General features: G+C 39.6%; 99 protein-coding genes, 1 tRNA gene, 2 rRNA genes and 2 other RNA genes (1 of these 104 running past the window's edge). 66 read left to right on the forward strand and 38 right to left on the reverse strand.

Going from position 1 to position 115,343, the window contains the following annotated elements:
• The 3 genes from ED622_RS17345 to ED622_RS17355 all read left to right on the forward strand — a co-directional run.
• Positions 1–201 (forward strand): 23S ribosomal RNA (locus ED622_RS17345); the annotation flags it as partial.
• 124 nt (positions 202–325) lie between these two features.
• Positions 326–441 (forward strand): 5S ribosomal RNA (gene rrf / locus ED622_RS17350).
• A gap of 92 nt (positions 442–533) precedes the next feature.
• Positions 534–610: transfer RNA gene (locus ED622_RS17355), tRNA-Asp, on the forward strand.
• 611 nt (positions 611–1,221) lie between these two features.
• Here ED622_RS17355 and ED622_RS17360 read toward each other — a convergent pair.
• The 3 genes from ED622_RS17360 to gltB form a co-directional block, all read right to left on the reverse strand.
• Positions 1,222–1,653, reverse strand: a complete 432-nt coding sequence (locus ED622_RS17360; protein ID WP_174213463.1) for a DUF1499 domain-containing protein — start codon at positions 1,651–1,653, stop codon at positions 1,222–1,224.
• A 113-nt stretch (positions 1,654–1,766) separates the two neighbouring features.
• Positions 1,767–3,239, reverse strand: coding sequence for a glutamate synthase subunit beta (locus tag ED622_RS17365; protein ID WP_045102844.1), 1,473 nt, complete (start codon positions 3,237–3,239; stop codon positions 1,767–1,769).
• The gene (gltB, locus tag ED622_RS17370; protein ID WP_122036240.1) at positions 3,239–7,786 is read right to left on the reverse strand and encodes a glutamate synthase large subunit; all 4,548 of its coding nucleotides are present in this window, start codon (positions 7,784–7,786) and stop codon (positions 3,239–3,241) included. The genes ED622_RS17365 and gltB overlap by 1 nt, the downstream gene beginning before the upstream one ends.
• Positions 7,787–8,355: 569 nt before the next feature.
• On the opposite strand from gltB, the gene ED622_RS17375 reads away from it, so the two are divergent.
• From ED622_RS17375 to ED622_RS17385, 3 genes are read left to right on the forward strand one after another with little or no spacing between them, the layout of a single operon-like run.
• On the forward strand, positions 8,356–9,297 hold the full coding sequence (locus ED622_RS17375; protein ID WP_122036242.1) for a TIGR01212 family radical SAM protein: 942 nt from the start codon (positions 8,356–8,358) through the stop codon (positions 9,295–9,297).
• Positions 9,298–9,351: 54 nt separating this feature from the next.
• Positions 9,352–11,715, forward strand: coding sequence for an aerobic respiration two-component sensor histidine kinase ArcB (gene arcB / locus ED622_RS17380; RefSeq protein ID WP_122036244.1), 2,364 nt, complete (start codon positions 9,352–9,354; stop codon positions 11,713–11,715).
• Between the two features lie 5 nt (positions 11,716–11,720).
• The gene (locus ED622_RS17385; protein ID WP_254052657.1) at positions 11,721–12,170 is read left to right on the forward strand and encodes a membrane lipoprotein lipid attachment site-containing protein; all 450 of its coding nucleotides are present in this window, start codon (positions 11,721–11,723) and stop codon (positions 12,168–12,170) included.
• A 91-nt stretch (positions 12,171–12,261) separates the two neighbouring features.
• Here the strand turns inward: ED622_RS17385 and arcA are convergent, their stop codons facing one another.
• Positions 12,262–12,981 (reverse strand): two-component system response regulator ArcA, encoded by a 720-nt coding sequence (gene arcA / locus ED622_RS17390; protein ID WP_045102839.1) that lies wholly within the window; start codon positions 12,979–12,981, stop codon positions 12,262–12,264.
• A gap of 445 nt (positions 12,982–13,426) precedes the next feature.
• Here arcA and ED622_RS17395 point away from each other — a divergent pair, with 445 nt between their 5' ends.
• From ED622_RS17395 to thrC, 4 genes are all read left to right on the forward strand, one after another.
• Entirely contained in the window at positions 13,427–13,903 is a 477-nt protein-coding gene (locus ED622_RS17395; RefSeq protein ID WP_122036248.1) for a putative 4-hydroxy-4-methyl-2-oxoglutarate aldolase, read from the forward strand.
• Between the two features lie 404 nt (positions 13,904–14,307).
• Positions 14,308–16,767, forward strand: a complete 2,460-nt coding sequence (thrA, locus tag ED622_RS17405; protein ID WP_122036249.1) for a bifunctional aspartate kinase/homoserine dehydrogenase I — start codon at positions 14,308–14,310, stop codon at positions 16,765–16,767.
• A gap of 2 nt (positions 16,768–16,769) precedes the next feature.
• A complete protein-coding gene (gene thrB, locus ED622_RS17410; RefSeq protein ID WP_122036251.1) occupies positions 16,770–17,726 on the forward strand; it encodes a homoserine kinase in 957 nt (318 codons plus the stop codon).
• On the forward strand, positions 17,723–19,006 hold the full coding sequence (gene thrC / locus ED622_RS17415) for a threonine synthase (RefSeq protein ID WP_122036253.1): 1,284 nt from the start codon (positions 17,723–17,725) through the stop codon (positions 19,004–19,006). The genes thrB and thrC overlap by 4 nt, the downstream gene beginning before the upstream one ends.
• 179 nt (positions 19,007–19,185) lie before the next feature.
• Here thrC and grcA read toward each other — a convergent pair whose 3' ends face one another.
• Complete coding sequence (gene grcA, locus ED622_RS17420; protein WP_045102834.1) at positions 19,186–19,563, reverse strand: autonomous glycyl radical cofactor GrcA; 378 nt, start codon at positions 19,561–19,563, stop codon at positions 19,186–19,188.
• 363 nt (positions 19,564–19,926) lie between these two features.
• On the opposite strand from grcA, the gene nfo reads away from it, so the two are divergent.
• The 3 genes from nfo (at position 19,927) to ED622_RS17435 (ending at position 22,067) form a co-directional block, all read left to right on the forward strand.
• Entirely contained in the window at positions 19,927–20,775 is an 849-nt protein-coding gene (gene nfo, locus ED622_RS17425) for a deoxyribonuclease IV (RefSeq protein WP_122036255.1), read from the forward strand.
• On the forward strand, positions 20,775–21,443 hold the full coding sequence (gene ung, locus ED622_RS17430; protein ID WP_122036257.1) for a uracil-DNA glycosylase: 669 nt from the start codon (positions 20,775–20,777) through the stop codon (positions 21,441–21,443). Before nfo ends, ung begins: the two co-directional genes overlap by 1 nt.
• A gap of 96 nt (positions 21,444–21,539) precedes the next feature.
• The gene (locus ED622_RS17435; protein ID WP_122036259.1) at positions 21,540–22,067 is read left to right on the forward strand and encodes a hemerythrin domain-containing protein; all 528 of its coding nucleotides are present in this window, start codon (positions 21,540–21,542) and stop codon (positions 22,065–22,067) included.
• Between the two features lie 64 nt (positions 22,068–22,131).
• On the opposite strand, the gene ED622_RS17440 is transcribed toward ED622_RS17435, so the two are convergent.
• Positions 22,132–22,311, reverse strand: coding sequence for a DUF3545 family protein (locus tag ED622_RS17440; RefSeq protein WP_122036261.1), 180 nt, complete (start codon positions 22,309–22,311; stop codon positions 22,132–22,134).
• Between the two features lie 750 nt (positions 22,312–23,061).
• Between ED622_RS17440 and ED622_RS17445 the strand changes: the two genes are divergently transcribed.
• The 4 genes from ED622_RS17445 to ED622_RS17460 all read left to right on the forward strand — a co-directional run bounded on the left by ED622_RS17445 (position 23,062) and on the right by ED622_RS17460 (position 27,349).
• Positions 23,062–24,495 carry a sodium:alanine symporter family protein gene (locus ED622_RS17445; protein ID WP_122036263.1) on the forward strand — a complete coding sequence of 478 codons (1,434 nt, stop codon included), beginning with the start codon at positions 23,062–23,064 and terminating at the stop codon, positions 24,493–24,495.
• A 112-nt stretch (positions 24,496–24,607) separates the two neighbouring features.
• Positions 24,608–25,387: a peroxide stress protein YaaA gene (gene yaaA / locus ED622_RS17450; protein WP_122036265.1), complete on the forward strand. Its 780-nt coding sequence runs from the start codon at positions 24,608–24,610 to the stop codon at positions 25,385–25,387.
• Positions 25,388–25,643: 256 nt separating this feature from the next.
• Positions 25,644–26,504, forward strand: coding sequence for a small-conductance mechanosensitive channel MscS (gene mscS, locus ED622_RS17455; RefSeq protein ID WP_122036267.1), 861 nt, complete (start codon positions 25,644–25,646; stop codon positions 26,502–26,504).
• 149 nt (positions 26,505–26,653) lie between these two features.
• Complete coding sequence (locus tag ED622_RS17460) at positions 26,654–27,349, forward strand: oxidative stress defense protein (RefSeq protein ID WP_122036269.1); 696 nt, start codon at positions 26,654–26,656, stop codon at positions 27,347–27,349.
• Between the two features lie 94 nt (positions 27,350–27,443).
• Here ED622_RS17460 and serA read toward each other — a convergent pair whose 3' ends face one another.
• The 5 genes from serA to zapA all read right to left on the reverse strand — a co-directional run bounded on the left by serA (position 27,444) and on the right by zapA (position 30,870).
• Positions 27,444–28,673: a phosphoglycerate dehydrogenase gene (gene serA, locus ED622_RS17465; RefSeq protein ID WP_122036271.1), complete on the reverse strand. Its 1,230-nt coding sequence runs from the start codon at positions 28,671–28,673 to the stop codon at positions 27,444–27,446.
• A 189-nt stretch (positions 28,674–28,862) separates the two neighbouring features.
• On the reverse strand, positions 28,863–29,519 hold the full coding sequence (gene rpiA, locus ED622_RS17470; RefSeq protein ID WP_122036273.1) for a ribose-5-phosphate isomerase RpiA: 657 nt from the start codon (positions 29,517–29,519) through the stop codon (positions 28,863–28,865).
• A gap of 229 nt (positions 29,520–29,748) precedes the next feature.
• On the reverse strand, positions 29,749–30,330 hold the full coding sequence (locus tag ED622_RS17475; RefSeq protein WP_122036275.1) for a 5-formyltetrahydrofolate cyclo-ligase: 582 nt from the start codon (positions 30,328–30,330) through the stop codon (positions 29,749–29,751).
• Position 30,331: 1 nt separating this feature from the next.
• A non-coding RNA gene (gene ssrS, locus ED622_RS17480) (6S RNA) lies at positions 30,332–30,512 on the reverse strand.
• A gap of 31 nt (positions 30,513–30,543) precedes the next feature.
• A complete protein-coding gene (gene zapA / locus ED622_RS17485; protein ID WP_122036278.1) occupies positions 30,544–30,870 on the reverse strand; it encodes a cell division protein ZapA in 327 nt (108 codons plus the stop codon).
• 259 nt (positions 30,871–31,129) lie between these two features.
• On the opposite strand from zapA, the gene ED622_RS17490 reads away from it, so the two are divergent.
• From ED622_RS17490 to ED622_RS17500, 3 genes are read left to right on the forward strand one after another with little or no spacing between them, the layout of a single operon-like run.
• Positions 31,130–31,699: a YecA family protein gene (locus ED622_RS17490; RefSeq protein ID WP_122036280.1), complete on the forward strand. Its 570-nt coding sequence runs from the start codon at positions 31,130–31,132 to the stop codon at positions 31,697–31,699.
• 11 nt (positions 31,700–31,710) lie between these two features.
• Complete coding sequence (ubiH, locus tag ED622_RS17495) at positions 31,711–32,898, forward strand: 2-octaprenyl-6-methoxyphenyl hydroxylase (protein WP_122036282.1); 1,188 nt, start codon at positions 31,711–31,713, stop codon at positions 32,896–32,898.
• Positions 32,899–32,900: 2 nt separating this feature from the next.
• Positions 32,901–34,115: an FAD-dependent 2-octaprenylphenol hydroxylase gene (locus ED622_RS17500; RefSeq protein WP_122036284.1), complete on the forward strand. Its 1,215-nt coding sequence runs from the start codon at positions 32,901–32,903 to the stop codon at positions 34,113–34,115.
• A gap of 72 nt (positions 34,116–34,187) precedes the next feature.
• Here the strand turns inward: ED622_RS17500 and ED622_RS17505 are convergent, their stop codons facing one another.
• A complete protein-coding gene (locus ED622_RS17505) occupies positions 34,188–34,391 on the reverse strand; it encodes a DUF1107 domain-containing protein (RefSeq protein WP_122036286.1) in 204 nt (67 codons plus the stop codon).
• 456 nt (positions 34,392–34,847) lie between these two features.
• Positions 34,848–35,804: a tRNA-modifying protein YgfZ gene (gene ygfZ, locus ED622_RS17510; RefSeq protein WP_122036288.1), complete on the reverse strand. Its 957-nt coding sequence runs from the start codon at positions 35,802–35,804 to the stop codon at positions 34,848–34,850.
• Positions 35,805–35,985: 181 nt separating this feature from the next.
• On the opposite strand from ygfZ, the gene ED622_RS17515 reads away from it, so the two are divergent.
• On the forward strand, positions 35,986–36,246 hold the full coding sequence (locus ED622_RS17515) for a succinate dehydrogenase assembly factor 2 (protein WP_122036290.1): 261 nt from the start codon (positions 35,986–35,988) through the stop codon (positions 36,244–36,246).
• 405 nt (positions 36,247–36,651) lie between these two features.
• On the opposite strand, the gene nadB is transcribed toward ED622_RS17515, so the two are convergent.
• Complete coding sequence (gene nadB / locus ED622_RS17525; RefSeq protein WP_162922566.1) at positions 36,652–38,271, reverse strand: L-aspartate oxidase; 1,620 nt, start codon at positions 38,269–38,271, stop codon at positions 36,652–36,654.
• Positions 38,272–38,587: 316 nt separating this feature from the next.
• Here nadB and rpoE point away from each other — a divergent pair, with 316 nt between their 5' ends.
• The 11 genes from rpoE to acpS all read left to right on the forward strand — a co-directional run bounded on the left by rpoE (position 38,588) and on the right by acpS (position 47,833).
• Positions 38,588–39,166, forward strand: a complete 579-nt coding sequence (gene rpoE / locus ED622_RS17530) for an RNA polymerase sigma factor RpoE (RefSeq protein ID WP_122036448.1) — start codon at positions 38,588–38,590, stop codon at positions 39,164–39,166.
• A 30-nt stretch (positions 39,167–39,196) separates the two neighbouring features.
• On the forward strand, positions 39,197–39,814 hold the full coding sequence (locus tag ED622_RS17535; RefSeq protein ID WP_122036296.1) for an RseA family anti-sigma factor: 618 nt from the start codon (positions 39,197–39,199) through the stop codon (positions 39,812–39,814).
• Positions 39,814–40,791, forward strand: a complete 978-nt coding sequence (rseB, locus tag ED622_RS17540) for a sigma-E factor regulatory protein RseB (protein ID WP_122036297.1) — start codon at positions 39,814–39,816, stop codon at positions 40,789–40,791. Before ED622_RS17535 ends, rseB begins: the two co-directional genes overlap by 1 nt.
• A gap of 5 nt (positions 40,792–40,796) precedes the next feature.
• The gene (locus tag ED622_RS17545; protein ID WP_122036299.1) at positions 40,797–41,282 is read left to right on the forward strand and encodes a SoxR reducing system RseC family protein; all 486 of its coding nucleotides are present in this window, start codon (positions 40,797–40,799) and stop codon (positions 41,280–41,282) included.
• A gap of 89 nt (positions 41,283–41,371) precedes the next feature.
• On the forward strand, positions 41,372–43,165 hold the full coding sequence (lepA, locus tag ED622_RS17550; RefSeq protein WP_061003173.1) for a translation elongation factor 4: 1,794 nt from the start codon (positions 41,372–41,374) through the stop codon (positions 43,163–43,165).
• Positions 43,166–43,283: 118 nt separating this feature from the next.
• Positions 43,284–44,186, forward strand: coding sequence for a signal peptidase I (lepB, locus tag ED622_RS17555; protein WP_122036301.1), 903 nt, complete (start codon positions 43,284–43,286; stop codon positions 44,184–44,186).
• Positions 44,187–44,196: 10 nt separating this feature from the next.
• Positions 44,197–44,868 carry a ribonuclease III gene (gene rnc / locus ED622_RS17560; protein ID WP_122036303.1) on the forward strand — a complete coding sequence of 224 codons (672 nt, stop codon included), beginning with the start codon at positions 44,197–44,199 and terminating at the stop codon, positions 44,866–44,868.
• Positions 44,868–45,833 (forward strand): GTPase Era, encoded by a 966-nt coding sequence (gene era, locus ED622_RS17565; RefSeq protein ID WP_122036305.1) that lies wholly within the window; start codon positions 44,868–44,870, stop codon positions 45,831–45,833. The genes rnc and era overlap by 1 nt, the downstream gene beginning before the upstream one ends.
• A 175-nt stretch (positions 45,834–46,008) precedes the next feature.
• On the forward strand, positions 46,009–46,725 hold the full coding sequence (gene recO, locus ED622_RS17570; RefSeq protein ID WP_122036307.1) for a DNA repair protein RecO: 717 nt from the start codon (positions 46,009–46,011) through the stop codon (positions 46,723–46,725).
• Positions 46,722–47,453 (forward strand): pyridoxine 5'-phosphate synthase, encoded by a 732-nt coding sequence (pdxJ, locus tag ED622_RS17575; protein ID WP_122036309.1) that lies wholly within the window; start codon positions 46,722–46,724, stop codon positions 47,451–47,453. Before recO ends, pdxJ begins: the two co-directional genes overlap by 4 nt.
• Positions 47,453–47,833, forward strand: coding sequence for a holo-ACP synthase (gene acpS / locus ED622_RS17580; RefSeq protein WP_122036311.1), 381 nt, complete (start codon positions 47,453–47,455; stop codon positions 47,831–47,833). The genes pdxJ and acpS overlap by 1 nt, the downstream gene beginning before the upstream one ends.
• A gap of 6 nt (positions 47,834–47,839) precedes the next feature.
• Here the strand turns inward: acpS and barA are convergent, their stop codons facing one another.
• Positions 47,840–50,629, reverse strand: a complete 2,790-nt coding sequence (barA, locus tag ED622_RS17585) for a two-component sensor histidine kinase BarA (protein WP_122036313.1) — start codon at positions 50,627–50,629, stop codon at positions 47,840–47,842.
• A 174-nt stretch (positions 50,630–50,803) separates the two neighbouring features.
• Between barA and rlmD the strand changes: the two genes are divergently transcribed.
• From rlmD to rpoS, 14 genes are all read left to right on the forward strand, one after another.
• Entirely contained in the window at positions 50,804–52,120 is a 1,317-nt protein-coding gene (rlmD, locus tag ED622_RS17590; protein ID WP_162922567.1) for a 23S rRNA (uracil(1939)-C(5))-methyltransferase RlmD, read from the forward strand.
• 77 nt (positions 52,121–52,197) lie between these two features.
• Positions 52,198–54,435: a GTP diphosphokinase gene (gene relA / locus ED622_RS17595; RefSeq protein WP_122036318.1), complete on the forward strand. Its 2,238-nt coding sequence runs from the start codon at positions 52,198–52,200 to the stop codon at positions 54,433–54,435.
• A gap of 202 nt (positions 54,436–54,637) precedes the next feature.
• Positions 54,638–55,771 carry a flagellin gene (locus tag ED622_RS17600; RefSeq protein ID WP_122036320.1) on the forward strand — a complete coding sequence of 378 codons (1,134 nt, stop codon included), beginning with the start codon at positions 54,638–54,640 and terminating at the stop codon, positions 55,769–55,771.
• A 109-nt stretch (positions 55,772–55,880) separates the two neighbouring features.
• The gene (gene mazG, locus ED622_RS17605) at positions 55,881–56,702 is read left to right on the forward strand and encodes a nucleoside triphosphate pyrophosphohydrolase (protein WP_122036449.1); all 822 of its coding nucleotides are present in this window, start codon (positions 55,881–55,883) and stop codon (positions 56,700–56,702) included.
• A gap of 131 nt (positions 56,703–56,833) precedes the next feature.
• Positions 56,834–58,474: a CTP synthase gene (locus ED622_RS17610; RefSeq protein ID WP_122036322.1), complete on the forward strand. Its 1,641-nt coding sequence runs from the start codon at positions 56,834–56,836 to the stop codon at positions 58,472–58,474.
• Between the two features lie 78 nt (positions 58,475–58,552).
• Positions 58,553–59,851, forward strand: a complete 1,299-nt coding sequence (eno, locus tag ED622_RS17615) for a phosphopyruvate hydratase (protein ID WP_122036324.1) — start codon at positions 58,553–58,555, stop codon at positions 59,849–59,851.
• 173 nt (positions 59,852–60,024) lie between these two features.
• Entirely contained in the window at positions 60,025–60,309 is a 285-nt protein-coding gene (gene ftsB, locus ED622_RS17620) for a cell division protein FtsB (protein ID WP_122036326.1), read from the forward strand.
• A gap of 3 nt (positions 60,310–60,312) precedes the next feature.
• Positions 60,313–61,029 carry a 2-C-methyl-D-erythritol 4-phosphate cytidylyltransferase gene (gene ispD, locus ED622_RS17625; RefSeq protein WP_122036328.1) on the forward strand — a complete coding sequence of 239 codons (717 nt, stop codon included), beginning with the start codon at positions 60,313–60,315 and terminating at the stop codon, positions 61,027–61,029.
• The gene (gene ispF, locus ED622_RS17630; RefSeq protein WP_122036330.1) at positions 61,029–61,508 is read left to right on the forward strand and encodes a 2-C-methyl-D-erythritol 2,4-cyclodiphosphate synthase; all 480 of its coding nucleotides are present in this window, start codon (positions 61,029–61,031) and stop codon (positions 61,506–61,508) included. The genes ispD and ispF overlap by 1 nt, the downstream gene beginning before the upstream one ends.
• Before the next feature lie 15 nt (positions 61,509–61,523).
• Positions 61,524–62,570, forward strand: a complete 1,047-nt coding sequence (gene truD, locus ED622_RS17635; protein ID WP_122036332.1) for a tRNA pseudouridine(13) synthase TruD — start codon at positions 61,524–61,526, stop codon at positions 62,568–62,570.
• Positions 62,571–62,609: 39 nt separating this feature from the next.
• Entirely contained in the window at positions 62,610–63,362 is a 753-nt protein-coding gene (surE, locus tag ED622_RS17640) for a 5'/3'-nucleotidase SurE (protein WP_174213464.1), read from the forward strand.
• Positions 63,362–63,988 carry a protein-L-isoaspartate(D-aspartate) O-methyltransferase gene (locus ED622_RS17645; RefSeq protein ID WP_122036337.1) on the forward strand — a complete coding sequence of 209 codons (627 nt, stop codon included), beginning with the start codon at positions 63,362–63,364 and terminating at the stop codon, positions 63,986–63,988. Before surE ends, ED622_RS17645 begins: the two co-directional genes overlap by 1 nt.
• Positions 63,989–64,002: 14 nt before the next feature.
• Positions 64,003–64,986, forward strand: a complete 984-nt coding sequence (locus tag ED622_RS17650) for a peptidoglycan DD-metalloendopeptidase family protein (RefSeq protein WP_162922570.1) — start codon at positions 64,003–64,005, stop codon at positions 64,984–64,986.
• A 55-nt stretch (positions 64,987–65,041) separates the two neighbouring features.
• Complete coding sequence (gene rpoS, locus ED622_RS17655; RefSeq protein ID WP_122036341.1) at positions 65,042–66,007, forward strand: RNA polymerase sigma factor RpoS; 966 nt, start codon at positions 65,042–65,044, stop codon at positions 66,005–66,007.
• 96 nt (positions 66,008–66,103) lie between these two features.
• Here the strand turns inward: rpoS and ED622_RS17660 are convergent, their stop codons facing one another.
• A complete protein-coding gene (locus ED622_RS17660) occupies positions 66,104–66,664 on the reverse strand; it encodes a DUF2301 domain-containing membrane protein (RefSeq protein WP_122036343.1) in 561 nt (186 codons plus the stop codon).
• A 424-nt stretch (positions 66,665–67,088) separates the two neighbouring features.
• Between ED622_RS17660 and ED622_RS17665 the strand changes: the two genes are divergently transcribed.
• A complete protein-coding gene (locus tag ED622_RS17665) occupies positions 67,089–68,303 on the forward strand; it encodes a NupC/NupG family nucleoside CNT transporter (protein WP_122036345.1) in 1,215 nt (404 codons plus the stop codon).
• Between the two features lie 77 nt (positions 68,304–68,380).
• On the opposite strand, the gene ED622_RS17670 is transcribed toward ED622_RS17665, so the two are convergent.
• Positions 68,381–69,709: an anaerobic C4-dicarboxylate transporter gene (locus tag ED622_RS17670; RefSeq protein WP_122036348.1), complete on the reverse strand. Its 1,329-nt coding sequence runs from the start codon at positions 69,707–69,709 to the stop codon at positions 68,381–68,383.
• 254 nt (positions 69,710–69,963) lie between these two features.
• Positions 69,964–70,902 carry a homoserine O-succinyltransferase gene (gene metA / locus ED622_RS17675; protein WP_122036350.1) on the reverse strand — a complete coding sequence of 313 codons (939 nt, stop codon included), beginning with the start codon at positions 70,900–70,902 and terminating at the stop codon, positions 69,964–69,966.
• 228 nt (positions 70,903–71,130) lie between these two features.
• On the opposite strand from metA, the gene ED622_RS17680 reads away from it, so the two are divergent.
• Together ED622_RS17680 and ED622_RS17685 are read left to right on the forward strand one after the other, a co-directional pair.
• A complete protein-coding gene (locus tag ED622_RS17680; protein ID WP_122036450.1) occupies positions 71,131–71,544 on the forward strand; it encodes a YeeE/YedE family protein in 414 nt (137 codons plus the stop codon).
• A 12-nt stretch (positions 71,545–71,556) separates the two neighbouring features.
• Entirely contained in the window at positions 71,557–71,988 is a 432-nt protein-coding gene (locus ED622_RS17685) for a YeeE/YedE family protein (RefSeq protein WP_122036352.1), read from the forward strand.
• A 75-nt stretch (positions 71,989–72,063) separates the two neighbouring features.
• Here ED622_RS17685 and ED622_RS17690 read toward each other — a convergent pair whose 3' ends face one another.
• On the reverse strand, positions 72,064–72,483 hold the full coding sequence (locus ED622_RS17690) for a VOC family protein (protein WP_122036355.1): 420 nt from the start codon (positions 72,481–72,483) through the stop codon (positions 72,064–72,066).
• A 578-nt stretch (positions 72,484–73,061) separates the two neighbouring features.
• Between ED622_RS17690 and cadC the strand changes: the two genes are divergently transcribed.
• Entirely contained in the window at positions 73,062–74,690 is a 1,629-nt protein-coding gene (gene cadC, locus ED622_RS17695; RefSeq protein ID WP_122036357.1) for a lysine decarboxylation/transport transcriptional activator CadC, read from the forward strand.
• Between the two features lie 95 nt (positions 74,691–74,785).
• Here cadC and ED622_RS17700 read toward each other — a convergent pair whose 3' ends face one another.
• Positions 74,786–76,255, reverse strand: coding sequence for a sodium:alanine symporter family protein (locus tag ED622_RS17700; RefSeq protein ID WP_122036359.1), 1,470 nt, complete (start codon positions 76,253–76,255; stop codon positions 74,786–74,788).
• A 656-nt stretch (positions 76,256–76,911) separates the two neighbouring features.
• Here ED622_RS17700 and cadB point away from each other — a divergent pair.
• The 3 genes from cadB to pdxY all read left to right on the forward strand — a co-directional run bounded on the left by cadB (position 76,912) and on the right by pdxY (position 81,448).
• Positions 76,912–78,246: a cadaverine/lysine antiporter gene (gene cadB, locus ED622_RS17705; protein ID WP_122036361.1), complete on the forward strand. Its 1,335-nt coding sequence runs from the start codon at positions 76,912–76,914 to the stop codon at positions 78,244–78,246.
• A 117-nt stretch (positions 78,247–78,363) separates the two neighbouring features.
• Positions 78,364–80,502 carry a lysine decarboxylase CadA gene (locus ED622_RS17710; protein ID WP_122036363.1) on the forward strand — a complete coding sequence of 713 codons (2,139 nt, stop codon included), beginning with the start codon at positions 78,364–78,366 and terminating at the stop codon, positions 80,500–80,502.
• 76 nt (positions 80,503–80,578) lie between these two features.
• Complete coding sequence (gene pdxY / locus ED622_RS17715) at positions 80,579–81,448, forward strand: pyridoxal kinase PdxY (RefSeq protein ID WP_122036365.1); 870 nt, start codon at positions 80,579–80,581, stop codon at positions 81,446–81,448.
• A gap of 98 nt (positions 81,449–81,546) precedes the next feature.
• On the opposite strand, the gene ED622_RS17720 is transcribed toward pdxY, so the two are convergent.
• From ED622_RS17720 to ED622_RS17730, 3 genes are all read right to left on the reverse strand, one after another.
• On the reverse strand, positions 81,547–82,059 hold the full coding sequence (locus tag ED622_RS17720; protein ID WP_122036367.1) for a superoxide dismutase family protein: 513 nt from the start codon (positions 82,057–82,059) through the stop codon (positions 81,547–81,549).
• Positions 82,060–82,072: 13 nt separating this feature from the next.
• Positions 82,073–82,528, reverse strand: a complete 456-nt coding sequence (locus tag ED622_RS17725) for an ankyrin repeat domain-containing protein (protein WP_122036451.1) — start codon at positions 82,526–82,528, stop codon at positions 82,073–82,075.
• Positions 82,529–82,625: 97 nt separating this feature from the next.
• On the reverse strand, positions 82,626–84,140 hold the full coding sequence (locus tag ED622_RS17730; protein ID WP_122036369.1) for a catalase: 1,515 nt from the start codon (positions 84,138–84,140) through the stop codon (positions 82,626–82,628).
• 404 nt (positions 84,141–84,544) lie between these two features.
• On the opposite strand from ED622_RS17730, the gene ED622_RS17735 reads away from it, so the two are divergent.
• Entirely contained in the window at positions 84,545–85,930 is a 1,386-nt protein-coding gene (locus ED622_RS17735) for a cytochrome-c peroxidase (RefSeq protein WP_122036371.1), read from the forward strand.
• A 49-nt stretch (positions 85,931–85,979) separates the two neighbouring features.
• On the opposite strand, the gene ED622_RS17740 is transcribed toward ED622_RS17735, so the two are convergent.
• Both ED622_RS17740 and ED622_RS17745 read right to left on the reverse strand, forming a co-directional pair.
• Entirely contained in the window at positions 85,980–87,053 is a 1,074-nt protein-coding gene (locus ED622_RS17740) for a hypothetical protein (RefSeq protein ID WP_122036373.1), read from the reverse strand.
• On the reverse strand, positions 87,053–88,102 hold the full coding sequence (locus ED622_RS17745; protein ID WP_122036375.1) for a hypothetical protein: 1,050 nt from the start codon (positions 88,100–88,102) through the stop codon (positions 87,053–87,055). The genes ED622_RS17740 and ED622_RS17745 overlap by 1 nt, the downstream gene beginning before the upstream one ends.
• 407 nt (positions 88,103–88,509) lie before the next feature.
• Here ED622_RS17745 and ED622_RS17750 point away from each other — a divergent pair, with 407 nt between their 5' ends.
• The 6 genes from ED622_RS17750 to ED622_RS17775 all read left to right on the forward strand — a co-directional run bounded on the left by ED622_RS17750 (position 88,510) and on the right by ED622_RS17775 (position 96,744).
• The gene (locus ED622_RS17750) at positions 88,510–89,139 is read left to right on the forward strand and encodes a magnesium transporter (protein ID WP_122036378.1); all 630 of its coding nucleotides are present in this window, start codon (positions 88,510–88,512) and stop codon (positions 89,137–89,139) included.
• Positions 89,140–89,348: 209 nt separating this feature from the next.
• Positions 89,349–89,894 carry an RNA polymerase sigma factor SigZ gene (gene sigZ / locus ED622_RS17755; RefSeq protein WP_122036380.1) on the forward strand — a complete coding sequence of 182 codons (546 nt, stop codon included), beginning with the start codon at positions 89,349–89,351 and terminating at the stop codon, positions 89,892–89,894.
• Positions 89,895–90,045: 151 nt separating this feature from the next.
• Positions 90,046–91,644, forward strand: a complete 1,599-nt coding sequence (gshA, locus tag ED622_RS17760) for a glutamate--cysteine ligase (RefSeq protein ID WP_122036382.1) — start codon at positions 90,046–90,048, stop codon at positions 91,642–91,644.
• Between the two features lie 4 nt (positions 91,645–91,648).
• Positions 91,649–93,448: an ABC transporter ATP-binding protein gene (locus tag ED622_RS17765; RefSeq protein WP_122036384.1), complete on the forward strand. Its 1,800-nt coding sequence runs from the start codon at positions 91,649–91,651 to the stop codon at positions 93,446–93,448.
• Entirely contained in the window at positions 93,441–95,258 is a 1,818-nt protein-coding gene (locus ED622_RS17770) for an ABC transporter ATP-binding protein (protein ID WP_122036386.1), read from the forward strand. Before ED622_RS17765 ends, ED622_RS17770 begins: the two co-directional genes overlap by 8 nt.
• Before the next feature lie 25 nt (positions 95,259–95,283).
• Positions 95,284–96,744, forward strand: coding sequence for a glutathione synthase (locus tag ED622_RS17775; protein ID WP_122036388.1), 1,461 nt, complete (start codon positions 95,284–95,286; stop codon positions 96,742–96,744).
• Positions 96,745–96,833: 89 nt separating this feature from the next.
• On the opposite strand, the gene ED622_RS17780 is transcribed toward ED622_RS17775, so the two are convergent.
• The 10 genes from ED622_RS17780 to smpB form a co-directional block, all read right to left on the reverse strand.
• Positions 96,834–97,373, reverse strand: coding sequence for a DUF3332 domain-containing protein (locus ED622_RS17780; RefSeq protein WP_122036390.1), 540 nt, complete (start codon positions 97,371–97,373; stop codon positions 96,834–96,836).
• A 297-nt stretch (positions 97,374–97,670) separates the two neighbouring features.
• Positions 97,671–98,144: a MarR family winged helix-turn-helix transcriptional regulator gene (locus tag ED622_RS17785; RefSeq protein WP_122036392.1), complete on the reverse strand. Its 474-nt coding sequence runs from the start codon at positions 98,142–98,144 to the stop codon at positions 97,671–97,673.
• Positions 98,145–98,344: 200 nt separating this feature from the next.
• Positions 98,345–99,532, reverse strand: a complete 1,188-nt coding sequence (choV, locus tag ED622_RS17790) for a choline ABC transporter ATP-binding protein (protein ID WP_122036395.1) — start codon at positions 99,530–99,532, stop codon at positions 98,345–98,347.
• Between the two features lie 2 nt (positions 99,533–99,534).
• Complete coding sequence (choW, locus tag ED622_RS17795) at positions 99,535–100,377, reverse strand: choline ABC transporter permease subunit (RefSeq protein WP_045104423.1); 843 nt, start codon at positions 100,375–100,377, stop codon at positions 99,535–99,537.
• Positions 100,378–100,422: 45 nt separating this feature from the next.
• Positions 100,423–101,364, reverse strand: coding sequence for a choline ABC transporter substrate-binding protein (locus ED622_RS17800; RefSeq protein ID WP_122036397.1), 942 nt, complete (start codon positions 101,362–101,364; stop codon positions 100,423–100,425).
• A gap of 77 nt (positions 101,365–101,441) precedes the next feature.
• Positions 101,442–103,142 carry a choline dehydrogenase gene (gene betA / locus ED622_RS17805; protein WP_122036399.1) on the reverse strand — a complete coding sequence of 567 codons (1,701 nt, stop codon included), beginning with the start codon at positions 103,140–103,142 and terminating at the stop codon, positions 101,442–101,444.
• Between the two features lie 59 nt (positions 103,143–103,201).
• Positions 103,202–104,662: a betaine-aldehyde dehydrogenase gene (gene betB / locus ED622_RS17810; protein WP_122036401.1), complete on the reverse strand. Its 1,461-nt coding sequence runs from the start codon at positions 104,660–104,662 to the stop codon at positions 103,202–103,204.
• A gap of 23 nt (positions 104,663–104,685) precedes the next feature.
• Positions 104,686–105,297 (reverse strand): transcriptional regulator BetI, encoded by a 612-nt coding sequence (betI, locus tag ED622_RS17815; RefSeq protein ID WP_122036403.1) that lies wholly within the window; start codon positions 105,295–105,297, stop codon positions 104,686–104,688.
• A 429-nt stretch (positions 105,298–105,726) separates the two neighbouring features.
• Positions 105,727–106,093, reverse strand: a transfer-messenger RNA (tmRNA) gene (ssrA, locus tag ED622_RS17820).
• Between the two features lie 71 nt (positions 106,094–106,164).
• The gene (gene smpB, locus ED622_RS17825) at positions 106,165–106,650 is read right to left on the reverse strand and encodes an SsrA-binding protein SmpB (protein ID WP_122036405.1); all 486 of its coding nucleotides are present in this window, start codon (positions 106,648–106,650) and stop codon (positions 106,165–106,167) included.
• Between the two features lie 101 nt (positions 106,651–106,751).
• Between smpB and ED622_RS17830 the strand changes: the two genes are divergently transcribed.
• On the forward strand, positions 106,752–107,189 hold the full coding sequence (locus ED622_RS17830) for an SRPBCC family protein (protein WP_122036407.1): 438 nt from the start codon (positions 106,752–106,754) through the stop codon (positions 107,187–107,189).
• Entirely contained in the window at positions 107,176–107,487 is a 312-nt protein-coding gene (locus ED622_RS17835) for an RnfH family protein (RefSeq protein ID WP_122036409.1), read from the forward strand. Before ED622_RS17830 ends, ED622_RS17835 begins: the two co-directional genes overlap by 14 nt.
• An 85-nt stretch (positions 107,488–107,572) precedes the next feature.
• Here ED622_RS17835 and bamE read toward each other — a convergent pair whose 3' ends face one another.
• The 3 genes from bamE to nadK all read right to left on the reverse strand — a co-directional run bounded on the left by bamE (position 107,573) and on the right by nadK (position 110,823).
• Positions 107,573–107,929 (reverse strand): outer membrane protein assembly factor BamE, encoded by a 357-nt coding sequence (bamE, locus tag ED622_RS17840; protein WP_122036411.1) that lies wholly within the window; start codon positions 107,927–107,929, stop codon positions 107,573–107,575.
• A gap of 215 nt (positions 107,930–108,144) precedes the next feature.
• Entirely contained in the window at positions 108,145–109,812 is a 1,668-nt protein-coding gene (gene recN / locus ED622_RS17845) for a DNA repair protein RecN (RefSeq protein WP_122036412.1), read from the reverse strand.
• Positions 109,813–109,938: 126 nt separating this feature from the next.
• Complete coding sequence (nadK, locus tag ED622_RS17850) at positions 109,939–110,823, reverse strand: NAD(+) kinase (protein WP_162922568.1); 885 nt, start codon at positions 110,821–110,823, stop codon at positions 109,939–109,941.
• Between the two features lie 174 nt (positions 110,824–110,997).
• Between nadK and grpE the strand changes: the two genes are divergently transcribed.
• The 4 genes from grpE to ED622_RS17870 all read left to right on the forward strand — a co-directional run.
• Positions 110,998–111,582 carry a nucleotide exchange factor GrpE gene (grpE, locus tag ED622_RS17855; protein WP_122036415.1) on the forward strand — a complete coding sequence of 195 codons (585 nt, stop codon included), beginning with the start codon at positions 110,998–111,000 and terminating at the stop codon, positions 111,580–111,582.
• A gap of 224 nt (positions 111,583–111,806) precedes the next feature.
• On the forward strand, positions 111,807–112,766 hold the full coding sequence (locus ED622_RS17860) for a hypothetical protein (RefSeq protein WP_122036417.1): 960 nt from the start codon (positions 111,807–111,809) through the stop codon (positions 112,764–112,766).
• A 218-nt stretch (positions 112,767–112,984) separates the two neighbouring features.
• A complete protein-coding gene (dnaK, locus tag ED622_RS17865) occupies positions 112,985–114,883 on the forward strand; it encodes a molecular chaperone DnaK (protein ID WP_122036418.1) in 1,899 nt (632 codons plus the stop codon).
• 142 nt (positions 114,884–115,025) lie between these two features.
• Positions 115,026–115,343: the beginning of a J domain-containing protein gene (locus ED622_RS17870; protein ID WP_122036420.1), read on the forward strand. The gene runs 705 nt beyond the window's last position; only the first 318 of its 1,023 coding nucleotides appear in the window; it begins with the start codon at positions 115,026–115,028; the stop codon falls past the right edge of the window.

Below are 115,343 nucleotides of genomic sequence, written 5' to 3' on the forward strand. Positions count from 1 at the left end.
CAGTAGCATTGCCCGGTAGCTAAGTTCGGGATCGATAAACGCTGAAAGCATCTAAGCGTGAAGCGAGCCTTGAGATGAGTCATCCCTGATACTTTAAGTATCCTAAAGGGTTGTTGAAGACTACGACGTTGATAGGCAGGGTGTGTAAGTGCTGCGAGGCATTGAGCTAACCTGTACTAATTGCCCGTGAGGCTTAACCATACAACACCCAAGGGGTTTTGAACGGATTTGAAGTTGCAAGAAACGTATTGAATGTGATTAAGAACRCATACACAGCTTTCCAGATTATTATTTATCTCTTATTGAGGTAGATAGAAAGAATTTGCTTGGCGACCATAGCGTTATGGACCCACCTGATCCCATGCCGAACTCAGAAGTGAAACGTAATAGCGCCGATGGTAGTGTGGGGTTTCCCCATGTGAGAGTAGGACATCGCCAGGCTTTAAATTAGTTTTTATCTTTTTAAAGATAAAAACAGAATAAAACATAATATGTTTTATTTAAGTAATAGCATTATGCTGAATAGACACTGCGGAGTGGTAGTTCAGTTGGTTAGAATACCGGCCTGTCACGCCGGGGGTCGCGGGTTCGAGTCCCGTCCACTCCGCCACTATACCAAGAAAGCCCTAATCGAAAGATTAGGGCTTTTTTACGTCTGTATAAAGGTAAAATGATGCAGAATAGACACTGCGGAATGGTAGTTCAGTTGGTTAGGCTTTTTATTGGAGAGCTTACCGGCCTGTCACACCGGGGGACGTGTCGCTCTCAAGGTTAATAGAAAGTCCCGTCCACTCCGCCACTATACTAAGAAGCCCTAATCGAAAGATTAGGGATTTTTTACGTCTGTATAAAAGTAAAATGATGCAGAATAGACACAGCAAAGTGGTAGTTCAGTTGGTTAGGCTTTCTATTGGAGAGCTTAGCGGCCTGTCACTCCGGGGGACGTGTCATTTTTAAGGTTAATAGAAAGTCCCGTCCACTCCGCCACTATACCAAGAAAGCCCTAATCGGAAGATTAGGGCTTTCTTGCGTCTATATAAAAGTAAAATGATTTAGAATAGACACTGCGAAGCGATAGTTCAGTTGGTTAGGCTTTTTATTGGAGAGCTTAGCGGCCAGTCACGCCGGGGGAAGTGTCGCTCTCAAGGTTAATAGAAAGTCCCGTTAACTCCGCCACTATACCAAGAAAGCCCTAATCGAAAGATTAGAGCTTTTTTACGTCTATTGAGAAATTATGTTTTGCTCTAGTAGCATCGTTCTTAATTTTTCAACGCGCTTTTTATTTACACCAAAGTCAGAGTGTCCTGTACGAGACTCTGAACGAACAATAAGGTTACTCCCTTCTATTCTAAGCTCTAAATCATCAACAAAGCGAAAGACAGTACTTGTCGATTCTATTCTGACGTAGTTTTCGCTCATAACTGCAATCTTTGCACCTTTGAGCTGCTCTGCTATTTGAGCGATAGTCTCTATTTTTGTATCGGGGTTATTAAGTGTGAAAGGGGCAGCGTTGAAATCAGCTCTAGTTTCTAATGTCGAGATGCAGTTAGGTTTATCAGCACACATCATTTTTGACTTATCAGGCATATTATCGATTCCTTTACTGCAGGCGGTAAGTGTTAGCAATATTGAAAATATGGAGATTATTTTTATCATAGGTCAGTTCATTATTTTGAATAGGCGTTGTTAGTATAGAATAAAAAAGGCCAACATCGAAATGTTGGCCAAAGGTTTGGAAGGAAACCTGAATTAATCTATATCAAAAACTAGGATGCAGATAGCATTAGCGAATCCGCTTTTGCTTCTAGATTCGAGTTACCCATAAGATAAGCATCTACTTCTCTAGAACATTCACGGCCTTCATTAATACAACGTACAATCAGGGATTGACCAGTACGCATATCACCAGCAGCAAATACACCTTTTTGATTGGTTGCATAGCCATCTGTTGCTACGTTGCCACGGTCATCCAGTTTAATATCTAGTTGAGCTAATACACCTGTAGGTTCAGGGTGTAAGAAGCCCATCGCTAAGAATGCTTGATCACAAGGGATCACTCGCTCACTACCAGCGACTTCATCAAATCCTGGACGTTCACCTGGTTTCGCGTCTTGCCAAACGATATCAGCAATACGAAGACCAGTTACATTACCAGCATCATCAGAGATAAACTCTTTGGTTAAGATATTCCAATGACGCTCACAGCCTTCTTCGTGAGAAGTGGTTGTTTTCATGATCATTGGATATTGAGGCCAAGGCATATTTGCAGGGCGTTTCTCTGGTGGGATCGGCATGATCTCAACCTGAGTAATGCTTGCTGCGCCATGACGATTCGACGTACCTACACAGTCAGAACCCGTATCTCCACCACCAATAACAACAACATGCTTACCTTTAGCATGGATCTCTTTAGTTTTAAGATCCATGTTATTAGCACGACGGTTGTTTTGACCTAAGAATTCCATAGCAAAGTGAACGCCATTGAGTTCACGTCCTGGAATAGGTAGATCTCTTGGTACTGTAGAGCCACCAGTGAGTAGAACGACATCGAAGTCTTGGCGTAATTGCAGTGCATTAATATCGACACCAATGTGAGCATTAACTTCAAACTTGATACCGGCATCAGCCATTAAGTTGATTTTACGATCAATGATGTCCATGCCTAACTTGAAGTCAGGGATACCAAAGCGTAGTAGACCACCGACTTTTTCATCGCGTTCGTATACAGTTACAGAGTGGCCTGCACTGTTTAGTTGTTCTGCTGCGGCTAAACCTGCAGGACCTGAACCGATAATAGCAACTGTTTTACCTGTACGAGAACGAGGTTTTTTAGGCTGCGCGTACCCTTCACGGTACGCGGTTTCTACAATCGTTTTTTCGATATTACAGATAGTGATTGGGTCTTGGTTAATACCAAGAACACAGGCACTTTCACAAGGAGCAGGACACACTCGGCCTGTGAACTCTGGGAAGTTATTGGTTGAACTTAAGATCTTCCACGCTTCTTCCCAGCTATCACGATATACCGCATCATTAAACTCAGGAATGATGTTACCAATAGGGCAACCGTTGTGACAAAACGGCACGCCACAATCCATACAACGAGATGCTTGTGTACCAATCTTGTCAGCAAATTCATCATTCAATACAAATTCTTTATTGTCTTGAATTCGAACTGTTGGGTCGAGTTTCTTTGGTAGCTCACGACCATGTTCTAAAAATCCAGTAGGCTTACCCATTATACTGCCTCCACTTCTTCCGTTTGTGCCTGTTGTGCTTCAGCTTTACGCTTTTGAAGAACCGCTTTGTAATCACGCGGCATCACTTTAGCCAGAGAGGCCAAGTTTGCTTCAAAGTTATCTAGGAAAGACTGAGCAACTTCACTTCCTGTGAATTCAACATGCTTAGTTAGCATTTCTAATAGAAGATCTTTATCTTCTTGTTCAATAGGGTCTAGGTCAACAAGTTCAGAATTGAGTTTCGATTCAAAATCACCAGACTTATCCCAAACATAGGCAACACCACCACTCATACCTGCCGCAAAGTTACGACCTGTAGAGCCAAGGATTAGTGCGACACCGCCAGTCATGTATTCACAACCGTGGTCACCAACACCTTCAACGACAACTTTTGCACCTGAGTTACGTACACAGAAACGCTCACCGGCCATACCACGAATATAAGATTCGCCAGAAGTTGCGCCGTAGAAACAAACGTTACCTACAACAATATTATCTTCAGCAACAATCGTTGATTTTAGGTTTGGATAAAGCACTAGCGTACCGCCAGATAAGCCTTTACCCCAGTAATCATTCGCATCGCCCTCGACTTCAAATTTCACCCCTTTAGCAAGGAAAGCACCTAGACTTTGACCAGCAGAACCGTTGAACTTCACGTTCATTGGTTGCGGTAAACCTTGGTCTTTATAGATTTTTGAAATCTCATTCGACAGCATAGTACCTACACTTCGGTCGGTATTTAGGATATCGAATTCAGCAGTAACCGCTTCACCTTTTTCAAGTGCAGGAGTAGCGACTTGAATAAGTTTACGATCCAATACGTCTTCTAGATTATGCTGCTGTTTAATTTGGTTATAGATACCATCTTCAGCACGAGGTTGTTCAACGTGTAGTACTGGTGATAAATCTAAGTTTTTGTATTTCCAGTGGCCGATATCATCACGAACTTTCAGTTTATGAGATTGCCCAACCATTTCATCAATAGAGCGGAAACCTAGTTCTGCCATTATTTCACGTAGACCTTCAGCCATGTACTGGAAGAAAGTCACTACGTCTTCTACGCGACCGTCAAAGCGCTCACGAAGTGTTTTGTTTTGTGTTGCGATACCAACAGGACAAGTATTCTTATGACACTTACGCATCATGATACAGCCTTCAACAACAAGAGCTGCTGTTGCAACGCCCCATTCTTCAGCACCAAGAAGTGTTGCTACTGCAAGATCTCGAGGTGTTTTCATTTGGCCATCAGACTGAACAACGATACGGTTACGTAACCCATTTTTCAGTAGTGTTTGGTGTGTCTCAGCTAGACCTAGTTCCCACGGAAGACCAGTATGACGGATAGAAGACATTGGTGATGCACCCGTACCACCATCAAAACCGGCGATAAGAACGACGTCTGCTTTTGCTTTCGCTACACCAGAGGCGATAGTACCAACACCCGCTTCAGATACTAACTTAACGTTAACGCGGCCTTTACGGTTGGCGTTTTTCAGATCGTAAATAAGCTGTGCTAAATCTTCGATTGAATAAATATCATGATGTGGCGGTGGTGAAATCAGACCAACTCCAGGAGTTGAGTGACGTGTTGCACCAATCCAATCATCGACTTTATCACCAGGTAGTTGACCACCTTCACCAGGTTTCGCACCTTGAGCCATCTTGATTTGTAGCTCATCAGCGTTAGTTAGGTAGTAAGATGTCACACCAAAACGACCAGAAGCCACTTGTTTGATTGCTGAACGTTCCCAGTCACCATTATCTTTTTTCTCAAAACGAATCGGGTCTTCACCACCTTCACCTGAGTTAGATTTAGCGCCGATACGGTTCATAGCAACAGCAAGTGTTGAGTGAGCTTCGTGTGAGATAGAACCAAACGACATTGCTCCAGTAGCAAAACGTTTTAGGATTTTCTCAATAGGCTCTACTTCTTCTAAAGGAATAGATCCTGCTGGATTTTTGATGAAATCTAATTGGCTACGCAGTGTTGCTGCATCATCACCTTGATCATCAACCGCTTTCGCGTATTTCTTAAATTGACCGTAATCTTTATTACGAGTTGACTCTTGAAGTAGAGAAATTGTTTCAGGGTTAAACAGGTGCTTCTCACCACGTTGTTTCCACTGATATACGCCACCCACATCAAGTACTTGAACTGGGATTTCACGAGTTGGATAGCCAACACGGTGACGGATTAACACTTCTTTTGCGATATCATCAATCGTTAGACCTTGGATACGAGAAACGGTCCCTGTGAAGTACTTATCAACTACTGATTTACTGATACCAAGTGCTTCAAAGATTTGAGCGCCATGGTATGACTGTAGTGTTGAAATGCCCATCTTAGAGAAAATCTTAAGTAGGCCGCCATTAACCCCTTTTCGGTAGTTATCAAACAATACTTTTGGATGTACCGTCGGGTCTAGCTTTTTAACACGTTGAAGTTCAACAATGGTTTCAATAACTAGGTATGGGTTAACCGCATTTGCGCCATAGCCAACCAAGGTTGCAAAGTGATGAGTTTCACGAGCATCGCCCGTTTCAATCACGATGTCACACTTAGCACGTAACCCTTTACGGATTAGGTGATGATGAACCGCACCAACCGCAAGCATTGCAGGGATAGCTGCGTGGTTTGAGTTAACTGCGCGGTCTGTTAGTAGAATGATAGAGTAACCATCAACGACGGCATCTTCAGCATACTGACAGATACGTTTAAGTGCACGCTCAAGCTTTCCTGAATCTTCATTGGCTTGGAAAACGATATCCAGTGTTTTTGCTTGTAGATGTTCGTTATCAATAGCACGCAGTTTTTCTAGCTCAGAGTTAGAAAGAACCGGTGATTCAAGTTCGACTTTCTGACAGTGCTCAGGCGTTTCAGCAAGTAAGTTTTGGTCTTTACCTAAGTAGGTGTTTAGCGACATAACCATACGCTCACGGATCGGATCGATAGGTGGGTTAGTTACTTGGGCAAACAACTGCTTAAAATAGTTAGATAAATGCTGAGATTGATGAGAAAGGATCGCTAGTGGCCAATCGGCACCCATTGCAGTTAGTGGCTCATAAGCCGTTTTCGCTAATGGTAGGATGATCTCATTCACTTCTTCAGAGGTAACGCCAAACGCTTGTTGACGATTGAGTAGGCGCTCAGGAGAAGGTTGGCTGAATTGGTTTGTCGCTTCAGGCAGTTTATTTAAGCTTAGAAGGTTCTCTTCAACCCATTTTTCATAAGGTTGTGATTTCGCAATGCCATCTTTTACTTCTTCATCAGAAATAATACGGCCTTGTTCTAAGTCAGCAACAAAGATACGACCTGGTTGCAGACGACCACGGAATTCAATGTTTTCTGGTGCTATTTTTACAACACCAGATTCAGATGCCATCACAAGGAAGTCATCTTTTGTCACGGTATAACGAGAAGGACGAAGACCATTACGGTCAAGTGTTGCACCTACTTGAACACCATCGGTGAAACAAACAGACGCAGGGCCATCCCAAGGTTCCATTACGTTCGCGTGGTATTGATAGAACGCGCGACGGGTAGGGTCCATGTTTTTATTTTCTTGCCACGCTTCAGGGATCATCATCATTAATGCGTGTGGCAAGCTACGGCCAGAAAGAACAAGCAGTTCTAGCGCCATATCGAAATTCGATGAATCTGAGCTGCCTTCCTGACAAATCGGAAGTAGCATATCCATTTCTTGTTGGCTAAATAGATCAGATTCTATAATAGCTTCACGGGCTTTCATCCAGTTCAAGTTGCCACGAACTGTGTTGATCTCACCATTATGGGCAATGTAACGGAATGGTTGAGCTAGACGCCAGCGAGGGAAAGTATTAGTAGAGAAACGAGAGTGAACCAGCGCTAATGCCGTCACCATTGTTGGATTTTGTAAGTCTAGGAAGTACTGTGGAACTTGCTCAGTCGTTAATTGGCCTTTATAAACAAGTGTTTTGTATGATAGAGAGTTGATGTAGAAATCATCACCAATATTAGAAATACTTTCCAAACAGACTCGAACGGTGTAGTTGCGTAGAACATACAATTTACGTTCAAGCTCTTCTGGGGTAATTGATGGGCCACCAGAAATAAATACATGCTCAAATTGAGGCTCTGTACTTAGTGGATCGTCGCCTAGCATTGAATTATCGACAGGAAGAACGCGATAACCAATGATTTCTAAATCAAGACGTTGAGCATTACGCTCTAAAATATCTCTACATTGTTGACGTTTATGCTCATCTTTAGGGAATAAGACAACACCAACACCGTATTTCTCAAAAGATGGCAGTTTAATACCAAGTTTTACGGCTTCTTCTAATAAAAACTCATGAGGCTTTTGTAAAAGAATACCCGCGCCGTCACCACTGCATGGATCACAGCCTTGACCACCACGGTGTTCCATACGAGCAAGCATATCAAGTGCTTGAGTAACCACATCATGAGATTTACGGTTTTTGAGGTGAGCGACAAAACCGATACCACACGCATCATGCTCCAACTCGGGAGTATACATGCCTTGTGTATTCTGCTCTCTATCTACCATAGATACATCCTTCCAGTATTATGCAGACACAACTTCTCTACGTAAGTTTCTGTCTAGTCCTTTGCTAAATTTTAATCGAACTTGCTGTGAGTTAGTCTCAAGAGGTAGCAAGTTTGAATCCATTCTGGCGCTTGCTGGCATCACTTAATATGACGTGCAAACGAACCCAATCCATTGTGATATCTATCAAATACATTTTTATCCGTTGTATTTGTTGTCTGAGGGTAGATATCACTATCGAAACACCACAACATTCATGTTGATGGCAAATTAAACTATTTTACGATGTAACTATCCTACATTTTTGTCATATTAAATACCAACGAAAGTTGCACGTAATTTTCACTTTTTTTACTCAAAATGAATAAGTATTTATAATAATTCGGCTTTTTTCGCATTTAACCGCCACTTTATGCGTCTTTTATTGATATAAATTACAATTGCGAGTGACGGTTTTCGCTATTATTTACGGTCTTTTTTTACAAACGAGTTAGCAACTTTCACAAATAGAATTGAGACTTCTTTTTATTTGTGAACTAAGTGCTTGATTTACTTAATTGGTTATCGCGATGCAACTTCATGAACTAGCAAATACATTTGGACAGGATTTACAGCGCCGTTATGGTGAAAAAGTACATAAGCTGACCCTTCACGGTGGATTCAGTTGTCCAAACAGGGATGGAACGATAGGAAAGGGTGGGTGTACCTTTTGTAATGTAGCTTCATTTTCTGATGAACAAGAGCAGTTCAAATCGATTCATGATCAGTTGGTAGATAGAGCAGGAGAAGTGCAGCGTGCTAAAAAGTACCTTGCTTATTTTCAGGCTTATACGAATACCTTTGCTGAAGTTCAAGTTCTTAAAAACATGTACGAAGAAGCGCTTAAATCTGCAAATATTGTAGGGCTATGCGTTGGAACTCGTCCTGATTGTGTGCCTGATGCCGTATTAGACTTATTGAAGGGCTATGTTGATGATGGTTATGAAGTTTGGCTAGAGCTTGGGTTGCAAACGGCCAATGATAAAACCCTAAAACGTATTAATCGAGGTCATGACTTTGCTTGTTATGATGCGATTACTCGTAAAGCAAGAGCGCTTGGGATTAAGGTGTGTACGCACTTAATTATTGGTTTACCCGGCGATACCGAGGAAGACTACCGCACTACCTTGGCTAAAGTACTTGAAACAGGAACGGATGGACTTAAATTACATCCTTTGCATATTGTTGAAGGCAGTACTATGGCCAAAGCGTGGCGAGCGGGAAAAATAGAAGCGCCAGAGATGGATGATTATGTCGATGTTGCTTGTGAATTAATTCGATTAACCCCTCCAGAGATTGTGTATCACCGAGTATCAGCGACAGCAAGAAGACCAACCCTTCTTTCGCCATTATGGTGCGAACCGCGTTGGTTAGGTTTAACAAATGTTGGTATGGCTTTAAATAACAAAGGTGCACAAGGCTCTTTGATTAACCAACCCTTCAAATATACCGCCCCAGTATTGAAAAAATAACTCAAATAGAGCTAACCCTGATATTATTTAGCTGAATACTATCAGGGTGTGTTTATGAAGCAGTTAAAAATTCTCGCGCAATTTTATGTCGATCTCATGGTGAGACTTGGCATCGTTCGTTTTAGTCTCTTACTTGCCATTGCTTTAGTTGCATTGGCCGTTATTGTTCAAGTTGGCGTTACGCTTGTATTAAGTGGTGAAGTTAATGATTTGGATATTGTTCGTTCAGTGTTCTTTGGGTTATTAATTACACCATGGGCTGTCTTTTTCTTATCCGTCGTCGTTGAGCATTTAGAAGACTCTCGTCAAAGACTTTCTAAATTAGTCAGTAAGATGGAAGAGATGCGCACTCGTGATTTAGATTTAAATAAAAAATTACAAGGCAACGTAAAGAAGCTAAATCAAGAAATTGAAGAGCGTGAAAAAGCAGAAGATGGCAGAAAAGAAGCGATGGAAGATCTTGAAAATGAAGTCTTTCAACGAGAAAAAGCGCAATTAGAATTAGCAGAACAAACCGCATTACTTAGATCTTACCTAGATACCTCTCCAGACATTATCTATTATCGAAATGACCTTGGTCTTTTTTCTGGCTGTAATAAAGCGATGGAAGATCTTACGGGTAAAACAGAAAAAGAGTTGATCGGTTTATCTCCAAAAGACGTCTATAACGCAGAAGTCGCTGCCAAAGTTATTGATACTGATAGACAAGTATTGAGAGACGACAAAGCCTTAACTTATGAGCAGTGGTTAGATTACCCTGATGGTCGTAAAGCGTGTTTTGAGCTAAGTAAGATCCCGTTCTACAGTAAGTCAGGCCGTCATCTTGGTTTGGTTGGTTTTGGACGAGACATTACCGAACGTAAAGAATATGAAGATGCATTACAAAAAGCCAGTCGTGATAAAACCACCTTTATTTCTACAATAAGCCATGAGTTACGCACTCCACTGAATGGCATTGTTGGTTTAAGTCGTATGTTGTTAGATACCCGTCTTGATGATGAACAGCATAACTATATGCGAACCATTAATGTCAGTGCGATCACCCTTGGTAATATCTTTAACGATATTATTGATATGGATAAATTTGATCGTCGTAAATTAGAACTGCTACCTAAGCCGCTTGATTTCATAAGCTTTGTTACTGAGATGGAAAATATTTCAGGCTTAATGGCTGAGCAGAAAGGATTGCGCTTTGATCTTGAAAGACTCTCTGATTTACCCGCAAATATTAGTGTTGATAGTACGCGCCTACGCCAAGTGCTTTGGAATTTAATTGGTAATGCGACTAAATTCACTAAAGAAGGCAGTGTCGTAATGTCTGTGGGCGCAGAGATATATTCTGACAGTGCAGAAATAACCTTTGAGATTGAAGACACTGGCATTGGGATCCCTGAATCAGAGTTAGATAATGTATTTGCAATGTACTATCAAGTAAAACAAGGCAAAGACAATCTGCATGCCGTCGGAACAGGGATTGGCTTAGCTGTATCTAAAGAGCTTATAAACCTTATGGATGGAGATATTACCGTAAGCAGTGAACTAGGCTTTGGCAGTACATTTACAGTAACGATTAATGTGCCATTAGTGGATTCTGTAAAAGAAGAAGAAGCGATGCCAGAAAAGAAAAGTGCTAAGTCATTGCGTATCTTTATGTTGGAAGATATTGAGTTGAATGTGACAGTAGCTCGCTCATTGCTTGAAAGCCTTGGCCACACTGTTGATGTAGCCATGTGCGGTGAAGACGCTCTTAATCAATTTGACCCAACTAAATACGATCTAGCCTTACTGGATATTCAATTGCCAGATATGACCGGTTTTGATGTTGCTCAGGCATTGAGAGAGAAATTCGACGAGCTACCGCCATTAGTTGCATTGACGGCTAATTTATTAAAAGAGAAAGATGAATACTTTGAAAAGGGCATGGATGAGGCGATAAGCAAACCTCTTAGTGTGAAAGCATTAACCGAAGTGCTTGAGTTATTCTCGATGTCAGATAAGAAAATAGTACAACAGAAATTAAAACAACCAGTAAAAACAGCGGAACAATTAGAGAATGAACAGCTGATTGAGCGTTTATTAGATATAGAGATGTTAGAGTCATACATTGATATTGTAGGGACTAAACCTGTCCATGCTAGTATTGAAATGTTTGAAAAAAGCATGAAAGAATACATTCAAATTCTAGACACAAACATGACAGCAAGAGATCAAGACGGTATTGTGTTTGAAACTCATAAAATGAAAGGGGCGGCGGGCTCTATTGGATTGAAGCATATTCAACAAGTCGCTCAAAAAGCACAATCGCCAGATTTACCTGCATGGTGGGAAAACATTGATGATTGGGTCGAAGAAATCAAAAATGAATATGAAAATGATATTCAAATATTAAAAAGCTGGCTAGAGCAGCAAGATAAATAAGGGATATGATGAGAAAGGTATTATTAGCCTCAGTAATGATGGTCGCATTATCAGGTTGTCAAATGACATCTCAGCCACAAGCTGATTGGAAGCAAGATAATAAAATTGAAGTGATGGATGCTAAAATTCAGCTTAATTCAGCGGTATGGGTTGACCAGATGCCTACCATTGGTGAAGAAAGAGATGAGAGTAAAGTTAATTTTGCTCTGACGTTAACATCAGAACAGGTAATTGCTCCTGAGTTGGTTATTGATAAAGTACTTCTTCGTCAAGGTGATAATTCATGGCCGCTATCTGATGAAGAGTTTGAAGTACGGGTTCATGATAACCATACTTGGGAAATTGCAGGACAATCTTTTTACGATATAGACGCAGCACAGCCTGTTGATATCGCAATTGAAGCAAATAATGAGTGGATTGTTGAAACTGACGTTCAGATCGACACGGTTTACTAGTCACCTCAACTCGAGGCTAGTTGCTTTGTATAAACTAAAAATGCCCAGCTATTACTAGCTGGGCATTTTTTATTGGTAAATTAAAAGAGGCTTATAGCTCTTCTAAATCACCACAGAAACGGTAACCTTCACCGTGAATTGTAGCAATGATCTCTGGAGTATCAGTTACTGATTCAAAGTGCTTACGGATACGACGAATTGTCACATCAACCGTACGATCGTGTGGCTTAAGCTCACGACCTGTCATTTTTTTCAGAAGATCAGCACGAGTCTGGATCTTACCTGGGTTTTCACAGAAGTGAAGAAGAGCACGGAACTCTGAACGAGGAAGCTTATAGCTCTCACCGCTTGGGCTTACAAGAGAACGGCTATTGATTTCAACTGTCCAACCATTGAACGCATAACGTTCAACAGTTTTCTTATCTTCAACTGTTGTGCTTTGGTTCATTGAACGAGTTAATAAGTTACGCGCACGAATAGTTAGTTCGCGAGGGTTAAACGGCTTAGTGATGTAATCATCAGCGCCAATTTCTAGACCTAAAATCTTATCAACTTCATTGTCTCGACCTGTTAGGAACATTAGAGCCATATCGCCACGCTCACGAAGTTCACGAGCAAGAAGAAGGCCATTTTTACCTGGTAGGTTGATATCCATAATCACAAGGTTAAGTTGTTGCTCAGAAAGCACATTGTGCATTTCTTCGCCGTCACTCGCTTCAAAAACATTGTAGCCTTCGGCTTCAAAAATGCTTTTTAGTGTATTACGAGTTACGTGTTCATCTTCAACGATTAGGATCTGAGGGGTTTGCATGGGCGGTACCTAACTAACTGATTAAAGTCAAAAGTAGAATTAAGGGTGTTAATTCTATAATAAAAAATTTACAAATAGGAATAGATTCTTCAATACTCAACTAAAATGTTAAGAGAAGAACAGAAACCTAAACGGTACGCCATCCTTGGTGGTTGTTATTGAATATATACCCAATAACATGATAAAGCTCTAATTTCGTGAGCTACTAGCTGAAACTCCATTAGAAGGGAGATTTTAATCCCTTAACACCACTCTAACAATAAGCGATTTTTATTTCCATACATTTTATTGATTTAGGTCAATAGTAATCGATATCAATAGCGTGTAGTAATAAATATAGAGACATATCTATATTAAATTTGTAAATAACTATGCGAATAATCGCGAAGTATTTTAACGAATGTTGTTATTGTAGAGTCAACTTTACAAACAAGGAGAAAATAAAATGGATTTATTACCTGATATTTGTGACCAATTTGAAGACAAAGTACAGCTCATTGATGTTGAGTTTAAAAATTATGGTGGAAAAGTGTGCTTTTATGGTGAGATTGTAACGGTACGTTGCTACCAAGATAACTCGTTAGTGAGAGAAGTATTACAAACCAATGGTAAAGGCAAAGTGTTAGTGATTGATGGCAATGGCTCTTGCCAAAAAGCGTTACTAGGCGATCAAGTTGCAACGCTTGCGGTGAACAACCAGTGGGAAGGCGTCGTCGTTTATGGTGCGGTGCGCGATGTTGGCGCTATACAGAATATGCCATTAGGATTAAAGGCGTTAAGTACCTCCCCTTTTAAAACAGAGAAAAGAGGGGCAGGAGAGCAGCAGGTGTCCGTCACCATTAATACACAGATCATTTCTCCAGGCGATTATATTTATGCCGATCTTAATGGGGTTTTGATGAGTAAAGAATTACTAATTTAACGGTAAAGATTAAAATTATAAAAGCTTATTTTATAGATGATACTCAATGACTTGAGGCGATATATTCTTCTTTTGTTAAATTAATGAATAAAGTTTTCATTGACTTGTAAGAGGAAAGTAAGGTAATTATTGTATATCGCAATCATTTATTTTAGAGTTTTTATTATATGTTCACTATCAGCTCAATGATTATCACCACAACAATTACCGGCACCATGGTTGCTGGGGTGGGCTGATACGCGTAAGTATTTTAAAAAAGCCCGCCCTGATTAATCAGAGCGGGCTTTTTTTTGCAATTTAGTTACTAATTCTTAACTGTATTCTTTCATTCTTTACCGAAATGGTTATTATGCTAAGAAGCAGTAAGGATACTGCAGTAACACTCGTTTTTAGGGAGGATAGAAATGCGAGTATTAAAGTTTGGTGGTTCGTCATTAGCCGATGCAGATCGTTTTTTACGTGCCGCAGATATCATTGCCAATAATGCACAGCAGCAAGAAGTTTCTGTTGTTTTATCGGCACCAGGAAAAGTAACCAATAAATTAGTCTCAGTGGTGGATAATGTTCTTACCAATGGGGAAGCTGAATTACAGATTTTAGAACTGGAATCTGCTTTTGTTCAGTTATTTAATGGAATTGCTGTCGCTTTACCACAAGTTGATCTTAAAGCGCTTGAAAATAAACTAAAAGATTCGCTTTCTCAACTTCGTCAGTACGTTCATGGCATAACCCTGTTAGGTATGTGTCCTGATAACGTATACGCAAAAATCATCAGTAAAGGCGAACGCATATCAATCGTTACGATGAAAACCGTTCTTGAGGCCAAAGGCCAGCCGGCAAGTCTGATTGACCCTGTTAAATATCTATACGCTCGCGGTGACTTCCTTGAAGGTGCTGTTGATGTCGATATATCAACGCTCAATTTTAAAAATGAACCTTTACCTTCTGGTCATGTAAACATTATGCCGGGCTTTACTGCGGGTAATGCGAAAGGTGAACTGGTTACTTTAGGTCGTAATGGTTCTGATTATTCAGCAGCGGTTCTTGCTGCTTGCCTTCGAGCTGAATGTTGTGAAATTTGGACTGACGTTGATGGTGTTTACAATTGTGACCCTCGTTTAGTTGATGATGCACGTTTATTAAAATCATTAAGCTATCAGGAAGCCATGGAGCTCTCTTATTTTGGTGCGTCTGTTCTGCATCCAAAAACCATCGCTCCTATCGCGCAATTCCATATTCCTTGTTTAATTAAAAACAGCTTTAACCCTCAAGGTCCAGGTACATTAATTGGTCAAGATACAGGTGAAGATAATCTTGCCATTAAAGGTATTACTACATTAAATAGCTTAACAATGGTTAATGTTAGTGGTCCAGGTATGAAAGGCATGGTTGGCATGGCAAGCCGTGTATTTGGTGCGATGTCTACTTCTGGTATCTCTATTGTTCTTATTACGCAATCTTCTTCAGAGTACAGCATCAGCTTTTGTATTGAAGCAGAAGATAAGTCTCAAGCAGAGCAAGTATTAAGAGAAGCATTTGAACTTGAATTGAAAGATGGCTTATTAGAGCCGGTAGAATTCACTGATAACGTAGCTATTGTGACCTTAGTTGGTGATGGTATGCGCACATCAAAAGGCGTCGCTTCTCAATTCTTTACGTCATTAACTGAAGTAAACGTTAATATTATTGCCATTGCTCAAGGTTCATCTGAGCGTGCGATTTCAGCCGTTATTCCTGAAGATAAAATCTCAGAATCAATTAAAGCGTGTCATGAAAACCTGTTTAACAGTAAGCATTTCTTAGATGTATTCGTGGTTGGTGTTGGTGGTGTTGGTGGTGAGTTAGTTGATCAGATTCAACGTCAGCAACCAAAACTTGCAGAAAAAGGCATTGAGATCCGTGTTTGTGGTTTAGCAAACAGTCGTGGATTATTGCTTGATAGCAAAGGCATCCCGTTAGATAACTGGCGTGATCGTATGAATAATACGACAGAAGAGTTTAGCCTTGCTCGTTTAATTGCCTTAGTGCAGCGCAACCATATTATTAACCCTGTAATCATTGATTGTACGTCAGATCATGGCATAGCTGCTCAATATGTTGATTTCTTATCTGCGGGTTTCCATGTAATTACCCCAAACAAGAAAGCCAATACAGACTCAATGGCGTATTACCATCAGTTGCGTAATGCTGCTCGTGGTACTCGTCGTAAGTTTATGTATGAGACAACAGTAGGTGCAGGTCTACCAGTAATTGAAAACCTTCAGAACTTGATTGCTGCTGGTGATGAATTGGTGAAGTTTAATGGTATTTTATCCGGTTCTTTATCGTATATTTTCGGTAAGTTAGATGAAGGTATGTCATTGAGTGATGCGACTAATGTTGCGAAACAAAATGGCTTTACTGAGCCGGATCCTCGTGATGACCTTTCTGGTATGGATGTGGCTCGTAAGCTTCTAATTCTTGCTCGTGAATCTGGTCTTGAAATTGAACTCGATGATGTTGAAGTAGAACAAGCTTTACCACCAGGTTTTGATGATTCAGGTACGGTTGAAGAGTTTATGGCTCGTCTTCCTGAAGCGAATGCATATTTTGCTCAAGAGTCGGAAAAAGCAGCAGCTGAAGGAAAGGTACTGCGTTATGTCGGTGAGATCCTAGAAGGCAAATGTAAGGTTCGTATCGCGGCTGTTGATGGCGATGATCCTATGTTTAAAATTAAAGATGGTGAAAATGCCTTAGCTTTCTATAGTCGTTACTATCAACCGATCCCATTGGTATTACGTGGTTACGGTGCCGGTACTGAAGTAACAGCGGCTGGCGTATTCTCGGACTTAATGCGTACCCTTGGTTGGAAATTAGGAGTATAAAAATGAGTGTGGTTGTTTATGCTCCAGCATCAATTGGTAATGTTAGCGTCGGCTTTGATGTATTAGGTGCCGCAGTATCTCCAATTGATGGCACATTGTTGGGTGATCGTGTTTTAGTTGAATTAGGAACGGAAGCTTTCACCTTAGCAACGGCAGGTAGCTTTGTAGATAAGCTACCTGAAGATCCAAAAGAAAATATTGTTTATGACTGCTGGCGTGTATTTGCAAGAGAGCTTGCCAAAAAAGGCATTGAGCTTAAACAGATTCATATGGTGCTTGAGAAGAACATGCCAATTGGCTCTGGGCTTGGTTCTAGTGCCTGTTCGATTGTAGCTGCATTAGATGCGTTGAATGTATTTCATGGTAAACCATTAACTGACATGGAAGTGTTGGCGCTAATGGGTGAGATGGAAGGGCAGATATCTGGTGGTATTCACTATGATAATGTTGCCCCTTGCTATCTTGGTGGTCTGCAATTAATGGTTGAAGAGTTAGGTATTATCAGCCAAGAAGTTCCGTGTTTTGATGAGTGGTATTGGGTGATGGCATACCCAGGAATTAAAGTATCAACAGCAGAAGCGCGTGAGATTCTACCTTCTCAATATCGCCGTCAGGATGTGATAGCTCATGGCCGTAACTTAGCAGGCTTTATTCATGCATGTTATTCAAAGCAACCAGAGTTAGCTGCAAAAATGATTAAAGATGTGGTGGCAGAACCTTACCGTGAGCGTCTGTTACCAAATTTTGCTCAAGCGCGTGAATACGCCGCTTCAGCAGGTGCGCTGACAACCGGTATTTCTGGTTCAGGGCCAACGCTATTTAGTATCTGTAAAGATAAAGACGTAGCAGATAGAGTCTCTCGTTGGCTACAAGAAAATTATGTTCAAAATGATGAAGGATTTGTCCATGTTTGTCGTTTAGATAAGCAAGGCTCACAAGTAACAGGAAGTAAACTATGAAGTTGTATAACATAAAAGAAAATGATGAACAGGTCTCTTTTGGCCAAGCGGTTCGCCAAGGCCTAGGTCGTAACCAAGGACTGTTTTTTCCATCAGAATTACCTAAGTTTGATGATGTTGATGCGCTTCTAGCTGAAGATTTTATACCGCGTAGTACTAAGATCCTATCTGCATTTATTGGTGATGAACTATCGCAAGATACAGTGAAGAGCATGGTTGAAAATGCGTTTCAATTCCCTGCACCAATCCATGCTGTAAAAGAGGGTGTTTATGCTCTTGAGCTATTTCATGGTCCAACGTTAGCGTTTAAAGATTTTGGTGGCCGTTTTATGGCGCAATCTTTAGCAGCGGTAACTGAAGGTAATGAGCAAATTACTATTTTAACAGCAACATCAGGTGATACTGGTGCGGCTGTGGCTCATGCATTCTATGGTATGGAAAATATCAAGGTAGTTATCCTTTATCCGAAAGGTAAGATCAGCCCACTGCAAGAGAAATTATTCTGTACGTTAGGTAAGAACATTCACACCGTTGCTGTTGATGGTGACTTTGATGACTGTCAGGCGTTAGTTAAGCAATCTTTTGATGATGCAGAGCTACGTAAAGAAGTAGGATTGAATTCAGCGAACTCAATCAATATTAGCCGCTTAATGGCGCAAATTTGTTACTACTTTGAAGCGGTATCTCAGCTGCCAAAAGAAAAGCGTAATGAGGTCGTGATCTCTGTACCAAGTGGTAATTTTGGTAATTTAACCGCGGGTTTATTAGCGAAATCACTTGGCTTGCCTGTGAAACGTTTTATTGCTGCAACTAATGTTAATGATACCGTACCGCGCTACCTTGAAACAGGTAAGTGGGAGCCAAAAACGACGATCCCAACGATTTCCAATGCAATGGATGTGAGCCAACCAAACAATTGGCCTCGAATTGAAGAGCTATGTCAGCGTTTAGGTTGGGGCTTAGAAACGCTTGGTAAAGGTGCAGTGACGGATGAGCAAAGCGCTGAAACATTAAAAGCGATGAATGCTGAAGGTTACCTATGTGAGCCACATGGTGCAATTGCTTATCGCATTCTTGAAGAGCAGCTTAATGAAGGTGAGACCGGACTTTTCTTATGTACAGCACATCCTGCGAAATTTAAAGAAGTCGTCGATGATATTCTAGGTAGCGATCTTGAACTGCCTGCTCCATTAGCTAAACATAATGCAATGGAACTATTATCTGAAGATCTTGCTAACGATTTTGATGAATTAAAAGCAGTACTTCGTAAAGTTCAGTAACTAAAAGCATTAATAATATAACTCAAGTAGCACATCATAATTAATTGATGTGTTATTTATGAAAAAGCCTCTTAAATACAGACTAAATAAGTCGTTATTTAAGAGGCTTTTTTAAGCACAAAAAAACGGCACTCATGAGCAATGAGTGCCGTTTTTATTGAATTCAATTTACTCTAAAATTATAGAGTTTCAGTGAATGTACGTGCGATAACGTCTTTTTGTTGTTCAGTAGTTAGAGAGTTGAAACGCACAGCATAACCAGAAACACGGATAGTTAGTTGTGGGTAGTTCTCTGGGTGCTTAACAGCATCTTCTAATGTATCACGTTGTAGAACGTTCACATTTAGGTGCTGACCACCTTCAATTTTTGGTGCTTTTTCAATTGCAACGTCACGGCTTTCGTATTCGCCTAGTTCGTTTGCAGCAATAACTTGGTCAGCTTCAAAGCCAGCAGTTGCAACAACACAACGAGCTTCGTTTTTCTCGCTATCTAGTAGCCAGATTGAGTTAAGAAGATCGTCATTTGCAGCTTTAGTAATTTGGATACCTGTGATCATTTTACTTTCTCCTAGTCCACTTTGTGGTTATTTTGTAAATATCTAATGGGTCACATTATATACATGATACCCTTACTTTGTATATTGATATAGGTCAAAAAACTACAAAAAGTGCTAATTATTTCATCTTATAAACTTTGCTTTAAATCAATAAAGTACCATATAGCTAGCCTGTAGCACGAAAAATGCAATCTACCACTTTATTGTTACCTGTCTATTTTGTAGTAATATTACTACAGATTGGGTGTTTTATGTAATCAGGGAAATGGAAGGAAATCGCTAGGCAAAGCAAGAGAACTACTGACAAATAAAGTGTTTACCGCAATAATAGCGTGATGTTAATTTTGAAAGGAAAGTACAGAGATGAAATATATTGGGGCTCACGTATCAGCGGCGGGTGGTGTTGATCAAGCACCTAAACGAGCTTATCAAATTGGAGCTAATGCATTTGCATTATTTACTAAAAACCAACGTCAATGGGTTGCAAAACCACTGACAAGAAAAGTCATCTCTGATTTTAAGGCAAACTGTAAGCGTTTTGGCTTTTCTAGTGATCAAATTTTACCTCATGATTCTTACTTAATTAATTTAGGTTCTCCAGAAGAAGAGAAGTTAGAGAAATCTCGAGCGGCATTTATTGATGAGATGGAACGTTGTAATCAGCTTGGTCTAACGTTACTTAATTTCCATCCTGGAAGTCATTTAAAGAAAATTTCAGAAGATGAATGTTTAGCCTTGATTGCAGAGTCAATTAATTTAGCGCATCAAGCGGTTCCTGATGTGGTTGCTGTTATCGAGAATACAGCAGGACAAGGCACAAATTTAGGTTGGAAGTTTGAACATCTAGCGCAAATTATCGATCAAGTGGAAGACAAAGCACGAGTAGGGATTTGTCTTGATACTTGTCATACTTTCGCTGCAGGTTACGATTTAAGTAGCAAAGAAGCGTGTGAGCATACGTTTTCTGAATTTGAGCGCATTGTTGGTTTTCAATACTTACGTGGTATGCATATTAATGACGCAAAAATTGAATTAGGCAGTCGAGTTGACCGTCATCAGTCATTAGGTGAGGGGAACATCGGTTGGGATTGCTTTGAATATATTATGCAAGACGAGCGATTTAATAATATCCCTCTTGTACTGGAAACCATTGATCCTGAGATTTGGAAAGATGAAATAGCCCAACTCAGAGTATTAAGCGAGAAAAAGTAATGACAACGACTTGGAATTCGATTTTATCGGCTGAAAAAGAAAAAACATATTACCAAGCGATGAATGCCAAAATAGAGGCAGAGAGAGCACTTGGTAAAATCATTTTTCCTAAAGAAAAGGATATTTTTACTGCATTTGATTTAACTGCTTTTGATGACGTGAAAGTCGTTATTCTGGGTCAAGATCCTTACCATGGAGCAGGTCAAGCTCATGGCCTTTCTTTTTCAGTTTTACCTGAGATTAAAATCCCACCTTCTTTGCGAAATATGTATAAAGAGTTAGCGCAAGACATTGACGGTTTTGTTATTCCAGATCACGGCTACTTAGAGAGCTGGGCCAAACAAGGGGTTTTATTGCTAAATACGGTATTAACCGTAGAAGAAGGAAAGGCACACTCCCATGCTAAATTAGGTTGGGAGACCTTTACTGACAGCATTATTGAACAGCTTAATAAGAACAAAGAAAATGTTATCTTCTTACTTTGGGGAGCTCATGCTCAAAAGAAAGGGGCGAATATTGATGGTACTCGCCATTCTGTTCTAAAAGCGCCGCATCCTTCTCCGCTTTCGGCACATCGAGGCTTTTTTGGTTGTAAACATTTCTCGCAAGTCAATGAGCTGCTTAAGTCGAAAAATTTATCAGAGATCAATTGGACTCCAATTGCATGACTTTTTTGTATAATTTTTGAACTAAATCCTGTGCTCTTATATCAGTGATATACACTTAAGGTATCTTAAATCATTAAGGTACTTTGGGAGGAAAGGATGCTGATAGAAAGTATTTATAAAGAGCACGGATATATAAATCGCATTATTCAATTATTGGATAGTAAGCTTTCTCGATTAGAAGATGAAAAGAACGTTAATTATAATGTGATCCGAGAGAGTATTGATTATTTATCATTGGTTGCAGAGAAAGTCCATCACCCTAAAGAAGACATGATCTATCAATATTATATTGATCATTATGGGGAGCATGAAGGGCTGACGAATTTATTACTCGAGCATCATACGTTATCTGACGATACTGAAGGCTTCTCTATTACGGTAGAGATGATTCTAAATGATGCTATCGTTCCAAAAGATCGGTTTAAAGAGCAACTGAAAGCATTCACTTATCGTATTCGGCAGCATCTTGAACTAGAAGAAAAAGAGATCTTACCTTTTTTGAAAGCACATTTAACAGTGGACGATTGGAAGTATCTCGAAAGTAACTGGGTTGAGGAAGAGGATCCAGTTTTTGGTCATCAAGTAAATAAGAGATATCTTGAGCTAGCAGGTAAAGTAAGATAATAGTTTATTTAATGAAAAAGGAGAGCATTAGTCTCTCCTTTTTATTTGTTTTAACTTTAAAAAACTACTTAAAAAAAGCGGCGTCAATGCTGCCTTTAAATGAGGGGTCCAGTTCTTTTAGTTCATGTAGCAATTGGCGACGATCTTGAATCTCTTCTATCTCACGCCAAAGACGCTTTTTTTGTTTTTTTTTGGTTGTTGTTGTTTTCGTAGCTAATAAATCATTTAGTGTGTACCCATCCATAAGCACCTCATTTTTATAAATTAATTAATTATTACAAAGAGTAAAAGTATTTATTTAGCGTGTTATTAAATATCACAGAGTGAGAATTATGACCTTGAACTGTTTCGCATTTGTTTCTTTTTGATGAATTTTATGTGAGATGGTGATCACTAAAATGATCTTAATTTAGAATTAGGAAGTACAATTTGCTCCATATTTATTATTTAGATAGAAAAAACAGACGGATTTTTTGTTTGATTTTTGTTAACTAACATAGCTATTTCTATCTGCTCTCCATTTGATTGTTTTATGAACTATTTTTAGCTGTGATGAATTACCAAGAAAAAATAAAGAGATAAAATAAGATTGATATCCTACTGTTTTCTATTACTGATGGCTGAATCTTTATCGGCTGAGATAAGGTTAATTACTGTTCGTTGATGTTTTTTTACTGATTTAAATGTCAGTAATCTGTTTTTTTTCTGTTGGCTAAATAAGTGTGAAGTCTAAAGTTGTAGAAAAAGTGTCATAAGTTCAACATCTGTTTTTTATTGATTTTTTAGTAAATACTGAGCATCATTCAGCGCGCTAATCTTATTGGGTGAGTAAATATTTAGATTTACTGTTAATAAATGAATAAATTTGCAATGCATGACGGTAATTCTTCACTGTACCCAAATAATTAATCAACAATAACAATTAAGATTAGTAGGAGCGCTTTATAGTATAAGCGTATGCAATCATTACTATTGATGTAACTGAGAGGGAAATGTGACAAGTCTTATTAATTTACTGAATGACCTATTATGGGGTTCGGTACTTGTATATCTATTAGTTGCCATTGGTATCTACTTTACTATTCGATTAGGTTTTATTCAGTTCCGCCATTTTGGTCATATGTTTTCGGTACTGAAAAACAGCCGAAAATCAGATCCATCAGGAATATCATCATTTCAAGCGCTATGTACAAGTCTCGCGGCTCGTGTTGGTACTGGTAATATGGCAGGGGTTGCTGTTGCATTAACTGCTGGTGGTCCAGGTGCTATTTTTTGGATGTGGTTGATAGCAATGCTAGGTATGGCAACTTCTTTTGCTGAGAGTACATTAGCACAGTTATATAAAACCAAAGATGATGAAGGGAACTACCGTGGTGGCCCTGCTTATTATATGGAAAAAGGATTAGGGATGCGCTGGATGGGCGTATTATTCTCTGTCTTTTTGATCATCGCTTTTGGTTTGGTATTTAACGCAGTACAAGCAAACTCTATTGTAGGAGCAATGCAAACAGCCTTTGGTTGGGAGCCATTATATGTAGGTATTGCCATTGTAATTATCTCTGCAGTGGTTATTTTTGGTGGTTTTAGAACGATTGCTCGTACGGCTGAAATCGTAGTACCAGTGATGGCTCTTGCTTACTTAGCTATTGCCTTATTTATCATGGTTACTAATATAGAAAAACTACCAGGTGTGATTACCTTAATATTTAAGAGTGCCTTTGGTTTGCAAGAAGCGGCTGCAGGTGGTTTAGGCTATGCGATTGCACAAGCGATGATTAATGGTATTAAACGTGGTTTGTTCTCTAATGAAGCAGGTATGGGCTCTGCACCAAATGCTGCAGCTTCAGCTACACCATATCCACCACACCCAGCATCTCAAGGTTATGTACAAATGCTAGGCGTATTTATGGATACCATTGTGATTTGTTCTGCAACGGTCGCTATTATCTTAATGTCTGGTGAATACGTGCCGCATGGTGAAGTTACGGGGATTGAATTAACACAATTAGCATTGACTAGCCAAGTGGGTGATTGGGGCGGTATTTTTGTTGCTGTAGCGATTTTCTTCTTTGCGTTTACTTCAATCATTGCTAACTATTCTTATGCAGAAACAAATTTGATTTTCCTAGAGCATAACCATAAAGCGGGTATTGGTATTTTCCGTGTCGTTGTATTGGGCATGGTAATGTTCGGTGCATTATCCTCATTACCAACAGTATGGGCCTTAGCTGATGTTTCAATGGGGTTAATGGCAATAGTTAACTTAATTGCTATCTCTCTATTGTCAGGCACCGTTATTAAGCTTGCAAAAGATTACAATAAGCAGCTGAGTGAGGGAAAAGTTCCTACGTTTGATAGTAAGGATTATCCAGAGCTACATTCTCAGCTTGAAGAAGGCATCTGGGATAATACTAAAGAGCAAAAGTAGTCATTGCTTTCACCCATTAAATAAATAGATAAAGCCACGCAACCTAGCGTGGCTTTTTTATATCTGAATAGTTACTATCTTAGTATATAAAAATACATAGGATATCTTGCTCATGCTTATCGTCGTTTCTCCAGCAAAAACTCTTGATTATGAAACTCCATTACCAACACAAATCCATACTCAGCCTGATTTTATTACAGATTCAGCGGAGCTTATTGAAGTTTGTAAGCAGCTAACGCCATTAGATATTTCGGGTTTAATGAAGGTGAGTGATAAAATTGCAAGCCTGAATGCGGTACGATTTGAAGAGTGGTCAACGAGCTTTACTCAGGAAAATGCTCGTCAGGCTTTATTTGCTTTTAAAGGTGATGTGTATACCGGCTTAGACGCAAACAGCTTAACCAGTAGTGACATTGATTATGCTCAAACACATTTACGTATGCTTTCAGGGTTATATGGTTTATTAAAGCCATTAGATTTGATGCAGCCTTATCGTTTAGAGATGGGAACCAAGCTTGCGAATAAGCGAGGAACAAACCTATACCAATTCTGGGGCAGTTCAATTACTCAAAAATTAAATCAAGTTATTGCAGAGCAAGGTGATGATATCTTGATTAACTTAGCATCAAATGAGTATTTTAAAGCGGTTAAACCAAAAGAGCTCACGGCTAAGGTGATTACACCAGTTTTCAAAGATTGTAAAAATGGACAATACAAAATCATTAGCTTCTATGCAAAAAAAGCCAGAGGTTTAATGGCTCGTTTTATTATTGAAAATAGAATATCAACAATAGAAGAACTAAAAAGCTTTACCGTTGATGGTTACTACTTTGTAGATGCAGAGTCATCAAGCAGCGAACTTGTATTCAAAAGAGAAGAGCAGAAGAAATAATTGTAATTACACAAGTGAATGTATCTTTTATGTAACTAAACTGTTTCGATAATTATTTTATCTGATAGTATTGGGTAGGTTATTGTAATTAAGGTTGTTTTCCTTTTCTTATTGAAGAGAATATGACCAAATACGTGTGTTTTAAAAAAGGATTTTACATCAAGCTGACGCTCGGAGTGTTAGAATTGGTATAAATCGTCAACATAATGGCAATCATCTCAATTTATACTGAGAATAACTATAAAGGACAAATCAAATGGCAGATCAAGGCGCTGTAACTGATTTAGCTACTAGTGGAGTAGCAAATTTAGAACATTGGCTAACAGATAATTCAGAATTATTTATCACTTATGGGGTAAATATTATTTCAGCACTCGCTATTCTTTTTATCGGTAATATTATCGTTAAGAAAATCGCAGGTGGTGTAAGCAAGGCTCTTGAGAAGAAGAAAATGGATAAAGCGGTTGTCGACTTTGTTCATACTCTAGTTCGTTACCTTCTATTCATTATCGTATTAATTGCAGCTTTAGGTAAAGTAGGCGTTCAAACCGCTTCTGTGGTTGCTGTTATTGGTGCGGCTGGTTTAGCGGTTGGTCTTGCACTTCAAGGTTCACTATCAAACTTTGCAGCAGGTGTATTGATTGTTGCTTTCCGTCCATTTAAATCTGGCGATTACGTTGAGATTGGTGGTGTTGCAGGTTCTGTTGAGTCAATTCAGATCTTCCAAACCATTCTAACTACTCCTGATAACAAAATGGTTGTAGTTCCAAATGGTGGTGTTATTGGCAGCCCAATCACAAACTACTCACGTCATGCTACTCGCCGTGTAGATCATGTAATTGGTGTTTCTTACAGTGCTGATCTGAAGAAAACAAAAGAAGTAATCACTAAGGTTCTTGAGTCTGATGAGCGTGTTCTAAAAACACCAGCGCCAACAGTAGGTGTTGTTGCTCTTGCTGATTCATCAGTAAACTTTGTTGTTCGCCCTTGGTGTAAAACAGAGCAATACTGGGATGTTTACTTTGATACGCTTCAAGCGATTAAAGAAGGTCTAGATAACGAAGGTATCGAGATCCCATTCCCACAAATGGATGTTCATTTAAATAAAGCGGATTAAGTTTTATTTAAATCAAAACATGAAATGCTGCCTTCGGGTAGCATTTTTTTTGTTAGGTATTTAATGCATATCAATATATAAAGTACCTAAGGGAATTATTTATAACAACGACAGTCATAACTATATGATGTTACTTTGAGAAATTTAAAATGAAAAAAATAATCAGCGCTTTATGTTTATCGGCTTGTTTAACTCCAGCGGCTTTTGCGTCATCACCTGATTTCCCTCATCTTGAAGTGTCGGGCAAAGGTGAGGTATTTGTTGTTCCTGATATGGCTCAGTTCTCTGTTGATGTAGTTGAAAGTAAAGCAACGGCAGAGAAAGCGAAACAAGCAGCAGATAAAGCGGTGACTAGTTTTCTGGCTCGTTTAGAAGTTCAAGGCGTGAAACGTGAAAATATTAACAGTGGCAATATTCGTTTAACGCCAGAGTATCGTTATCCAAAAGGAAAAAAGCCAGAGCTTGTAGGGTATAAAGCTATTCGCAATATTACGGTTACAGTGATGGATTTAAATAAGTTAAATAGCTATCTAGATAAAGCCCTAGGTGATGGCATCAATCGCATTAACCAGATTGAGTTGAAAACCAGTAAAGAAAAAGAATATATTGAAGCGGCGCGCTTAGAGGCGATTAAAGATGCAAATGAAAAAGCCAATTCATTAGCAAAAGGGTTTGAAACTCAGGTCAAAGGTGTTTGGAAAGTCTCTTACCATAATAACTACAGCCAACCTGTTATGATGAAAAGTATGAGAATGGATGCGGCATCTAATGTGGCTGAAAGTTATCAAGACAGTCAAATGGTGATTTCTGATTCGGTATCAGTTGTTTATCGTCTTAAAGATTAAAGATTAAAGATTAAAGATTAAAGATATATAGCGACAGAAAAAAGGGTTACCGTAATGGTAACCCTTTTTATATCAAAAAGAATAAACACGGTTATTAGTGCAGGATTCGAGCTCGGATTGTGCCTTCGATTGCTTTTAGTTGAACGAGTGCTTCTTCTGAACGAGCCGTTTCAACATCAATGACTACATAGCCCATCTCAGCAGATGTTTGTAGATATTGTGCTGCGATATTAATGCCTTCATCAGCAAAAATACGGTTAATGCTCGTTAGGATACCTGGGCGGTTTTCATGAATATGAAGTAGACGCGAGGTATCTGTATGCAATGGAAGAGATACTTCAGGAAAGTTAACCGATGATAAAGTTGAACCGTTATCTGAGTATTTCGTTAATTTACCAGCAACTTCAACGCCGATATTTTCTTGAGCTTCTTGAGTTGAACCACCAACATGCGGCGTAAGAATAACATTATCAAACTTCTGTAATGGAGACTCAAACGGTTCAGCATTTGTTTTTGGCTCTGTAGGGAATACATCGATAGCAGCCCCTCCTAGATGTCCTGACTCAAGTGCATCACACAAATCAGAGATCTTCACTACCGTGCCACGAGCGGCGTTAATAAAGATAGCTCCAGGCTTCATACGAGCAAACTCTTCAGCGCCCATCATGTCTTTTGTGCCAGCGGTTTCTGGTACATGAAGAGAGATAACATCACACTTATTTAGTAACTCACTCATGGTTGAGATCTGAGTGGCGTTACCTAGAGATAATTTATTTTCAATATCATAGTAATAAACACGCATACCTAGGTTTTCAGCTAAGATCCCTAATTGTGTGCCGATATGTCCATAACCTACAATACCCAAACGTTTGCCTCGTGCTTCAAAAGAAGAGTCAGCGCTTTTTTTCCAAACGCCACGGTGAGCTTGTGCATTTTTTTCTGGAATGCCACGAAGTAGTAATAAAATTTGTCCTAGTACTAATTCAGCGACACTGCGTGTATTTGAGAACGGTGCGTTAAAGACTGGAATACCACGTTTTGCCGCTGCGGTTAAATCAACTTGGTTTGTACCAATACAGAAACAACCGACAGCCACTAATTTGTTTGCAGCCTCGAATACTTCTTGAGTTAATTGAGTGCGTGAGCGTAAACCGATGAAGTGAACATCTTTCACTGCTTCAAGAAGTTCTTCTTCCGACAATGAACCTTTGTGGTATTCAATGTTGGTATAGCCGTCAGCTTGAAAGACTTCAACACAAGATGGGTGCAATCCTTCTAAAAGAAGAACTTTAATTTTTTCTTTTTCCAGAGATACTTTTGCCATGGTGTTCTTATCCTTAAAAACAAATTTAAATGGGGAGTTTATGTTCAATGATTATAAAGTATCAAAAAATAATCAGTTTGGGTAAGAAAATTACGGAATAGTTAATAAAAAACGGTGCTAATGAGCACCGTTTGTAATCAAATGACATTTTCAGCTCTCAACCTAAGAGGTAAAAAGGTAATTTGTTGTCTAATCGAATTTTTTTACGCCGTCAGGAGAGCCAACTAACAGTACGTCTGCGCCACGGTGAGCAAATAAACCGACAGTGACAACGCCAGCAAGACTATTGATTTTATCTTCTAATTCTTTAGCGTTAGTGATCTGCATATTATGTACGTCTAAGATCATATTGCCATTATCGGTAACTACGCCTTCACGGTATGCAGGATCACCACCAAGTTTAACTAGCTCACGAGCTACATAAGAGCGAGCCATTGGGATAACTTCAACAGGCAGAGGGAATTGACCTAGTACGTCTACTTGTTTCGTATCATCAACAATACAAATGAATTTTTCAGAAATAGCAGCAACGATTTTTTCACGAGTAAGAGCAGCACCGCCGCCTTTAATCATTTCGTTTTTAGCGTTGATTTCATCTGCGCCATCAACATAAACATCAAGACTGAAAACATCATTACACTCGAAGACTGGAATGCCTAGTTCTTTCAGCTTTTCAGTTGATGCTACAGAGCTTGATACTGCACCTTTGATTTCTTTTTTCATGGTCGCAAGTGCGTCGATGAAATGATTAACTGTTGATCCTGTACCCACACCAACAATGCTGCCAGCTTGTACGTATTCTAACGCTGCCCAACCGGCTGCTTTTTTCATCTCGTCTTGAGTCATGACATTCTCCTAATGAAATAATAGTGTTTATACCAATTTAACTAAGCCTTTGATTAAAGGTTTAGTTAAATTGGCATTAAATGAAATCGGCGTGATTATAACGCACTGTTTTTTCTTCGTCAGAAAAAAGAAGTCAATAAATGGAGAAAATAGAGAATAAATGCAAACGTTTTCGTTGTTGGTTAATTTGAAAGTAATATTGAGAATAGAGGGGACGATAATAAGAGTATTACCAATGCCAGATCTGCGTTGGCGTAATTATCCGTGGTAGAGGAACATCCCAAGATTCAATCGGCAATGCATCAACTTGTTGGCAAGCATGAGCAATACCAATAGGCATTGGCCCTGTTTGATTTTGCTCCCAATTAACAAGAGTGCGATCGTAATAGCCACCTCCCATACCTAAGCGATTACCCAAATGGTCAAAAGCCACAAGAGGCGTGATGATAACATCTAACTGGTTGACTGGAACGACCTGAGTTTTATCTAGTTTAGGTTCTAAGATTTGGTATTTATTTAAAATAAGAGGGGTGTCTTTGGTGTATTCAAGAAACAGTAAATGCCCTTTACTAAAAGGATGGATCACAGGCAGAGTAACGGATTTACCTTGTTGCCAGAGCCAGTCAATGAGAAGTGAGGTATTGATTTCACCATCAACAGAGAGATAAATAGCGACCGATTTGGCTTTTTGAATATAAGGGTCATTAGCGCACTGTAAGACAAGGTCTGTGGCTGCTTGATGTTGTTCTTGAGGAGTTAATGAATTACGAGTGTGGCGAATGGATTGTCGAATGTGTCGACGAGATGTCATGGAATACCCCAAAGTGCCGTAGTGGTCGTAGCCCTTGAACCCTAGGTTCAAGGCGGATCAGCAAAATTTACCGTAGGCTTCTCAGTACAAGCCGAGCATGCTCAATAGTAAATAAATACTAACCCTAATTTGTGCTTATCGGCTCAGGGACATAGATCCGCCTACAAACACTCCAGGGTAAATTTTATTCTTTTGCTATCCTTAGCGAGAGCTCTATTCTGCCGTATTTTCTTCTATTTGGCTAGGCTTTACGGTAGAAATTGCCGCTTCTAATGCGTTAGCAAGTAATCCCATTCGCTCATAAACATCTGAAGAATGCTTATTTGCTTCTTTTTTCGCCATATGCAGTTCATAGCAGATATTTAACGAGGTAATAGTTAATAGTTGCTCTGTATTGGTTACTTTCGTTCGTTCAGATAATTCATTTACACGGTTATCTAAATCTTTAGCGGCCTCTTTTAATGCAGCTTCTTGGCCAGCAGGGCAGTTAACCTTGATGGCTCGTCCTAAAATTTGGACTTGCACGGCTTGGCTTGTCATCACAATACATTACTCATCGTTAAACTATGGGATTACACTGATAGGAAAGCATCATCAGTGATAAGTAAATGAAACTATAAGAAATGCAGTAATAAGATTCAAGCATTTCCCTTCTCTTTGTTGATAGTGGTTAACTATATTCTTAATAAAACAACAATATGATGAAAAGATACGCAATTGCGAGAGATAGTGAGTTTTCTGAGTATGCTCAAAGTGGTAGCATTGCGCTATCAATTATAAATACAGAGATCGTCTAATTATGAGCGAAATTAAAATACCTGAATTCCTGGCTGTTGAGTCAGTTCTAAAAGACAGCGGACTGGCTGTTACGCCATCAGAATTACATGGTTTACTGACTGGAATGATCAGCGGTGGATTATCGTTAGACGATCAAACCTGGAAACCTCTTATTTATGATTACACGAATGATGGGATGGGATGGCCAGACAGTGCTATTCAAGTTGGGACTCAGGCTTTCCAATCAACAATAGAAGAACTGACGTCGGAAAAAATGGCGTTATCGCTATTAATTCCTGATGAAAAAGAAACGCTAATGAATCGCGCAGACGGTTTAAGTGAGTGGGTTAACCACTTTATTTCAGGGCTTGGCTTAGTCGGTCTAAAAATGGATAACGCCTCTGATTCACTTAAAGAAGCGCTTTTAGATTTAGAAGAGATAGCACGCTTAGGTATTGATGAAGATGATGATCTTGAAGAGCAAGAAGATCTATTTGAACAAGTATTAGAACATGTTCGTATTTGTGTATTAACCATTCATGCTGAGTTAGGGCAGAAAGTACATAAAGACGCATCGAAAACAGTACATTAACGGGCAATGCTATGACACATTATGATGTAGTGATCGTGGGTGGAGCAATGGCAGGGGCAACCTTGGCTTTAGCTTTGGAAAAAATGAATCAAGAGACATTATCGATCGCGGTAATTGAAGCGTTAGAGCCAAATTTGGATCAACACCCAGGTTATGACTCGAGAAGTATCGCCTTATCAAATGGCACCGCTCAATTATTACAAGATATTGGTCTTTGGTCAGAGATCGAATCATTTTCAACGGCCATTCATCATATTCATGTGTCAGATCAGTATCATATGGGATTAACAGAATTAACCTCTAAAGAGCTTAATGTTGATGGCCTAGGTTATGTGGTGGAGTTAGCTGATGTTGGTCGTTTTTATCATCAAAAACTAGCTAACTCTAAAAATATTGCTCTGCTTTGTCCTGCCTCCGTTGTTAATATCGAGCGTGAAATAGCAGTCTCTACCTTAACGTTATCTACGGGCGAGGTGATTTCAACATCGTTAGTGATTGCGGCTGATGGCGCGGAATCTAAAACGTGTAAGAGTATGAATATTGAGAGTCAGAATGATGATTTTCAGCAAGTTGCTATTATTGCAAATATCACGACCGATATTCATCCTCAAGGTAAAGCATTTGAACGTTTTACTGAGCATGGGCCGTTGGCTTTACTTCCTATGTCCAAAGGACGCAGCTCTTTAGTTTGGTGCGTAAGCCCTGAAGAGTCACAACAGATACTAGCTTATGATGATGCTACTTTTTTAGAGCATCTACAACGTGCTTTTGGGTGGCGTTTAGGCCAGTTAATTAAAACAGGTAAGCGTGCACATTATCCACTATGGTTACGTCGCCAAAAGCAGCATGTATCGCATCGTTTTGCTGCCATAGGTAATGCCGCTCAAACGCTTCACCCGATTGCGGGACAAGGCTTTAATCTAGGGATTAGAGATGTTTTTTCTTTAGCTGAATGTATCTCTCAAGCCAATCAGCTGGGGCGTGATGTCGGTGAATATGCTGTACTTTCAACATATCAAAAACGTCGCCAACCTGATCAACAACAAACAATAGGCATGACAGCAGGGCTGATCTCTATTTTTGCAAATAATGCGTTTCCCATGATTATAGGAAGAAATGTAAGTTTGTGTGCTGTTGATACTTTCCGTGCTTTTTTAAAGCCCTTAACATTACGAGCTATGGGCAGAGTGAATAGATAATTATGATGCAAAGTGTAGATATTGCGATTATTGGTGGTGGCATGGTTGGTTTGACTGTTGCCGCTGCATTAGAAAATAGTGGATTACGAATCGCCATCATTGAAAGTAAATTACCTGACACTGAGTTGGCCGATTTACCGGATGTGCGAGTGTCTGCGATTAGTCGAGCAAGTGAAAATATTTTAGAGCATGTTGGTGCATGGCAAGGGATTGTTGCTCGAAGAGCCTCTCCTTATTCTTCAATGAAGGTATGGGAGCAAGACAGTTTCGCTCGTATTGAATTTGAAGCCGAGCAGATAGCTCAGCGTAATTTAGGACATATTGTTGAAAATCGAGTAATTCAGCTGTCACTACTTGAGAAAGTATCAAAACAAGAAAACGTAACACTATTAGCACCAGAGCGTTGCAGTAATATTATGTTTGGTGAAAGCGAAGCGTGGCTTAATTTAGAATCAGGAAAAGCGGTGACCGCTAAGCTTGTTGTTGGCGCAGATGGTGCTAATTCATGGTTACGCCAGCAGGTTGATATCCCTCTTACCCATTGGGATTACGGACACAGTGCATTAGTTGCTAATATTAGAACTGTAGAGCCTCATGATAAAACAGCCCGTCAAATATTTAGACCAGAAGGACCATTAGCATTCCTTCCATTAGGTGAAGATAATTTAAATTCAATAGTATGGTCATTAGATCCTCTTCATGCAGAGAATTTAGTGTCAATGCCAGAAGAAGAGTTTAATAAGCAGCTAACCGCCGCATTTGATAATCAACTGGGCTTATGCAAAGTTGAAGGTGAACGACAAGCATTTCCTTTAAAAATGCGCTACGCCAAAGACTTTGTAAAAGAACGCGTTGTCCTTGTGGGTGATGCTGCACATACCATTCACCCATTAGCAGGACAAGGGGTGAATTTGGGTTTAGCTGATGCCGCGGCATTAGCTGAAACTATTAATGAGTTGCATCAAGAAGGCAAAGATATCGGACTAAAAACGAATTTACGCCCTTTTGAGCGCTGGAGAAAAGCAGAAGCGGCACAGATGATTGCCTCAATGCAGGGATTTAAAGAGTTGTTTTCTGGGTCTAATCCGATTAAAAAGTTAGTTAGAGGGATCGGTATGTCTCTGACTAATGAAGTCACTCCCGTTAAAGATGAATGTTTGAAACGAGCATTAGGTGTGTCTGGCCGATTACCAAAAATAGCTCAGAATAAAGCATAATTTACATTGTTATAGATATAAAAAAGGTAGCGTTAGCTACCTTTTTTATTTGTATCGATTTTACATATGGGTCTAGTAAGAAAGTCGTAATCGAGCTACTTCCAAGTTAATCTCTTTTATCATTCGATATTGTTCGCGTTCCGCTTGAGAAGGGATAATTAATTTCCCTGCTTCAAACCTAAACTCTCCAATACCATGAATATGAATCTTTCCGTTAAATAGTCGACTAATATGTTTAGCAATCATGCTTGGTGCATAGTGCTTAAAAAATCGCATCACATTATCCTTTAGTGATTAATACAACACAGCGCTTTATGTGCTTTAGCCATATTATAAATCAGAACAGATGAAGGTTGTGTTACAAATGTAGGATAGAGTGATGATGAAGTCAGTTTTTGTGTTTTTATGTTCTTAAATTTGATCTTTATCCAATATTAAACACTATCAATAGCTAGAAAAAGATAAAAAAAAGCCCGAATAAATTCGGGCAAACAGTCACAGATGCATTTCCAATATATAGATACATTGGAGTAAATTGTTTGGAGTTAAACAATTTATGCGTTCTTTTGTAAGAAAAGAACACAGTAAAGATAGCTAAAGAATAACTAACTTGCTACTTATTCATAAAAAATAAATAACAATTCATATTTGTTGGCTGAAATCTGCGTTTAAGATCAATAATAAAATGCAATCGTGTAAATTAATCTTATTTTTGATACAAAAATAATCGTCTTATTCGTCATCAAGAGAGTATGGAAGAGACATTTTCTCCCAAATAGACTCTTGAAGCTTGAATTGAGTGTCATCATCAAGATCATTTGGAAGAATAGCTAAGGCAAGGGTATGGCCATCTTCGTAACGGAAAGCAGAAACAATCGTTCCGCCTTTACGCCAGTTTTCACCAACACTACGCTCAATGGCATCGCCAGCAACTGGAGCTTGTTCTGATTGACCAGAAACAAGATACATTGCTCGCTTATTTATGCCTCGGTACTTAGCTCTTGCGACAGTTTCTTGGCCGGTATAGCAGCCTTTTTTAAAGCTAATGCCACCAATAGCCTGCAAGTTCATTGCTTGAGGAATATGCTCATTAACTAATGGCTTATCAAGTAGAGGAAGACCCTGTTGAATAGTGTAAAGCTCCCACAAGGATTCATCACATAGGGTTGCTTGAGTTAATGATGATAGTAGAGCTTCTTTATGTTCATTTGTTGTCACTAGTAGCCATTGTGACTCACCTGTTTTTGCAAAAGTACCAAATTGAGAGGTACGAACAAAGCTTTGTGAATCTGTATTCTCATTAATCCAAGCTTCTGCTTCTTGTCCGGTAAAGCCTAGTAATACATCGTCAGATATAGTGATATCAACTTTAGAAAATACTGAATATTTTTTGATTTCAGTTAATTCAGTTTCAATCGCACTTTTACGTTGAAATAAGGCATAACCTTCGTTGTGATGGAAAAGCTGAAAGATACTCCATAACTTACCTTTAGCATCACAGTGGCCACCAAACGTTATCTCATCTTGAGCTAACGCCACTACATCGCAAGTAATTTGGCCATGTAGATAGGATTTTTTATCGTTACCTACCATGGTAATTAATGCCCAATTATTCAATTCTGAAATGGCAAAGCTTGGTAAGGTAGCGTCTTTTTTAATGGATAATTCTGGGAATAAAGTGCTCATCATTACATTCTTATTTGGTTAGGTCATTTCCCTTATAGTAAATGTCTGCATTTTAAATGTCAGTAAAAAGAAACAAGTAGTTTTATGTCTCATCTTCTTCATCTTGTGACTTTAGATCATGGTTGTCGTAGAAAGAGACTGGTAGACTCCAGTGAGTTATTTCTATTTTTAAACTAGGTACAGTATGTATAGTGTCGAAGAGAAAGCACGAGTAAAGTGGGCTTGCCGTCGTGGGATGCTGGAATTAGATGTGGTAGTGATGCCATTTTTTGACGAATGTTTTGAGGAGCTAACAGAAGCTGAACAGCAAAACTTTGTTTCATTATTAGAGTGCGATGATCCTGATTTATTTACATGGATCATGGGCCACGGACGCAGTGATAATCTTGCTCATGCATCTATGATTGATAAGATCGTTGAGCATAACCTCAGTAAGCTCCGTTAAGGTCACTCTTAACTTTTCATCTATCGCCTACCTTACATTGCATGGTTGTTATTTTTGCATTGGGTGGGTGATGGTATTGATGGATGCAATTCTATTTCCTCTGATCCCCCTCCTGTTTTATTTTATACATCGACATATCACGTCTATTTATCACCAATTACTAGAACGACAAGGCGATTACACGTTTGTAAGAAAGCCTTCTGATTATCATCGAGATTGGATTGTTACGCGTGTTTTTTGGGTGAGTAAAAATATAATCATTATTCATGCGCATAATGATTATGTAGGGCAGTATTTTTATCTATTTCAGGATTCGATGGGGATAAATGAACAGCATCAATTCAGTGTGCTTTTAAGATAGACCACACCCTAGCAATACGTAGAGTGTGGTATTTAAAGAGATGATTAGTTGAAGCTTTTAGGCGTTAGAATTGTTGGACCTGATTCTTCAAGTGCTTCAGGGTAATCTAGCGTGTAATGTAAACCACAGCTTTCTTTACGTTCCATCGCGCAACGTACCATTAATTCAGATACATCAAGCAGGTTTCGCAGTTCGATCAAGTTATTAGAAACGCGGAAATTACTGTAGTAATCATGGGTTTCTTGTTTCAATAATTGAATACGACGAAGCGCGCGCTCTAAACGCTTATCAGTACGAACAATTCCCATGTAATCCCACATAAATAAACGCAATTCATGCCAGTTATGTTGAATCACAACTTCTTCATCAGAGCACTCAACCTGGCTTTCATCCCATGCAGGCAATGATGGTGGTAGCTCACGATTATTCATGTCTTTGATAATATTTTCTGCAGCAGACCATGCATAAACAACGCATTCTAGCAGAGAGTTCGAAGCTAAACGGTTTGCGCCATGAAGACCCGTATAACTCACCTCCCCAATCGCAAATAAACCATCAATATCCGTTTGGCCTTGTTTATCAACCATAACACCACCGCAGGTATAGTGAGCAGCAGGCACGATTGGAATAGGCTCTTTAGTCATATCAATACCAAATGAAAGCAGTTTTTCATTAATGGTAGGGAAGTGATGGTGAATAAAGTCTTCTGGTTTATGGCTAATGTCTAAGTACATGCAATCAGCACCTAAACGTTTCATTTCAAAGTCGATAGCACGAGCCACGACATCACGAGGAGCAAGCTCACCACGATCATCAAAGTCAGGCATAAAACGTGTACCATCTGGACGACGTAGATAAGCGCCTTCACCGCGAAGAGCTTCTGTCATCAAGAAGTTACGTGCATCAGGATGGAATAGGCACGTAGGGTGAAATTGGTTGAATTCTAAGTTTGCTACACGACAACCGGCACGCCAAGCCATCGCAATCCCATCACCTGAAGATACATCAGGGTTAGAAGTGTACTGGTAAACTTTAGAGGCGCCACCCGTTGCTAAAACCACAAACTTAGCGCGAACGGTTTCAACATGTTCTGCATCACGGTTCCAAATATAAGCCCCAACGACTTTATCTGCTTCTCCACCCACTTTATCTTCTGTGATTAAGTCGAGCGCATTGTGACGTTCAAAAATAGTGATGTTAGGGTGGTTTAGGACGTTGTCTTGTAGCGAATTTTGCATCGCTTTACCCGTAGCATCTGCGGCGTGCAGAATGCGGCGATGGCTATGACCACCTTCACGAGTTAAATGAAATTTTGGATCGGTAATGTCGGTTTCTTTTTCATCATCATGATCAAAAGGAACTCCGCCATCAATTAACCATTGAACGCAATGCTTCGCATTTTCAGCAATAAAGGTGACAACATCTTTATCACAAATATGGGCACCTGCAATAAGGGTGTCATCTACATGAGACTCTACGGTATCACTTTCATCAAATACGGCAGCAATGCCACCTTGAGCGTAGTAGGTAGAGCCTTCATTACGAGGGCCTTTACTTAAAACGATCACCTTTCCATGTGGTGCGACTCTAAGTGCAAGTGAAAGACCAGCAGCACCACTGCCTATGACTAAAACGTCGCAACTGTGTTCATTGGTTATGTTCATATATTCATCATTTTCCTGTGATAATCCGATCATTTTATCAGAATCTAGACAGCAGCGTCACATTTTGAGGTGGAATCTTAAATATCAAGAATAAAAAATAGAAAGTGAGAGGTTAAAACGAGGTAAAAATATCCTTAAATCAATCATTGAACTATTAAATTGATAAAAAAATGTAATAATAAAGGAACTTTCTAAAGATTAGAAACTCATACATAGTGCTCAAGTTAATCGTGGTATAGCTGATTTACTGTCAGTTATTTGCGTAATCTAAACTTTATGCGCATCTAAGAAGAATAACATGGGAGTACCCGCTCCAATGAGTGAGCAGTTAACAGATCAAGTTTTAATTGAGCGTGTTCAGCGTGGTGACAAGCAAGCCTTTAACCATTTGGTAATTAAATACCAAAACAAAGTATGTAGTCTTGTTGCTCGTTATGTAAAAAACAGTGGTGATGTGCCAGATGTCGCGCAAGAAGCGTTTATTAAAGCGTATCGAGCGTTACCGACTTTTCGTGGTGACAGTGCATTTTACACCTGGTTGTATCGCATTGCAGTGAATACAGCAAAGAATTACCTTGTCGCTCAAGGACGCAGACCGCCAGCATCGGATGTTGATGCCGAAGAAGCTGAATATTATGAAGGGGCTAGTGCACTAAAAGAAGTCACTAATCCAGAAAATTTATCATTAACTGAAGAATTACGACAAATTGTATTTTCGACAATTGATGGTTTACCAGAAGATTTAAAAACAGCAATTACACTGCGAGAGCTAGAAGGCTTAAGTTATGAAGATATTGCTGCTGTAATGGAGTGTCCGGTTGGTACGGTTCGTTCGCGTATTTTCCGAGCTCGTGAAGTTGTTGAGAAAAAGATCCAACCGCTGATGCAGCGTTAATTATTTTCCAACGGTCAAACGGTGAAGACAATGACTGATAAAGAAAAAATTTCTGCGTTTATTGATAATGAAGAGATGGACAATGCGTTCATTGAATCGTTGTCGCGTGAAGAAAATACAGAAACCTGGAAAAATTACCATTTAATTGGTGATGTAATGAGAGGCGAAGCGCCAGAAGCTAAAGCGTGGGATATTTCCGCTAGTGTTGCGCTTGCTCTTGAGGATGAACCTGTTCATCAAATGAATGAGACTGTGACGGAGTTTATGCCTTCGCAGCCGACCCCTAATGAGGCAAAGAAAACGTTGCCAAGTTGGTTAACTCAGTTTAGCCAAGTTGCGATGGCAGCATGCTTCTCATTAGTCGTTATTGTTGGTGTACAGCAATATAATGGGTCAGATTCGAGTATTATCCCATCAAGTGGAGATATTCAGGTCCTTGATACAATTCCATTTAGTGGAACGGCTGAGCCAGTAAGCTTAACTCGAGACTCTTTGGTTAAGAAAACATCAACAGAAGCAGATGTGATGGAGCAGCGTAAACGCATTAATGCGATGCTGCAAGATTATGAATTACAACTTCGCTTAAATGCTCACGATGGTTCTATTGATCGTAATTTATTAGAGACAAATACAACATTGGCAGAATAATGAAACGTATCCTGATCAGCTTTATCGCTTTGATCAGCTTCTTTCCAATAACAGCCTCAGCGGAAGAAACGCCTTCTGCTGAGGCTTTGTTGCATCAAATGGGAGAGGCGAGTCATAAACTAAATTATGAACTTTCTTATATTTTAGTTAAGAAAAATAGCATTGAACCTTTTATGTACCGTCATTCTCATACTGACAACATGACGTTATCTCACTTGGTCTATTTAAGTGGTTCGATGCGTGAAGTTATTCGCCGTAATGACGAAATTTCATATTTAGAGCAGGGCAGTAAACCTTTTTCAATACAATCTGAGTCCATTGTTGCTCCAATTATTCCTTTGTTGCATAAGGATATAATTCCCCTTAATAAATATTATGATTTTGTTTCAATGGGAAGAGCAAGAGAGGCGGGTTCACCTGCGCAAGTGATACGGATCGTGTCAAAGGATGGAACGCGTTACTCTTACATCGTATGGATTGATGAGCGTAGTAACTTACCACTACGTACCGACCTAGTAAGCCGTGATGGTGACATCATTGAGCAATATCGCGTAGTGTCATATACCGTCAATGATCAAATTTCGGATTATATGAAGCAACGTTTAGGTGATGTTGAGTTACCTAAAGTGGTATCGCCATTACCGACAACGCAAGACCAAGCGATGTGGAGTGTTAGTTGGGTGCCAAATGGCTTTAAAGAGAGCGATTTCAAACGTTATCGTTTGGCTATGAATCAACGTTCAGTTGAGAGCCAAATGTATTCTGATGGCTTATTTAATTTTTCGGTCTATATTTCAGAAGCGGATAAACTTAGCCATGCAGAGCAATCGATCCAACAAGGCAGACGTTCGTTATATAGTTATGTTCAAGGGGACTATGAAATTAGTGTCGTCGGGGATATTCCTGCGATAACGGCAAAACGTATTGCTAAATCTATTGTATTTCGTACTTCAGAAGTAGACAGCGAGGCGAAGTAATTATAATGATGACCGCATTAGCAACGGTACTTGAAATCCAAGATGATATAGTCGTTGTCGGCTGCCAGCAGAAGAGTAGCTGTAATCATTGTTCCTCTAAAGATTCCTGCGGTACCGGTATTGTATCAAAAGTGCTTCCGGGAAAAGTCCACCACTGGGCTTTTCATACAGATAAGAAACTAACGGTAGGGCAAATGGTTGAAATCGGATTGCCAGAAAAGAATTTACTGCAATCTGCCGCTATTGTTTATCTGGTACCGTTATTTTTTCTTCTGTTTGGTGCGCTATTTTCGGAGTGGCTAATCTCTCCATTAATTGGAATTGGTGAAATCACAACCATTACCATTTCAGCACTTTCAGCGTGGGGAGGATATTTTATTGCGAAACGCCTTTCTCATCGAATTGAACAGAACACAGAACAACAAGTTAGCCTCGTTCGTATCCTTGGTGAGCCGATTTCTGACACTATCTCAGTAAATGCTGCAGGATAAGATAGCGACTTGCGAGGAAATTGGGTAGAATCCCATTACTTGATCTCACGATCCAATCCCATTAACTAATTGAGTTTGTCACGTCATTCATGAAGCATATTCGTAATTTTTCTATTATTGCCCATATCGATCACGGTAAATCAACACTATCTGACCGCCTAATCCAAGTTTGTGGTGGCCTGTCAGACCGTGAAATGGCAGCACAAGTTCTTGATTCAATGGATCTAGAACGTGAACGTGGTATTACCATTAAAGCCCAGAGTGTTACTCTAGACTATACGGCGAAAGACGGTGAAACCTATCAACTAAACTTCATCGATACACCAGGACACGTTGACTTCTCTTATGAAGTATCGCGTTCACTTGCCGCTTGTGAAGGCGCATTATTGGTAGTCGATGCAGGTCAAGGTGTAGAAGCACAGACTTTAGCAAACTGTTACACCGCAATTGAAATGGATTTAGAAGTAGTTCCAATCTTAAATAAGATTGATTTACCTGCGGCTGATCCAGAACGTGTTGCAGAAGAAATTGAAGAAATCGTAGGCATTGACGCGATGGAAGCAACGCGTTGTTCTGCAAAAACAGGCTTAGGTGTTGATGAAGTTCTTGAAACTATCGTTAAATCAATTCCAGCACCAGAAGGTGATCCTGAAGGCCCAACACAAGCCCTAATTATTGATTCATGGTTTGATAACTACTTAGGTGTTGTTTCTTTAGTTCGAGTTAAACATGGCTCACTTAAGAAAAATGACAAAATCAAAGTAATGAGCACAGGCCAAGTTTGGGGTATTGACCGCATTGGTATCTTTACACCAAAACAAATTGATACTGATGGATTAAATACCGGTGAAGTTGGCTGGGTTGTTTGTGGTATTAAAGACATCCTAGGCGCACCTGTAGGTGATACGCTAACACACGCTAAAGGCGGTTGTGAAGAACGCCTACCTGGTTTCAAAAAAGTGAAACCACAGGTATATGCAGGTCTGTTCCCAGTATCTTCTGATGATTACGAAAACTTCCGTGATGCATTAGGTAAGTTAAGTCTAAACGATGCATCGCTTTTCTATGAACCAGAAAGCTCTGCAGCACTTGGGTTTGGTTTCCGTTGTGGCTTCCTTGGAATGCTGCATATGGAGATTATTCAAGAGCGTTTAGAGCGTGAATATGATCTTGATCTAATCACAACAGCACCGACAGTAGTTTATGAAGTAGTATTGAATAATGGTGATTTACTGTATGTAGATAGCCCATCAAAACTACCTGCTGTAAACGACTTAGAAGAAATTCGTGAACCTATCGCTCGTTGTAATATTTTAGTTCCAGCTGAGTATTTAGGTAATGTAATTACGTTATGTGTTGAAAAACGTGGTATCCAAGTTGATATGGTTTATCACGGTAACCAAGTTGCACTGACGTATGATGTTCCTATGTCTGAAGTTGTTCTAGATTTCTTTGACCGTTTGAAATCAACCTCTCGTGGCTACGCGTCACTGGATTACAACTTCCAGCGTTATGAAGTATCTAACATGGTACGTGTAGATGTGTTAATCAATGGCGACAGAGTTGACGCACTAGCGATCATTACTCACCATGAGAATGCACAAAGCCGTGGTCGTTTATTGGTTGAGAAGATGAAAGAATTCATCCCTCGTCAAATGTTTGATATTGCTATTCAAGCTGCGATTGGTGCTCACATTATTGCGCGTTCAACAGTGAAGCAATTACGTAAAAACGTAATCGCAAAATGTTACGGTGGTGATATCAGCCGTAAGAAAAAACTGTTGAAGAAGCAGAAAGAAGGTAAGAAACGTATGAAGCAGATTGGTAATGTTGAATTACCTCAAGAAGCTTTCCTTGCGATTCTTCATGTAGGTAAAGATTAGTTTTTTATTTCTGATTATTCAGAGTGATATAAATTAAACTTTATTACAGCTCAAAGAAAGCGATGATCAATGGTCTTCGCTTTCTTTGTTATTGCAACACTTAACTTAAGGGAATGAAATGGCTAACACTTTTTCACTTATATTAGTTCTAGTAACACTATTTACGGGTGTTGTTTGGGCTATTGATAAATTCGTATGGGCACCAAAGCGCAAACTAAAAATTGCAGCGGCAAGTGAGCAAGCGAATGGACAAGTTGATGAAGCAAGACTCGCAAAAGTTGCCCCACAACCTGCATGGATAGAGCAATCTGTTTCTATTTTTCCAGTGATTGGCCTTGTTTTAGTGTTGCGCTCATTTATTTATGAGCCGTTCCAGATCCCATCCGGTTCGATGATGCCGACGCTTTTAGTCGGTGATTTTATCTTGGTCGAAAAATTCTCTTATGGAATTAAAGATCCAGTTTGGCGTTCACAACTTGTAGAGACGGGTAAGCCTGAGCGTGGTGATGTTGTTGTTTTTAAATATCCGCCACAGCCAAATATAGACTATATTAAACGTGTAGTCGGTAAACCAGGTGATACTGTTATTTACAGTTCTTCAAAACAGTTGTGTATTAAGCCAAAAGGCGAGAGCAAGTGTAATATTATCCCGTTAACGAACATGAAAGACAGTGAATTCATGCAAGATCGTACTAACTTAGTTCAATATACCGAGCAGTTAGCAAAAGAGACAACGCATGATATTTTGGTTAACCCTATGAGAGCTGATCGTGTATCTATGTACCAACCACGACCAGGTTACAATGAATGGGTTGTACCAGAAGGTAACTACTTTGTGATGGGCGATAATCGTGACAACAGTGCCGACAGTCGTTATTGGGGTTTTGTTCCTGAAGCGAATTTAGTGGGTAAAGCGGTCGGGATCTGGATCAGCTTTGAATTTGAACGTGGTAGCGATAGTGTGCTGCCTTCCTTTATTCCTACTGGTGTGCGTTTTAACCGCATCGGTGGCATAGACTGATTGAAAGATTATGAATTCTTCATTACAACGCTTAGAAAAGAAAATTGGCTATCAATTTAAAGATGAAAACTTTTTAAAATTAGCGTTAACACATCGTAGTGCAAACGGCACTCATAATGAACGCCTAGAATTTCTTGGTGATTCAATCTTGAGTTTTGTTATTGCTGATGAGTTGTATCATCGATTCCCTAAAGTGGACGAAGGTGATATGAGTCGTATGCGTGCAACCTTAGTTCGTGGCCATACGTTAGCTGAACTAGGGCGTGAATTCCAGTTGGGTGATTACCTATTTTTAGGCCCTGGTGAATTGAAAAGTGGTGGTTTCCGTCGTGATTCGATTTTAGCGGATGCGGTTGAAGCGATCATTGGTGGCATCTACCTAGATAGCGACACTGAAGTTATCCGTGGGATTATTTTGGCATGGTACAAGACTCGTTTAGATTCAATTGAACCTGGTGTATCACAAAAAGATCCAAAAACACGTCTTCAAGAGTACCTACAAGGTCGTCGTAAGCCGTTACCAACGTACACAGTAACAAAGATTAAAGGTGAAGCTCATAATCAAGAGTTCACTATTGAATGTATCGTAGCTGGCTTGGATGAGCCTGTTATCGGCAAAGGAAGTAGCCGCCGCAAGGCAGAACAGTCGGCTGCTGACATAGCATTAGGACAAGTAAACTAATGTCAGATGAAAAAGAATTTGATCTAGATGCGTACTTCTCATCAGAAGCTAAAACAGAATCTAGCGACAACCAACACTGTGGCTTTATTGCTATCGTTGGTCGCCCAAACGTAGGTAAGTCAACACTTCTAAACCAAATTTTGGGACAGAAGATTTCGATTACTTCACGTAAGCCTCAAACGACTCGTCACCGTATTATGGGTGTTGATACGGATGGAGACTATCAAGCTATTTACGTTGATACTCCAGGTCTTCATATTGAAGAGAAACGTGCAATTAACCGCTTAATGAACCGTGCAGCAAGCTCATCATTGAGTGATGTTAACTTGGTTCTATTTTTGGTTGATGGTACTCACTGGACTCCTGATGATGAAATGGTATTGAACAAGCTGAGAAAAGCGGAGTTCCCTACGGTTTTATTAGTAAATAAAGTTGATAACGTTAAAGATAAAAATGACGTTATGCAGCATCTTCAAACCATGACTGAAAAAATGGACTTTGTAGATGTTGTACCAATCTCTGCAAAATCAGGTTCAAACGTTGATTTTGTGCAAAAGTTGGTTCGTCAGTATTTACCAAAAGCAGTACATCACTTCCCTGAAGAGTATGTAACTGATCGTTCTCAACGTTTCATGGCGTCTGAAATTATTCGTGAAAAGCTAATGCGTTTTACGGGTGAAGAATTGCCATATTCTGTTACTGTTGAAATCGAACGTTTTGATTACAATCCTAAGATGGATGGCTTCCATATTAACGGTCTTATTCTTGTTGAGCGTTTAGGTCAAAAGAAAATGGTTGTTGGTAAGAATGGCGAGAAGATCAAGGTTATTGGTCGTGAAGCTCGTATTGATATGGAAGGCTTGTTTGACCGTAAAGTGTATTTAGAGCTTTGGGTTAAAGTTAAATCTGGTTGGGCTGATGATGAGCGAGCACTTCGTTCTCTAGGCTACATCGACGATTTATAATTTCTAGAAACTAGAAACGATAAGATCTAGAACAAGATCCCGAATAACTTAATCAAATTAATTTAAGTTGTTTGGGATTTTTTATTATAGCGAAATACATCTTTTATAGTATCTAGAAGCGAAGCGTTTATAGTTAGCGAAGCGCATAGTGCATACTTTTTTATAGGTAAGAAACGTGGAAGAAGGCTTACAACGTTGTTTTGTCCTGCACCGAAGACCATATAGTGAAAGCAGTCTTATTTTAGATGTGTTTAGCGAAGAGTATGGCCGTTTATCTATTATATCTAAAGGTGCGCGAAGTAAGCGCTCCAACCTCAAAGGTGTATTGCAAGCGTTTACCCCATTACTTATGAAATGGTCGGGTAAAGGTTCGATGCGAACATTGCGTCAAGCTGAGAGCATCAGTCTTGCTATTCCTCTTACCGGTATTAATCTCTATTCAGCCATGTATATCAATGAACTGTTGGTGCGTGTGATTGAACAAGAAACCCCATATCCAGCTCTTTTTTTAGACTACCTCACCGCGTTAACTGAGTTAGCACAAACCAAAAACCCAGAACCAGCTTTACGACGTTTTGAATTAGCTTTGTTGTCTTCAATGGGCTACGGCGTAGATTTTTTACATTGTTCGGGCAGTGGTGAAATGGTTTCTCCAGAGATGACGTATCGTTATCGAGAGCAACAAGGTTTTATGGCATCTATTCGTCATGATCCCTTAATGAGCTTTAAAGGAAACGAATTGATTGCTATCAGTGAGCGACGATTTGTGACACCAGAGCAATTAAAAGCGGCAAAACGCTTTACACGCATAGCCTTAAAGCCGTATCTTGGCGGCAAGCCCCTAAAAAGTAGGGAACTGTTTCTTCCAAGAACAAGGAGTATTCTAAAATGAGTTCAATTTTACTTGGCGTTAATATCGATCACGTAGCCACCCTTAGAAATGCAAGAGGGACTAAATATCCAGATCCTGTACACGCTGCTGAAATCGCAGAGCGTGCTGGTGCTGCGGGTATTACGATTCATCTGCGTGAAGATCGTCGTCATATTAATGATCGTGATGTACGTATTCTGCGTGAAACGCTACAAACGCGAATGAACTTAGAAATGGCAGTGACGGATGAAATGGTTGGTATTGCGCTTGAAACACAACCTGAATTTGTTTGCTTAGTACCAGAGAAGCGTGAAGAGTTAACCACTGAAGGCGGCTTAAATGTCTTAGGCCAGCTTGAGAAAGTGAAGGCTGCAACGACAACGCTCTCTGATGCAGGTATTAAAGTGTCTCTATTTATTGATGCAGATAAAGAGCAAATTGATGCAGCGGTTGAATGCGGCGCGCCATATATTGAACTTCATACCGGTGCTTACGCTGATGCAAAAACAGAAGAAGCGCAGCAAGATGAGCTGAAAAAAATCGCAGCAGGCGCAAGTTATGCGGCTTCTAAAGGCCTCATTGTTAATGCTGGTCATGGCTTGACGTATCATAACGTTGAAGCGATTGCAGCTCTGCCAGAAATCTACGAATTAAACATCGGCCACTCAATTATGGGGCGTGCAGTGTTTGATGGTTTAGAAAAAGCTGTCGCGGATATGCACCGTATTATGCTTGGTGCTCGTAAGTAATGGCAATTGTTGGTCTAGGGACTGATATCGCTGAAATAGAAAGGGTTGATAAAGCCCTTTCTCGTTCAGGAGATGCGTTCGCTGAGCGCATCTTAAGTGTATCTGAATTTAATAAATATCAATCATTAAAGCAAAAAGGACGTTTCTTAGCTAAACGTTTTGCAGCAAAAGAAGCCGCTTCTAAAGCGTTAGGTACCGGTATTGCTCACGGTGTTACCTTTCATGATTTTACAATCTCTAATGATGAGAATGGTAAGCCGCTATTAACACTCTCAGGTAAGGCGCTTGCTTTATCACAACAAAAGAGTGTCTCTCATATTCACCTTACTATTTCTGATGAGCGTCATTACGCTGTAGCGACTGTTATTTTTGAATCCTGAATTAAGCTATTGCAAGCATTGAGAAGCATCTTGTGTAACTTTAGTCATTTCGTCTTGCAGCTCAAATAGTTCAGGTTCAACTTCTTCAATGGAACTATCTTGTCGTAGAGCCGTTTCAATTAAATTACAAAGCTGCTTTAATCTTGGAACACCACAATATGAGCTGCTGCCATGCAGTTTATGTATATAGTGACAAAGCTCTTCAGTAGAAGAGTTTCCTGCAATGGCCTTTTCAACCCAATCATCGACCTCTGGAATAAATTCAATCAGCATCTGTAGCATTTCTTTAGCGAGATCTTCTTTTCCTGCCGATTGCTTTAATGCGGCTTCCCAATCAATGCTACTATTCTTATTACTGCTTGCTTCTTCAACATGCAGTGCAGGAATTTCGTCGGCTAAGATCTCTATTTTTTCAACATCCGTCGTATCGGTTAACGGACTCCAGTGAATAATGACTTGTTGAAGCACATGCTCTTCAATTGGTTTTGTAAGGTAGTCATCCATGCCTTCGCTGATTAATCGCTCTCGTTCGCCAGCCATAGCATGGGCAGTAACTGCAACCACAGGAGTTTGTGCATTTAAGACCGTTTTACGGATCTCTTTACATGCCATCACGCCATCCATTTTTGGCATTTGAATATCCATTAAGATGATATCAAACTTTTGCTCTGTGGCTTGTTGCACCGCATCGATACCATTTTTACAGGTAACCACTGTCTCTACTTGTTCGTGTAATAAAGCAGAAATAAGTTTGAGGTTTGCTGGATTATCATCAACCGCCATCACTTTAATCGGTAAACGCTGAGGTCCTTCGTGAGAGGCCATTAAATCCGGTAAAGTAGGTATTTGTTCTAATTGCTTATGGTTGAGTAAAGCATCAAGCAATTTTTTCTTAGCGAATGGCTTCGATAAACAAGTAATGTGAGTCTGTTGATTTAACTCCTCAGTGAGAGCAAGCTCTGTACTTGGTAAGCCGATAATCACGGTTGGGCAATAAGGCGCGAGTTTATTTGAGATCTTTTGTAATGATTGCGCTGTTGGCTTAGCGGTCGAGCTTAAGCTGATTAGAGCGAAATCATGAGGTTCAATATTATCGGGCAGTGTTGAGCGGTAAGTGACAAAGACACCGTGATTGATAAATTGCTGTTGTAAAATAGAAGCTGATTGCATATTTGGTTCTATTAATAACAGCTTTTTCTTATCTAATTGGGCAACATCACGTTCATCAATCATAGGCAGATCTGTTGAGTTCATTTTGATAGTAAACCAAAAGGTTGAACCTTGGTGAAGACGACTACTAAGGCCTATCTCTCCACCCATTTGAGCCACTAATTTTTGAGTAATAACTAGGCCTAAACCAGTACCACCATAACGGCGTGAAATGCTAGCATCTGCTTGGCTAAATGCTTGGAATAATTGAGCCTGTTGGCGCTCTGAAATACCAATGCCAGTATCACGAACCACAAATTGAAGATCAATGCTGTCGTTATGTAAGTGTTTTAATTCAACCGAAATATCGATGTTACCTTTTTCGGTAAATTTAATTGAGTTACCAACGAGATTATTAAGTACTTGTTGGATTCGAAGTGGATCTCCGATAAGCCCAGAAGGTACGCGTTGATCAATTTTTAATGTGATTTCTAAGCCTTTTTCATGCGCACTTGGAGCAAGTAGGCTAACCACTTCATCTAGACTGTCTTGGAAGTTAAATGGCAGGTTCTCTAGTAATAACTTACCCGCCTCCAGTTTCGAGAAATCTAAAATATCGTTGATGATAGTTAATAAGTTATTTGCTGAACGTTCAATGGTTTGTAAATAATCTTGTTGGTTATTAGACAGTGATGTTTTTAGCATTTGACGGGTAAAGCCAATAACACCATTAAGTGGGGTTCTTAGCTCGTGAGACATGTTTGCTAAGAACTCTGACTTAACCCGCGCCGCTTCTTGAGCACGTTTTTTTGCAATATCTAATTCAACGTTTTGAATTTCTAATTGCTCTAAGGTTTCACGTAAATCAGAGGTCGCTTGGTCGATACTTTGCTGCATCTCAACATGATACTCAGACAAAGAGATAGCCATCGCATTGATACCATTTTTAAGGGTATCTAGCTCGCCATGCAATTTATTCTCAATTCGTACATTCAAATGGCCACGACGAATACGGTCCACTACGCTGACCATGTGTGAAATAGGCTGAGTGACATCTTGCATCAAACGATAAGCAAAGACGCCTGATAAGCTCAATCCAAGGATTAATACAATCAAGGCAGAGAATATTTCTTGGTACTGCTGTAAGCGTAGACTGGATAAGTCTAGTTCAATGGCGATGTAACCTAGAGGCTCATTGATATGAGAGGCGTCAAAATTGGCAGAGAACTGTCCTTCAGGGAGAATAGGCGTTCGTAATATTAAAGACTCTTCTTGAAAAGAAATATTAAGTAATAGTGGGATCGGTTTATCTTTAGGAAACGTTAAGCTTTCAAAATTAGGATGGAAGTTAGAAGTAACGAACAGTTCGTGATGCTCATCAAATACGGCAATACTGCGAACAATTTTAGAGTGCTTTCGATGCGCATAGCTTATTAGACGACGAACGGCTTCACGGTTTTTTCCCGTCATACCATACTCACTTGAGATGGCTAGCGGTTCAATAATGCTGGTGCCACTCGAAATGAGCTGAGCTTCCAAATCATTGTATCGATTCATGGTAAAGAAGCCACTAAGTAGCAAACCGATAATTAATGTAGGCGCCAGTGTCAGGGTAATAACACGTGCGCGTAAACCGTATTTTGTCATATTGATTCGTTCTTATTAACTTCCTTGAGCGAGTAGCTTAATCAAGTTAACGAGTAAGCTCAATTATTCTATGTAGAAATCGTAAGTTGAAACACAAATCAATGCCCATTCTGCACTACATCTTAATATTGTTTGGGTATAATGGCGCTAATTTTGGTAAATCAGGCAATAATCATGGCGCAATTCTTCAAACCTAAAAAGAAAGCTTCAGTAAACACAAAGCATCAATCTGTTGATGTGGTTCGATTAGATCACAATGGCGCAGGTGTCGCTTTTGTAGATAAGAGACCAGTATTTATTGAAGGTGCTTTACCTGAAGAAAAAGCGATTATTCAATTTATCGAACAGAAAAAACAATACTCTCGAGCTAAGCTTATCAAGCTGACGGAAAAAAGCCCAAAGCGTCAAGATGCGATTTGTGAGTATTATCATGAGTGTGGTGGTTGCAATTTACAGCACCTTCAACACGATGAGCAAATTGTCGCAAAAAATATTAAGCTGCAAGAGCTAATGCAAAAACAAGGCGTTGAACCTTGTGAGATGGTTGAGCCGATTGTTGGTGATGACAAAGCCTATCGCCGTCGAGCTCGTATTAGTTTGATGTTTAATAAACAAACGAATCAGCTTGATTTTGGGTTTCGTAAGAAGCAAAGCAAAGCGATTGTAAATGTTCGCCATTGCCCAGTATTAGTGAATGAACTTGATCAACATCTAACGTCACTTTATGAATTATTAAATTCATTTAAATCGAAAAAGCATCTAGGACATGTAGAGTTAGTTCAAGCAGATAATGGCAGTGTCTTATTAATCCGCCATCTGGTTGATTTTAATAAAACTGACCATCAAGCATTACTCTCTTATTGTGAAGAGCGTGATTTGATCTTGTATTTAATGCCGGAATCAGATGTCTTAAATCATGTTCATGGTGAAGATCCATATTATCTTATTGATGGCGCTAAAATTTACTTTACTCCAAAAGACTTTATTCAAGTTAATGGTGATGTGAATACAAAGATGGTTCATCAAGCTCTTTCTTGGTTAGATCTAAAAGAAAATGACACCGTATTAGACCTATTTTGTGGCTTAGGCAATTTTAGTCTACCTTTGGCTCAAAAAGTAGAAAGTGTCATTGGTATTGAAGGTGTTGATGAAATGGTTCAACGCGCGCAACAGAATGCCAAAAGTAATAAATTATCGAATGTCACATTTTATCAGGCTAATTTAGAAGAAAGTATTGATGAGCAAGTGTGGTCTAGAACAAAGTTTACAAAGATTTTACTCGATCCTGCCAGAGCAGGGGCTGCAGGAGTGATGCAAACTGTGGCAAAATTGAAACCTGAAACCGTGGTTTATGTATCGTGTAATCCGGCAACACTTGCACGCGATAGCCAATTACTTATTCAACACGGTTACAAGCTGACTAGGCTAGGAATGCTTGACATGTTCCCACATACAGGACATTTAGAATCTATGGCCTTGTTTGAGCGATAACTGGTAGTAAAAAATACCAAAGACGCTAAATGGAAGCCAAACAGAATCATTATAAAATTGGATTATAGGAAACGAACATGGTCGCAGTTCGCGGAGCACATCTTAAGGAAAATGAAGCGTTCGAGTTAGGTGAATGGATCACCAGCCTTGAGCAAGATAAAAACACCTCAAAAAAATTGACTGAGGTGTATAAGCAATGTGAAGAGTTAGTCGCTTCTCATAAAGAAGGACAGCTCTTGCTATGGCGTGGTCGTGAGATGATCGAAATATTGATCACCTTAAGCATGGACAAGCCAACACTTATTGCAGCTCAGTTATTCCCTTTGGTTTCTTCTGGTGTTTTAGACAGAGAAACGCTAACTGAGCACTATAATAAAGAAATTGAAAAGCTGATTGATGGCGTTGAAGAGATGGATGCCATTGGTCAATTGAATGCGTCTGTAGATGCGGAGTCGGCATCTTCTCAGGTGGATAATATTCGTCGAATGCTACTTGCGATGGTGGATGACTTTCGTTGTGTGATCATAAAATTAGCGGAGCGTATCTGTAATTTACGTGAAGTTAAAAATGAACCTGATGAAGTGCGTCGTGCTGCAGCAAAAGAGTGTAATAACTTATATGCTCCATTAGCAAACCGCTTAGGTATTGGTCAATTAAAGTGGGAAATTGAAGATTACTCTTTTCGTTACCAACATCCTGATACTTATAAAAAAATAGCTAAACAGTTATCTGAACGACGTATTGTTCGTGAGCAGTATATCGAGGATTTTGTCACTGGGCTCAGTGATGAAATGCAAGAGTACAACATTAATGCTGAAGTAAGCGGCCGTCCAAAACATATCTACAGCATTTGGCGCAAGATGCAGAAAAAGAGCTTGGCATTTGACGAGCTATTTGATGTGCGTGCAGTACGAATTATCGCTGACCAACTGCAAGATTGTTATGCCGCTCTTGGGGTTGTGCATACTAAATTTAAGCACTTACCTAGTGAGTTTGATGACTATGTTGCGAACCCAAAACCTAATGGCTATCAATCAATTCATACCGTTGTTCTTGGTCCTGAAGGCAAAACTATTGAGATCCAGATCCGTACTAAGGATATGCATGAAGACTCTGAGTTAGGGGTTGCAGCGCACTGGAAATACAAAGAAGGTTCATCAAACAGCAGTCGCAGTGGCTATGATGAAAAAATTACGTGGCTACGTAAGCTGCTTGATTGGCAAGAAGAGATGTCTGATTCTGGCGAAATGCTGGATGAGCTACGAAGCCAAGTTTTTGATGATCGAGTTTATGCCTTTACGCCACGCGGTGATGTAGTCGATTTACCTATGGGTGCTACGCCGTTGGATTTTGCTTACCACATTCACTCTGAAGTAGGGCATCGTTGTATTGGTGCGAAAGTGGGTGGACGAATTGTTCCATTTACGCATCAATTAACTATGGGTGATCAAGTTGAAATTATTACCCAAAAAGAACCTAATCCATCACGAGATTGGTTAAATCCAACTCTTGGTTTTGTTAATTCAGGCCGTGCTCGCGCTAAGATCAACGCATGGTTTAGAAAGCAGAGTCGTGAGAAAAATCTTGATGCAGGTAAAGAGATTTTAGAAACTGAATTAGCGAAGATTGGGGGCACATTAAAAGACGCAGAGCGATATGCTTTAAAACGTTTTAATGTTAATTCAACCGATGAGTTATTTGCTGGTGTAGGTAGTGGTGATCTCCGTATTAACCAAGTGATTAATCATATTAATGCATTAATCAATAAACCAACAGCAGAGCAAGAAGATCAAAAAGCACTAGAACAATTACAAGAGTCTGAAGCCAAAGCACAAGCTCATGCTCAAGCACAGAATAAGAAACGTAATGATGCGGTTGTTGTAGAAGGTGTCGATAACTTAATGACACACCTTGCCCGTTGTTGTCAGCCGATCCCAGGTGATCCAATCGCAGGCTATATTACCCAAGGCCGTGGTATCTCAGTTCACCGTAGTGATTGTGATCAGCTTAATGAGCTACGTCATCATGCAGCAGAGCGTATTATTGATACGGTGTGGGGCAGTGGCTTTGAGGGTTCTTATATCTTAACCCTACGAGTGACAGCAATGGATCGTTCAGGTCTATTAAAAGATCTCACTACACTCTTTGCGAATGAAAAAGTAAAAGTATCAGGAATGAAGAGCCGAAATGATCATAAAAAACAGCTGACGATCATGGACTTTGATCTTGAAGTATTTAATGCGGATATCCTTAGTCGATTAATTACTCGTGTTGAGCAAGTGAAAGACGTAATGGAAGCGATGCGATTATCGTAATAAAGTACTTATTAAGCATATATAGCTAAATTATTGATTCATAATAATTATATTTTAAAGCCAAATGTTATTTACAACATTTGGCTTTTTTTTTGAAAAAATAATTCAAGTTCTGAAATTTCAGGCCGTAAATAAATGTATCAACGATGAATTATAGGCTTCTATCCTATAACAATAAATGAAGCCGACCGGAGCAAACATTATGTCAATTTCAGTAAATACAAACATCTCAGCAATGACAGCACAACGTTACATGAACAATGCAACTGCTGCTCAAACTGATTCAATGGAGAAATTGTCTTCAGGCTCAAAAATCAACAGCGCTGCTGATGATGCTTCTGGTCTGCAAATTTCAAATCGTATGACAGCACAAACTCGTGGTTTAGATGTTGCTGTTCGTAACGCTAATGACGGTATGTCAATTGCGCAAACGGCAGAAGGCGCAATGAAAGAAACGACCAACGTACTTCAACGTTTACGTGACTTATCGCTACAATCTTCAAATGGCTCAAATACTGACGCTGACCGTAAAGCGATGCAAGAAGAAGCAAGTTCATTAACTGATGAGCTGAATCGTATTGCTGAAACCACTTCTTTTGGTGGTACTCGTTTAATTAACGGTGAGTTTGGTACAAAATCTTTCCAAATTGGTGCTGATTCAGGTGAAGCAGTGGCAATGACACTAAACAGCATGCGTGCTGATGAGTCGACAATGGGTGGTAAATCTTACTTCGCTGAAGAAGGTCGCGATATCAACTGGAAAGTAGGTGCAGAAAACACGCAGTTTAATGTGACATACAATGATAAAAACGGTAATCCTCAAGAAATCAACATCTCAGCAAAAGCAGGTGATGATATTGAAGAGTTAGCGACGTACATTAATGGTCAAACGAACGAATTAAGTGCTTCAGTGACTGAAGATGGCGTACTTCAAGTGTTCATGTCAGGCGAAACTATCTCTTCTCCATTAGAGTTCAATGGCTCTCTAGCAAATGAATTAAAAATGGGTGGCGAGTCGGACGATACTGTTGCATCTATGGACCTTACAACCGTTGGTGGCGCACAGCGTTCAATTGATGTGATTGATGCCGCTCTAGAATACGTTGATGGTAATCGTGCTTCATTAGGTGCATTCCAAAACCGTTTTGAAAGTGCAGTTAAAAACTTAACAAACATTAACGAAAACATCACGGATTCAAATAGCCAAATTAAAGATACAGATTTTGCTAAAGAAACAACGAACTTAACTAAGACGCAAATTTTAAGTCAATCAAGTTCGTCAATCCTAGCACAAGCAAAACAAGCGCCAAGCATGGCAATGAGCTTATTAGGCTAGGCTTTATGAAGCAAAAAGTTAAGCTACCTTAGCATTAAGGTATATGAATTTTGAAAAAGCGATGACTATAATGGTCATCGCTTTTTTGTTTTTAATCAAAGGTAAATCTATGACAGTTTCAAATAACCTTGAACAATTGCTTTCAATCATGACACAACTACGTGACAAAGAATCTGGTTGCCCGTGGGATAGAAAGCAAACCTTTGATTCTATTATTCCTCACACCATAGAAGAAACCTATGAAGTGGTGGACGCCATTCACAAAAAGGATTGGAGCAATTTAAAAGAAGAGTTAGGAGATTTATTGTTTCAAGTGGTTTTCTATTCTCAAATTGCCAAAGAAGAGCAGTTATTTGATTTCAATGATGTGCTTGATACATTAAATGAAAAATTAGTTCGTAGGCACCCTCATGTCTTTAGTGATGAAGTGTTCTCATCAGAAGAGGAGATAACAGCGAATTGGGATAAAGTGAAGCAACAAGAGCGCTTGGTAAAAGAAGAGTTAGATAGCCCGTCACAAGCACAGCAGAGCATCTTAGATTCGATTCCTAGTGCCTTACCGGGCTTATTACGAGCAAATAAAATCCAGAAGCAGTGTGCAAAGGTGGGTTTTGATTGGGATGAGTTACAACCGGTTGCTGATAAGGTAAATGAAGAGGTTGCAGAGGTACTAGAGGAAGCACTGAAAAATCCACGAGATGAGAAGAAACTTGAAGAAGAATTAGGTGATTTACTTTTTGCTACAGTAAATTTTTCTCGTCATTTAGGAAAAAATCCTGAACAAGCTTTATGCAAGGCAAATGATAAATTTGAACGTCGTTTTCGTCAAATTGAAGCGAACGTCGCCAAAAAGAATAAAAAAATAGAGCAATGTGATTTAAATGAACTAGACTCAGAATGGGAAAATGTGAAGCGAAGTGAGCGGAATTGATTTGGAGCAAAAAATAAATCAATTAACTGTGATACTTTTCACGTTGTGGCGATAAAGCGGTTCTGGTATATTCACTTCCCGTCCAGATGAAATCCATTTTTATTCCTCATTACACCAATTTCAGGTAACGTATGACGACGAATTACATTTTTGTAACTGGCGGGGTTGTATCCTCACTAGGTAAAGGTATTGCAGCAGCATCATTAGCAGCTATTCTTGAAGCTCGTGGCTTAAAAGTCACTATGATGAAGCTTGACCCATACATCAACGTTGATCCAGGCACTATGAGCCCAACTCAACACGGTGAAGTATTCGTCACGGAAGACGGCGCAGAAACAGATCTAGACTTAGGTCACTATGAGCGCTTCATCCGCACCAAAATGACTAAGCGTAATAACTTTACAGCTGGTCGAGTATACGCAGATGTTCTACGTAAAGAACGTCGTGGCGATTACTTAGGTGCAACTATCCAAGTTATCCCTCATATCACGAATGCGATTAAAGAACGTGTTATCTCTGGCGCTGAAGGCCATGATATTGCAATCGTAGAAGTTGGTGGCACTGTTGGTGATATTGAATCTCTACCATTCATGGAAGCGATTCGTCAACTTGCTGTTGAGCTAGGCCGTGAACACACAATGTTTATGCATTTAACTCTTGTTCCTTACTTAGGTGCAGCGGGTGAGCTTAAAACTAAGCCGACTCAACACTCTGTAAAAGAACTACTTTCTATTGGTATCCAACCAGATATCCTAGTTTGTCGTTCAGACCGTGTTATCCCAGCAAACGAACGTAAGAAAATTGCTCTTTTCTGTAATGTACAAGAAAAAGCAGTTATCTCAATGAAAGACGTAGATTCAATCTACAAAATCCCACAACTAATCCGAGCGCAAGGTACTGATGAATTAGTATGTCAACGCTTTGGTATCACAGCTCCAGAAGCGGATCTGTCTGAGTGGGAACAAGTAATTTATGAAGAAGCTAACCCAACTGGTGAAGTTACTATCGGTATGGTTGGTAAATACATTGAATTACCAGACGCTTACAAGTCAGTAAATGAAGCATTAAAACATGCGGGCTTGAAAAATCGTCTAAACGTCACTATTAAATATGTAGACTCACAAGATGTTGAGTCTAAAGGAACTGAAATCCTAGAAGGTCTAGATGCAATTCTAGTTCCTGGTGGTTTCGGTGACCGCGGTATTGAAGGTAAGATCCTTGCTGCTCAATACGCTCGTGAAAATGCAGTACCATATTTAGGAATCTGTCTTGGTATGCAAGTTGCGCTGATTGAATATGCGCGTAACGTTGCTAATATGGAAGGGGCTCACTCTTCTGAATTCTCTAAAGACACTAAATTCCCAGTTGTTGGTCTAATCACTGAGTGGATTGATGGCGAAGGTAATGTTGAAGAGCGTACTGAGAAATCAGATTTAGGCGGTACAATGCGTCTTGGTTCTCAGCTATGTCACCTTGCAAAAGGCTCTAAAGCTCGTGAGCTTTACGGTAACGCAACTGTTGAAGAGCGTCACCGTCACCGTTATGAAGTAAATAACAATTTACTTCCTCAGCTTGAAAAAGCCGGTCTTAAAATTTCTGGTCTATCAGCTGATAAGAAGCTTGTGGAAATTATTGAACTTCCTAACCACCCATGGTTTGTGGCTGCTCAATTCCACCCAGAATTCACATCAACACCTCGTGATGGTCACCCATTATTTGAAGGTTTTGTTAAAGCAGCAGGCGAAAATGCTCGCGGTGAATTCGAAAAGTAATAGGATTTACGGATAGCTGCTCAATGTTGTAGTAGCTATTTTTAGCTTTTAAATTAAAGATAAAGTAGAGGAAACACAATGTCTAAGATCGTTAAAGTTCTAGGTCGTGAAATCATCGATTCTCGTGGTAACCCAACAGTTGAAGCTGAAGTTCACCTAGAAAGTGGTTTTGTAGGTATGGCTGCTGCTCCATCTGGCGCATCTACAGGTTCTCGTGAAGCTCTTGAGCTACGTGATGGCGACAAATCTCGTTTCCTAGGTAAAGGTGTTCTTAAAGCTATCGCAGCTGTAAATGGTCCAATCGCAGAAGCTCTAATCGGCAAAGACGCGAAAAACCAAGCTGAAATCGACCAAATCATGATCGATTTAGATGGTACAGAAAACAAAGCAAACTTTGGTGCTAACGCAATCCTTGCTGTTTCTCTAGCGAATGCTAAAGCGGCTGCAGCTGCTAAGTCTATGCCTCTTTACGCTCACATCGCTGACCTAAACGGCACTCCAGGCGTATTCTCTATGCCTCTACCAATGATGAACATCATCAACGGTGGCGAGCACGCTGATAACAACGTTGATATCCAAGAATTCATGATTCAACCTGTTGGCGCTAAAACGCTTAAAGAAGCTCTACGCATCGGCGCAGAAGTTTTCCACAACCTAGCTAAAGTTCTTAAGTCTAAAGGCTACAGCACTGCTGTTGGTGATGAAGGCGGTTTCGCTCCTAACCTTAAATCTAACGCTGAAGCGCTAGAAGTTATCGCAGAAGCTGTTGCAGCTGCTGGTTACGAGCTAGGTAAAGACGTTACTCTTGCTATGGACTGTGCTGCTTCTGAGTTCTTCAACAAAGAAGACGGTATCTACGACCTTAAAGGCGAAGGTAAGAAATTTACTGCTGAAGAATTCAACCATTACCTAGCTGGTCTTGTTGAGCAATTCCCAATCGTATCTATCGAAGATGGTCTAGACGAATCTGATTGGGCTGGCTTCAAGCACCAAACTGAACTTCTAGGTGACAAGATTCAACTAGTTGGTGACGATCTATTCGTTACAAACACTAAGATTCTTGCTCGTGGTATCGAAGAAGGCATCACTAACTCAATCCTTATCAAGTTCAACCAAATCGGTTCACTTACAGAGACTCTAGCTGCAATCAAGATGGCTAAAGATGCTGGTTTCACAGCAGTTATCTCTCACCGTTCTGGCGAAACTGAAGATGCAACAATTGCTGATCTAGCAGTTGGTACAGCTGCAGGTCAAATCAAAACTGGTTCTATGAGCCGTTCTGACCGTGTTGCTAAGTACAACCAACTTATCCGTATCGAAGAAGCTCTAGGTGAACTAGCGCCATTCAACGGTCTTAAAGAAGTTAAAGGTCAATAATCTCATTTTTTGAGAGTATGACTTAATTCTTTAATCGTTCGATTAGAATTTTGATACAAAAACCGTCTCATTTGAGGCGGTTTTTTTTATTTCCGCTAGACAGCTAGTGAAGTTCTAATGAGGGGTTGATATAGTTAGCTTTCTTTTATCATTGCCAATTTTGTGGAGCAATCATGCGCGCTTTTGCCCTTTTATTACTGATCACCTTAGGCTGGCTTCAATCGACGTTATGGTTTGGTAAGAATGGCCTGTCGGATTATGCAACAGTATCTGATGATGTCACCTTACAAGAAGAGGTTAATCAAGGATTACGAAACCGTAATGAGCAGATGTTTGCTGAGATTGATGACTTAAAAAAAGGCTCAGAAGCGATAGAAGAACGAGCTCGGCATGAGTTGGGAATGATAAAAAAAGGCGAAACTTTTTATCGAATTATTGATGAAGACAGTGAGGGATAATTGATGTCTATAATTTCTGATTTTTCAATTAGCGTTATTGTTCCTGCTGCTGGAGTGGGGAGCCGTATGAAAGCGGATCGCCCAAAACAGTATTTATTACTTGATGGAAAAACCATTTTAGAACATACCATTGAGCAATTACTGGCTTTTCCTAGTATTGATAAAGTGATAGTGGCTATTAGTGATACCGACCCTTACTTTGATGAATTGCCAATATCAAAAAATAAGCGGGTAATACGTGTATCAGGAGGCATAGAACGAGCAGATTCTGTACTTTCTGGCCTAGTATATTTAAAAGAACATCAACTCAGTGAGTGGGTAATGGTGCATGATGCTGCGCGTCCTTGTATTCGACATAATGACATTGAAAAATTGATCACTGAAGTTATCCCTCATCATATTGGAGGCATTCTGGCTTCTCCTGTACGGGATACAATGAAACAAGCCAATCCAGAGTCGACCATTGAAACCACCATTGACCGCAGTGTGTTATGGCATGCATTAACCCCGCAGCTTTTCATAACAGAGCTGTTGTATTCGGCATTAAAAACAGGATTAGAAAAAGGTTTATCGATTACTGATGAATCTTCCGCTATCGAATTAATGGGGTATCAGCCTAAACTCGTTCATGGGCGTGCCGATAACTTAAAAGTCACGCAACCTGAAGATCTTGATTTAGCTGAGTTCTATCTTCACAAAATGAAAAAGGAAACCAAATAATGAGAATTGGACACGGATTTGATGTACATAAATTTGGTGGCGAAGGCCCAGTCATTATCGGTGGTGTCAGTGTTCCTTATGAGCAAGGTTTAATTGCACATTCAGATGGTGATGTCGCACTTCATGCGTTGTGTGATGCATTACTTGGCGCAATAGCAGAAGGCGATATCGGACGACACTTTCCTGATACCGATGACAAGTGGAAAGGGGCTGATAGCCGAGCTTTGTTGAGAGATGTATACCGCAGAGTAAAAGAAAAAGGATTAGTTTTAGGTAATGCAGATGTGACTATCATCGCTCAAGCTCCTAAAATGGCACCGCATATAGAAGCAATGTGTAGTGCAATTGCTGAAGATTTAGAAACCAGTGTAGACAATGTAAACGTGAAAGCAACCACATCAGAGCGTTTAGGTTTTACTGGAAGAAAAGAAGGCATCGCTTGTGAAGCGGTGGTGCTGTTAGTTAAAACATCTTATTAATTAGAGATACATTCTATGTCAGACATCATGTCTAATTTTTCGTGGTTATACGGAAAACCAGTAGCAACAGGTAAATTAAAGCAACTACCAGAGCATTTCATTGTAAAAGAAGTGCTAGGTTTTTCGTTCACTGGTAAAGGTGAACATCTAATGGTTAAGATCCGTAAAACGGGTGAAAATACCAAATATGTTGCCAATGAATTAGCTAAATTTTGTGGTGTAAAATCAAAAGACATCAGCTGGGCTGGCTTAAAAGATCGTCATGCAGTGACAGAGCAATGGTTAAGTGTTCACTTACCAAAAAGCGATCATCTTAAATTTGCCTTATTTGAGGCGACACACCCAGGTGTTGAAATTTTAGAAATGACACGCCACAACAAAAAATTACGTCCAGGTGATCTTCTAGGAAACAGCTTTCAGTTAATTGCAACTGAAGTGACTGACATGGAAGATGTATTGGCTCGTTTAGAAAAAGTGAAGTTAACTGGTGTACCAAACTACTTTGGTGCTCAGCGTTTTGGTCATGAAGGTAATAACGTAACAGAAGCACGCCGTTGGGGCCGTGAAAATGTGCGCACTCGTGATAATACTAAGCGTAGCTTCTACCTGTCTGCTGCTCGTTCTTGGATTTTCAATCATATTGTTTCTCAAAGAATAACAGAGGGTTACTTCTCTCAACCTGTTGATGGTGATATTCTACTAGATCAAAATGATCGTATTGTAAATGAGAATGTGACATCAGAAGAGAGCATTCAAAAAATTCAAAATGGTGAATTGTCTATCTCTGCTGCACTAGCAGGTGATAACCAACTTCCTACGACAGATAAAGCACTTACGTTTGAGCAACCTCAGTTGGATGCTGAACCTGATTTAATGGCGCTGATCTGTGGTAACCGCATGCGTCATGAACGTCGCAGTGTTGAATTACATCCTGAGAATTTAACGTGGTCTTCTGAAGGCGATACGTTAACGCTGAGTTTCTCTTTAACATCAGGCAGTTTTGCAACTGTGATTGTGCGTGAATTGCTGCAAGAAATCGAAGTAGAGCGTACATACGCTTAATACCGTTTAGAATGAGAAGTGGAGAGTTGAGTGAGTAAATTGCGTATATTGCTAAGTAATGATGATGGAGTATTTGCTGAGGGAATAAACACGCTTGCAAATGTGCTTTCGGATATTGCCGATATTACCATTGTAGCGCCTGATCGTAATCGCTCTGGAGCATCAAATTCTCTGACTTTGGAATCACCACTTCGAGTTCGTCAAATAGCGGATAATATTCATTCAGTGCAAGGAACACCAACCGATTGTGTGCACTTTGCGTTGAATGAATTAATGAAAGATAACTTACCTGATCTAATTATTGCAGGCATTAATCATGGTGCAAATTTAGGTGATGACACACTCTATTCAGGTACCGTAGCGGCGGCAACAGAAGGGCATTTTCTAGGGTTACCCGCAATAGCGATATCTTTAGTTGGACGCACACATTTCGATACGGCTGCTCAAGTTGCTTTAACATTGGTTAAGAACCATTTAGAAAAACCGTTAACAAAGAAAAGAGTACTCAACGTTAATGTTCCTGATTGTGAATATGCTCAACTCTCTTCTTGGGAGGTGACCCGCTTAGGTGCAAGACATCATTCAGAAAGTATGATTAAAGACACCGATCCTCGCGGAGAAACCATTTATTGGTTAGGTCCTCCTGGCAAAAAGCAAGACGCTGGTAAAGGAACGGATTTTTATGCCGTTAAGCATAATCAGGTATCAATAACGCCGTTACAAGTTGATTTAACCGCTCATGATTCATTAACTATGATGGCTGATTGGTTATCAATAGAGAGTGCCAAATAATGACTAATTCACGCGCTGAATTACTTGAACAGTTTTTACGCCAGCAAGGTATTCAAGATGAGCAAGTTTTGGCTGCTATTCGAGCATTGCCGCGAGAGCGTTTTATTCCAGAAGCATTAGGACATCAAGCGTATCAAAATAACGCATTGCCTATTGGTGAGGGACAAACCATATCTCAGCCTTATATTGTTGCGAAAATGACTGAACTATTAGGATTACAGCGTGACTCTAATGTACTAGAAGTTGGTACAGGCTCTGGTTATCAAACCGCAGTGTTGGCGCAATTGCTTGATCATATAAACTCAGTTGAACGGATCAAATCGCTTCAATGGAATGCCAAGCGCTTATTAAAGCAATTGGATATTTATAACGTATCGACTAAGCACGCTGATGGTTGGCAAGGTTGGGCAAATAAAGGCCCTTTTGATGCGATTATTGTTACTGCTGCCGCTGAATCAATTCCAAATGATTTATTGTGGCAATTAAAAGAGGGTGGCCGACTTGTGATCCCTATTGGCGAAGAAACACAGCATTTATATCGTATTGTTCGTCAGGGTGATGAGTTTTACTCAGAAGCCATCGAAGAGGTGCGTTTCGTTCCATTGGTAGCAGGTGAATTAGCATAATAATAATGAATAAAATGACAGTTATCTCTTCTCGTTTGTGGCTAATGGCTGCAATATTTAGTTTATTGCTTTCTGGTTGCTCTATGGGACCACATCGCCCTGCGCCTGTATCAAGTGTTAATAGCTCTTCTACTTCATACGGAGGAGCAGAACGCGGCAGCTATAGAGGCAGTTATTATCGAGTAGAAAAAGGGGATACGTTATATTTCATTTCTTATGTTACCAATAAAGATGTTAAAGAACTGATAGCTTATAATGAGCTAAAAGCCCCTTATGTAATTCATCCAGGACAAAAAATTAAATTATGGGGACCTAAATATGTTGCCCCAGCTTATGGTGATGATGGCCATCTTGTAAATAAAAAGAACGGTTCCCCAACGACCACTGCAACAGCTGTTGCGGTTGTTCCTGTAGTCGCTGATAAACCGGTAAGTAGTTCTAAATCAACAGCAGCTAAGAGCTCTACTACCTCCTCAGCACAAAAAACAAGCACGAAAAAGGTTGAAAACCCTAAACCTAAGGAGTATGTTGATAATAACAAATCGGTAACATCTTCTAAGCCTAAGCCGGTTGTTAAACCAAAACCAAAGCCTGTTCCTAAGCCAAAACCAGTACCACAAAAATCAGAGAAAGTAGATTCATGGTTATGGCCAACGAAAGGACGAATTATTGCTAAGTTTTCGACAGGAGAGCAAGGAAACAAAGGGATCGATATTGCAGGTCAACGAGGCCAAGACATCATCTCAACAGCAAAAGGAAAAGTGGTTTATGCAGGCAATGCACTACGAGGTTATGGAAATTTAATAATTATTAAACATAACGACGACTATTTAAGTGCTTATGCTCATAATGAATCACTGTTTGTAAAAGAAGGTCAAAGTGTGAGTGCAGGACAAAAAATTGCATCAATGGGCAGCTCAAGTACGAGCAGCGTTCGTTTACACTTTGAGATCCGTTTTAGAGGGAAATCGGTAAATCCACAACGGTATTTACCTTAACAGGGATGACATAGCTGAGTTGTAATGTCTTGCTGGCTCGCCATGGGGAGGCGCTATGAGTAAAAGCAATGCAGTAACTAAAGAAGTTGAAGAATTCGATTTAGAGACAATCAATGATAATGAATCAGCGATTGTGGAAGATGAATCGGAACGTCTTGAGGTAAGCAGCTCACAAAAAGTAATGGATGCAACACAACTTTACTTGGGTGAGATAGGTTTTTCTCCACTACTAACGGCAGAAGAAGAAGTGTACTTTAGTCGCCTAGCATTAAAAGGTGATGAAGCCGCTCGTTCTCGAATGATCGAGAGTAACCTTAGATTAGTGGTAAAAATAGCTCGTCGTTATAACCATCGTGGCCTCGCCTTATTAGATTTAGTTGAGGAAGGAAATCTTGGATTAATTCGAGCAGTTGAAAAGTTTGACCCAGAAAGAGGCTTTCGTTTTTCAACTTATGCAACATGGTGGATCCGTCAAACGATTGAACGTGCCATCATGAATCAGACTCGAACCATACGTTTACCTATCCATGTTGTAAAAGAATTGAATGTATATCTACGCGCCGCTCGTGAGTTATCACAAAAGCTTGATCATGAGCCAACACCAGAAGAGATTGCAGAGAAACTCGACAAACCCGTTAGTGATGTAAGTCGAATGCTACGTTTGAATGAACGAGTGGCCTCTGTAGATTCAATGGTTGCGGGTGAATCAGATAAAGCACTACTTGATATCTTACCTGACACTAAGCATGCTGATCCTGAAGCTGAAACTCAGAAAGAGGACATTAATGCTTCACTTGTTGGTTGGCTTGGTCAATTAAATCCTAAGCAGAAAGAAGTGGTAGCACGACGCTTTGGGCTATTGGGTTATGAGACAGCGACACTAGAGCAAGTAGGTAAAGAAATTGGATTAACTCGTGAGCGAGTAAGACAAATTCAAGTCGAAGGGCTACGTCGTTTAAGAGAAATAATGACGCAACAAGGCCTAAATATGGAAACGTTATTCGCGGTTGAAGAATATTAACCACGATTAGTATCAACCTAGATTGATATACATAATGAAATAATAAGAAAGCCACAGTACATAATGTCCTGTGGCTTTTTCTATTTTTGGCTTCAGTTAATTCTGATAATACGCTTTATTGCCAATATCAAAATGAAGTGGCATTCGCCATTTTTGTATTGATAGAAAAAGAAAAATCATTCCGCAGAGAGCAAAGCAAATTATAGGAATAATCCAGACTTCAAGAGCGAGCATAAAGGTAGATACGCATAAGAGAATAGGAACTAACTTTAATCCCATCACTTTAAAACAGAATGATTCTTTTAACGCAATCCCTGAAAAAGTCACAAAAAGAAAGCCCAGTGGTAGCCAAAGTAGTTGAGAGTTATCAAGTTGAATTAATAACACTAACCCTATCCAAGCAGACCAAGTAATGATCATTCTGATTTTCTTGTCGTAAACATGTAAGTTAGCAGCACTCATTGCTGAGGAGAGGGCAATAAAAATAAGCGCGAGCTCTTTTATTGGTCCATTAAGTAAAATGAGTGAAATATCATCAGCAATAGCGATGCTACTTAGAAATAAAGCCAAGGAAAATAAAGTAATACCAGCTCGATAAGTGATCACGCTGAGTTTATCAAGAAGATCAAGCTTCTCGATATGTTCTGGATTTGCCATTTTTTAAGCCTAATGTAGATTACTTAATTATGATTTTAGCACGTCTAATAAAGTTGGCCTTGTATGAATTTCGTTGGGAATGTGTCATTTCAGTACGCTAGTTGATATTTGGTTTCTTATTTGTGATTATTTGCTGCAAAGGCTTTTCTTATAAGTAAAATTTTGTGATTTAACTCACATAATTCGTGATTTTAAATCTACTGTATGTATACTCCTTCCCCCAATACAAGCCGTCACATGGAACAGTGAATGACCCCAAGGACTTGGACCAGCTACTGTTAAACAGCTTGTAAGGGTAAACAATGAACATACTAATTTCTATCATCACTTCCTCTTGGTGTAGTCACTCTTCACCGATCTCGTCATCTACGATGGCAACCCCTTTTGTTTCTTCTTTTTATTCTAAAATTTCATAGGCGCAATGATGACTATTTTATTTAGCCTATTAGGCATGTGTGCACTTATTTTTTGTGCATGGGTATTCTCTGAGAAACGTTCAGCAATTAATTGGAAAACCGTATCTAGAGCCCTTTTATTACAACTTTCTTTTGCCGCTCTGGTGCTTTACTTTCCATGGGGACAAGCTGCGCTGGCTGGATTAAGTAATGGGGTAGCCAGTTTGCTTGGTTTTGCTGATGAAGGTATTGCTTTCTTATTTGGTGATTTAGCTTCAAGTGGTTTTATTTTTGCAATTCGCGTTCTCCCTATTATTATTTTCTTCAGTGCTCTTATCTCTGCTCTATATTATTTAGGTATCATGCAAAAAGTCATCGCCGTTCTTGGTGGTGCAATTCAAAAATTCCTCGGTACAAGTAAAGTAGAATCTCTCGTCGCAACTGGTAACATCTTCCTTTCTCAAGGTGAATCTCCTCTTCTTATTCGTCCATTCCTAGCTCAAATGACCCGTTCAGAGCTGTTTGCTGTAATGGCTGGTGGTATGGCATCGGTTGCTGGTAGTGTACTTGGTGGTTATGCAGGTTTAGGGGTAGAGCTTAAATACCTAATCGCGGCAAGTTTCATGGCTGCTCCTGGTAGTCTATTAATGGCGAAGATCCTAGTACCTGAGCAATCAACACCAGTTGACCAACACGAACTAACGATTGATAAAAGCGAACAAAGTAATGTAGTAGATGCACTAGCAAGTGGTGCAATGAACGGCATGAAGGTAGCTGTTGCTGTAGGTACTATGCTAATTGCGTTTGTAAGTGTTATCGCAATGGTAAACAGTGGTCTAGAAATGGTTGGCGAGTGGTTTGGTTTTGCGGGCATTACACTGCAAACGCTATTTGGTTACCTATTTGCACCAGTGGCTTGGGTTATAGGTGTACCTAAGCATGAGATGATCATGGCAGGATCTTACATTGGACAAAAAGTTGTGTTGAATGAGTTTGTTGCGTTCATTGACTTTGTTCAACATAAAGACCAATTATCTGCTTATACTCAAGTGATTATTACTTTTGCTTTATGTGGTTTTGCTAACATCGGCTCTATTGCGATTCAATTAGGTTCTATTGGCGTGATGGCTCCTGAGCGTCGTGCTGAAGTCGCGAATATGGGCTTTAAAGCGGTACTGGCTGGTACGTTAGCTAACTTGATGAGTGCATGTTTAGCGGGTCTATTCTTTAGTTTATCGATGTAATTATCTTAAGCTAAAACAAAGCCCATGCAGTATGAGAATACGCATGGGCTTTTTTATTTTTTAAATGGCTACTTTAATTAACCAATCACGATTTGGCCTAATACATAACCAAGCATACAGGCAGAAATTACCCCGATTAAACCGACTGACATAAATGAGTGGTTAAAGTAGTACTTACCAATCTTAGTCGTGCCTGAGCTATCAAAGTTCACGGTTGCAATATCTGATGGGTAATTTGGAATGAAGAAATAACCATATACCGCAGGCATTAAACCAATCACCAAGGCAGGCTCTAATCCTAGAGCAAGACCAACAGGTAACATCATACGAGCCGTTGCTGCTTGTGAGTTTACTACAACAGAGACAATAAAAAGTGCCAGAGCAAATGTCCAAGGATGCAGCGTAACCATATCTACAATGCCCGCTCTAAACTGAGGCATAGCGTATTGGAAATAGGTATCAGACATCCATGCGATACCGAAGATAGCAATTGCCGCAACCATACCTGATTTAAATACTACACCATTAGGTACATCACGAGGATCGGTTTTCGTTGCCAATAGAATGACACCACCAAACGCCAGCATCATCATTTGAATAACAACAGACATTTTGATTGGTGCGCCACCTTCGGTGATCGTTCTAACCTCTGGCCACATTGCGATAACAACGATAGAAACAATAGCACCTAAAAAGATAAGTACCGCATTACGCGCTTTTGTTGGTAGTTGTTCATCTAAAGAGGTCGAGGTTGTATTTAAGATTTTTTCACGCCAAACAGGATCTTTTAAACGAGCTTGGTACTCTTCGTCATCTTCTAATTCTTTACCACGGCGTAAGCTATACAGTGCTAGCATTAACGTACCAAATAAAGTTGAAGGCACGGTTACCATTAAGATAGACATTAGGGTGATTGATGCGTCGATATCGACTAGTTGTGCTAGATAATAAACTACCGCAGCAGAAAGTGGAGAGGCAGTAATCGCAATTTGAGAAGCGACAGAAGCCGCAGCCATTGGACGTTCAGGACGAATACCATTCTTAAGAGCAACATCACCAATGATTGGCATTATTGAATACACAGCATGGCCAGTACCTAATAAGAAGGTCATCGCATAAGTGACAAATGGCGCAATAATAGTAACGCGTTTAGGGTTCTTTCTTAAGATCCGCTCTGCCACTTGTAGCATGTATTTCAAACCACCAGCCGCTTCTAATATCGAAGCACAGGTCACTACGGCTAAAATGATCAACATAACCGTGACGGGTGGAGAAGTTGGTGGCATTTTGAAGATAAAGACTTCAATCACCAAACCAATACCAGAGACAACCCCTAGACCTATTCCGCCAAATCGAGACCCGATATAGAGCACGAGTAATAAAAAGAGAAATTCAAGATACAACATAGAACCACCTGCATAAATGCAATTTATAATTAAAATCAACTACAGGCATTAATACCTTATTTTTCATAGGGTTTAATTGAGGGAGTTCTCATTTAGATTGTTGTTGGTTTTATAAATAGAGGCTTGGTTGATCTGAATTAAATGAAAGGTCATTTTTTATCAAAAAAAGAAAAAATGGGCGCTATCTATCGGATTGTACTGGTTATTATATGATGGGGTTTGGGTATTAACTCGGCGCTAATACCCAAAGAAGACTAGTCTCGTGTGAAGTTTTGCTCTGAGAAGTGGTCAAGATCGTACGGTGTTTGTTGGTAAACACAGTAATTAAGCCAGTTAGAAAACAGCAAATGTCCGTGGCTACGCCATGTTGCTTTTGGCGAGATCTCAGGGTTATCATCTGGGTAATAATTGAGAGGAATAACAGGTTCCATCCCTTCACCTAAATCACGAATATATTCATTATGCAGAGTAAATGAATCGTATTCTGGGTGCCCTGTGACAAATACATTTCGCTTATCTTTTGTTGAAGCAAGGTATACACCTGCTTGTTCAGATGTTGCTAGAATATCCAGATCAGTGTGTTCATTCAGGTAATCTGCCGAGAAATCAGCGTAACGAGAATGAGGAGCTAAAAACTGATCATCAAAACCACGTAAAATAGGATGGTGTTGATCAAGGTTATTATGTTGATATACCCCAGAGAGTTTTTCTTTACGTGTCCGCTTTGGCAAGTCATAAAGCAGTTTTAAACCCGCTTGAGCAGCCCAACAAACATAAAGGCTTGAGGTTACATGATCTTTTGCCCAGGTCATGATGGTTTGTAAGTGATCCCAATAAATCACATCTTCAAATTGCACTAAACCTAATGGAGCGCCAGTGATGATCAGTCCATCAAAGTTACGATTCTTAATGCCTTCAAATTGGCGATAAAAGGTATCTAAATGCTCTGTCGGGGTATTTTTACTGGTGCGATTATCAATGCGTAATAGCTCAACGTCCACTTGTAATGGGCTATTAGAAAGTAAGCGTAAAAATTGAGTTTCTGTTTCGATCTTTTTTGGCATCAAATTTAAAATGATGACTTTTAGAGGTCGAATGGCTTGTGTGGTGGCACGAGATTCTTGCATGATAAAGATATTCTCTTCACGCAATACTTCAGCAGCAGGGAGTTGGTCTGGTATTTTTATCGGCACAACTTATCCTTAAGTTATTTTAATTTCTAGCATTCTATACGTCTATACTCCTAAACTTACCTTATTATGAATCGAGTGTCGAGACTGTGTCTAATTCATTTTCTATATTTATATCAGTATATATTTAGCCAAAGCTAATTTTACTTAAGCTAAATAAGCATTGACTAATATATAGTTCGTGCGTATTCTTATCAATATGTTAAAAAAACAAACTAATGAGTAAGAATGATGACTATTCCATGGAGCTCTTTATTTGGCGGTATGCTATTAGGTGTATCTGCAACTTTACTACTTTTACTCAATGGTAAAATTGCAGGTATTAGTGGTGTACTTACCGGGTTAATGACGCCGAAAAAACGTGATTATGCGTGGCGATGGCTGTTTGTGCTTAGTATGGTTGGTGGTGGTGCTATTGGTGTGTATTTCTTAGGGGCTGAAGTGCCTAAAGAGTATGAAACCACCACTAGCATGCTTATCGTTGCCGGATTATTAGTGGGTATTGGCACTCGTTTAGGTAATGGTTGTACGAGTGGTCATGGAATTTGTGGCATTGGGCGCTTATCCATTCGCTCAATAGTCGCTACTGCGGTCTTTATGTTTGTTGCTGCGGTAACTGTGTTTGTTCGATTACATGTACTTTAATAAGGGGTAGTTATGAATAATGTATTGTTTCGTTTAGTTGCTCTTATCTCTGGTCTTCTATTTGGTCTAGGTATGACAATATCAGGCATGGCTGACCCTGCTAAAGTGATTGGTTTTTTAGATGTCGCTGGTAACTGGGATCCAAGCTTAATGTTTGTAATGGGAGGGGCGCTATTAGTATTTATGCCTGCCTATTTCTTGCTAATTAAACCAAAAACAAAACCACTTAATGCTGAAGAATTTTGTTTATCTAACAGCAAAAAAATTGATACGAAATTACTATTAGGTGCAGCGATCTTTGGGCTAGGTTGGGGAATTGCTGGAGTTTGTCCTGGGCCTGCGGTATCGAGTCTCGCTTTAGGTAATAGTGATGTCGTTATATTCACCTTTGCCATGATGTTAGGGTTAGGAAGTACTCACTTTATCCTTAATAAAAATACGTAACACCAAACAGAATAGAGAGGAGCTAATCTCAGCATTAGCTCCTCTCTATTTACTCCAGTTCTAATGAGTTATTCTTTATTCATAACAATAGCGCTCTTCTTCTTTATCACTGCTGTATTCGACTAATTCCCATTCAAAATGCGCTTTATCATAAAAATATAGGCGTCTGCCATGCTTTTCTTGCATGATATCTCCATTCTGCTCATACCCTAAAGCCAGTAATTTTTGCTGGATTTTATCTAAATCTTCAACAATTAAGCCGATATGGTTAATCCCTATATTTTTATACGGATAGCGTGTGTCTTTTGAATTACTCATCTCTTGTGGCTCTTGCAGAGCAAAATAGCAATTGGCATTGCCTATGTGGGCCCAACGATGAGCACCATCAGGAGTTTTATCTATCTTGATACGAAAATCAGGCGCAGCGTTTAACAAAAAAGCAGTAGCGGCATCGATATTAGGTACAGTGATATTAGCATGTTCAAATCGTGTCATAGGTGACTCCTTGTCATTGGTCTATTTTGTTACTGTCCGTCCACTCTAAAACCTGAACTTAACTTTAGGTCAACAGTTTATTTTTTGTTTTATTTTTAAGGTATGGCGAATTCATTAATGTTTAATTGATGAATATATTAATAATTTTTTAGCTTTTATTTATCCTTATTATTTTTAATGATTTAAAAATGACGAGTTGAGATTTCTTGATCTATTTATATTCTATTTACGTTGTGTTCATATTGGATGACTTTTATTCATACTAATAACAGCTCTGTTAATCTAGTGGATAAAAAAAGTGGCAAATATTCACCTAAGGTTTAACTTTAGCGGGTTGTTTTTAATTGGCTTGTAAAACAGTGCTTTAGTGTTTATTTGTGGCTTTTTTTTGCTGTAATTCTCTGCTTGGATCCTAAGATTGCATTTTTGAAAGGGGAATCTCATATAAAAGAGAGTAAGGGTTATCTATAATCCATTTTTCATTATATATAGACGTAAATATCACGCTAAAGATTATTATTTTTGATGCGTTTATTTCACTCGTTTTATATTAATATCTAATCAAATATGAGTATCTTATGGTCGGGATCTGTTTTCAAATTAATGACTGGACATTGGTTGTTGAGGAAAATAAGTTGTATCGCCAAGATAGGGAAGTCTCAGTCGAACCTCGTTTAGTCAACTTGTTACAGTTTTTAGCTCAGCATTCAGGTGAAGTATTTTGTCGTGATGAGCTGATTAAGCACGTCTGGGACGGAGCATTCGTAACGGATCAAGTCGTAACTCAGTCTATATTTGAATTACGAAAAATATTAAGAGATGGACGCTTAGATAACGCGAGATATTTAGTTACGGTACCAAAGCGTGGTTATAAGTTGGTTGCTGAAACTCAAATTGTTAATTTTGAAAATACAGAGTTTTGGAAGCCTTGCGACCACTCTGCAACAACAAAGCCACTAGTATCGAATAATATAGAATTACAGAATATTGATAGTGAACTCACTGACGATAAAGAGCCATCGACAGAGCCTGACCTCTCTTTTCCATCGGGACCGTTAACTCGTGCGATGACAACGATATCGAAAGATGTTGAAAACGAGAAAAAGAAACAAGGAACGAGTTTTAACTCTTTTCATCGCTGGAAATTACTCGCGTTTGATGCATTTCTTGTCTGTATTTTAATAGCAGTGATCATGTCGGCTACATATCAACAAACCAGTACCCATATAACCAAAGCAATTGATATTGATTTAATTGAATTTACGTTTCATGAGAGTCGAAATCAAAAGGATGAAACTGAGTTTCTTGCGGATGGGATCAGTCAAAAGTTAATGGCAGATTTAGCCAGTATTGGTGACTATCGTGTTCAGATAGATAAAACAGCATTTACCACCGGAATTTTACCGGGAAAAGTGGTTGCTGTTCGGGTAGAAGAGCAACAGAATAAAACCTACTTAGATATTGAATACCGCAGTAATACATCAAATAAAGTATTGTTCAGTCGCCAGTATCGAATGACAACCTCAAATCTTGAACAGGTATTGCGTCAATCCTCTTTAGATTTGATGAAAGCACTTGGAGTGCAAGTATCAACAGAGCAGATGGATGATTTGATGGTAGGGCTACCGAAAGAGCCAGGGTTGCTTGAGATGCTAATTCAAGCGAATCATTACATTAATCAGCCAGATCCTAGATTGTTTGAGCAGGGAATAAGACTATTAGAAAAGATATCAGCGGCAGAGCCTAATAATGGTTACATTTCTGCAGAGCTTTATATTGCTTATAATGCATTTTCAGCCCTCAACCCGGCGTTAGAGCTTAATGATAATACGATTAAGATTGATAATTTAAGTCAGAACCTTACGGAGAAATACGGGTTAGAAACTGATGTACGATTGCCTGCTCGTATTTATGAAGCATTAGCGATGAATGCCATTAAGCAAGATAATAAAGAAGCTGCACAGCATTATCTTAACTTAGCTTTTAAGCGTAGAGAGTCGGCTTTCTCTTATATTCTAGAAGGTAAACTCGAAGAGTTGAATGGTAACCTAGATTTGGCAGGAGATGCTTATAGTCGCGCGTTTTTTATGGATACATCATTAGAGACATATATGTTGAGTGAAAACTTAGCGTTTTATAGCGATCTCGAAACGGTTGCGTATTTTATGTATAAAGCGATTAAGCCAAGTAGTATTCGATTAATCTAGCCATAGATAGATAGATAGATAAGAAAAGGCCCGTCGAACATAGGTTTGACGGGCCTTTTTATTTTTAACTAAGAGTAATGTTAGCTAGAAAAAGATTATGCTTTCTTTTTCTTTGGGTGCCATGCACCGTCTAAATCATCAAGCTCAGGGAACTTAGTGCGATCAAACTCTGGCGTTTTACCCGCTTTAAGTTGAGTTTCGTAATCTTTAATGATTTTGATAGCTAGCTTAGAAAGTAGGATTAACGCAACGATGTTGATTAATGCCATCATACCCATAGAAGCATCAGCTAGGTTCCATACCACTGGTAGTGAGGCTACAGAGCCAAACATAACCATAGCTAGAACACACAGACGGAAACCAAACAGACCTTTCTTAGAGTTACCATTCAAGAACATTACGTTTGTTTCAGCGTAGCTGTAGTTCGCAATGATAGAAGTGAAACAAAATAGAAGAATAGCCAATGCCATAAAGTAGCTTGTCCAACCGCCTAACTCATTGGTTAGCGCTTGTTGAAGAAGACTAATACCTGTTGCAGCATCTGGCTGATCCATTACGCCAGAAAGCATAATCATTGCAGCAGAAGCCGTACAGATAACTAGCGTATCAACAAACACACCTAGCATTTGCACAAAACCTTGTGATGCAGGGTGGTTAGGATTTGGTGTAGCACTTGCCGCGATGTTAGCCGCAGAACCCATACCCGCTTCGTTCGAGAATAGACCACGAGCGATACCAGATTGCATAGCTTGAGCGATAGTATATGCAACACCACCAGCTGCCGCTTCTTGCCAACCAAATGCGCTCTTAACGATAAGCGTTAATACTGCAGGAACTTCAGTAATGTTCATTACTACAATAATTAGTGCAATCGCAAGGTAACCAATTGCCATAACAGGAACGATTTTTGATGATGCACTAGCAACACGACGTAAACCACCCATGATAAAGAAGCCAGAAACAGCAACAATAACCAGACCCATGATAGTTTTATCAAAACCAAATGAATGGTTAAGAGCATCAGTGATGGTATTCGCTTGAACGGCGTTAAATACTAAACCAAAAGCAATGATTAGGAAGATAGAGAAAAGCGTACCCATCCAACGTTGACCAAGACCTTTCTCCATGTAGTAAGCAGGGCCGCCACGGTATTGACCGTCAACGTCTTTCACTTTATACACTTGAGCTAGTGTTGATTCAATGAATGCTGTCGCCATACCAAATAGAGCAATCACCCACATCCAGAAAATAGCACCAGGGCCACCAACGGTTAATGCAACTGCCACACCTGCCATGTTGCCCGTTCCCACGCGAGCTGCCATAGAGGTACAAAATACTTGATAAGAGCTGATTCCGCTGTCGATCTCTTGACCGCTGCGTAAAATTTTAACTGAATGACCAAGTTGGCGAAGCTGAATGAAGCCAAGGCGTACAGTGAAGTACACACCCACACCAACAAGAAGATAAACGAGGACTTGCCCCCAAAGAAGGCCATTGATCGCGCCAATAACGGACATTAATGCCTCGTTCATTGACTCAATTAGCGTTGAATCTGTGTTTGTCATGAAATTTCCTTATTAATAATCGTTAATTTATTTTTCCTAAAAAATGGATAACGAATCGCCAATCTTTAAGAAATATAAGTAACCTTGTTATAAAGTTGTATGAAATATCGTTTGCTAAGGATTTGCGGCGATTAATATAGTTCAGTGGGCGTTGTATAGTCAATAATAATGAAACAATATGTCGTACTTTTTTTACGTATGTGTATAAAGATTTACAATTTAAGTCTTGTGATTTTTATATTTATTACCCATTAAATAATTATGGTCTTTGTTCTTTCTCTTTCCTTATAAAGAAGAGATAAACATTTAAATTAAAGAGGGGAAACACAGCACCTTGAGATGTTTATCTTTTTTATTAATCTAAAATAAAACCTAAATGAAATCACTTAACCTATTGAAATTAAGTTGTTTTATATATTGTGTTTTTTTAATTCAAGTAAATGTCCTTATTTTTTTATCATTATTTTATTGATAACTTTATCCTTATTTTTTTTCGATTCATTGGGCGTAATCTTCATCTCAACATTCGAGCGGGATGTTGTTTATCTACCCCAACAGAGTTTGTATGACCTGTTTAAATAACATCTCGCCCTCTTAAATAAAATTTCGCATAACGGGCTAATAATAGAGCCCATTCGATAATCCCTGGAGATGTTATGGAATCGAATACAAAAAAAATTGGCTTAATTGCCTGTACGGGTGTTGTTGCCGGCAACATGATGGGGAGTGGTATTGCACTATTACCTTCTTCATTAGCGGCAGTCGGCTCAGTATCCATCTTTAGCTGGATCATTTGTTTAGTGGGTGCATTAAGTTTGGCGTTTGTTTTTGCCCGCTTAGCAACTAAGAATCCGCAAGAAGGTGGCCCTATTGCCTATGCTGGTGAAGTATCACCGGTGTTTGGTTTCCAAACTGGTGTCCTTTACTACCACGCAAACTGGATTGGTAACTTAGCAATCGCCATTACTGGTGTTTCTTACTTATCTGTTTTCTTCCCTGCTTTGAATGACCCTATCCCTGCAGCTGCCGCGACGATTGCATCAGTATGGTTATTTACTCTAGTTAACTTACTAGGTGGTAGCTGGGTTAGTCGTCTTTGTACTTTAGGTTTAGGTCTTATCCTTATCCCTGTTGTGGGCACTGGTGTTGTCGGTTGGACTCACTTCGACCCTGCTTTATATAGCCAAAACTGGAATGTATCTTCAGGTACTAGCAGTCACGCTGTTATTAGCGCGGTTCTTATCTGTCTATGGTCATTCGTTGGTGTTGAATCAGCAGCGGTATCATCTGGTATGGTAAAAAACCCAAAACGCACCGTTCCTCTAGCAACAATGCTTGGTACTGCGATTGCGGGTGTGATTTATATCCTATCAACTCAAGTGATCAGCGGTATGTTCCCAGCAGCAGAAGTGGCGGCATCAGGCGCACCATTTGCGCTAGCAACCACTGAAATCTTCGGTAGCTGGTCAGCGCCATTTGTTGCTGCATTTACTGCCCTAGCATGTTTCACATCACTGGGTTCTTGGATGATGTTAGTTGGTGAAGCCGGTAAACGTGCCGCTCACGATGGTAACTTCCCTAAAATCTACGGTGAAACGGATAAAAACGGTGTTGCGAAAAAAGGTCTTGTACTTGCCTCGCTAAAAATGACAGCGCTAATGGTTGTATTGACTGTATTTAGCTCTCAATCTGCACATACTGCTGACTTATTTAATCAGTTAACGACTGATGCCGTACTACTAACAATGCTTCCTTACTTCTATTCAAGCATTAACTTAATTCGATTCGAAGGTATGACAACACGCAGTGGCTTCACCATGTTCTTCTCTGGTATTGCTTGTGTGTTCTGCATGATTGCTCTTGCTGGTGCAGAAGGCGCAACACTGACTGCAACCTTCATCGTGTCACTTGTTATCTTAATGTTCTACGCAAAAAAAATGGGCTTGAAACAATCAGAGCAACATATCAGCAATGAAGCTGCTGCCCATTAATATCACTCGATAGCGTGAATACTTAACGCTACCAACTTAATAAATTTACCCTCAGGCGCTCCACTACCTCACCATCAAAAAGATGGGGAGCGCCTTGTTTCGTCTTGGAGATATAAAATGAATATTTTTGCTATCCTAAACCACTCAGGTGTTTTCTTTAAAGAAGAGCCAGTACGCGAATTACATGCCTCTTTAGAAAAAGCAGGCTACAAAGTAGTTTACCCAGTAGACGCGCAAGATTTATACAAAATGGTCGAAATGAACCCACGTATTTGTGGTGTGTTATTTGACTGGGATAAATACTCACTAGACCTATGTACTGAAATTAATACCTTGAATGAAAAATTGCCTTTGTATGCATTTGCAAACCAACATTCAACATTAGATATTTCATTAACTGATTTACGTCTAAACCTTCACTTCTTCGAATATGCCCTAGATATGGCTGACGATATCGCGTTGAAAATTAATCAAGCGACTGAAGAGTATAAAGACCAAATCATGCCTCCTTTTACTAAAGCGTTATTTAAATACGTTGAAGAAGGTAAATATACGTTCTGTACTCCAGGTCACATGGGCGGTACTGCTTTCCAAAAAAGTCCTGCTGGCAGCATCTTCTATGATTTCTACGGTCCAAACGCATTTAAAGCAGATGTATCAATCTCAATGCCTGAGCTGGGTTCATTGCTTGATCACTCTGGTCCTCATAAAGACGCTGAAGAGTACATTGCTCGTACCTTTAATGCCGACAGCTCTTACATCGTAACTAACGGTACGTCTACATCAAACAAGATTGTAGGTATGTTCTCTGCACCAGCAGGCAGCACAGTACTTGTTGACCGTAACTGTCATAAATCTCTGACTCATATGATGATGATGAGTGATGTAACGCCTATCTACTTCCGTCCAACGCGTAACGCTTACGGTATTTTAGGTGGCATTCCACAAAGTGAATTCACTCGTGAAGTGATTGAGCAAAAAGTAGCAGCAACACCAAACGCAACAATGCCGGGTTATGCAGTTATTACGAACTCAACTTACGATGGTCTGTTGTACAACACTCAATACATCAAAGAAACGCTAGACACTAAATTCATTCACTTCGACAGTGCTTGGGTTCCTTACACTAACTTCAACTCTATTTACGAAGGTAAATGTGGTATGAGTGGTGAAGCGATGCCAGGTAAAGTGTTCTATGAAACACAATCAACGCATAAATTATTGGCTGCGTTCTCTCAAGCATCAATGATCCACGTAAAAGGTGAATTTGATAAAGAGTCATTTAACGAAGCATTCATGATGCACACATCAACATCACCTCAATACGGTATTGTTGCATCAACTGAAACCGCTGCGGCAATGATGCGTGGTAATACAGGTAAGAAACTAATCCAAGATTCAATTGATCGTGCGATTCGTTTCCGTAAAGAGATCAAACGTCTACAAGGCGAAAGTGAAAGCTGGTTCTTTGATGTATGGCAACCAGAAAACATCGATACAACAGAATGTTGGAAACTGGATCCTAAAGATTCATGGCATGGCTTCAAGGACATCGATGATGATCACATGTACCTTGATCCAATCAAAGTAACGCTATTAACTCCAGGGATGAACGAAAATAGCGAAATGAGTGATACAGGTATTCCTGCCTCAATCGTTGCTAAATACTTAGATGAACACGGTATCGTAGTAGAGAAAACAGGTCCATATAACCTATTGTTCCTATTCTCTATCGGTATTGATAAATCAAAAGCAATGCAACTACTGCGTGCATTAACTGACTTTAAACGTGGCTTTGATCTAAACTTAACAGTGAAAAACTTCCTTCCTTCACTGTACAACGAAGATCCAAGCTTCTACGAAGGTATGCGTATTCAAGAACTGGCACAAGGTATTCACGATCTAACTCGTCAATACCGTTTACCAGAACTGATGTTTAAAGCGTTTGATGTATTACCAGAGCTTAAAGTAACACCACACGCAGCATGGCAAGAAGAGCTACGCGGTAATGTGGAGGAAGTGAAACTGGAAGAAATGGTTAATCGTGTAAGTGCGAATATGATCCTTCCTTACCCACCAGGGGTTCCACTAGTACTTCCAGGTGAAATGGTAACGGCTGAGTCTCGTCCAGTACTTGATTTCTTAGAAATGCTATGTGCTATCGGCGCACATTACCCAGGCTTTGAAACTGATATTCACGGTGTATATGCTCAAAAAGATGGCAGTTACACAGTGAAAGTACTAAAAGAAGATTAAGCCCTAGGGTTTTGAAGGATTATCGTTTATTTTAGGGCACGGAAGCCCTTACTCTATTTTAAATTATGGTGATGTTATGAAACGTATTCTTTCCATTCAGTCTCATGTGGTATTTGGTTGTGCAGGTAATAGTGCTGCGGTTTTTCCAATGCGAAGAATGGGAATGGAAGTGTGGCCTATCAACACGGTACAGTTTTCAAATCACACACAATATCAACAAGGCTGGAAAGGCATTGCGATGCCAGCAGGTCATATTTCTGAATTGGTTGATGGTTTATCAGCAATTGAAGCAACTCACGTTTGTGATGCAGTATTAAGTGGTTACTTAGGATCAGCTGCGCAAGGTGAAGAGATCATCACTGCGGTTCAGAAAATAAAACAAGACAATCCAAACGCAATTTACTTCTGTGATCCAGTAATGGGTCACCCTGAAAAAGGCTGCATTGTTGCACCAGAAGTGACTACTTTTTTTAAAGAGTCCGCACTTGCATCAGCAGATATTATTGCGCCTAACTTATTAGAGTTAGAAAGTTTAACCGGTATGACGATCAACACCTTAGATCAAGTGATTGAAGCGAATAATCAACTGCTTGAAAAAGGCGTTAAGATGGTAGTGGTAAAACACTTAAGTCGTGCGGGTATTAAAAAAGATCGCTTTGAAATGCTATTAACCACCAAAGAAGGTAGCTACCACGTTTCTCGTCCTTTATATGACTTTGATGCAAAGCGTCAGCCAGTAGGAGCAGGGGATTTAATCAGTGGTGTAATGCTTGCTAACTTAATGGCGGGTTACTCTCCAATTGATGCGTTTGAACGTACTAATGCTGCGGTTGATTCGGTAATGCAAGAAACCTTCAATCGTGGAGCATATGAACTGCAACTTATCGCATCACAAGAACATTTCAATACACCAGAAATAACGGTAAAAGTAGAGAAAGTCGCTTAGTTTGGTTAATACCTAATTTGATATTTAATAGATAAGATGCATAGCCCACGATTTGCAATATTGCGGAACGTGGGCTTTTTCTTTATTAGAATGTGTGATTATTTAATCACACCACAGACTAAACGTGATCCGCCACCGCCTAGTTTTTCAGGGTGATCAGAGTGGTTATCTCCGCCTGTATGAATCATGATTGAACGACCTTTAAGATCATCTAGTTCAATTCTTGGTGCTAACACCGGTTGGTTAGCCATACCGTAACTATCAACATAGAGGGCAGGGAGATCACCTAAGTGATTATTATTACTCCATGGAAAACCATGTTGCCCTGTTTTTTTAGGGTCATAGTGCCCTCCCGCAGCACCACCTAATATTGTTTTATTATTTACGGTTGCACTATCACAAGATGGGTTGGTATGTATATGGAAACCATGTAATCCTGAAGGTAAGTTAGATAAGTTTGGTGTAAAAATAGTACCATACTCGGAACTGGTTATTGTAATTTGTCCTGCGGGTGTTCTGCTATTTAATTCAGTCATATCAACAACAGCTGAATGAGCTATTGCGCTGGTAGATAAAAAGCAAAAGGCAGCAAAAAAAGTATGCTTTTTCATTTTATTTCCTTTTTTAGTTATTAAATAGGTCAGATTTACCATACATTTCTGTGAATTCTTTGAGTGTTAAACCTGCATTGTTTTTTATATCTTTAGAGCAATTTACGGTATATAGACGCTTTGCTATGGAAAGTTCACCTTTGATTACCGCTCCCATAGTTGCTGTATTTCCTCGTTTATCTTGTATACAGGCATTTGCGCCTTTTTCTAAGAGTAATTCGATTGATGAAGCATGTCCGTAGTAAGCGGCGGTCATTAGAGCTGTATAACTTTGATTGTTTATTTGATCGACGGGAAACCCAGCAGTTAAGAATTTATCTAATACTTCATCATTGCCAACTCTTGCAGCAGCGAAATAGAGATCGATAAGCGTTTGGTAATCGTCTTTTGTTTGTTCTTTTTCTAAGGCTAGGCTAGATATAGGTAGTAATAAAAAAAAGAGATAAAAAGAAGTAATTAGTCGCTTCATATGATTACCCTTCACGTTATTTTTAATAAAATGGTTCACAGGAAAGACTATTTCTGGGCAGAAAAGAGTCATTATTAATCCTGTGAACCAAAGCTTTTTATATAGATGCTAATTGGATTACTTGTTTTATATTTCCTTTTACAGCTCTTGTTAGCCGAGTACCGTAATCTTTATCTGCGCGATAGAAGTAGCTCAGCATTGTAGTTTTAATCTTTTCATCTTTTACCTGTGCTAAGTCTCCTGCAAGATTATTAATTAAATCCATTTTATCCTGTTCATTAAGGCTTCGATAAAACTCACCAGCTTGATAAAAGTTTCGCTGTTGAGTGATTGTTTTTTGTTGCACAACTCCTGAAATAGGTGTTTGAGTTGCTTTATATTTAGGGTTTTCAGATAGGTTTAAATACTGACTTGGTTCGTAATTAATATCTGAATTTTTCAATTCTGTATTTCCAAAACCGTTTTGGTTGTGGTTATTGACTGCAACTTTAGGTTGGTTTATCGGAAGCTGAAATAAATTAGCACCTAATCGATATAATTGAGTGTCAGAATAAGCGAATAAACGACCTTGTAATAAGCGATCTTCAGATGGCTCAATCCCCGGAATTAAATTAGCAGGTGAAAACGCAGATTGTTCCGTTTCCAAAAAGAAGTTATCAGGTACTTTATTTAATGTCATTGTACCGACTTTAGTTTCAGGTACGTTTAACCACATTTTCGTTGCATCCAATCCATTATAATCTAATGAGCTAAGTTCCGTCGGAGACAGTATTTTTACAAATAAGTCCCATTTAGGATGGTTTCCTTGCTTTATTTGAGAATACAGATCATTGGTTAAATGATTAAAGTCTTTACCTTGGATTTCAATAACTTCGCTTGAACGAAGACTTTTTATACCTTGTTGGCTTTTCCAGTGAAATTTAACGTAATTGATCTCACCTGATTGATTTATCCATTTATAAGCATGAACACCAAACCCATCCATTGTACGATAGCTTGCGGGTGTTCCAAGGTTGCTATAAACCCAGCTAAGCATATGAGTACTGCCAGGCTCTTGGCTAAAAAAGTCAAAGAAACGGTTTGGGTCTTGAACATTAGTTATTGGCGATGGTTTTAATGAATGGACCATATCTGGAAATTTTATTGAATCTCGGATAAAAAATACGGGTAAATTATTACCAACTAGATCCCAGTTACCTTGTTCGGTATAAAATTTGGTAGCAAACCCGCGAGGATCTCTAAGTGTTTCAGGAGAACCTTTGGGGTGTATAACAGTTGAAAAACGAACAAATACTGGTGTTTCTTTACCTGCTTTATTAAACGGTGGTGATGCTGTTAAATGGCTAAAGTCTGCGCTAGATACAAAATTACCGTGCGCTCCAGTACCACGAGCATGGACAACGCGCTCAGGAATTCTTTCTCGAGCAAAGCGCTGTAGTTTTTGAATAAGATGAACATCTTGCAGTAATACACTTCCATTTTCACCAGCGGTAAGGGAATTCTGGTTATCACCAATAGGTGCACCATTATCTCGTGTTAATGTCTCTGCTTGAACAGATGTTGCTGTTGCTAGACTTAATGTTATATATAAAAAGCTCTTTGACATTTGCATGGTGATTCTCCAATGTCTTATCAAACTCCTTTCTGCCCACCAAAAATATATAATAAAATAAGTATTTAACTTAACTGAAAATAACTATTAATTTAATAGTCAAAACTTATCAAAGTTAAAACGTTAATTTAACCAATGTTCTACATGGTTAAAGGTTGTTTTGTTGAATTTAGTAAAAATCCATTTTATAAAATTGATCTAAAATAAGAAACTAGCGGCTAGTAATTTAACAAAAAACACACAACTAAAAGTCTAATGTAATTTATCACCATGAAAAGTAAGGTTATTTAATGTTATCAGGTTGGGGTATCGATTAAATCGATGATTCTGATGATATTTCTTCCTTGGAAAGCGTTTTTTTTTCACTCTATCGTGTGCGCATATTCAGATTGCAGGAGAGAATGATGAAAAAAATAGGATTAATTATAGGACTTGGCGTCATTGCCTACCTTGGTAGCGTTTATGTAGTTGACTCATCAGATGACGCTCGAAGTCAAAGAAAGCTAGCGAACTCACAAACTAAAGATGACCCTATATCTTCAGCTGCGTTTCAAGTATTAACAGAGAATGGGTGTGGTTATTGCCATACTGAAAATAGCGAAATGCCTTTTTACGCCAATCTTCCTATCGCTAAACAATTGATGAAAAAAGACGTAGAAAGTGGATTACGTCATTTTCAATTTGATGAAGTACTAAGTAGTTTTGAAGAGGGTAATCAAATTTCAGACGTTGCATTGGCTAAGATCAGTGGCGTATTGAATGATAATTCTATGCCACCAAAAGCCTATTTATCTATGCACTGGCGCTCAAACTTATCCAACGAAGAAAAACAAACGTTACGCACATGGATAAAGCAAGAACAAAAGAAGAAGCACTCATTGGCAAGCTCAGAGTTTAAATACGAAGCCGTTCAACCAATTAATGCTGACATAACGGTAGATGAACAAAAAGTGGCATTAGGTGATGCGCTATACCATGATAAACGTCTGTCTGGTGATAACACGGTAGCCTGCTCTAGCTGCCATTCATTATCAACGGGTGGGGTGGATAGATTAACCACCTCAACTGGTATTAATGGTTCAAAAGGCCCAATTAATGCGCCGACGGTGTTTAACTCATCTTACAATATTCATCAATTCTGGGATGGTCGTGCGAATGATTTACAAGAACAAGCGGGTGGGCCACCGATGAACCCTATTGAAATGGGATCAACCTCATGGGATCAAATCACAGGTAAACTTGAGCTTGATGAAGAGATGAAAGCGACTTTTGCTGCGATTTATCCTGATGGGATCACTGGTGATAACATTACAGATGCGATTGCTGAATTTGAGAAAACTTTGATTACACCAAACAGCCGATTTGACCAATTCTTAAAAGGCGATGCATTAGCGTTAAACGAGCAAGAGCAACACGGTTATGAATTATTTAAGCAAAATAAATGCTCGACGTGTCATGCTGGTCAAGCAATGGGTGGGCAAACGTTCGAAGTTATGGGCTTAAAAGCGGATTACTTTGGCGAGCGAGGCAATGTATCTGAGGTGGATAATGGTCGCTTTAATGTAACCAACAAAGCGCATGATATGAATCGTTTTAAAGTGCCTACCTTACGAAATATTGCATTAACTGCACCGTATTTTCACGATGGCAGTGCAGACACTTTAGATGATGCAGTTGCAGCTATGGCTCAATACCAAGTGGGTGTTACCTTATCTAAGAGTGAAGTTGCTGATATCAATGCTTATTTAAAAACCTTAACCGGTGAATATAATGGTGAAATGCTGAATTAGAACAAATACTGATAATAAAAAGGAGATCATATGATCTCCTTTTTTCGTTTTATTGCTGAGCGATGTCATTTAAAAATTGAAGACGCTCTTTTTCTTGTTCTGACATTTGATAGGGTTCATCATTTAAGCTTGAAATATCAAACGATGAAATTGGGAAAACAGGTTTTCGGCTTGTGCCATAACGCGTTTTCTCTCCAGGAAAGTTAGACATTTTTTCCACCGTGATATTTCGCAGTTCAAACTCTGCTACATCATTTTTAAGCACCGAACTATGTGCTTTTAGTTGAAAGACAGCATCACCTTGAGAGAGTTTCCCTTTATTTGTTAAGGAAGCAACCGGCTTCCCATCTTTTTGAAATAAGTTGGCTCTAATTCGGTAGTTACCGGACTCTTTCACTTCAACGTTCAGTGGTAATATCATATCGCTTCCTGCAGAGTAGGGAGGCTCTATTGAGTTAACATAAGCCACTGGATTTGAGAATTGAATATCGGTAGTGAGAGTATCTTCACCATTTAAAAAAGAGATTACCGCTTTAATTCTAATCTCTTGAGGCCACTCTTTTTGAGGTAAAAACTCAGTAATTAACTCTTGTGAGTATTGAGTTGTGAGGGATTTGCGAGTTTCTGGGTCTAATAGATCATACTCGATATGATCAACCGCGAGATCTGAATTAAGAGTGATGGTAATAGGCTCAGGGTAAGAAAATCGATATTTATCTAAAGAGAGGGAAGCTTTGTGAGAACCATCTAATACAGGGATCTTAACTTCACTAAAATGATTGGGTTCAAGATAACTTTTATCGTTAGAAAGCAGTGGCGTTGAGTATGAAGGATAAATAATATCTGCGGCGTAAGCTTTAGATAATAAGGCAAACTGTTTGGTTAACTCTTGCGGTAAAGTCTGAGGTATCTCATCTTGTTCTTGTGGAGGTGTAAGGTCTGTTTTTGTTTGCACTACTTCTTTTTTTAATTGCCTTTCTGAAGCTGTTTTTATTTTTTGGTGAGCTTTTACTGAAGGATGATCTCCTGCCATTGTTGGGGCTGAGTTATCCTGCATTATCCAGTGAAAAGTGGTGGCTGAAGTCATCAACAGCGCACCAATAAATAAAGTATTCTTATTCATCACAATAAATCACTAACCAGTTCAGACATGGTTTCATTTTTTGAGTTATCAACGTAACGATATGTATTGCCGCTTAACCAATAAGTAGAATCTGTCGTACTTACTTTAATGATTGTGCCATCGAGCAGTGTTTTTTGTTGGCTTATTGCCGTTACTTTACCTTGATGTTTTGTGCCAATTAATCCGCTATGGCTGTAATCATCCCCCATTAATAGTGGGTAATGATAAGGCATAAAATTAGTCACCGCTTGTGGTTGGTTTTCTATTTTTCCATCAAAAGCGAGAGTTGTTGAACAGCTTGTAAATGAGCCAGATTGACTTGAACCACAAGAAGAATGACTTGATACCACGCCATCATCTTTCCCTGGTAAGAATCCACTGGTTGATCCAAAATAGTCACTGCCTTTACCGACAAAGCGAATGCGAGGAATACGGTTATCAGGTAAAGGGGCTAATTGGCGTGCATTGGTAATTTTTAAATCATTAAGTACGCCGGTATTCCCTGCACTAGGTGTTTCACCTAACCATAATGACATTGCGTATTTTAGCGGAGCATTTAATACGCCACTGCCTTCTGAGATATTAATCGCCATATCACCCAGCTCAGAACCACCGCCTGCACCAGCAAAATCAAAGGTCGCAATAATATTAAGAGGAGCTAACCCCGCATTGGTCAGCCAGTTTTCTTGATTGTCTAACAAATAGCGAGCGACCAGATCCCCAGTAGAATGAGTCACTAAAATACAGCCATTTTGACAGGTGTTATTTTCAGAAAGAGCTTTTAATTTTGGCCATACGTAATCGCTTGAAATTTTTCCTGCAACACGTTCGTGAGAAGGCCAGTCGATACGCTCATCGGCTTTAGTTAACCAAAAATCTTGCCAATAGGTTTTTCCATCAGCAACAACCGCATCATGATTGGGTTTGGTTTGAAGTTGACCAGCTTGAAAGCCATGGATCAAGATTATTGGGTGTTCACCTAATGCTGCCAAACTAGAAAAAGAAGTTATAGCAGTAATGAATAAAAATAGACGTGAAAATAATTTCATAAGAGTTGGCTCTTTTTGAGTAATTATATTTATAGAGTAATTGCTCAACTTAACTTTCGCAAATAGTGATATCGATTGCGTTCTCATTTATGAGTCAATGCGCATTAATTGCTGATTATTTAATCAGTTTATGGCCGTTTTAATTATTTTTTCTGTATTTATTGCTGAATGTAAATGAAGGGGATTATTGCAATACCTGCTTACACACCATAATGGCATCTCTTACTATTATTGGGTAAAGTCCGCCCGTCTTTGAATGCAGTTTTTCTGCTATCCATTAACCCATCTTGTTTATACAAGGAAGCACATCATGAACACAAGTAAACAGGAACCCCCAAGTTGGTGGTTTAACTCTTTTTCTACATGATGATCTGAGGGTGATATGTCTTCAGATCTGGAGACGTATTATGGAATTTGTACAACAAAAAACAGACACCGAACATATTAAAACAGCAGACAACATGCATAAAGGTTCTGGTGTTGAAGATAGTAATATCAGCATAAAAAATGCGTCAATTGGCGTGCTTTATAAGAAACGCGTATTTTGGTTAGTGCTGCTTGTTTTTGGTAATGTATTCTCAGGGGCAGGTATCGCTTACTTTGAAGAGATCATTACCTCTTATGTCGCGTTGGTTTTTTTCTTACCTTTATTAATTGATAGCGGTGGTAACGCCGGGTCTCAATCTGCAACCTTAATGGTTCGAGCGTTAGCTACCGGTGATGTAAAACCAAATGACTGGGGTAAAATGCTTGGCAGAGAAGTATTTGTCGCTCTAGGGCTTGGTTTGAGTATGGCTGCTGCCGTTTATCTTTTAGGTTTATATCGCGGTGGCTATGAGATTGCGATGGTGGTTGGCTTAAGTATGATAGCGATTGTGCTTATAGGTAGCTTAATTGGCACTATACTTCCTTTTGGTTTACATAAACTCAATTTAGATCCCGCTTCTGCTAGTGCCCCAATGATAACCTCTATCGCCGATATTTCCGGCGTATTAATTTATTTTGCGATAGCTTCTGCGGTATTAGAGATAGGCTAACCACTCTCTTATTTTAAAATATTCGCTCATTGATGAATGGATTAAAGACGTTAAAAAGCCCAATATCACTTTTGATGTTGGGCTTTTTTCCTATATAAGGCGTTATCGATTACAATGAGCTATCGTAAATATTTTATTTTGTATCAGTTCTAAAATATGATTTTTCCTTTAGTGGTTAAACATATTCACTTATTTGAGGTTCCGTTTTTATGCTGTCAGAATGGCAAAATCACAAAGCGCAATTGCGTAATTACGTTTACAAACGAGTGGATGATGCAAGTGCGGTAGATGACATACTTCAAGATGTGTATATAAAAGCCAGCAGCAATTTGCACCAATTAAAATCTCAAGGTAGCTTGAAAGGGTGGTTATATAAAATTGCCTATAACACCATCATGGATTTTTACCGTGATAAGTTGCCTTATGATGAGCTACCGGAAGATTTAGTCGCAGAAGATGAAGATACGGTAGAGGAAGCTCGAAAAGAGATGGCTGAATGTATCCGTCCACTAATTGATGAGCTTCCAGAAAAATACAGTATTCCTTTACGTTTAGCTGAACTAGAAGGCGTTCCTCAACAAGAGATTGCTGATAAGTTAGGGTTATCCTTGTCTGGGGCAAAAAGTCGAATTCAACGTGGGCGAGTAAAGTTTCGTGAAAATCTTATGACCTGTTGTGATTTTGAACTCAATGATGGGGGTGTGGTAACGGGTTACTCGCCTAAAAAGGGAAGCTGTTCCTCAGATCAAAAGTAACCTCATTTCCTATTTAAAATAGACGGTAAATAGAAACATTATTTTCCGTTTATCTACTTTTATTCTTTTTCATTTTATTTAAATTTTTTTGCGTCTTTTTCTCTATTTGTGCGTCTTCAAGTGGTTAAAAATATTTTTATGAAGAACATAAATGAAAAATACAGATGTGAAATACCTAGAATCTAATGCGCTTTCTTTTTTAAATAACGACAATGCTATGAATACGTTGCATGCCATTCGACGTGGAATTGAAAGGGAGTTGATCCGCACTACGCCTGAAAACCGTATTTCAAACTTATCTCATCCAGAAGTTTTGGGTTCTGCTTTAACGCACCCTTACATAACGACTGATTTTGCAGAAGCGCAATTAGAGTTAGTTACCCCTGCAATGACAGAAAGAAAGGCGACGTTTAATTCGTTAGCTTCTTTGCATCATTTTGTTGCAACTCATTTGCCTGAAGATGAAATCATGTGGGGGGCAAGTATGCCACCTGAACTGCCAAATGATGATGAGATTAAGATTGCCGCGTATGGGTCATCGAACGCTGGGCTACATAAGGTGCGTTACCGTGAAGGCTTAGCCAATCGTTATGGAAAAAGAATGCAGTTAATTTCGGGCATTCATTATAACTTTTCATTACCCGATTCATTCTGGGCAACGTTACACGCACACCTAGGTAGTGAATTACCATTAAATGATTTTATTTCAGATCGCTACTTTCATCTGATCCGTAATGTTCTACGTAACGGGTGGGTTATTCCTTATTTATTTGGCGCATCGCCAGCGGTAGACAAAAGCTATTTAGCAGATCAAGAGCATCCCTTAGCTACTTTTGACGAAGATACTTACTATTTGCCATGGGCAACTTCGCTGCGTTTAAGCAATATGGGGTATAGCAGTAATGAGCAGTCTCTTTACCCAACAAGCTTTAATAGTAAACAAGAATATTTAACTGATTTATGTCATGCATTAACAACACCAAGCGCACGTTATGCTCATCTAAATTCTGAGCAGCAATTAAATGGGTCAGTATTACAATTAGAAAATGAGTTGTATGGTTCGGTAAGACCTAAAATCGTTAATGATCAATTGCGTCCTTTATATGCAATGTGCCATCACGGTATTCAATACATTGAATTACGCAGTCTGGATAATAATCCACTATTACCATTAGGGATCAGTGAAGAACAAAGTCATTTTCTTGATGCATTTCTTACCTACAACGCTTTAGCACCAAGTCCAGAATTAACCGATGATGAACGAGAGTTAATTGCCCGTCGTCAAGAGTTAGTAGCAACAGAAGGGCGAAAACATGGGCTATTATTACCAACGTTAGAGGGAGATATTAAGCTTAAAGATCTTGGTTCTGAATTACTGGATGCAATGATACCTGTTGCAACATGGCTAGATAATGCGTTTGCTACACAAGGGCATAAACAAGGTATTGAACGTGAGAAAGCTAAGTTTGTAGATAGTAATTTAACGCCATCAGCACAACTGCTAGCAATGATGAAAGAGGAAAAACTCTCATATAAACGAGCAACACAGAGACTCTCAATAGTGCATTTTAAACAGCATCAAGACACTAAGATTGAAGAAGAGGAAATGGAGAATTTAACTCGTTTAGTGACAGAGTCTTTAGTTAAACAACAGCAAATGGACACACAACAAGACATAAGTTTTGATGAGTTTATTCAGAAAAAAAATTATTTACAGTGTGACTGTGAAATAGAAGAGGCGGTAGCGTAATTTAATGAATATTTTGTGGAAATTGCGCGGTTACATCAAGATGTTTTCACGCCAATATATTATCGCCATTATCGCATTACAAGTGGTGGCGCTACTCAGTCTAATACCTTCTTGGTTAATTGGGAGGGTCATCGATAGTATCAGTGCTAACCAACTAACTATGGCGTATTTATTGATTCATATTGGTGGTATTGCCCTCTCTGCGATTGCTATGTATGGCTTACGTTATGTGTGGCAAAGTCAATTGTATGGGGCTTCTATTGCTATTGCGAAAGTGCTGCGTCGAGACTTATTTAAAAAGTTTTCAAGGTTGTCACCGTCATTTTATTCTCGTCGAAGTACGGGTGATTTAATGGCTCATGCCACTAATGATTTGAATGCGGTTGAAGAGGCAACAGGAATGGGGGTTATGACCTTAGTTGATTCCTTTATCGCCGGTTTGACTGTTATTTTTGGCATGATATTCATTGTGAGTGGTGAGCTTACTGCTGTTGCACTATTACCGTTTCCGTTATTGGTTTATATCACTAAACATTATGGTACTAATCTGCATAAAACATTTGGTCGCGCGCAAGCAAGTTTCGCTCATTTAAATGAAGAAGCGCGTGAAACTGTTTCTGGTATTCGTGCCGTTCGCTCTCATGGTATTGGGCAGCGTCAAGAGCAGCGCTTTGGTAAAACACTGGATGAAACATTAGAAGCAAATTTAGCCGTTGCGAAAGTGGATGCCGCATTTGCACCAACTATCCAGTTAATTTACGGCTTATCGTTTGTAATTTCATTGGCTTATGGGGCGTGGTTAATTAGCCATGGACAGATCTCTGTGGGTTTGTTTACTACGTTTACGTTATACCTTGGGCAATTATTAGGACCATTTCTACAATTTGGTTGGCAGTTTAATGTTTTCCAGCGTGGCAGTACGTCGTGGAAACGCTTGGAAGCACTTTTTTCAGAAAAAGAAGAAGTGGTAGAGGGGACCGTTATATTACCAACTGATGCGAAAGCAACGCTGAATATTAATATAGCTTCATTTTCTTACCAGAATTCGAATCGCCGAGCATTAGAGCACATTAATATGAGGGTAGCTGAAGGTGGCTTTGTTGGTATAACCGGACCAACCGGCAGTGGAAAGAGTACCTTATTACAATTGATCCTAAGACAGTTCGAGTTACAAAGCTCATCAAATATAAGTATTGATGGTCATTCTGTTGAATCATTAACGTTTCATTCATTACGCAGCAAGATGGCGTGGGTTCCACAAAAGCCATTTCTTTTTTCAGGCTCTATTGCTGAAAATATCGCACTGGCTAAACCGGATGCAACAGAAGAGCAAATTAAACATGTTGCAGAGATGGCGGGAATTAAAAGCGAAATTGATGCGATGCCTGATGGGTTTAATACTCAACTACGAGAAGGAGGAAGTAATCTTTCTGGTGGGCAACGTCAGCGATTAACACTGGCAAGAGCTTTACTATCTGATGCGGATATTCTGTTGTTGGATGATCCATTCAGTGCGTTAGACATTAAAACTGAAGTGATTGTTCGTCGAAATCTAAAGGCAAATTACAGTCATAAAACCATGTTATTAGTAACTCAACGTTTACCTAATTTAATCGAAGCAGATCGGATCTTTGTATTAAATGAAGGGCAAATTGAAGAGCAAGGGTCACATCATGATCTATTGGCTAATCAAGGTTGGTATTCAATGGTTTACCAACGACAAAGTCAGCTAAACACCGTTATTGAAGATATCCCAAGTGAGAGTATTCAAGGGGCAAAATCAGAGGGGGAATCTCATGCGTGAAGAAAATGCACAACAGCCTAGTGATGCCTTTTTATTTAAGCGATTATTAGCCTATTCTTTACCTCATAAAGCACGTTTTATTGTCGCCTTTACGATGCTAACGGTAGCGATAAGTGCTGAAATGGCAATTCCATGGCTAGCAAAGATTATCCTTGATGAGGTAATCGTACCGCAACAATTTGAGTGGCCACACCTGATTGGTCTTGTTAGCTTGGTGATGTTGTTTTATGTGATCTCGGCGTTATTTACATATTTGCAAGCCGTATCATTCCGTCATAGTGCCTTGTTGGTGATTAATGACGTGAGAAAACAGCTGTTTAATCATGTGTTGAATTTCTCGATCAGTAGCTTTGATAAATTATCTGCCGGTAAATTGGTTTCTTATATTACCAATGATACTGAATCTATGCGCGATATGTTTGTTTCAACGATACCGACGATCATTCAAGGCAGCTTACGCATCATTGCGATATTTATTGCGATAGCGATCTTGGATTGGCGCTTGATGCTATTGAGCTTGGTATTGATCCCGATATTACTGACAACAATGCATTTGTATCGAAAAATCTCAATGCCAGTGTTTAATGGGATTAGAGAGCAGATCAGCAATATCAATGGACGGATTAATGAATCGTTACAAGGAATGGCGCTGATCCAAGCGTTTAATCAAGAAAAAGCATTTAAAGAAAAATTTGAGCAAGAAAACCAACGTTGGTTTGAGTTTAGAACCAAATCAATCGCGATAGATAGCTTCATGCTGATCCCATTAACCCGTTTAGTGTCGAATCTAACGGCAGCAGGAATTGTGGCGTGGTTTGCTTATGGATCATTAACTACCGCAGTTGAAGTGGGTACGTTATACGCATTTTTGAACTACATCGAACGTTTCTTTGACCCGTTCCGTCAGCTTTCAATGGAGCTACGTAAATTACAGGTGGCAACGGTTGCATCAAAACGTGTATTTGAATTATTGGATGAGCAATCAGAACAGAATCGCTATCCACAAGAACATGTTGAAATCTCAGCGCCGCATGACATTGAGTTTCGTCATGTTGATTTAAGTTATGACGAAGGTAATTTGGTCTTATCTGATGTGAATTTTGTCGCTAAAGGAGGGCAGTTTACAGCGATAGTTGGTCATACTGGCAGTGGCAAAAGCTCGGTGATTAATTTGCTGATGCGATTCTATCAACAGCAACAAGGCTCTATTTTAATTGGAGGTCAACCGATTGAATCTTTACCTGAAGTCCAATTACGTAAATTATTTGGTCTGGTTTCTCAAGATCCAACGATTTTTAGTGGTTCAATAAAAGAAAATATCGACTTATCTCATGATAGGCCAAACGAAGAAAAAGTGATGCTAGCGGCGCAACAAGTTAACGCTGATCACTTTATTAAACGTCTTACCGATGGCTATGATTATCATCCTGGTCACGGTGGAGGTTCATTTTCTGTAGGAGAGCGACAACTGTTAGCTCTGGCTCGTGCTTTATCACATGATCCAAGTGTTTTTCTTTTAGATGAGGCGACGGCCAACATTGATAGTGAGACGGAAGAGACAGTAAAAGCCGCATTAGAAAATATTCGAGATGGGAAAACAGTCATTATGGTCGCGCATCGACTATCAACCATAAAAAACGCGGACCAAATATTAGTAATGAACAAAGGAAAAGTGGTTCAAAGTGGCAGCCATGATGAACTTATTGTGCAAGCTGGAGATTATCGAGAGTTGTATCTAACACAAAAAGCACAAGAAGAAGATGAACATCAGAACAGCACACTTGGTTTAGCTAGCATTACCGCTGCTTGAATTATTGAATTTAAGAGTAATTAAAATGAATACAGAAAAAAAACCGTTTGTTTCTCAACAAATAATTGAAGACGCTTGTGAGTGGGCGATTATGCATGGTGTGGCTTTTCGACAGGCAGATAATACAGCACGACACTGTCCATTTAGTATCGCACCAATGACCATTGAGCGTGACGTATATAATCATTTATTAACGGTAACCCCATTGATAACTAAGCTGATTAATAACGTCTCTGAAGATCATGAATTTCTTCAAGCCTCATTGAGCAGCATGGCGAAAGCCGATCCGTTTTTTGGCTTGTTAATGTCATTGCATCAACAATTACATGGTGATGCAGGCAATAAACTTGTCGCAGAGCGTCAGCCATTATTATTGATGCGTACCGATTTTATGGATGACCGTCAGCACGGCGCAAAAGTAATTGAATTTAATGGAATCGCAGCAGGGATGGGGCCGTTTGGGCAGCGAGCAGCTGAGTTCCACTCTTTTATGAAGCACCAATGGCCAGAAACGTATAATCAATGGATTGAAGACCCTTCAGCTATTTCTGCAGATAACCACGGTTTGGAGCAATTGGCCTATGGTATTGCAACTACTGCGAGATCGATTAAAACGGATTTTTCTGACCAAAGTAAACCCACGTTTTTAATGGTGGTTCAGAAGAATGAAGATAACGTTTATGACCAACATTTACTTGAAGTTGAACTGCAGAAACAAGGAATACGCACAGTAAGACGCACCTTTGAGCAGTTAAGTACTCAACTTTCTAGTGGAGAGAATAAGCGACTGTTACTTGAGAATGTAGGGGCCATTGATGTTGTTTATTTACGTGCGGGTTATCAATATGAGGATTATTTCGCACCGGAATTAAATGAGCCAGTGTGCTGCCATACATTGAGTCAAATTAGACTGTTTATCGAGCAGCATCATGTTGCCGTGAATGCCACGATCAGTCAGCAATTAGCGACCAGTAAATCAATGCAAATGTTATTAACCATGATGCCAGAAACGGAATATGCTCGTTGGGGGTTAACGTTAGAAGAGGCTCAATTAGTTAAAAGTGTACTGGCAGAGATGAAGCCGATTAATACGCAAACTATAGATTGGTTTACGACCGAAGCAGACCAAAATCAATGGGTATTAAAAAACCAAGGAGAAGGTGGTGGTCATTGTATCTTTGGTCAGGATATCGCAGGAAAATTAACTCAGTTAGCACCAGAAGAATACGATGCATGGGCGTTAATGCAACGCTTATATCCACATGAGCGTGATACGCCAACCATTGCCGTTCGTGATGGTGAACAAACTATGGTGGATGATTTAGTGAGTGAAATTGGTTTATTTACAGCGTATTACAATGGTAAACCAGTGACAGAGTTTGAAGGCTATGCAGGGTATTTAATTCGCAGTAAACCTGCCAGTGAAAATGAAGGTGGGATCCACAGCGGCAAAGGGATTTTAGATTCGTTGGTGTTAATTGATTAATAAGCTTTATTATTAGTACAAAGCCCAATATCACTCTAATAATATTGGGCTTTTTATTTATTAAATCAATGAGTATATTTAAGTAAGCATTAGGCTTTGGATGCTGCTAGTTCTTGTAGTTGTTCAATTGTAGTTTCCGCAACAAGTACACCATCAATAAAGTAACTTACTTGATTGTCATTTTTTAAACCAAGAAGCGTTGCTTTATCTCCGTTTGAATACGTAATATCCATTTGAATTGTGTTTTCATCGATTTGTTGAAATTGACCTGTTTCATAAGTTCTTTGCAGGGTGATTGGTCCTACAGGTGCTGTTTTTAATGAGTCATCTAAATCGTCATTAATATTTAGCATGGTCTCTGTTTTACTATCAAAAATATGTGGAGATCCATTAATTGGGTTTTTCCCCGTCCAGAACTCAAGCGAGTTAAAAACGATATAATCGGCGGCGGTTGTAATTGCATAAACGGGTGATAATAAAAAGTTTACTCCAGCTCGAGCGTATCGGTTATCTACGACTTCAACGTTGAATTGCATTAGCTTTCCTGTCACTGCCATGCTGCCAACACATCCAGATAAACTGATGGCCACAGCGGTCATTGCCACAACTTTAATAAATGTTTTTTTCATGTTCCCTCACTTGGCATTAAGCATTTTACTAGAACTATTAACATAGTCGTAAATTCTTCAATAAGTAGGAAATGTGGCTAATTTTTAAGTGTTTATTTTTTATTGTGTGCGGAAGTGCAAAAAATTAATGAGATTGAATGATGCTTTAGATGAGTGCGAATGTTTAATTTTTTGCTATAAAAAATCAGTATCCAATATATAAGCACAAAAAAGCCCAACGTCATTTGATGTTGGGCTTTTTCATTTATGTTCTAAATATAAGTAGTTTGCCTATGGTAGGCCAATAGCTTACATAAACTAACTTTTTGCTATGCCTTCTAATTGAAGCACTGGAGCCGCATCAATATCTTCAGCGTTCATCATTGAAGAGACGCGTTGCATTGAAGACAGTATTAGGCTTTGTTCCCAAGATTCTAAATTATGGAATTTGTTTACAAAGTTATCTTGTAAAGAAAGAGGTGCTTTACTAAGTAATTCTTCGCCTTTTTCTGTCAAATTAGCATGTACTTTTCGTCGATCAGATTCACTACGAATACGTTGAACATATCCATTATGTTCTAAACGATCGATAATAGTTGTCGTTGTCGCTTGGCTTACACTTGTGTGTTTTGACAGTTCTTTGATCGTTACATTGTGCATGCTTTGAATAGCACGCATTAGAATAAGTTGAGGACCAGTTAATCCATATTCTTTGCTCAGTTTTTTCGATTGTAAATCGATAGCTCGAATTATCTGACGAATAGCAACCAGTACTTCTTCATGTTTATCCACGTAACAGACCTTTGTATAAATGCAAAATTGAATAGTTTACAACGTTGTTGATTTCCGCATTGTACTGATGTTCAGATGATTCTCAATCTTTTATAACTTTACAGGCTCATCAATCATGAGTTTTTCTCTATATTGTGTGCTAGCGACGGATTGGGGCAGTGAAGAGGAGTGGCTTTTCCTCATCACTGCGGTCGGTATTTTTATGCGGCGTTATTTAATTGAAAATCACCAATAAGAGCGCTGTAAAACTCATTATTATCAAGAATACCGACTAACTGATTGTCTTCGACAAGTAAGATAGGGTGATTACTTAATTGTTTCAACTTAATGGCATCTCGCATGCCGATCTCAGGACTTGCGATAACTAATGTTGTTTGATTTATTGCAGAAAAATCATTATTTGTCTGCTCCCACTTAACTAAAGTGATCTCAGGTTGCCCTTCAATACTCAACGTCGATGGGTGTTGGTTAACCCATAAATTTTTAGCATCACAAATTTTCCAACGTTGATCTTCCTGTTTAAGTGAATCGAGAGGCTGCATTAATGAACGGCCTTTTAATACATTTAATGGATTTGTGTGCGCTACAAAATCTTTCACGTATTCTGTTTTCGGGTTAAGCACGATGTCTTCTGGTTTACCGTGTTGAATTAATTTACCCGATTCCATGATCGCAATGTTATTGCCAATTTTTAACGCTTCATCTAAATCATGGCTAACAAATAAAATGGTTTTATTTAGCTTTGTTTGTAATAGAAGAAGTTCATCTTGAAGCTGAGATCGAATAAGAGGATCAAGTGCCGAAAATGGTTCATCCATTAATAGAATGTCGGTATCCATCGTAAACGCTCGGGCTAAACCAACCCGTTGTTGCATACCGCCTGAAAGTTCATGAGGGTATTTCATTTCCCATTCAGCAAGGCCAACCATTTCAATTTGTTCACGTGCTCTTGCTCGGCGTTCATTTTTTGCGATGCCTTGCATTTCTAAACCAAAAGCGACGTTATCAAGCACAGTAAGCCATGGCATTAATGCAAAGTTTTGGAAAACCATCGAAACACGTTGAGTACGTAAATGGCGTAAGGTTTCTTCATCACACAGAGCGACATCGACAAGTTTGTCGCCATTCTTAATCATGAGCTCACCGCGGCTTACTTCGTTTAATCCGTTAACGGCGCGAAGCAGACTTGATTTACCTGAACCAGATAATCCCATTAGAACGCAAATCTCGCCTTCTTTAACTGAAAGAGAGACATTATCAACACCGACAACTTGGCCTATCTCGTCGATAATCTCTTGGCGAGTTTTCCCTTGGTCTAATAATTCCAACGCTTGTTTAGTTTTTTTTCCAAACACCACATCGAGGTTTTTTATAGTAATGGCATCCATGATTATACTTCCTTCTGATTTGGTGCTTTACATAAGCGGTCAAGAATAATAGCGACAAGAACAATGGCTAATCCTGCTTCAAAACCTTGTGAGATATTCACGGTATTAAGCGCTCGAACAACAGGTTTACCTAAGCCATCAGCACCAACAAGTGCGGCAATAACCACCATTGATAACGACAACATTATACATTGGGTGATGCCGGCCATAATGCTGGGAAGTGCCGCAGGTAATTCTACTTTGAGTAATAACTTCATGCGGCTTGCACCAAACGCTTTGCCTGCTTCAATTAACTCTCCCGGCACTTTTGTGACACCAAGGTACGTAAGACGAATAGGAGCAGCAATGGCAAAAATAATGGTTGAGATTAACCCAGGAACAATACCTAAACCGAATAAAACGAGAGTTGGAATTAAGTAGACAAAAGTGGGTACAGTTTGCATTAAATCAAGGATTGGTCTTAACACGGTATAGAGCCAAGGTCGGTGTGCAGCCATGATCCCAATCGGTACGCCAATTAATACGGAAATCGTTGTCGCTGCAAAAACAAGGACAAAGGTTTCCAGCATTTCTTGCCAATAGCCAAGGTTTAGAATAGTGAGTAATGCGACGACGACAAAAATCACTAATGATGGTTTTCTGTGTAAATACCACGCAATAGCAGCGGTCATAAGAATAGGAAGCGCAGGTGGCATCCATTTAAAGACATCGACTAAAAATAGGATAATAGTTTCTAGAAAAAATGAAATGGCATCAAAAAAACCAGCGGCATTGATAGTTAACCAGTCAACGCCTGTTTCCATCCATTGCCCAACAGGGATTTTGTGCTCAGTAATAAAATTCACAATATTTCCTTAAATGACTGGTGGGCCGAAACCCACCATTATTGATTAAGCTTTAACTTGTTTTAGGTATTCAGTAACTGATTTATTTGCGGCGTCACCTTGCAGTGATTTCACATTCTCAAGCCATGCTTTTACTTGTTGTGGATTTTTGTTTAACCACTGTTGAGCCGCTTTCTCTGGCGTCATTTTTTGATTTAGAATGTTTTCCATCAGTTCATTCTCCATCTCAAGACTAAACTCTAGATTTTGTAATAACTGTCCAACATTTTTACATTCTGAAAGGTAGTTAGAGCGAACGTTGGTATACACGCTTGCGCCGCCATAGTTGGCACCAAAGAAGTCATCGCCACCTGATAGATATTCCATTTCAACATTGCTGTTCATTGGGTGTGGAGCCCAACCTAAATAGACTATCCATTGACTGCGACGAACGGCGCGTGATACTTGAGAAACCATACCTGCTTCACTTGATTCAACAACACTAAACTCTTTAAGACCAAACGCGTCAGAATCAATCATTGATTGAATGATACGGTTACCATCGTTACCCGGTTCGATTCCGTAGATGCGGTCTTTGAACTTGTCGGCATTTTTAGCTAAATCTGCAAAGCTTGTAACGCCTGCGTCGTACACATATTTTGGTACGGCAAGTGTGTATTTAGCGCCTTCTAAATTGGCACGAACGGTTTCTACCGTGCCCGCTTCACGGTATTTAGCTATATCCCCTTCCATCGTTGGCATCCAGTTACCTAAGAAGACATCAATGTCGCCATTTGCCATTGAAGAGTAAGTTACGGGAACAGAAAGAAGATCGGTTTTGGTTTTATAGCCCATGCCTTTAAGTAGTTCAGAGGTTACTGCGGTTGTTGCGGTGATGTCTGTCCAACCGACATCTGCAAAACGTACGGTTTCACATTGATTGGCATACACGTTAAAAGCGAATGAGCTGATCGCTAATGTGGCAAGTGTCTTTTTTGTAAGTGACATAATAATTCCTTGTAATGATTCCTTTCGCCATTGGGTATAACGGCGCTGCTGACTGTATTTTTTGTGTTTCTTATTATTTAAGAAAGCGTGTTTGCTTCTCTTATTGGTGCGTTTATTCGTTGTTTCTCTTCCCATTCTGGTGCTATCCAAACGGGGGCGTGCTCCCCTGTGAGCATAGGGTTGCCAAGAATGAAATCGGCGGCACGTTCTGCAACCATTATGGTGGGAGCATTTAAGTTTCCGTTTGGAATCGTTGGGAACACAGAAGAATCGACCACGCGTAAATTTTCAATCCCACGTACACGGCACTCTTCGTCAAGTACGGCCATTGGGTCCTCTTCTTTACCCATTTTGCAACCACAAGAAGGGTGGTAAGCACTTTCTACATTTTGTTTAACCCATTTATCAATTGCCTCATCAGACGTGATTTCGATACCCGGTTGTATTTCATCACCACGGAATGAATCCATTGATGGTTGGGATAAAATTTCACGAGTAAGGCGGATACAATCGCGCCAATCTTGGCGATCTCGTTCAGTCGAAATGTAGTTAAAAACGATCTTTGGTTTAGCGTGAGGATCTGCTGAGGTTATTGACACGGTTCCGCGGCTTTCTGGTTTATTTGGTCCAACATGAACTTGAAATCCATGACCACCAAACGCAGCTTGTCCGTCATAACGCATCGCCGCAGGTAAGAAGTGGTATTGAAGATTAGGCCATTTCAAACCTTTACGAGAACGAATAAAAGCACACGATTCAAAGTGGTTTGTTGCGCCTAACCCTTTGCGAGTTAGTATCCATTCTGTGCCTATTAAGCCTTTACTTACCAAGCCCAGTTTACTGTTAAGAGTAATGGGTTCTTTACAGTGGTATTGGAAGTAAATTTCAAGGTGATCTTGCAGGTTTTCACCAACACCAGAGAGTTGATGTTTTACCTCTACGCCTGCGTTTTCTAAGACGGCTTTTGGACCTATGCCTGACAGTTGAAGTAATTGAACTGAGCCAATTGAACCTGCACTTGAAATAACTTCTTTATTCGCATGCACATTGATGATTTTTCCTGATTTTTCAAACTCAATACCAACGGCTTTCTTGTCTTCAAGTAGAATTTTTCTTGCGATAATTCCTTTCATTAGCGTTAAGTTAGGACGCTTTAAAGCACGACGAAGATATGCGTTTGAGGTAGATGCTCTAACGCCTTTATCTACCGTCATGTGCATTGGACCAAAACCTTCTTGCTGATAGCCGTTGTAGTCTGATGTTTCTGGATATCCCGCGTCTTTACCTGCATTGATGAAGGCTTGATATAGAGGGTTAAGTGTCATGTCATTACCATTACACGTACCTAAAGGGCCTTCGCCTCCGCGATATTGATCCGCGCCTTTACTCCATGTTTCTGCTTTACGGAAGTAAGGTAAGCAGGCTTGATAGTTCCAACCTGTCGCGCCATTTTCTTCCCATTCGTCATAATCACACGCGTGACCACGAACATAAACCATGCCGTTGATCGATGAGCTTCCACCAAGAACTTTGCCGCGAGGGCAGTGTAGTTGGCGTCCATCGAGTCCTGATTCTTGTTGAGTCTCGAACTGCCATGCGTACTTTTCAGAATTCATAGGATAAGAAAGAGCCGTCGGCATTTGGATAAAAATACTCTTATCCGTCCCGCCTGCTTCTAATAATAAAACGCTGTGTTGACCGCTTTCGGTTAGTCTATCTGCTAACACACAGCCGGCCGAACCCGCGCCGACGATAATATAATCGTAGCGTTGTTCCATGTTGGTATTCTCCGTGACGTCTAGCGCATAGGGCTAGACGTTTTTATTGGAAGGGTAAATTAAGCGTAAGGGCTAGCGAAATCACCAAGCTCTATTAATATGCTTTTGGTTTGGGTGTAATGCAGTAGCGTTTCAGGGCCGTTTTCACGTCCAACCCCCGAGTGTTTATAACCGCCTACTGGCATTTCTGCTGGAGAGTCTCCCCACGTATTTACCCAACAAATACCTGCTTGCATTTGATGAATAACTCGGTGAGCTCGAGATAAGTTTTGAGTGAAAATACCGGCAGCGAGCCCATACTTAGTGTCGTTTGCGCGGCGAATAACCTCGTCTTCGTCTGTGAATTTAAGAACAGACATAACAGGGCCAAAGATTTCTTGTTGAACGTGTGGCATATCGTCTTCGCAATTTACAAAGACGGTAGGAACCACAAAGTTACCGTTTTCTAACCCTTTATCAATCACTTGATAGCCACCAGTAAGCAGAGTTGCACCTGACTGTTTAGCTTGTTCAATCGCTTCTAGTACTTTCGCTAAATGTGCTTTTGAAATCAGAGCTCCGACTTGGGTTTCGATGTTCATTGGGTCACCGACAATCAGTTTTTCAGTGCGAACTTTAAGTTGGTTAATGAAGTCGTCATAAAGGTTTTCATGAACAAAAACACGAGTACCATTGGTGCACACTTCGCCTTGAGTATAAAAGTTTGCCACCATCGCAGCAGAAACAGCATCATCCAATTTTGCGTCATCAAAAACGATCATTGGGGACTTCCCTCCGAGCTCCATCGTGACAGGTTTTAGTGTTTTCGCACTGTCAGCCATGACTGCTTTGCCTGTTCCTGTTTCACCTGTGAAAGACACTTTTGCGATATCAGGGTGTGCAGTCAGCATTTGACCGACACGATAATCACCTTGAACGACGTTGAACACGCCATCTGGCAATCCCGCTTCGGTAAATATTTCGGCCAGTTTCAATGCTGTTAATGGCGTTTCTTCTGATGGTTTGAAGATCATTGCATTACCCGCTGCCAATGCAGGTGCTGATTTCCACATAGCGATCTGGATAGGGTAGTTCCAGGCACCGATACCTGCACAAATACCAAGTGGTTCACGACGAGTGTAAAAAAATTGGCTTTCACCCAGTGGTTGTTGGTTACCTTGCATTGCAGGAACTAATCCTGCGAAGTATTCAATGACATCGGCACCAGAGGCAACATCAACTTCTAATGCCTCTTGAAGCGGTTTACCGGTATCCATAACCTCAAGTACGGCAAGGTCATTGTTTCGTTCTCTAAGTATTTTTACTGCATTGAGAAGAATACGGCTGCGTTCAATGGCGGTCATGGCAGACCATACCGCGAAACCACGTTTTGCCGATTCAATAGCAAGCTCAAGATCGGCTTGAGAGGCCTGACCTAGCTGTGCAATTGGTTCGCCATTAGCAGGATTAATGCTAGTGAAGGTTTCTCCAGACGTAGCTGGAATCGACTTTCCATCGATATATAATGAGTTAATTTCCATTTGAATATCTGACTTAATAATTATTATGAGTGATTTATTGGCTGACTTGAATAAAAGTAAAGTTGCTTTTCAAGGTAGTCATTGATGATGGCACGTGCTTTGTCAGCGTTAATGCCTTCTGGGTTTAATGTACCTCTTAACCAAACACCATCAATTAATGATGCGATCCCGTGAGCAACGAGTTCTGCTTGTTGGTTATTCAACATGGCTTTTAGTTCAATTCGTAGGTGGGACAGTAAACGCCTTTCATTTACACGCTGTAGACGCTTTAGTTGTTCGTCATGCATCGAGTAAGACCAGAATGCTAACCAAGTTTTAGCGACTTCGTTTTCTGCTTGGTAGCCTTCAAAATTACCATTGATAATGGCATTGATGCGTAGTTGATGAGCGTCAACAGGTAAGGATTTTAATTGAGATGTAACGGTATTGGAGAGTTGGCGAAGGATCTCACGCATGGTTTCTTCAAGTAAACCGTGCTTACCACCAAAATAGTGATTTATGCTCCCTGTTGATACACCAGCCTCTTTACTAATTAAAGCAATGCTAGCGGCGTGCAAACCAACACGATCAATGACCTTCATAGTCGCTTTTACAAGTTGTGGTTTTCTAATGTCAGGCATCCCAACCTTGGGCATCTTTCGGTCCTTTTATTTTTTATTGAACGTTCAATTAATTATAAAATGACAGAAAAATAGTTAGAGTTCAAATTATTATTTTAGTTATGAGTTGTCTTTATTTATTATGGATAGTTTTATTTTTAGTTAAAACAAGAGGTTAATGTTGTGGTTAAGTTAAATGTTAGACCTGTAATTATTTGTGTCGTTATAGTTATTTGATGGGTATTTAACCGGAATGCCAGAAGTGTTTATTAAGATGAAGGAATGTTTTTTTGAGTGAATATAAATTATTTTAAAAAACGTTGGTCTTCGATGTAACTAAGTATGTTAAGGATAGTAGGGAGGGGAGATGGAAAATGAGTAAAGATAGAGGAAGTGAGGAAATTACGGTACCTATTAGACACAAAAAAGCCCAACCTCTTTCGAAGTTGGGCTTTTCCAAACGTTTGGTGGAGCTGGGGGGATTTGAACCCCCGTCCGAAAACCGTTCACCGTTGGCGCTACATGTTTAGTCGATCTTTAATTTCACCGTAAAACTGCGAACCGACACGCTATCTTATGGCTAACCTGAATTATAATTCGAACTTCATCTCTCAGGTGGGAGAATCCATTCTAGTTCGTTTGGGTTTGATCCCCTGTTATTCCCCGTCTTACAAACGGAAGCTAGGGCAGGAGAGCTCTGAGCAGGTTATTAAGCTGCTAGTGCGTAGTTTTCGTCGTTTGCGACTATTTTTTTGCGGCTTTTTACGTGGCCAACCGCCCCACGACATGCTCCTCGGGTTTCAAAATTCCCGTCGAATCCTGAATCAGCCCCAAAGTTGTTACCAGACGATACTAACAGAAAAACAGCGTCTGTCTAGCTAGTATCAGTCTAACTGGTTGAAATTAACGCAAACTACTCTTCATAATTCGTGCTTTATCTCTATTCCAGTCTTTTTCTTTTGAATCTGTACGTTTATCGTGCAGTTTTTTACCTTTAGCAACGCCGACTTTGATCTTTGCCCAAGAGCGAACCCAGTACATTGTTGTTGCTACGAGTGTCATACCTTCACGGTTTACACGACCAATAAGGTTATCAATTTCTTTACGGCTCATTAGTAGTTTACGAACACGTGTTGGATTCGCTATAACATGAGTCGATGCGGCTTGCAGTGGTGTGATGTTCATACCACTAATAAAAATTTCACCATCGCGAACATACACGTAGCTTTCCGCGATATTAACTTTACCAGAACGAAGAGATTTAACTTCCCAGCCTTGGAGTTCAACCCCAGCTTCGATTTCATCTTCAATGAAATATTCGTGGCGAGCTTGCTTGTTCATAGCAATGGTATTACTGCCCGCTTTATCTTTTGATTTTTTCTTTGCCATAATGCCCACATTATACGTTATTAGTTGAGAATAGGGGAAGTAGTTTGGCTCTTAACATCAAGATGGTATGATGCAACCCTCTATTATGTAAAGGAGAATTTATGCCTCAGGTTAGCCGTTCTGCATTAGTACCGTTTAGCGCAAAGCAAATGTATGATTTAGTCAATGATGTTGCCTCTTATCCTCAGTTTTTACCAGGGTGTTCTGGCTCTAAGGTAATCGAAGAGTCAGAAAGTTCAATGGTAGCGTCAGTTGATGTAGCAAAAGCAGGCATAAAAAAGACGTTTACGACTAAAAACACTCTAATTGATGCGCAATTGATTGGGATGAATTTAGTTGATGGACCATTTAAATCATTAACTGGTGGCTGGCACTTTACTGCTTTGGATGAAACGGCATGTAAAGTGGAGTTAAAGTTAGATTTTGAATTTACAAATGCCTTAGTAGCAATGGCGTTTGGTAAAGTATTTCAAGAGCTTACTAATAATATGGTGAACTCATTTACCCAAAGAGCGAAGCAGGTTTATGTCAATAATTAATGAGATGATCCATGTTGAAGTGGTCTACGCATTACCAACAGAGCAGGTAGTTTTTAAACTTGCTGTTAAAGCGGAGCAGACAGTACAAGAGATTATCCAACAATCTGGCGTGCTAGAGCGATACCCTGATATCGATTTAGACGTAAATAAAGTTGGCGTATTTAGTCGTAATATAAAATTGGATGCAACGATTAGAGATAAAGATCGTATTGAAATTTATCGCCCTTTACTTGCAGACCCAAAAGAAATTAGACGAAAAAGAGCCGAACAAGCGAAGAAAGAAGCGGCGAAAAAGTAGTTTATTTACTGAGTTGTTAGATAATAAAAAACCGGAGATCGTTAAACGATGTCCGGTTTTTTGTGTTTTAACGTCTTAAAGAAAACTAGATTTTCTCAAAGAAACTGTCACTCATTGGGAATACACCGTCAAGGCTGGTTAAATTACCATTGTCATCAAAGTGAACAATTAAGTTCTTTTGAATCGACTCTTCATGGCCATGAGTGAAAAGGTAGACGTAATACCAAGTATTTGGGTAGCCTGATTCAACAAGCATTGGAGAACCCATAACATACTGTACTTGTTGTTTTGTCATGCCAAATCGCAGTTTATCGACGGCTTCCTGTTCGACGTAGTTACCTTGGGCAATATCAATTCGATATACCAACGGTTCTAATAGCGAGCAACCACCCAGAAGCCCAACAGCAAGGGGTAGAGCAATGATCCATTTTTTGAATTGCATAGTTCGTACAGCTTAGCCTTTAAAATAATTAAACAGATGATAAACAAGCTAGACTAATAAGTAAAAAGGTTAAGCCTGTTATGCTGTGTTTTGACCCTAAATTTTGAATCAAGTTGCATTCTATTCATAATTTAAAAGAAGGGGGGAATAAAAACGCCAACATCAAAGACGACATTGGCGTTAACTAAAAGGTGAGTTTAGCTATTTACAAGCCATTAAGCAGCGCTTAGTAGCTCTTTTGCATTAGCAAGCGTATGGTCTGTTATTTGTGTCCCGCCGAGTAAGCGGGCTAGCTCTTCAATGCGCTCTTCTGTACTTAAGGCTCGCATTTGGGTTTCAGTTTTTCCTGAGTTAGTGTGCTTAGCGACAAATAATTGGTTGTGTCCACAGCCAGCTACTTGAGGTAAGTGAGTAACACATAGCACTTGGGTTGATTCACCTAAAGTACGCAACATTTTTCCTACTACAGCAGCGGTTGGCCCACTAATACCTACATCAACTTCATCAAAAATCAAACTTGGCGTATCGACTTTCTGAGCGGTAATAACCTGAATAGCCAAAGAGATACGAGACAGCTCACCACCAGAGGCAACTTTTGCAATTGGGTGCAATGGCTGACCAGGGTTGGTTGATACTTTAAAGCACAGGGTATCAATTCCTAGTGGTGAAATTTTACTAACACCATCACTTTCAATCTGAATATCAAATACGGCTTTTTCCATACTTAATGTTTGCATGCTTTCGGTGATCTTATTATTTAGCTCTTTAGCATAACGCTGGCGACTCTTCGTGAGCTTATGGGCTGCTTCTAAGAAATGTTGTTTCAATTCTTCAACTTCTTGCTCGCGTTGTTCACGTTTTTCATCTGAACAATCAAGGCGTTCGTATTCTGCCAATAGCTGTTGATGGTGCTCATATAGTTCATCAGCAAGTACATGGTGTTTTTTTGCCATTGACATAACTTTGCTGAATCGTTCCTCAACAAAGGCAATTTGTGCGGGATCAACATCAATGCAATCTAAGTAGTTTTTAATTTCATGATTTGCTTCTTCTACTTGGATCATTGCCTCATTAAGCATTTCTGATAACGGAGCAAGCTGTGGGTCGAGTTGTCCAAGTTGCTGAATATGATTATTTGCATACTGCAGTAACTGAAGGGCGTTAACGTCATCGTTTTCATAAAGAAGCGACACGGCTTGTTGGCAGTATTCAACCAAGTCACCAGAGTTTGATAAACGTTTATGATCTTCTTCTAGTTGAGCAAACTCTTCTTCGCCTAGTGCTAAATCATTTAACTCTTTTATTTGATATTCGATCAGCTGTTTTTGAGCTTCATTCTGCTGAGAGTTTTTGATTAGTTGTTTAAGAGAGTTATCAGCTTGGCGCCACGCTTGGTAGCGGCTGCGTGTCTTATTTAGTAGAGATACATGACCTGCGTATTGATCCAACATATTTAGTTGGTATTCAGGTTTCATTAATTCATGGTGGGCGTGTTGACCGTGAATATTGATCAGTAAATGGCCTAATGTTTTTAATTGAGCCGCAGGAACTGGGCTGCCATTAATAAAACCACGAGAACGGCCTTCTTTAGTGATTACGCGGCGTAAAATACACTCATTGCCATCATAGAGTTCATTATCTTCTAACCAACGTTTGGCGTTAAGATTATTTTCTAATGTGAAGAGTACGGTGATCTCAGCTTTCTCTTCTCCTTGGCGAACCATCGAAGCTTCAGCGCGATCGCCTAAACATAAACCAAGAGCATCAATTGCAATAGATTTACCTGCGCCTGTCTCACCGGTAATGGTGGTCATGCCTTTGGTTAAATCAAGCTCTAATGATTTTACAATTGCGAAATGAGTAATTTTGATATGTGCCAACATAAGCCATTCTCTGTGAAATTTAAACACTAAAAACACTGTATAAAGAAACAGTATATACTGTTTCTTTATACAGTAAAGTTTAAATTAACTTTTTGTGAGTGGCTTATCTTTATCTGTATTTAGAGATTAGAAGAGTTTGCTTGACCAGCCAAGCTTATTTCTAAGTACATGATAGTAGCTATAATCTTTAGGGTGAATGAGTTTTAATCGACTAGGGCTTTGGAAAATATGCACTTCATCACCAGGGCTGACAGGTAATGAGACTTGCCCGTCACAGCTCACTTCCAATGCACTACGATTTTCTGGTGAAATGAATAATTTGATATGACGCTTACCTTCAACAACCAGAGGACGGCTTGAAAGGGTATGGGGAAACATAGGTACAATAGAAATCGCATTCAGATTAGGTGAAAGGATAGGTCCGCCACCAGATAAAGAGTACGCAGTTGATCCCGTTGGTGTTGAAATGATCAATCCATCAGAGCGCTGAGAGAAAGCAAAGCTGTCATCAATATAGACTTCAAATTCGATCATGTGGGCAACTTGGCCCGGATGAAGTACCACCTCATTAAAGGCGGTATTGTGGCTTTTTATTTGCCCATGGCGGTGAACTTCAGCTTCTAATAAAAAGCGTTCTTCTTTAACAAATTCACCATTTAAGACGGCTTGCAGTGGCTCTTTAAAATTATCAGGATCAAGATCGGTTAAAAAACCAAGATTGCCTCTGTTAACGCCAATGACTGAAATATCGAAACGAGATAAAACACGAGCTGCGCCAAGCATATTACCATCACCACCAACGACAATAGCGAGATCGGCTTGTTCTCCTAATTTTAATAGGTGATTAAATCGATCATCAGGGATGTCAGGTAAAGCTTCACGTAAGCGATTATCAAGTAATACCGAATAATTAAGCTGAGTTAACCAATTATAAAGAGCTAAATGGGTTTTTACGGCGCTTGGATCTCTTGGCTTACCAATGATTGCGATAACGTTAAAGGCGGTTTTCATATCAATCATCCATCATTAAATGGGGAACAAATTTTACAATTAGCACTATTATGCTTGAATCGCTTTATTTAGTCCCCATAATAATGACAAAGTTTTAATTTGCGTATAGAGCGACGCCTTGGTTTATATTAAGATCGCTTTATAGCTAGTCATCAGCATTCTGGAGAAGCAGTAATGAGTAACGAAGAGAAAAAAGTAAACGAAGAAGTTGTAGTTGAAGATCATATTGAAGCGGTTGGCACTGAAGGTGATGTTGAATGGAATGAATCTATTGAAGATAACCAAGATGCAAAAATTGCAGAATTAGAAGCTGCATTACTTGCTACTCAAGCACAACTTAAAGATCAGCAAGATGCGGTATTACGTGCAAAAGCAGAAGAGCAAAATGTACGTCGTCGTGCGGAAGGCGATATCGATAAAGCGCGTAAATATGCGTTGAAAAAATTCGCTGGTGAACTACTTCCAGTTATCGATAACCTAGAGCGTGCTCTTGAGAATGGCGATAAAGAAAATGAAGCAGCAAAAGCGTTGCTTGAAGGTGTTGAATTAACACTACAAACGTTTATTTCAACTGTTGAAAAGTTTGGTCTAACGGTAATCAATCCAGTTGGCGAAGCATTTAACCCTGAACTTCATCAAGCGATTGGTATGCAAGCAAGCCCTGATCATGAGTCAAACACCGTGATGATTGTGATGCAAAAAGGCTACTCATTAAATGAGCAAGTGCTGCGTCCTGCAATGGTAATGGTTGCTCAATAATCACTATTTTTAATTAAATTAAGTGATGATAAATGAAGCGAATTCAGCAATGGGTTCGCTTTTTTTTGTCTTTCTTTTAAGATAGGCCGTCTTCTTTTCTAGAAAGTGTGTTGTAAATAAGGAATGGGATTCAAGCTTTTAAATTTTATCATTTTTTCTATCGTTATTTATTTTGTTTTTTACTACATTTTACTCATCATGGATGAATGGTTAGGAACAAATAAATGGAAAACAAATTGAACATTAAATCTCTTTTAGTTGGCGCGCTTTGTCTTTACACGCCGTTAAGTTTTGCTGAGCATGTTGTGGCGTCTGAGACTTATACCTCAATGGCATTAGCAAATGATGCCAAATTATATAATGCACCAGAGACTTCAGCTTGGGCTCGTGGAGCCACTATTGTTCAAGGTATACCTCGTGGAGATGCTGCCCCGTCATATTGGGCTAATGAGATCATTGATAAAAGTATGACCACTTCTGATGCGTGGACGGGAATGACACAATGGTTCACGGTATTTGAGGCGCAGAAAAACACAGCAAAAAATGTTCGAGTTGTTATTGGTGATGCTGATATGTGGTTACTTCAATCGACTGATGGAAGCATGGATCCACTGACGGCTGAATGGGTCAATGTTACTGTAAATAGAGCATCCGTCTCTTGGGCTGCCTATTACTCTCACAACATTATTAAATATATTGAAGATGTCCCATATCGCCGCTCTAGCGATGGTTTAAAAGAGTATCAATTGCATTCAGAACATTATCCATTGCATGGTGGAACCAGTAAGGTTGCTATTGATGGCGAAAATGTCCTTGCCGCGTTTGTACGAATGAAAGCATGGTTGGTTCCTGATAAACCACAAGGCAAGCAAGATATTAGTACGGCGAAAGTGTTAATCAGTACGGGAGCAGATTATTACCCAACAGTGAATACGTCGGTTTCTCATGGTGATTTATCTAATGCCAATTATTTACCCGGTGCTGGTGGTAGTCGTTTTCAATATTTAACCACTACACCAAAATGGTATTACATGGGAACCGTTGCGCCGGATGGTTTACTGATTGTTGATGATAATAGTCCATATATTAAATCGGGTGGTAAAACCTACTTAACTAAAGAAGAGTGGCAGCAAAATCCACCGCCAATTGATTTTGAAGTCATGAATTGCAAAGATTCTGATTAAGTGGATATCGATTAAGAATATTCTGAACGACAAGCCTGACATGATTGTTAGGCTTTTTTTTGTGCAGTTGAAAATAAAATTGATTTTTTTTTATTGTTTCCCTTGAATTGTGATTTAGCGCCCTTATTAATTAGTCATAGAATGAATTATGGGATTTAGTCCCAACCCTTATTCAAGTTGTTTTGGATAAGTTTAAATAGATAATTGGAGAGAACCTGATGGGTAAGATCATTGGTATTGACTTAGGTACAACTAACTCTTGTGTTGCTGTTTTAGATGGCGACACGCCACGTATTTTAGAGAATGCAGAGGGTGAACGTACAACGGCATCGGTAATTGCATACACAGATGGCGAAACTCTTGTAGGTCAGCCAGCTAAACGTCAAGCGATTACTAACCCACAAAATACATTATTTGCGATTAAGCGTCTTATCGGTCGTCGTTTTGAAGACGAAGAAGTACAACGTGATATCGAAATCATGCCGTACAAAATCGTTAAAGCTGACAACGGTGATGCTTGGGTTGAAGCGCAAGGCCAAAAAATGGCTGCTCCTCAAGTGTCTGCTGAAATTCTTAAGAAAATGAAGAAAACAGCTGAAGATTTCCTAGGCGAAGAAGTAACTGGCGCAGTAGTAACTGTACCTGCTTACTTTAACGATGCTCAACGTCAAGCAACGAAAGATGCTGGTCGTATCGCAGGTCTTGATGTTAAACGTATCATCAACGAACCAACAGCAGCAGCGCTAGCTTACGGTCTAGACAAAAAAGGCGGCGATCGCACTATCGCAGTATACGACCTTGGTGGTGGTACATTCGATATTTCTATCATTGAAATCGACAACGTTGATGGCGAGCAAACTTTCGAAGTTCTTGCGACAAACGGCGACACTCACCTAGGTGGTGAAGATTTCGATAACCGTATGATCAACTTCCTAGTTGATGAGTTTAAGAAAGAGCAAGGCATCGACCTTAAAACTGATCCTCTAGCAATGCAACGTGTTAAAGAAGCAGCAGAAAAAGCGAAGATTGAATTATCTTCAGCTCAACAAACTGACGTAAACCTTCCTTACGTTACTGCTGATGCAACAGGTCCTAAGCACATGAACGTTAAAGTTACACGTGCAAAACTAGAATCTCTAGTTGAAGACCTAGTAGTTCGTACTCTTGAACCACTAAAAGTTGCTCTAGCTGATGCTGATTTATCAGTAAGCGAAATCACTGACGTAATCCTAGTTGGTGGCCAAACACGTATGCCTATGGTTCAAGCTAAAGTTGCTGATTTCTTCGGTAAAGAAGCGCGCCGTGACGTAAACCCTGATGAAGCAGTAGCAATGGGGGCTGCAGTTCAAGGTGGCGTACTAGCTGGTGACGTTAAAGATGTACTTCTTCTAGATGTTACTCCTCTATCTTTCGGTATCGAAACGATGGGTGGTGTAATGACTAAACTAATCGAGAAGAACACAACGATCCCAACTAAAGCGGACCAAACGTTCTCAACTGCTGAAGATAACCAAAGTGCGGTAACAATCCACGTACTTCAAGGTGAGCGTAAGCAAGCGACATACAACAAATCTCTAGGTCAATTTAACCTAGAAGGTATCCAAGCAGCACCACGTGGTATGCCACAAATCGAAGTAACATTCGACCTAGATGCTGATGGTATCCTAAACGTATCTGCAAAAGATAAATCGACTGGTAAAGAGCAGAAGATCACAATCCAAGCTTCTGGTGGTCTAACAGACGAAGAAATCGAAGCAATGGTACAAGAAGCTGAAGCTAACAAAGACGCGGACAAAAAGTTCGAAGAGCTAGTAACAGCACGTAACCAAGCGGATCAAATGATCCACGGTACGAAAAAACAAATCGAAGAAGCAGGCGATACACTTCCAGCTGACGAGAAAGAAAAAATCGAAGCAGCAATCAAAGCTCTAGAAGACGTTAAGTCAGGCGATGATAAAGAAGCAATCGATGCGAAAACTCAAGAGCTAGGCCAAGCAGCACAAAAGCTGATGGAAATAGCTCAACAGAAAGCGCAAGCGCAACAAGGTGCTGAAGCTGGAGCGCAACCTAAGCAAGAAGATGATGTGGTAGATGCAGAGTTTGAAGAGGTAAAATAATACCTCATTCAACAATAAGACAATCTAGATACTAAATTCAGGGCGTATTGAGGAAACTCGTACGCCCTTTTTCTTTCCTTCGTATTATCAAATCGCTACACTAACGGCCACCCTTTTATTCCAACTGAATATATTAAAGTTTATGATCCGTTCTATTTTACTTACTGTTGTTCTACTTTTTAGTTTCACCACTTACGCTAACTCTTTAGAAGAGAAAGCGGAATTAGGAGATTCTCGCGCACAAGTAAAATTAGCAATGGAATATGAGTCAGGCACTAATCGCCCTACCAATATTGATCACGCAATTCAGTGGTATAAACAAGCCGCAATGCAAGACAACACGACCGCACAATTTAACCTTGGTCAAATCTATAAAAATGGCTATGGTATTGCTCAAGATTCAAAACAAGCCATCTATTGGTTTACTCGCGCTGCAACGCAAAATCACCCACCTTCTCAG

It is taken from the genome of Aliivibrio sp. EL58, assembly GCF_900312675.1.
Lineage (GTDB): Bacteria > Pseudomonadota > Gammaproteobacteria > Enterobacterales > Vibrionaceae > Aliivibrio.

Coding starts and splice junctions, on each gene's coding strand:
- ED622_RS17365 (WP_045102844.1), bottom strand. CDS start 3,239: ATGGGTAAGCCTACTGGATTTTTAGAACATGGTCGTGAGCTACCAAAG.
- gltB (WP_122036240.1), bottom strand. CDS start 7,786: ATGGTAGATAGAGAGCAGAATACACAAGGCATGTATACTCCCGAGTTG.
- ED622_RS17375 (WP_122036242.1), top strand. CDS start 8,356: ATGCAACTTCATGAACTAGCAAATACATTTGGACAGGATTTACAGCGC.
- arcB (WP_122036244.1), top strand. CDS start 9,352: ATGAAGCAGTTAAAAATTCTCGCGCAATTTTATGTCGATCTCATGGTG.
- ED622_RS17385 (WP_254052657.1), top strand. CDS start 11,721: ATGATGAGAAAGGTATTATTAGCCTCAGTAATGATGGTCGCATTATCA.
- arcA (WP_045102839.1), bottom strand. CDS start 12,981: ATGCAAACCCCTCAGATCCTAATCGTTGAAGATGAACACGTAACTCGT.
- ED622_RS17395 (WP_122036248.1), top strand. CDS start 13,427: ATGGATTTATTACCTGATATTTGTGACCAATTTGAAGACAAAGTACAG.
- thrA (WP_122036249.1), top strand. CDS start 14,308: ATGCGAGTATTAAAGTTTGGTGGTTCGTCATTAGCCGATGCAGATCGT.
- thrB (WP_122036251.1), top strand. CDS start 16,770: ATGAGTGTGGTTGTTTATGCTCCAGCATCAATTGGTAATGTTAGCGTC.
- thrC (WP_122036253.1), top strand. CDS start 17,723: ATGAAGTTGTATAACATAAAAGAAAATGATGAACAGGTCTCTTTTGGC.
- grcA (WP_045102834.1), bottom strand. CDS start 19,563: ATGATCACAGGTATCCAAATTACTAAAGCTGCAAATGACGATCTTCTT.
- nfo (WP_122036255.1), top strand. CDS start 19,927: ATGAAATATATTGGGGCTCACGTATCAGCGGCGGGTGGTGTTGATCAA.
- ung (WP_122036257.1), top strand. CDS start 20,775: ATGACAACGACTTGGAATTCGATTTTATCGGCTGAAAAAGAAAAAACA.
- ED622_RS17435 (WP_122036259.1), top strand. CDS start 21,540: ATGCTGATAGAAAGTATTTATAAAGAGCACGGATATATAAATCGCATT.
- ED622_RS17440 (WP_122036261.1), bottom strand. CDS start 22,311: ATGGATGGGTACACACTAAATGATTTATTAGCTACGAAAACAACAACA.
- yaaA (WP_122036265.1), top strand. CDS start 24,608: ATGCTTATCGTCGTTTCTCCAGCAAAAACTCTTGATTATGAAACTCCA.
- mscS (WP_122036267.1), top strand. CDS start 25,644: ATGGCAGATCAAGGCGCTGTAACTGATTTAGCTACTAGTGGAGTAGCA.
- ED622_RS17460 (WP_122036269.1), top strand. CDS start 26,654: ATGAAAAAAATAATCAGCGCTTTATGTTTATCGGCTTGTTTAACTCCA.
- serA (WP_122036271.1), bottom strand. CDS start 28,673: ATGGCAAAAGTATCTCTGGAAAAAGAAAAAATTAAAGTTCTTCTTTTA.
- rpiA (WP_122036273.1), bottom strand. CDS start 29,519: ATGACTCAAGACGAGATGAAAAAAGCAGCCGGTTGGGCAGCGTTAGAA.
- ED622_RS17475 (WP_122036275.1), bottom strand. CDS start 30,330: ATGACATCTCGTCGACACATTCGACAATCCATTCGCCACACTCGTAAT.
- zapA (WP_122036278.1), bottom strand. CDS start 30,870: ATGACAAGCCAAGCCGTGCAAGTCCAAATTTTAGGACGAGCCATCAAG.
- ED622_RS17490 (WP_122036280.1), top strand. CDS start 31,130: ATGAGCGAAATTAAAATACCTGAATTCCTGGCTGTTGAGTCAGTTCTA.
- ubiH (WP_122036282.1), top strand. CDS start 31,711: ATGACACATTATGATGTAGTGATCGTGGGTGGAGCAATGGCAGGGGCA.
- ED622_RS17500 (WP_122036284.1), top strand. CDS start 32,901: ATGATGCAAAGTGTAGATATTGCGATTATTGGTGGTGGCATGGTTGGT.
- ED622_RS17505 (WP_122036286.1), bottom strand. CDS start 34,391: ATGCGATTTTTTAAGCACTATGCACCAAGCATGATTGCTAAACATATT.
- ygfZ (WP_122036288.1), bottom strand. CDS start 35,804: ATGATGAGCACTTTATTCCCAGAATTATCCATTAAAAAAGACGCTACC.
- ED622_RS17515 (WP_122036290.1), top strand. CDS start 35,986: ATGTATAGTGTCGAAGAGAAAGCACGAGTAAAGTGGGCTTGCCGTCGT.
- nadB (WP_162922566.1), bottom strand. CDS start 38,271: ATGAACATAACCAATGAACACAGTTGCGACGTTTTAGTCATAGGCAGT.
- rpoE (WP_122036448.1), top strand. CDS start 38,588: ATGAGTGAGCAGTTAACAGATCAAGTTTTAATTGAGCGTGTTCAGCGT.
- ED622_RS17535 (WP_122036296.1), top strand. CDS start 39,197: ATGACTGATAAAGAAAAAATTTCTGCGTTTATTGATAATGAAGAGATG.
- rseB (WP_122036297.1), top strand. CDS start 39,814: ATGAAACGTATCCTGATCAGCTTTATCGCTTTGATCAGCTTCTTTCCA.
- ED622_RS17545 (WP_122036299.1), top strand. CDS start 40,797: ATGATGACCGCATTAGCAACGGTACTTGAAATCCAAGATGATATAGTC.
- lepA (WP_061003173.1), top strand. CDS start 41,372: ATGAAGCATATTCGTAATTTTTCTATTATTGCCCATATCGATCACGGT.
- lepB (WP_122036301.1), top strand. CDS start 43,284: ATGGCTAACACTTTTTCACTTATATTAGTTCTAGTAACACTATTTACG.
- rnc (WP_122036303.1), top strand. CDS start 44,197: ATGAATTCTTCATTACAACGCTTAGAAAAGAAAATTGGCTATCAATTT.
- era (WP_122036305.1), top strand. CDS start 44,868: ATGTCAGATGAAAAAGAATTTGATCTAGATGCGTACTTCTCATCAGAA.
- pdxJ (WP_122036309.1), top strand. CDS start 46,722: ATGAGTTCAATTTTACTTGGCGTTAATATCGATCACGTAGCCACCCTT.
- acpS (WP_122036311.1), top strand. CDS start 47,453: ATGGCAATTGTTGGTCTAGGGACTGATATCGCTGAAATAGAAAGGGTT.
- barA (WP_122036313.1), bottom strand. CDS start 50,629: ATGACAAAATACGGTTTACGCGCACGTGTTATTACCCTGACACTGGCG.
- rlmD (WP_162922567.1), top strand. CDS start 50,804: ATGGCGCAATTCTTCAAACCTAAAAAGAAAGCTTCAGTAAACACAAAG.
- relA (WP_122036318.1), top strand. CDS start 52,198: ATGGTCGCAGTTCGCGGAGCACATCTTAAGGAAAATGAAGCGTTCGAG.
- ED622_RS17600 (WP_122036320.1), top strand. CDS start 54,638: ATGTCAATTTCAGTAAATACAAACATCTCAGCAATGACAGCACAACGT.
- mazG (WP_122036449.1), top strand. CDS start 55,881: ATGACAGTTTCAAATAACCTTGAACAATTGCTTTCAATCATGACACAA.
- ED622_RS17610 (WP_122036322.1), top strand. CDS start 56,834: ATGACGACGAATTACATTTTTGTAACTGGCGGGGTTGTATCCTCACTA.
- eno (WP_122036324.1), top strand. CDS start 58,553: ATGTCTAAGATCGTTAAAGTTCTAGGTCGTGAAATCATCGATTCTCGT.
- ftsB (WP_122036326.1), top strand. CDS start 60,025: ATGCGCGCTTTTGCCCTTTTATTACTGATCACCTTAGGCTGGCTTCAA.
- ispD (WP_122036328.1), top strand. CDS start 60,313: ATGTCTATAATTTCTGATTTTTCAATTAGCGTTATTGTTCCTGCTGCT.
- ispF (WP_122036330.1), top strand. CDS start 61,029: ATGAGAATTGGACACGGATTTGATGTACATAAATTTGGTGGCGAAGGC.
- truD (WP_122036332.1), top strand. CDS start 61,524: ATGTCAGACATCATGTCTAATTTTTCGTGGTTATACGGAAAACCAGTA.
- ED622_RS17645 (WP_122036337.1), top strand. CDS start 63,362: ATGACTAATTCACGCGCTGAATTACTTGAACAGTTTTTACGCCAGCAA.
- ED622_RS17650 (WP_162922570.1), top strand. CDS start 64,003: ATGACAGTTATCTCTTCTCGTTTGTGGCTAATGGCTGCAATATTTAGT.
- rpoS (WP_122036341.1), top strand. CDS start 65,042: ATGAGTAAAAGCAATGCAGTAACTAAAGAAGTTGAAGAATTCGATTTA.
- ED622_RS17660 (WP_122036343.1), bottom strand. CDS start 66,664: ATGGCAAATCCAGAACATATCGAGAAGCTTGATCTTCTTGATAAACTC.
- ED622_RS17665 (WP_122036345.1), top strand. CDS start 67,089: ATGACTATTTTATTTAGCCTATTAGGCATGTGTGCACTTATTTTTTGT.
- ED622_RS17670 (WP_122036348.1), bottom strand. CDS start 69,709: ATGTTGTATCTTGAATTTCTCTTTTTATTACTCGTGCTCTATATCGGG.
- ED622_RS17680 (WP_122036450.1), top strand. CDS start 71,131: ATGACTATTCCATGGAGCTCTTTATTTGGCGGTATGCTATTAGGTGTA.
- ED622_RS17685 (WP_122036352.1), top strand. CDS start 71,557: ATGAATAATGTATTGTTTCGTTTAGTTGCTCTTATCTCTGGTCTTCTA.
- ED622_RS17690 (WP_122036355.1), bottom strand. CDS start 72,483: ATGACACGATTTGAACATGCTAATATCACTGTACCTAATATCGATGCC.
- cadC (WP_122036357.1), top strand. CDS start 73,062: ATGGTCGGGATCTGTTTTCAAATTAATGACTGGACATTGGTTGTTGAG.
- ED622_RS17700 (WP_122036359.1), bottom strand. CDS start 76,255: ATGACAAACACAGATTCAACGCTAATTGAGTCAATGAACGAGGCATTA.
- cadB (WP_122036361.1), top strand. CDS start 76,912: ATGGAATCGAATACAAAAAAAATTGGCTTAATTGCCTGTACGGGTGTT.
- ED622_RS17710 (WP_122036363.1), top strand. CDS start 78,364: ATGAATATTTTTGCTATCCTAAACCACTCAGGTGTTTTCTTTAAAGAA.
- pdxY (WP_122036365.1), top strand. CDS start 80,579: ATGAAACGTATTCTTTCCATTCAGTCTCATGTGGTATTTGGTTGTGCA.
- ED622_RS17720 (WP_122036367.1), bottom strand. CDS start 82,059: ATGAAAAAGCATACTTTTTTTGCTGCCTTTTGCTTTTTATCTACCAGC.
- ED622_RS17725 (WP_122036451.1), bottom strand. CDS start 82,528: ATGAAGCGACTAATTACTTCTTTTTATCTCTTTTTTTTATTACTACCT.
- ED622_RS17730 (WP_122036369.1), bottom strand. CDS start 84,140: ATGCAAATGTCAAAGAGCTTTTTATATATAACATTAAGTCTAGCAACA.
- ED622_RS17735 (WP_122036371.1), top strand. CDS start 84,545: ATGAAAAAAATAGGATTAATTATAGGACTTGGCGTCATTGCCTACCTT.
- ED622_RS17740 (WP_122036373.1), bottom strand. CDS start 87,053: ATGAATAAGAATACTTTATTTATTGGTGCGCTGTTGATGACTTCAGCC.
- ED622_RS17745 (WP_122036375.1), bottom strand. CDS start 88,102: ATGAAATTATTTTCACGTCTATTTTTATTCATTACTGCTATAACTTCT.
- ED622_RS17750 (WP_122036378.1), top strand. CDS start 88,510: ATGGAATTTGTACAACAAAAAACAGACACCGAACATATTAAAACAGCA.
- sigZ (WP_122036380.1), top strand. CDS start 89,349: ATGCTGTCAGAATGGCAAAATCACAAAGCGCAATTGCGTAATTACGTT.
- gshA (WP_122036382.1), top strand. CDS start 90,046: ATGAAAAATACAGATGTGAAATACCTAGAATCTAATGCGCTTTCTTTT.
- ED622_RS17765 (WP_122036384.1), top strand. CDS start 91,649: ATGAATATTTTGTGGAAATTGCGCGGTTACATCAAGATGTTTTCACGC.
- ED622_RS17770 (WP_122036386.1), top strand. CDS start 93,441: ATGCGTGAAGAAAATGCACAACAGCCTAGTGATGCCTTTTTATTTAAG.
- ED622_RS17775 (WP_122036388.1), top strand. CDS start 95,284: ATGAATACAGAAAAAAAACCGTTTGTTTCTCAACAAATAATTGAAGAC.
- ED622_RS17780 (WP_122036390.1), bottom strand. CDS start 97,373: ATGAAAAAAACATTTATTAAAGTTGTGGCAATGACCGCTGTGGCCATC.
- choV (WP_122036395.1), bottom strand. CDS start 99,532: ATGGATGCCATTACTATAAAAAACCTCGATGTGGTGTTTGGAAAAAAA.
- ED622_RS17800 (WP_122036397.1), bottom strand. CDS start 101,364: ATGTCACTTACAAAAAAGACACTTGCCACATTAGCGATCAGCTCATTC.
- betA (WP_122036399.1), bottom strand. CDS start 103,142: ATGGAACAACGCTACGATTATATTATCGTCGGCGCGGGTTCGGCCGGC.
- betB (WP_122036401.1), bottom strand. CDS start 104,662: ATGGAAATTAACTCATTATATATCGATGGAAAGTCGATTCCAGCTACG.
- betI (WP_122036403.1), bottom strand. CDS start 105,297: ATGCCCAAGGTTGGGATGCCTGACATTAGAAAACCACAACTTGTAAAA.
- smpB (WP_122036405.1), bottom strand. CDS start 106,650: ATGGCAAAGAAAAAATCAAAAGATAAAGCGGGCAGTAATACCATTGCT.
- ED622_RS17830 (WP_122036407.1), top strand. CDS start 106,752: ATGCCTCAGGTTAGCCGTTCTGCATTAGTACCGTTTAGCGCAAAGCAA.
- ED622_RS17835 (WP_122036409.1), top strand. CDS start 107,176: ATGTCAATAATTAATGAGATGATCCATGTTGAAGTGGTCTACGCATTA.
- bamE (WP_122036411.1), bottom strand. CDS start 107,929: ATGCAATTCAAAAAATGGATCATTGCTCTACCCCTTGCTGTTGGGCTT.
- recN (WP_122036412.1), bottom strand. CDS start 109,812: ATGTTGGCACATATCAAAATTACTCATTTCGCAATTGTAAAATCATTA.
- nadK (WP_162922568.1), bottom strand. CDS start 110,823: ATGAAAACCGCCTTTAACGTTATCGCAATCATTGGTAAGCCAAGAGAT.
- grpE (WP_122036415.1), top strand. CDS start 110,998: ATGAGTAACGAAGAGAAAAAAGTAAACGAAGAAGTTGTAGTTGAAGAT.
- ED622_RS17860 (WP_122036417.1), top strand. CDS start 111,807: ATGGAAAACAAATTGAACATTAAATCTCTTTTAGTTGGCGCGCTTTGT.
- dnaK (WP_122036418.1), top strand. CDS start 112,985: ATGGGTAAGATCATTGGTATTGACTTAGGTACAACTAACTCTTGTGTT.